Source organism: Rhizobium sp. CNPSo 3670 (assembly GCF_057784555.1).
On the sequence record NZ_JBXSOL010000009.1, the window covers coordinates 56,707 to 168,005 of the forward strand.

115 protein-coding genes and 2 pseudogenes (2 of these 117 only partly in view) are annotated in these 111,299 nt (G+C 60.8%); 45 read left to right on the forward strand and 72 right to left on the reverse strand.

Annotation, left to right across the window (positions count from 1 at the left end; genetic code table 11):
* On the forward strand, window positions 1-166 hold the end of the coding sequence (locus AC13QO_RS11435) for a MurR/RpiR family transcriptional regulator (protein WP_085780842.1). The gene continues 758 nt to the left of window position 1, outside the view; the window shows 166 of its 924 coding nt (coding positions 759-924); its start codon lies off the left edge, out of view; it ends in the stop codon at window positions 164-166.
* Window positions 167-269: 103 nt separating this feature from the next.
* On the opposite strand, the gene AC13QO_RS11440 is transcribed toward AC13QO_RS11435, so the two are convergent.
* Both AC13QO_RS11440 and AC13QO_RS11445 read right to left on the reverse strand, forming a co-directional pair.
* Window positions 270-1,430 (reverse strand): M24 family metallopeptidase, encoded by a 1,161-nt coding sequence (locus AC13QO_RS11440; protein WP_488540691.1) that lies wholly within the window; start codon window positions 1,428-1,430, stop codon window positions 270-272.
* A gap of 44 nt (window positions 1,431-1,474) precedes the next feature.
* Entirely contained in the window at window positions 1,475-2,179 is a 705-nt protein-coding gene (locus AC13QO_RS11445) for a GntR family transcriptional regulator (RefSeq protein WP_488540692.1), read from the reverse strand.
* A 137-nt stretch (window positions 2,180-2,316) separates the two neighbouring features.
* On the opposite strand from AC13QO_RS11445, the gene AC13QO_RS11450 reads away from it, so the two are divergent.
* Window positions 2,317-3,228, forward strand: coding sequence for a dihydrodipicolinate synthase family protein (locus AC13QO_RS11450; protein ID WP_430960112.1), 912 nt, complete (start codon window positions 2,317-2,319; stop codon window positions 3,226-3,228).
* 51 nt (window positions 3,229-3,279) lie between these two features.
* On the opposite strand, the gene AC13QO_RS11455 is transcribed toward AC13QO_RS11450, so the two are convergent.
* Entirely contained in the window at window positions 3,280-4,338 is a 1,059-nt protein-coding gene (locus tag AC13QO_RS11455) for a LacI family DNA-binding transcriptional regulator (protein ID WP_488540693.1), read from the reverse strand.
* 143 nt (window positions 4,339-4,481) lie between these two features.
* On the opposite strand from AC13QO_RS11455, the gene AC13QO_RS11460 reads away from it, so the two are divergent.
* The 5 genes from AC13QO_RS11460 (at window position 4,482) to AC13QO_RS11480 (ending at window position 10,871) form a co-directional block, all read left to right on the forward strand.
* The gene (locus AC13QO_RS11460) at window positions 4,482-6,803 is read left to right on the forward strand and encodes a family 78 glycoside hydrolase catalytic domain (RefSeq protein WP_488540694.1); all 2,322 of its coding nucleotides are present in this window, start codon (window positions 4,482-4,484) and stop codon (window positions 6,801-6,803) included.
* A 37-nt stretch (window positions 6,804-6,840) separates the two neighbouring features.
* Entirely contained in the window at window positions 6,841-8,124 is a 1,284-nt protein-coding gene (locus AC13QO_RS11465; protein ID WP_488540695.1) for an ABC transporter substrate-binding protein, read from the forward strand.
* A 62-nt stretch (window positions 8,125-8,186) separates the two neighbouring features.
* On the forward strand, window positions 8,187-9,065 hold the full coding sequence (locus AC13QO_RS11470) for a carbohydrate ABC transporter permease (protein WP_285193906.1): 879 nt from the start codon (window positions 8,187-8,189) through the stop codon (window positions 9,063-9,065).
* Window positions 9,062-9,889 carry a carbohydrate ABC transporter permease gene (locus AC13QO_RS11475; RefSeq protein ID WP_488540696.1) on the forward strand — a complete coding sequence of 276 codons (828 nt, stop codon included), beginning with the start codon at window positions 9,062-9,064 and terminating at the stop codon, window positions 9,887-9,889. The genes AC13QO_RS11470 and AC13QO_RS11475 overlap by 4 nt, the downstream gene beginning before the upstream one ends.
* A 4-nt stretch (window positions 9,890-9,893) precedes the next feature.
* Entirely contained in the window at window positions 9,894-10,871 is a 978-nt protein-coding gene (locus AC13QO_RS11480; protein WP_488540697.1) for an ABC transporter ATP-binding protein, read from the forward strand.
* A 56-nt stretch (window positions 10,872-10,927) separates the two neighbouring features.
* Here AC13QO_RS11480 and AC13QO_RS11485 read toward each other — a convergent pair.
* From AC13QO_RS11485 to AC13QO_RS11495, 3 genes and pseudogenes are all read right to left on the reverse strand, one after another.
* A pseudogene (locus tag AC13QO_RS11485) lies at window positions 10,928-11,279 on the reverse strand (type II toxin-antitoxin system RelE/ParE family toxin).
* A gap of 5 nt (window positions 11,280-11,284) precedes the next feature.
* Window positions 11,285-11,518, reverse strand: a complete 234-nt coding sequence (locus AC13QO_RS11490; protein WP_488540698.1) for a transcriptional regulator — start codon at window positions 11,516-11,518, stop codon at window positions 11,285-11,287.
* Between the two features lie 80 nt (window positions 11,519-11,598).
* Window positions 11,599-11,781 carry a hypothetical protein gene (locus AC13QO_RS11495; RefSeq protein WP_488540699.1) on the reverse strand — a complete coding sequence of 61 codons (183 nt, stop codon included), beginning with the start codon at window positions 11,779-11,781 and terminating at the stop codon, window positions 11,599-11,601.
* A 266-nt stretch (window positions 11,782-12,047) separates the two neighbouring features.
* On the opposite strand from AC13QO_RS11495, the gene AC13QO_RS11500 reads away from it, so the two are divergent.
* Window positions 12,048-12,989, forward strand: a complete 942-nt coding sequence (locus tag AC13QO_RS11500; protein WP_488540700.1) for a phosphatase PAP2 family protein — start codon at window positions 12,048-12,050, stop codon at window positions 12,987-12,989.
* A 106-nt stretch (window positions 12,990-13,095) separates the two neighbouring features.
* Here the strand turns inward: AC13QO_RS11500 and AC13QO_RS11505 are convergent, their stop codons facing one another.
* From AC13QO_RS11505 to AC13QO_RS11570, 14 genes are all read right to left on the reverse strand, one after another.
* Window positions 13,096-13,926, reverse strand: coding sequence for a phosphate/phosphite/phosphonate ABC transporter substrate-binding protein (locus AC13QO_RS11505; RefSeq protein WP_488540701.1), 831 nt, complete (start codon window positions 13,924-13,926; stop codon window positions 13,096-13,098).
* 8 nt (window positions 13,927-13,934) lie between these two features.
* A complete protein-coding gene (locus AC13QO_RS11510) occupies window positions 13,935-15,389 on the reverse strand; it encodes an NAD-dependent succinate-semialdehyde dehydrogenase (protein WP_488540702.1) in 1,455 nt (484 codons plus the stop codon).
* A 10-nt stretch (window positions 15,390-15,399) separates the two neighbouring features.
* Window positions 15,400-16,479, reverse strand: a complete 1,080-nt coding sequence (locus AC13QO_RS11515; protein WP_430960104.1) for an ABC transporter ATP-binding protein — start codon at window positions 16,477-16,479, stop codon at window positions 15,400-15,402.
* On the reverse strand, window positions 16,476-17,276 hold the full coding sequence (locus tag AC13QO_RS11520; protein ID WP_488540703.1) for an ABC transporter permease: 801 nt from the start codon (window positions 17,274-17,276) through the stop codon (window positions 16,476-16,478). Before AC13QO_RS11520 ends, AC13QO_RS11515 begins: the two co-directional genes overlap by 4 nt.
* 1 nt (window position 17,277) lies before the next feature.
* Window positions 17,278-18,150 carry an ABC transporter permease gene (locus AC13QO_RS11525; protein WP_488540704.1) on the reverse strand — a complete coding sequence of 291 codons (873 nt, stop codon included), beginning with the start codon at window positions 18,148-18,150 and terminating at the stop codon, window positions 17,278-17,280.
* A 103-nt stretch (window positions 18,151-18,253) separates the two neighbouring features.
* A complete protein-coding gene (locus tag AC13QO_RS11530) occupies window positions 18,254-19,264 on the reverse strand; it encodes an ABC transporter substrate-binding protein (protein ID WP_183699835.1) in 1,011 nt (336 codons plus the stop codon).
* A 47-nt stretch (window positions 19,265-19,311) separates the two neighbouring features.
* Window positions 19,312-19,635 carry an NIPSNAP family protein gene (locus AC13QO_RS11535; RefSeq protein ID WP_488540705.1) on the reverse strand — a complete coding sequence of 108 codons (324 nt, stop codon included), beginning with the start codon at window positions 19,633-19,635 and terminating at the stop codon, window positions 19,312-19,314.
* Between the two features lie 5 nt (window positions 19,636-19,640).
* Window positions 19,641-21,104 (reverse strand): aldehyde dehydrogenase, encoded by a 1,464-nt coding sequence (locus AC13QO_RS11540; protein WP_488540706.1) that lies wholly within the window; start codon window positions 21,102-21,104, stop codon window positions 19,641-19,643.
* 4 nt (window positions 21,105-21,108) lie between these two features.
* Window positions 21,109-22,149 (reverse strand): LLM class flavin-dependent oxidoreductase, encoded by a 1,041-nt coding sequence (locus AC13QO_RS11545; RefSeq protein ID WP_488540707.1) that lies wholly within the window; start codon window positions 22,147-22,149, stop codon window positions 21,109-21,111.
* A complete protein-coding gene (locus AC13QO_RS11550) occupies window positions 22,146-23,081 on the reverse strand; it encodes a flavin reductase family protein (protein WP_085780824.1) in 936 nt (311 codons plus the stop codon). The genes AC13QO_RS11545 and AC13QO_RS11550 overlap by 4 nt, the downstream gene beginning before the upstream one ends.
* Entirely contained in the window at window positions 23,078-23,923 is an 846-nt protein-coding gene (locus AC13QO_RS11555) for an alpha/beta fold hydrolase (protein WP_488540708.1), read from the reverse strand. Before AC13QO_RS11555 ends, AC13QO_RS11550 begins: the two co-directional genes overlap by 4 nt.
* 15 nt (window positions 23,924-23,938) lie before the next feature.
* On the reverse strand, window positions 23,939-24,541 hold the full coding sequence (locus tag AC13QO_RS11560) for an amino acid synthesis family protein (RefSeq protein ID WP_488540709.1): 603 nt from the start codon (window positions 24,539-24,541) through the stop codon (window positions 23,939-23,941).
* A gap of 462 nt (window positions 24,542-25,003) precedes the next feature.
* A complete protein-coding gene (locus AC13QO_RS11565) occupies window positions 25,004-25,699 on the reverse strand; it encodes a GntR family transcriptional regulator (protein WP_221112992.1) in 696 nt (231 codons plus the stop codon).
* Window positions 25,700-25,842: 143 nt separating this feature from the next.
* Window positions 25,843-27,216: an FAD/NAD(P)-binding protein gene (locus AC13QO_RS11570; protein WP_488540710.1), complete on the reverse strand. Its 1,374-nt coding sequence runs from the start codon at window positions 27,214-27,216 to the stop codon at window positions 25,843-25,845.
* 201 nt (window positions 27,217-27,417) lie between these two features.
* On the opposite strand from AC13QO_RS11570, the gene tauA reads away from it, so the two are divergent.
* From tauA to AC13QO_RS11585, 3 genes are read left to right on the forward strand one after another with little or no spacing between them, the layout of a single operon-like run.
* Window positions 27,418-28,431, forward strand: coding sequence for a taurine ABC transporter substrate-binding protein (gene tauA / locus AC13QO_RS11575; RefSeq protein ID WP_488540711.1), 1,014 nt, complete (start codon window positions 27,418-27,420; stop codon window positions 28,429-28,431).
* Between the two features lie 50 nt (window positions 28,432-28,481).
* Window positions 28,482-29,270, forward strand: coding sequence for a taurine ABC transporter ATP-binding protein (locus tag AC13QO_RS11580; protein ID WP_097599038.1), 789 nt, complete (start codon window positions 28,482-28,484; stop codon window positions 29,268-29,270).
* Entirely contained in the window at window positions 29,267-30,121 is an 855-nt protein-coding gene (locus tag AC13QO_RS11585) for an ABC transporter permease subunit (protein WP_285193917.1), read from the forward strand. The genes AC13QO_RS11580 and AC13QO_RS11585 overlap by 4 nt, the downstream gene beginning before the upstream one ends.
* Before the next feature lie 27 nt (window positions 30,122-30,148).
* Here AC13QO_RS11585 and AC13QO_RS11590 read toward each other — a convergent pair whose 3' ends face one another.
* From AC13QO_RS11590 to msuE, 7 genes are all read right to left on the reverse strand, one after another.
* Window positions 30,149-30,910, reverse strand: a complete 762-nt coding sequence (locus AC13QO_RS11590; protein WP_285193918.1) for a gamma-glutamylcyclotransferase — start codon at window positions 30,908-30,910, stop codon at window positions 30,149-30,151.
* A gap of 2 nt (window positions 30,911-30,912) precedes the next feature.
* Entirely contained in the window at window positions 30,913-31,221 is a 309-nt protein-coding gene (locus AC13QO_RS11595; RefSeq protein WP_097599040.1) for a hypothetical protein, read from the reverse strand.
* Between the two features lie 11 nt (window positions 31,222-31,232).
* Entirely contained in the window at window positions 31,233-31,814 is a 582-nt protein-coding gene (locus AC13QO_RS11600; RefSeq protein WP_488540712.1) for an RBBP9/YdeN family alpha/beta hydrolase, read from the reverse strand.
* On the reverse strand, window positions 31,811-31,963 hold the full coding sequence (locus AC13QO_RS11605; RefSeq protein ID WP_198175576.1) for a hypothetical protein: 153 nt from the start codon (window positions 31,961-31,963) through the stop codon (window positions 31,811-31,813). Before AC13QO_RS11605 ends, AC13QO_RS11600 begins: the two co-directional genes overlap by 4 nt.
* A gap of 12 nt (window positions 31,964-31,975) precedes the next feature.
* A complete protein-coding gene (locus AC13QO_RS11610; protein ID WP_198175575.1) occupies window positions 31,976-32,152 on the reverse strand; it encodes a hypothetical protein in 177 nt (58 codons plus the stop codon).
* A 131-nt stretch (window positions 32,153-32,283) separates the two neighbouring features.
* Window positions 32,284-32,481, reverse strand: coding sequence for a hypothetical protein (locus AC13QO_RS11615; protein ID WP_085780814.1), 198 nt, complete (start codon window positions 32,479-32,481; stop codon window positions 32,284-32,286).
* A gap of 10 nt (window positions 32,482-32,491) precedes the next feature.
* Window positions 32,492-33,052: an FMN reductase gene (gene msuE / locus AC13QO_RS11620; RefSeq protein WP_085780813.1), complete on the reverse strand. Its 561-nt coding sequence runs from the start codon at window positions 33,050-33,052 to the stop codon at window positions 32,492-32,494.
* A gap of 408 nt (window positions 33,053-33,460) precedes the next feature.
* Between msuE and AC13QO_RS11625 the strand changes: the two genes are divergently transcribed.
* The 3 genes from AC13QO_RS11625 (at window position 33,461) to AC13QO_RS11635 (ending at window position 34,664) form a co-directional block, all read left to right on the forward strand.
* Window positions 33,461-33,643, forward strand: a complete 183-nt coding sequence (locus tag AC13QO_RS11625; RefSeq protein WP_085780812.1) for a hypothetical protein — start codon at window positions 33,461-33,463, stop codon at window positions 33,641-33,643.
* Complete coding sequence (locus AC13QO_RS11630) at window positions 33,633-34,253, forward strand: helix-turn-helix domain-containing protein (protein ID WP_221112986.1); 621 nt, start codon at window positions 33,633-33,635, stop codon at window positions 34,251-34,253. The genes AC13QO_RS11625 and AC13QO_RS11630 overlap by 11 nt, the downstream gene beginning before the upstream one ends.
* Window positions 34,254-34,325: 72 nt before the next feature.
* Window positions 34,326-34,664, forward strand: coding sequence for a hypothetical protein (locus tag AC13QO_RS11635; RefSeq protein ID WP_488540713.1), 339 nt, complete (start codon window positions 34,326-34,328; stop codon window positions 34,662-34,664).
* Between the two features lie 257 nt (window positions 34,665-34,921).
* On the opposite strand, the gene AC13QO_RS11640 is transcribed toward AC13QO_RS11635, so the two are convergent.
* From AC13QO_RS11640 to AC13QO_RS11685, 10 genes are all read right to left on the reverse strand, one after another.
* Entirely contained in the window at window positions 34,922-35,842 is a 921-nt protein-coding gene (locus AC13QO_RS11640; RefSeq protein WP_488540714.1) for a fatty acid desaturase, read from the reverse strand.
* A 101-nt stretch (window positions 35,843-35,943) separates the two neighbouring features.
* Window positions 35,944-36,540: a DsbA family protein gene (locus tag AC13QO_RS11645; protein WP_488540715.1), complete on the reverse strand. Its 597-nt coding sequence runs from the start codon at window positions 36,538-36,540 to the stop codon at window positions 35,944-35,946.
* A gap of 67 nt (window positions 36,541-36,607) precedes the next feature.
* A complete protein-coding gene (locus AC13QO_RS11650; protein WP_488540716.1) occupies window positions 36,608-37,642 on the reverse strand; it encodes an LLM class flavin-dependent oxidoreductase in 1,035 nt (344 codons plus the stop codon).
* Window positions 37,643-37,656: 14 nt separating this feature from the next.
* Window positions 37,657-38,589, reverse strand: coding sequence for an ABC transporter substrate-binding protein (locus tag AC13QO_RS11655; RefSeq protein WP_488540717.1), 933 nt, complete (start codon window positions 38,587-38,589; stop codon window positions 37,657-37,659).
* A 70-nt stretch (window positions 38,590-38,659) separates the two neighbouring features.
* Window positions 38,660-39,604: an ABC transporter substrate-binding protein gene (locus tag AC13QO_RS11660; protein ID WP_488540718.1), complete on the reverse strand. Its 945-nt coding sequence runs from the start codon at window positions 39,602-39,604 to the stop codon at window positions 38,660-38,662.
* Window positions 39,605-39,693: 89 nt separating this feature from the next.
* On the reverse strand, window positions 39,694-41,469 hold the full coding sequence (locus AC13QO_RS11665) for an amino acid ABC transporter permease/ATP-binding protein (RefSeq protein WP_488540719.1): 1,776 nt from the start codon (window positions 41,467-41,469) through the stop codon (window positions 39,694-39,696).
* Window positions 41,470-41,514: 45 nt separating this feature from the next.
* Window positions 41,515-42,060 (reverse strand): GNAT family N-acetyltransferase, encoded by a 546-nt coding sequence (locus AC13QO_RS11670; protein WP_488540720.1) that lies wholly within the window; start codon window positions 42,058-42,060, stop codon window positions 41,515-41,517.
* On the reverse strand, window positions 42,057-43,256 hold the full coding sequence (locus AC13QO_RS11675) for a M20 aminoacylase family protein (RefSeq protein ID WP_285193929.1): 1,200 nt from the start codon (window positions 43,254-43,256) through the stop codon (window positions 42,057-42,059). The genes AC13QO_RS11670 and AC13QO_RS11675 overlap by 4 nt, the downstream gene beginning before the upstream one ends.
* An 18-nt stretch (window positions 43,257-43,274) precedes the next feature.
* On the reverse strand, window positions 43,275-44,624 hold the full coding sequence (locus AC13QO_RS11680) for an LLM class flavin-dependent oxidoreductase (protein WP_488540721.1): 1,350 nt from the start codon (window positions 44,622-44,624) through the stop codon (window positions 43,275-43,277).
* Window positions 44,625-44,648: 24 nt separating this feature from the next.
* On the reverse strand, window positions 44,649-45,641 hold the full coding sequence (locus AC13QO_RS11685; RefSeq protein ID WP_085780801.1) for an LLM class flavin-dependent oxidoreductase: 993 nt from the start codon (window positions 45,639-45,641) through the stop codon (window positions 44,649-44,651).
* 207 nt (window positions 45,642-45,848) lie between these two features.
* On the opposite strand from AC13QO_RS11685, the gene AC13QO_RS11690 reads away from it, so the two are divergent.
* Entirely contained in the window at window positions 45,849-46,130 is a 282-nt protein-coding gene (locus tag AC13QO_RS11690) for a type II toxin-antitoxin system Phd/YefM family antitoxin (RefSeq protein ID WP_085780800.1), read from the forward strand.
* Window positions 46,130-46,453, forward strand: a complete 324-nt coding sequence (locus AC13QO_RS11695; protein ID WP_488540722.1) for a type II toxin-antitoxin system RelE/ParE family toxin — start codon at window positions 46,130-46,132, stop codon at window positions 46,451-46,453. Before AC13QO_RS11690 ends, AC13QO_RS11695 begins: the two co-directional genes overlap by 1 nt.
* A gap of 65 nt (window positions 46,454-46,518) precedes the next feature.
* Here the strand turns inward: AC13QO_RS11695 and repC are convergent, their stop codons facing one another.
* The 4 genes from repC to AC13QO_RS11715 all read right to left on the reverse strand — a co-directional run bounded on the left by repC (window position 46,519) and on the right by AC13QO_RS11715 (window position 52,427).
* The gene (gene repC, locus AC13QO_RS11700) at window positions 46,519-47,820 is read right to left on the reverse strand and encodes a plasmid replication protein RepC (protein ID WP_488540723.1); all 1,302 of its coding nucleotides are present in this window, start codon (window positions 47,818-47,820) and stop codon (window positions 46,519-46,521) included.
* Window positions 47,821-48,018: 198 nt separating this feature from the next.
* The gene (gene repB, locus AC13QO_RS11705) at window positions 48,019-49,008 is read right to left on the reverse strand and encodes a plasmid partitioning protein RepB (protein ID WP_085780797.1); all 990 of its coding nucleotides are present in this window, start codon (window positions 49,006-49,008) and stop codon (window positions 48,019-48,021) included.
* Window positions 49,005-50,222 carry a plasmid partitioning protein RepA gene (gene repA / locus AC13QO_RS11710; RefSeq protein WP_285193935.1) on the reverse strand — a complete coding sequence of 406 codons (1,218 nt, stop codon included), beginning with the start codon at window positions 50,220-50,222 and terminating at the stop codon, window positions 49,005-49,007. Before repA ends, repB begins: the two co-directional genes overlap by 4 nt.
* 1,119 nt (window positions 50,223-51,341) lie before the next feature.
* Window positions 51,342-52,427 (reverse strand): ROK family protein, encoded by a 1,086-nt coding sequence (locus AC13QO_RS11715; protein WP_085780794.1) that lies wholly within the window; start codon window positions 52,425-52,427, stop codon window positions 51,342-51,344.
* A 123-nt stretch (window positions 52,428-52,550) separates the two neighbouring features.
* Between AC13QO_RS11715 and otsB the strand changes: the two genes are divergently transcribed.
* The 7 genes from otsB (at window position 52,551) to AC13QO_RS11750 (ending at window position 59,394) form a co-directional block, all read left to right on the forward strand.
* Window positions 52,551-53,330 (forward strand): trehalose-phosphatase, encoded by a 780-nt coding sequence (gene otsB / locus AC13QO_RS11720; protein ID WP_183699894.1) that lies wholly within the window; start codon window positions 52,551-52,553, stop codon window positions 53,328-53,330.
* Between the two features lie 198 nt (window positions 53,331-53,528).
* Complete coding sequence (locus AC13QO_RS11725; RefSeq protein ID WP_085780792.1) at window positions 53,529-54,413, forward strand: helix-turn-helix domain-containing protein; 885 nt, start codon at window positions 53,529-53,531, stop codon at window positions 54,411-54,413.
* A gap of 208 nt (window positions 54,414-54,621) precedes the next feature.
* Window positions 54,622-55,695: an ABC transporter substrate-binding protein gene (locus AC13QO_RS11730; protein ID WP_157131503.1), complete on the forward strand. Its 1,074-nt coding sequence runs from the start codon at window positions 54,622-54,624 to the stop codon at window positions 55,693-55,695.
* Between the two features lie 64 nt (window positions 55,696-55,759).
* On the forward strand, window positions 55,760-56,578 hold the full coding sequence (locus tag AC13QO_RS11735) for an ATP-binding cassette domain-containing protein (protein ID WP_085780791.1): 819 nt from the start codon (window positions 55,760-55,762) through the stop codon (window positions 56,576-56,578).
* Window positions 56,575-57,834, forward strand: coding sequence for a sugar ABC transporter permease (locus AC13QO_RS11740; protein ID WP_085780790.1), 1,260 nt, complete (start codon window positions 56,575-56,577; stop codon window positions 57,832-57,834). Before AC13QO_RS11735 ends, AC13QO_RS11740 begins: the two co-directional genes overlap by 4 nt.
* A gap of 24 nt (window positions 57,835-57,858) precedes the next feature.
* Entirely contained in the window at window positions 57,859-58,587 is a 729-nt protein-coding gene (locus AC13QO_RS11745) for an SDR family oxidoreductase (RefSeq protein ID WP_085780789.1), read from the forward strand.
* Window positions 58,588-58,629: 42 nt separating this feature from the next.
* Window positions 58,630-59,394 carry an SDR family NAD(P)-dependent oxidoreductase gene (locus AC13QO_RS11750; RefSeq protein ID WP_488540724.1) on the forward strand — a complete coding sequence of 255 codons (765 nt, stop codon included), beginning with the start codon at window positions 58,630-58,632 and terminating at the stop codon, window positions 59,392-59,394.
* A gap of 75 nt (window positions 59,395-59,469) precedes the next feature.
* On the opposite strand, the gene AC13QO_RS11755 is transcribed toward AC13QO_RS11750, so the two are convergent.
* Both AC13QO_RS11755 and AC13QO_RS11760 read right to left on the reverse strand, forming a co-directional pair.
* Window positions 59,470-59,865 (reverse strand): VOC family protein, encoded by a 396-nt coding sequence (locus AC13QO_RS11755; protein WP_085780787.1) that lies wholly within the window; start codon window positions 59,863-59,865, stop codon window positions 59,470-59,472.
* Between the two features lie 93 nt (window positions 59,866-59,958).
* A complete protein-coding gene (locus AC13QO_RS11760) occupies window positions 59,959-60,387 on the reverse strand; it encodes a tautomerase family protein (RefSeq protein WP_085780786.1) in 429 nt (142 codons plus the stop codon).
* Window positions 60,388-60,509: 122 nt separating this feature from the next.
* Between AC13QO_RS11760 and AC13QO_RS11765 the strand changes: the two genes are divergently transcribed.
* The gene (locus AC13QO_RS11765; RefSeq protein ID WP_085780785.1) at window positions 60,510-61,109 is read left to right on the forward strand and encodes a TetR/AcrR family transcriptional regulator; all 600 of its coding nucleotides are present in this window, start codon (window positions 60,510-60,512) and stop codon (window positions 61,107-61,109) included.
* A gap of 28 nt (window positions 61,110-61,137) precedes the next feature.
* On the opposite strand, the gene AC13QO_RS11770 is transcribed toward AC13QO_RS11765, so the two are convergent.
* On the reverse strand, window positions 61,138-62,406 hold the full coding sequence (locus AC13QO_RS11770; protein ID WP_488540725.1) for a D-tagatose-bisphosphate aldolase, class II, non-catalytic subunit: 1,269 nt from the start codon (window positions 62,404-62,406) through the stop codon (window positions 61,138-61,140).
* Window positions 62,407-62,409: 3 nt separating this feature from the next.
* Window positions 62,410-63,393, reverse strand: coding sequence for a tagatose kinase (locus AC13QO_RS11775; RefSeq protein ID WP_488540726.1), 984 nt, complete (start codon window positions 63,391-63,393; stop codon window positions 62,410-62,412).
* Between the two features lie 300 nt (window positions 63,394-63,693).
* On the opposite strand from AC13QO_RS11775, the gene AC13QO_RS11780 reads away from it, so the two are divergent.
* The 4 genes from AC13QO_RS11780 (at window position 63,694) to AC13QO_RS11795 (ending at window position 68,109) form a co-directional block, all read left to right on the forward strand.
* Entirely contained in the window at window positions 63,694-65,007 is a 1,314-nt protein-coding gene (locus tag AC13QO_RS11780) for an ABC transporter substrate-binding protein (RefSeq protein ID WP_488540727.1), read from the forward strand.
* 148 nt (window positions 65,008-65,155) lie between these two features.
* Window positions 65,156-65,926: an L-iditol 2-dehydrogenase gene (locus AC13QO_RS11785; RefSeq protein ID WP_488540728.1), complete on the forward strand. Its 771-nt coding sequence runs from the start codon at window positions 65,156-65,158 to the stop codon at window positions 65,924-65,926.
* A 38-nt stretch (window positions 65,927-65,964) separates the two neighbouring features.
* Complete coding sequence (locus AC13QO_RS11790) at window positions 65,965-66,975, forward strand: zinc-dependent alcohol dehydrogenase family protein (protein ID WP_488540729.1); 1,011 nt, start codon at window positions 65,965-65,967, stop codon at window positions 66,973-66,975.
* Between the two features lie 123 nt (window positions 66,976-67,098).
* Complete coding sequence (locus AC13QO_RS11795; RefSeq protein WP_085781257.1) at window positions 67,099-68,109, forward strand: LacI family DNA-binding transcriptional regulator; 1,011 nt, start codon at window positions 67,099-67,101, stop codon at window positions 68,107-68,109.
* 6 nt (window positions 68,110-68,115) lie between these two features.
* Here AC13QO_RS11795 and AC13QO_RS11800 read toward each other — a convergent pair whose 3' ends face one another.
* The 5 genes from AC13QO_RS11800 to AC13QO_RS11820 form a co-directional block, all read right to left on the reverse strand.
* Entirely contained in the window at window positions 68,116-70,005 is a 1,890-nt protein-coding gene (locus AC13QO_RS11800; RefSeq protein WP_488540730.1) for a bifunctional sugar phosphate isomerase/epimerase/4-hydroxyphenylpyruvate dioxygenase family protein, read from the reverse strand.
* Window positions 70,006-70,028: 23 nt separating this feature from the next.
* Entirely contained in the window at window positions 70,029-70,889 is an 861-nt protein-coding gene (locus AC13QO_RS11805) for a shikimate dehydrogenase (RefSeq protein WP_488540731.1), read from the reverse strand.
* Between the two features lie 63 nt (window positions 70,890-70,952).
* The gene (locus AC13QO_RS11810) at window positions 70,953-71,969 is read right to left on the reverse strand and encodes a TRAP transporter substrate-binding protein (protein WP_488540732.1); all 1,017 of its coding nucleotides are present in this window, start codon (window positions 71,967-71,969) and stop codon (window positions 70,953-70,955) included.
* A 71-nt stretch (window positions 71,970-72,040) separates the two neighbouring features.
* Entirely contained in the window at window positions 72,041-73,321 is a 1,281-nt protein-coding gene (locus AC13QO_RS11815; RefSeq protein WP_488540733.1) for a TRAP transporter large permease subunit, read from the reverse strand.
* 10 nt (window positions 73,322-73,331) lie between these two features.
* Window positions 73,332-73,895, reverse strand: coding sequence for a TRAP transporter small permease (locus AC13QO_RS11820; protein WP_488540734.1), 564 nt, complete (start codon window positions 73,893-73,895; stop codon window positions 73,332-73,334).
* Between the two features lie 279 nt (window positions 73,896-74,174).
* On the opposite strand from AC13QO_RS11820, the gene AC13QO_RS11825 reads away from it, so the two are divergent.
* Window positions 74,175-74,813 (forward strand): TetR/AcrR family transcriptional regulator, encoded by a 639-nt coding sequence (locus AC13QO_RS11825; RefSeq protein ID WP_488540735.1) that lies wholly within the window; start codon window positions 74,175-74,177, stop codon window positions 74,811-74,813.
* Here AC13QO_RS11825 and AC13QO_RS11830 read toward each other — a convergent pair.
* From AC13QO_RS11830 to rapA2, 5 genes are all read right to left on the reverse strand, one after another.
* Window positions 74,794-75,846 (reverse strand): sensor histidine kinase, encoded by a 1,053-nt coding sequence (locus AC13QO_RS11830; protein ID WP_488540736.1) that lies wholly within the window; start codon window positions 75,844-75,846, stop codon window positions 74,794-74,796. The genes AC13QO_RS11825 and AC13QO_RS11830 overlap by 20 nt on opposite strands.
* The gene (locus tag AC13QO_RS11835) at window positions 75,846-76,550 is read right to left on the reverse strand and encodes a response regulator (RefSeq protein ID WP_285193948.1); all 705 of its coding nucleotides are present in this window, start codon (window positions 76,548-76,550) and stop codon (window positions 75,846-75,848) included. The genes AC13QO_RS11830 and AC13QO_RS11835 overlap by 1 nt, the downstream gene beginning before the upstream one ends.
* Complete coding sequence (locus AC13QO_RS11840; RefSeq protein WP_488540737.1) at window positions 76,550-78,094, reverse strand: DUF4153 domain-containing protein; 1,545 nt, start codon at window positions 78,092-78,094, stop codon at window positions 76,550-76,552. The genes AC13QO_RS11835 and AC13QO_RS11840 overlap by 1 nt, the downstream gene beginning before the upstream one ends.
* A gap of 407 nt (window positions 78,095-78,501) precedes the next feature.
* A complete protein-coding gene (locus AC13QO_RS11845) occupies window positions 78,502-78,690 on the reverse strand; it encodes a hypothetical protein (RefSeq protein ID WP_488540738.1) in 189 nt (62 codons plus the stop codon).
* A gap of 155 nt (window positions 78,691-78,845) precedes the next feature.
* Window positions 78,846-79,565: a calcium-binding lectin RapA2 gene (gene rapA2 / locus AC13QO_RS11850; RefSeq protein ID WP_488540739.1), complete on the reverse strand. Its 720-nt coding sequence runs from the start codon at window positions 79,563-79,565 to the stop codon at window positions 78,846-78,848.
* A 540-nt stretch (window positions 79,566-80,105) separates the two neighbouring features.
* On the opposite strand from rapA2, the gene rpsU reads away from it, so the two are divergent.
* The 4 genes from rpsU to AC13QO_RS11870 all read left to right on the forward strand — a co-directional run bounded on the left by rpsU (window position 80,106) and on the right by AC13QO_RS11870 (window position 81,711).
* Window positions 80,106-80,339: a 30S ribosomal protein S21 gene (rpsU, locus tag AC13QO_RS11855; RefSeq protein ID WP_285193952.1), complete on the forward strand. Its 234-nt coding sequence runs from the start codon at window positions 80,106-80,108 to the stop codon at window positions 80,337-80,339.
* A gap of 46 nt (window positions 80,340-80,385) precedes the next feature.
* Window positions 80,386-80,580 (forward strand): hypothetical protein, encoded by a 195-nt coding sequence (locus AC13QO_RS11860; RefSeq protein ID WP_488540740.1) that lies wholly within the window; start codon window positions 80,386-80,388, stop codon window positions 80,578-80,580.
* Window positions 80,581-80,590: 10 nt separating this feature from the next.
* Window positions 80,591-81,169 (forward strand): alpha-ketoglutarate-dependent dioxygenase AlkB, encoded by a 579-nt coding sequence (locus AC13QO_RS11865; protein WP_488540741.1) that lies wholly within the window; start codon window positions 80,591-80,593, stop codon window positions 81,167-81,169.
* A 62-nt stretch (window positions 81,170-81,231) separates the two neighbouring features.
* Window positions 81,232-81,711, forward strand: a complete 480-nt coding sequence (locus AC13QO_RS11870) for a pyridoxamine 5'-phosphate oxidase family protein (protein ID WP_488540742.1) — start codon at window positions 81,232-81,234, stop codon at window positions 81,709-81,711.
* Between the two features lie 29 nt (window positions 81,712-81,740).
* Here the strand turns inward: AC13QO_RS11870 and AC13QO_RS11875 are convergent, their stop codons facing one another.
* Entirely contained in the window at window positions 81,741-82,652 is a 912-nt protein-coding gene (locus AC13QO_RS11875; RefSeq protein WP_285193954.1) for a LysR family transcriptional regulator, read from the reverse strand.
* Window positions 82,653-82,749: 97 nt separating this feature from the next.
* Between AC13QO_RS11875 and AC13QO_RS11880 the strand changes: the two genes are divergently transcribed.
* On the forward strand, window positions 82,750-83,625 hold the full coding sequence (locus AC13QO_RS11880) for an aldo/keto reductase family oxidoreductase (RefSeq protein ID WP_285193955.1): 876 nt from the start codon (window positions 82,750-82,752) through the stop codon (window positions 83,623-83,625).
* Between the two features lie 32 nt (window positions 83,626-83,657).
* Here AC13QO_RS11880 and AC13QO_RS11885 read toward each other — a convergent pair whose 3' ends face one another.
* From AC13QO_RS11885 to AC13QO_RS11920, 8 genes are all read right to left on the reverse strand, one after another.
* A complete protein-coding gene (locus tag AC13QO_RS11885) occupies window positions 83,658-83,930 on the reverse strand; it encodes a hypothetical protein (protein ID WP_488540743.1) in 273 nt (90 codons plus the stop codon).
* A gap of 157 nt (window positions 83,931-84,087) precedes the next feature.
* Entirely contained in the window at window positions 84,088-85,002 is a 915-nt protein-coding gene (gene ppk2, locus AC13QO_RS11890; protein WP_085780764.1) for a polyphosphate kinase 2, read from the reverse strand.
* Window positions 85,003-85,155: 153 nt separating this feature from the next.
* Entirely contained in the window at window positions 85,156-86,808 is a 1,653-nt protein-coding gene (locus AC13QO_RS11895) for a GMC oxidoreductase (RefSeq protein ID WP_488540744.1), read from the reverse strand.
* An 84-nt stretch (window positions 86,809-86,892) separates the two neighbouring features.
* Entirely contained in the window at window positions 86,893-87,972 is a 1,080-nt protein-coding gene (locus AC13QO_RS11900; RefSeq protein ID WP_488540745.1) for an ABC transporter ATP-binding protein, read from the reverse strand.
* A gap of 8 nt (window positions 87,973-87,980) precedes the next feature.
* Complete coding sequence (locus tag AC13QO_RS11905; protein WP_488540746.1) at window positions 87,981-88,865, reverse strand: carbohydrate ABC transporter permease; 885 nt, start codon at window positions 88,863-88,865, stop codon at window positions 87,981-87,983.
* Complete coding sequence (locus AC13QO_RS11910) at window positions 88,865-89,752, reverse strand: carbohydrate ABC transporter permease (RefSeq protein WP_488540747.1); 888 nt, start codon at window positions 89,750-89,752, stop codon at window positions 88,865-88,867. Before AC13QO_RS11910 ends, AC13QO_RS11905 begins: the two co-directional genes overlap by 1 nt.
* A 105-nt stretch (window positions 89,753-89,857) precedes the next feature.
* On the reverse strand, window positions 89,858-91,090 hold the full coding sequence (locus AC13QO_RS11915) for an ABC transporter substrate-binding protein (RefSeq protein WP_488540748.1): 1,233 nt from the start codon (window positions 91,088-91,090) through the stop codon (window positions 89,858-89,860).
* 57 nt (window positions 91,091-91,147) lie between these two features.
* A complete protein-coding gene (locus AC13QO_RS11920) occupies window positions 91,148-92,101 on the reverse strand; it encodes a sugar phosphate isomerase/epimerase family protein (RefSeq protein ID WP_488540749.1) in 954 nt (317 codons plus the stop codon).
* 221 nt (window positions 92,102-92,322) lie between these two features.
* Between AC13QO_RS11920 and AC13QO_RS11925 the strand changes: the two genes are divergently transcribed.
* From AC13QO_RS11925 to AC13QO_RS11955, 7 genes and pseudogenes are all read left to right on the forward strand, one after another.
* Window positions 92,323-93,393: a LacI family DNA-binding transcriptional regulator gene (locus AC13QO_RS11925; protein WP_488540750.1), complete on the forward strand. Its 1,071-nt coding sequence runs from the start codon at window positions 92,323-92,325 to the stop codon at window positions 93,391-93,393.
* A 199-nt stretch (window positions 93,394-93,592) separates the two neighbouring features.
* Window positions 93,593-95,467, forward strand: coding sequence for a TPR end-of-group domain-containing protein (locus AC13QO_RS11930; protein WP_488540751.1), 1,875 nt, complete (start codon window positions 93,593-93,595; stop codon window positions 95,465-95,467).
* A 95-nt stretch (window positions 95,468-95,562) separates the two neighbouring features.
* Window positions 95,563-96,894 (forward strand): gluzincin family metallopeptidase, encoded by a 1,332-nt coding sequence (locus AC13QO_RS11935; RefSeq protein WP_488540752.1) that lies wholly within the window; start codon window positions 95,563-95,565, stop codon window positions 96,892-96,894.
* Between the two features lie 8 nt (window positions 96,895-96,902).
* Complete coding sequence (locus AC13QO_RS11940; RefSeq protein WP_488540798.1) at window positions 96,903-97,508, forward strand: hypothetical protein; 606 nt, start codon at window positions 96,903-96,905, stop codon at window positions 97,506-97,508.
* 30 nt (window positions 97,509-97,538) lie between these two features.
* The gene (locus AC13QO_RS11945) at window positions 97,539-97,913 is read left to right on the forward strand and encodes a hypothetical protein (RefSeq protein ID WP_183699960.1); all 375 of its coding nucleotides are present in this window, start codon (window positions 97,539-97,541) and stop codon (window positions 97,911-97,913) included.
* Between the two features lie 208 nt (window positions 97,914-98,121).
* Window positions 98,122-98,205, forward strand: a pseudogene (locus AC13QO_RS11950) (4-carboxy-4-hydroxy-2-oxoadipate aldolase/oxaloacetate decarboxylase); the annotation flags it as partial.
* A gap of 100 nt (window positions 98,206-98,305) precedes the next feature.
* A complete protein-coding gene (locus AC13QO_RS11955; protein WP_488540753.1) occupies window positions 98,306-99,490 on the forward strand; it encodes a hypothetical protein in 1,185 nt (394 codons plus the stop codon).
* A gap of 24 nt (window positions 99,491-99,514) precedes the next feature.
* Here the strand turns inward: AC13QO_RS11955 and AC13QO_RS11960 are convergent, their stop codons facing one another.
* The 8 genes from AC13QO_RS11960 to AC13QO_RS11995 are packed head-to-tail and all read right to left on the reverse strand — an operon-like array spanning window position 99,515 to window position 107,701.
* Entirely contained in the window at window positions 99,515-100,528 is a 1,014-nt protein-coding gene (locus AC13QO_RS11960) for a succinylglutamate desuccinylase/aspartoacylase family protein (protein ID WP_488540754.1), read from the reverse strand.
* Window positions 100,529-100,559: 31 nt separating this feature from the next.
* Window positions 100,560-100,904 carry a RidA family protein gene (locus tag AC13QO_RS11965; RefSeq protein WP_003572224.1) on the reverse strand — a complete coding sequence of 115 codons (345 nt, stop codon included), beginning with the start codon at window positions 100,902-100,904 and terminating at the stop codon, window positions 100,560-100,562.
* A 37-nt stretch (window positions 100,905-100,941) separates the two neighbouring features.
* Window positions 100,942-102,252, reverse strand: a complete 1,311-nt coding sequence (locus AC13QO_RS11970; RefSeq protein ID WP_488540755.1) for an alanine racemase — start codon at window positions 102,250-102,252, stop codon at window positions 100,942-100,944.
* Complete coding sequence (locus tag AC13QO_RS11975; protein WP_488540756.1) at window positions 102,245-103,201, reverse strand: amidohydrolase family protein; 957 nt, start codon at window positions 103,199-103,201, stop codon at window positions 102,245-102,247. The genes AC13QO_RS11970 and AC13QO_RS11975 overlap by 8 nt, the downstream gene beginning before the upstream one ends.
* On the reverse strand, window positions 103,198-104,139 hold the full coding sequence (locus tag AC13QO_RS11980; RefSeq protein ID WP_488540757.1) for an ABC transporter permease: 942 nt from the start codon (window positions 104,137-104,139) through the stop codon (window positions 103,198-103,200). Before AC13QO_RS11980 ends, AC13QO_RS11975 begins: the two co-directional genes overlap by 4 nt.
* The gene (locus tag AC13QO_RS11985; protein WP_488540758.1) at window positions 104,136-105,098 is read right to left on the reverse strand and encodes an ABC transporter permease; all 963 of its coding nucleotides are present in this window, start codon (window positions 105,096-105,098) and stop codon (window positions 104,136-104,138) included. Before AC13QO_RS11985 ends, AC13QO_RS11980 begins: the two co-directional genes overlap by 4 nt.
* The gene (locus tag AC13QO_RS11990) at window positions 105,095-106,609 is read right to left on the reverse strand and encodes a sugar ABC transporter ATP-binding protein (RefSeq protein WP_488540759.1); all 1,515 of its coding nucleotides are present in this window, start codon (window positions 106,607-106,609) and stop codon (window positions 105,095-105,097) included. The genes AC13QO_RS11985 and AC13QO_RS11990 overlap by 4 nt, the downstream gene beginning before the upstream one ends.
* 21 nt (window positions 106,610-106,630) lie before the next feature.
* Window positions 106,631-107,701, reverse strand: a complete 1,071-nt coding sequence (locus AC13QO_RS11995; protein WP_085781255.1) for an ABC transporter substrate-binding protein — start codon at window positions 107,699-107,701, stop codon at window positions 106,631-106,633.
* Window positions 107,702-107,922: 221 nt separating this feature from the next.
* Between AC13QO_RS11995 and AC13QO_RS12000 the strand changes: the two genes are divergently transcribed.
* The 4 genes from AC13QO_RS12000 to AC13QO_RS12015 form a co-directional block, all read left to right on the forward strand.
* Window positions 107,923-108,708: an IclR family transcriptional regulator gene (locus AC13QO_RS12000; protein ID WP_488540760.1), complete on the forward strand. Its 786-nt coding sequence runs from the start codon at window positions 107,923-107,925 to the stop codon at window positions 108,706-108,708.
* Window positions 108,709-109,005: 297 nt separating this feature from the next.
* Window positions 109,006-110,358: an LLM class flavin-dependent oxidoreductase gene (locus AC13QO_RS12005; protein WP_488540761.1), complete on the forward strand. Its 1,353-nt coding sequence runs from the start codon at window positions 109,006-109,008 to the stop codon at window positions 110,356-110,358.
* A gap of 10 nt (window positions 110,359-110,368) precedes the next feature.
* The gene (locus AC13QO_RS12010) at window positions 110,369-111,220 is read left to right on the forward strand and encodes an ABC transporter permease (RefSeq protein WP_488540762.1); all 852 of its coding nucleotides are present in this window, start codon (window positions 110,369-110,371) and stop codon (window positions 111,218-111,220) included.
* 40 nt (window positions 111,221-111,260) lie between these two features.
* Window positions 111,261-111,299 carry the 5' end (the start) of an ABC transporter substrate-binding protein gene (locus AC13QO_RS12015; RefSeq protein ID WP_085780728.1) on the forward strand. Its footprint extends 945 nt past the window's final position, so the window shows 39 of its 984 coding nt (coding positions 1-39); it begins with the start codon at window positions 111,261-111,263; the stop codon falls past the right edge of the window.

Below are 111,299 nucleotides of genomic sequence, written 5' to 3' on the forward strand. Positions count from 1 at the left end.
ATTTTTCGTGCCCCATGCGAGCAGCTTTTTCAGCAACAGCATGGGCGCCTATATCGTGTTCTGCGAAGGCTTGCTTAATCTTGTGGCCCGCGAACTTGGGGAGCGGGCCATTCAAGCTTTAGCCAAGCGCGAGGAGCTCATTTCCACAATGCGAATTGAAACTTGAACTTAGTCACTCACACCGCGTCGGGCCGAAGAAGCAGCCTCGCCGAAGTGGCCCTTATGTAGGCTCGTTGTTCCGTTGCTACTCAAGGACCTAACCGGAGCGGCTAAGGCGTGGCGCCGTCTGCGGAGAACGGTTCGGTCGGTCCCCTCGCCGGCGCGGTGAACCAGCGCGGTCCCTCGGCTGTCATGTAGATATGGTCTTCCAGTCGGATCCCGAATTTCTCCGGAAAGACGATCATCGGTTCGTTGGAAAAACACATGCCGGCCGCAAGCGGGGTGTCGTTGCCGCGAACGATATAAGGCTCCTCGTGGATCTCGAGCCCGAGGCCATGACCGGCGCGATGCGGCAGTCCCGGCAGGCGATAGTCGGGGCCGAGGAAATGTTTGGCGAGCACCTTGCGGGCCGCATCGTCGAGGCTCGAACAGGCGGCACCGATCCGGGCGGCATCGAACACGGCCTGCTGCGCCTCGCGTTCGATCCACCAGGCACGTTCAAAGGCGCCGTTGCCGCCGCCGAGCATATAGGTCCTGGTGACATCGGAATGATAGCCGTCGATCCGGCAGCCGGTATCGACGAGAATGACGTCGTCGTCGCCGAGGATCTGATCGCCGTCTGCGCCATGCGGCAGCGAGGTCGCTAGCCCGAAGGAGACGATTGCGAATGTCGAGCCGTCATCGGCGCCGGCCTGGCGATGCTGCCGATCGATGAAATCGACCACCTCGGATGAGGTGATGCCTGGCTTCAACAGCGAATGCACCTGCCTGTGCACGTTGAGCGTCAGGTTCATCGCATATTGAATCAGCGCAATCTCCGCGGCGGATTTGATGCGACGCAGGCCGCGGATCAGCCGGCCGCCATCGGCGAGCCTTTCGGCGCCCATCGCCGCCGCCAAGGCGTGATAGAAGAAAAGCGGCAGGCCGTCATCAAGGGCAAGCCTGCCGCCTCGGCCGACAAGGCGGGAAATGGGTGAAGCACTGCTCTCCTCCTCTTCCCATACCAGAATTTCTCCCGGCAGGTGCGGAAGGGTTTCGACACGGCTGCGCTCGAAACCGGGGACGATATAGGAAACGGCCGTCGGCGTGACGAGCGCGCCGAGAAACCTTTCGCTCGGATGCCAGACGAGGCCGGTAAAATAACGCAGGCTTTCGGTCGGGCCGAGAAGCATGCCGGCCAGTCCCTCGGCGTCGATCGCCTCTCGAAGCCTGGAAAGGCGATCCTGCCGCTCCTCCTCGGTGATGCGGAGTATGGGGTGCTGCCACGACATATGCTTTTCCTGTTCTTTCCTTTTCTGGCCATCCCGGCGGCGCTTCAGGACAGGCCGATCGCCACCGGCCGGTCGAGGTTGCGCGCGAGATAGTCCTGGATCTGGCGGACGATCTGGCCGGCGTGGGCGATGGCCAGCCGGTCGGCGCGTTCGGCGTCTCCGGCCTCGATGGCGGCGATGATTTCCTCGTGTTCATCGACATATTGTCGGGGCAGCCGGTCGTCGAAGGTCGAATAATAAAGGCGAAGTATGCGCCGGCCTTCGTCGAGCAGTTTGGCGAAGAAGGCCGTGTAATAGGTATTGCCGGCAAGCTCGGCGATCGCCACGTGGAATTCACGGTTGGCCTCGATCATCGCATAGGCGTCGCGCTTAGCAACCGCGCCGGCGAAGTCCTTCTGGTGCCGGCGGATGGTTTCCATGATCGCGTCGTTCCGCCGCCCGGCGGCCCCGCGCGTCGTCACCCGGTACATCAGCGTCAGCGCTTCGAAATAGGTGGGCAGGTTGGCGAAATCGATCGGCGCAACGATCGTGTTCCGGTTCGGCAGCGTCGTGACCAGCCCGTCGGCGGCAAGGCGCAACAGCGCTTCGCGAATAGGTGTCCTCGACATTCCGAAACGTTCCGACAGCCGCACCTCATCGAGCGGGCTGCCGGGTTCCAGCGCCATCGACAGGATCTCCCGGCGCAGCGCGGCATAGATGCTCTGCGTGCCGGAACCGCGCACCCGCACATTTTCCGCGTCGTTCTGCATGCGTCCCTCCCCTTGATGAGAGCCTTGTAATGCGTTTTGGCCGAATTCGGCAACGCCCCACGAATTTACAAATCATGGCGATTGAGTCTTGTCGACAGTTTGTATATAACCAACCGACTTTAACGGAGTTTCGATCGATGACAACAGGATGGAAGGGCGTATTTCCCGCCGTAACGACGCAGTTCAACGAAGATCTTTCCGTGGATCTTTCCGCAACCCAGCGTGTTCAGGACGCGCTCGTCAACGACGGCGTCAATGGGCTGATCGTCATGGGCACATGTGGCGAGAACAACTCGCTCGATCCCGACGAGAAGCGTACGATCCTCAAAGCCGCCGTCGAGGTCGTCAACGGCCGCGTCCCCGTCGTGACGGGCGTCTCCGAATTCGATACGCGCCGTGCCGTGGCCTATGCCCGCGACGCCGAAAAACTCGGCGCCGACGGGCTGATGCTGCTGCCGGCCATGGTTTATGTGCCGAAGCCCGAAGAGCTGATCGCGCATTTCCGCACCGTCGCCGAAGCGACCTCGCTGCCGATCATGCTCTACAACAATCCGCCGGCCTACCGCGTCAACATCGGCGCCGATGTGCTGAAGGTGCTTGCCGATGTGCCCAATATCAAGGCGGTCAAGGAAAGCGCGCCGGATCCGCGCCGCTTCACCGATCTCATCAACGAATTCGGCGACCGTTTCGATATCTTCGCCGGCCTAGACGACGTCGCGCTCGAAGGACTGATGCTCGGCGCCAAGGGCTGGGTCTCGGGGCTGACCAGCGCCTTCCCGGAGGAATCCGTGCAGCTCGTTGCCGCCGCCGAACGCGGCGATTGGGAAGAGGCCCGCAGGATCTACCGCTGGTTCATGCCGCTTCTGCATCTCGATGCCGAGCATGACCTCGTGCAGTCGATCAAGCTCGCCGAGCAGATCATGGGCCGCGGCTCGGAACGCGTCCGCATGCCGCGCCTGCCGCTTTCAGGGGCACGGCGCACCGAAGTCACCGCCATGGTCGAGAAGGCTGCCGCGACGCGTCCTTCGAAACTCGCCAACGCCGCCTGAGATTACGAGGCCGGCAGCGCAGATGAGCTGCCGGCCTTTCCATCCCTCGCTCTAAGTGACCGGAGCCTTGCCGGATCGGGTCAGGCTGTTGCGGCTGACCAGCGACGGCATCTGGAAAATATGCTCCGCGCCGGCGCGGCCCTCTATTCTCGAAATCAACGTCCGGGTGGCGACCTGACCGAGCTCCCTGCCCGATTGATCGATGCTTGCGAGATTGACGAGGCCGAGCGCTGCGGTCGACGAATTGTCATATCCGATGACGGCAAGATCCTCGGGCACACGCACACCCATCTCCATCGCCAGGCTCAGAAGAGTGATGGCGTCGAGATCGCTCCAGCAGAAGACGGCGCGCGGCCTGTTCTTTCTCGACAGGAACTTTCGCATCGTTTTCTCCCGCTTTGGCGGGGCGATCGGAATTTTGGTGATCGGCGCGGACGATCCCAGTCCGGCACGCTGCATCGCCCGGCGGAAGCCGATCTCGCGCTGGCGCACGACAGAGACCTGGTGCCCCTCACGCTCGCCGAGGCTCAGCATTTCGATGTCGCGATAGCCGCAGGCAAGCAGCGCTTCCACCGCAATTTCGGCTCCACGCTGGTCGTCGGCATTGACCGTATCGAAGGCCGTGGCGCCGGCATCGTGATAACCGACGGCGACGATCGGTATCTGAGCCGCGAATTTTGCGATGATGTCCGAAGGCAGGCGCGGCGCAACCAGGATCAGGCCGTCCATCTTGTAGTCGATCATCGACTCGATCAACGACGTCTCCAGCTGTACGCGCGCATCACTGACGCCGATCATCGCCTGGTAATGCGAAGGCGCCAGCACACCGTTTACCCCGGCAATCACCTCCGGCAGAAAGGGGTTGCGGATGTCGATCAAAAGCACGCCGATGGTGAAACTCCGGCCGCGCAACCCGCGCGCCGCCCGTGAGGGCCGATATCCAAGCGCTTCAATAGCGTCGGTCACTCTTGCCCGCAGCGCTTCGCTGACGCCGTAAGCGTTGCGCATCACCTTCGAGACCGCGGCGACCGATACGCCTGCATGCGTTGCCACCGTCCGGATCGTCACGCGATCATTTCGTTGCAGTCTTTTTTTCTCTTCGATCGACATGAAATCTCTGGACTTGCGCTGCGGGCGGTCACAATCGCCCTTAGAAACACCATGGCAGACTGGTGACGAAATTTCTATTGCACTTCCGAAAAAAATGTAGAACGTTATATGGAGAACGTTCTACAACTCTGCGGGAGGACTTGATGAACTTTCAGCCGGCAGCCATCGACGGCAATCTCGTTTATCGCGCCTGGTCCGGAGAGATGATCGCACCACTGTCGGACCGCGGCCAGGGAACGGCCGCAAGCTTCGTCTCCAAGACCTTCGATCATGACGGCACCGACCTTCCGATCGGACTCTTCATCTCGGCGCTCGGCCTCTATCGCTGCTTCATCAACGGCACCCGCGTCGGCAACGATCTGCTGACGCCCGGCTGGACGAATTACGACGCCCGCATTGCCTATCAGCGATACGACATCTCGAGATTTCTGAAGTCAGGCATTAACCGGATAGAAATCTGGCTCGCCGATGGATGGTACCGCTCGCCCATCATGTGGGGTGCCCAGGCTATTCCCAACTGCTGGGGCGACAGGATCGGGGCCATTGCGGATCTGGTCGGCCCCAGCGGCACCATTCTTTCTACCGATACGACCTGGCAAAGCGGCCTTCTGCCGATCCAGAAGTCGGGGATCTATTTCGGTGAGATTTACGATGCACGCCTGGAAAAGGTCGCCGAAACCCACGGGACCGAGCGATTGCCGTTCGACACGGGGCTGCTCGTCGCGCACGAGACGACAGCGGTGCGGGAGCTGCAGCCGCTCGCCCCCATCGAAAGCTGGACCGATCATGAAGGCAGGACGATCTATGATTTCGGCCAGAATGTCGGCGGCTACGTCAGATACACGGTCCGTGGCGTCAGCGGCACCGAAGTGCGGGTCGAGCACTCGGAAGTCCTTGGGCCGGAACGCCATTTCGACAATCGCAACTATCGCGCCGCCGCCGCGCATACCCTCTATACGCTCAGCGGAGGTGGTGACGAGACCTATGCGCCGCATTTCACCTTTCACGGCTTCCGTTATGCCAGGGTGACGATCAAGGGCGATGCGGAGATTGTTGAAATCGCCTCGATCCCAATCTCCTCGGTGCCGGAACCGGCGGGCGGCTTCACCTCGGGCAATCCTCTCGTCAATCGCCTGGTTGAAAATACCATCTGGTCGCAGCGCGCCAATTTCATCGAAGTGCCCACAGATTGCCCGCAACGCGACGAACGGCTCGGCTGGACGGGTGATGCCCAAGTCTTTGCCGCGACGGCCTGTTGGCTGAGCGACAGCCAGTCCTTCCTCAAGAAATATCTGCGCGATGTGATGGCCGACCAGCGCGAGGACGGCGCCGTTTCGCATTTCTCGCCCGACCCGACGCGTCTGCACCCCGGCAATTTCCCGGGCTATGCCGGCTCGACCGGCTGGGGCGACGCGATTGTCGTGATCCCCTGGGTCCTCTACACCCATTACGGCGACCGAGCCGTTCTTTCGGAATGCCTGGATTCCATGGTGCGCTGGGTCGATTTCGTCTGGTCCATCTCGGACGGCCCGATCGTCCATCCGCCCTCGCATTGGGGCGCCCGCGGCTTCACCTTCGGCGACTGGCTGCAGCCGGTCGGCGATAACAGAAAGCCGCGCCCGACCATTGCCGACGATTGTGCGGCGACCCTATACCACTTCATTTCGACGGATCTTCTAGCAAAGGTCGCTGGTGTTCTCGGCGAGCATGCGCTCGAAGAGCAGATGAAGGGCCGCGCCGACAAGATCCGACTGGCTTTTGCCAACGAGTTCATCACGCCGGCCGGGCGGCTCGCCCATAACGATCAGACATCCTATGCGCTGGCCTTCCTGTATGACCTGATACCGGGTGAACATCATGAGGCCGCCCGGCGACATTTGAGGCAGGTGGTCGTCGATGCCGACTACAAGATCGGCACCGGCTTCATCGGCACGCCGGCCCTTTTGCCGGCCCTGACGAAACTCGGGATGGACGACCTCGCCGAAAAAGTCTTCCTGCAGGAGGATGTGCCGGGCTGGCTCTACCAGGTTTCAAAGGGGGCGACGACGATCTGGGAGCGCTGGGATTCGATGGCGCCCGACGGCACCATCTACGAACCCGACATGAACAGCTATAACCACTATGCCTATGGCGCGGTCTGCCAATGGCTGTTCGAATGTGTCGCCGGCATTTCGCCGAGCCCGGCCGCACCCGGCTTTGCCGAAGTGATCGTCGACCCGGCGCCGATCCCGTCGCTTTCGCCGGTTTCGACCTATCACGATATCAGCCAGGGGCGCATCGAGGCCGGCTGGCACTGCACCGGCAGCGAGGTCACCTATGTGCTGACGCTCCCGGAGGGTTGCGTCGGCCGCTTCCGGCCCGGCCGGCGGCACCACAATGCGTCACTCAATGGCGAGCTTGTCATCGAGGAGGCGGTTCTTCCCCCAGGCACGCATAGGCTGGTCTTTTCCCTACCCGATTATTGAGGAGCATACAGGTCAAACCGTTCAGAGGAGGAACGTCATGACACATCGGATAAAGCTCATTCTTGCCGGCGCATCCGCGCTTCTGGCCTTGGCCGCGGCCGGCCCGTCGCAGGCCGAAGTCACGCTGTCATTCCTGATCGACAACAATCCCGATACGGTCGCGGCGGCAGAGGCGCTGGTTGCCGCTTATCAAAGCAAGGCACCCGACGTGACGATCGAGATCGAGCAGCGGCCGGGCGGTGGCGAAGGCGACAATATCGTCAAGACGCGTCTGGCGACGGGGGAGATGTCCGATGTGTTCCTGTATAATTCCGGGTCGCTCTTGCAGGCGCTGAAGCCGACGCAAACGCTTGTCGATCTGAGCGGTCTCGCCTCGCAGGCGAAAGTGTCCGGAGACTTCAAGGCCGTCGTTAGTGCCGACGGCAAAGTCTATGGCGTTCCCTTCGGTACGGCGATGGCCGGCGGGATTCTATACAACAGAAAGATCTACCAGGACCTCGGCCTCTCGGTGCCAAAGACATGGGCGGAGTTCATGGCGAACAACGCCAAGGTCAAGGCATCGGGCAAGGTCGCAGTCGCGCAAACCTATCGCGATACCTGGACCTCGCAGCTGTTCGTATTGGCCGACTATTACAACCTGCATGCTGCCGTTCCGAACTTCGCTGCCGACTATACCGCCAACAAGGCGAAATATGCAGACACGCCGGCAGCGATGAAAGGCTTCGAACGCCTGAAGGAAGTTCATGACGCCGGGCTGATGAATGAAGACTTCGGCGCAGCAAGCTATGATGACGGGTTGAGAATGGTGGCCACCGGCGAGGCGGCGCACTATCCGATGCTGAGCTTTGCGGTCGGCGCAATTAAACAGAATTATCCTGAAAACCTCAGCGATGTCGGCTTCTTCGCCCAACCGAGCGATGAGGCAGCCACGAACGGCCTGACGGTCTGGATGCCGCCTGGCCTCTATATTCCGGCCACCAGCCAGCACGCCGAGGAAGCAAAGAAGTTCATTGATTTTGCCGGCAGCGTCGAAGGCTGCAAGGTGATGGTGGAAACCAACGCCGTGCAAGGGCCCTCCCTCGTCGACGGTTGCGATCTCCCGGCGGACGTGCCGCCTGCAATCAAGGACATGCTTCCTTATTTCGAGGCTAAGGACAAAACGACGCCAGCGCTGGAGTTCGTTTCGCCGGTCAAGGGCCCGGCGTTGGAGCAGATCACCGTCGAAGTCGGTTCCGGCATCCGTCAGCCTGCGGAAGCCGCCAAGCTCTATGACGAGGATGTGCGCAAACAGGCCAAGCAACTCGCCCTGCCCAACTGGTAGCGGACGCTCGGGTCATCAACCTCGCTCCTGAAGGGCGAGGTTTCCCGATCGAAGAGGTAGTCATGACCGAGATACGCCCGCGCTCGCGCAATTCGCCCTACCCCCTATGGTTTTTTATCCCCGCCGCCATCATTTACGGCGTGCTGTTCCTTTTTCCGACCATATCGTCTCTCTGGTACAGCCTGACGCGCTGGGATCTCTCGACAGCCCAATTCATCGGGCTTGAAAATTTCCAGCAGTTCTTTTCCGAACCGTTCCTGGTCAAGGGGCTGATCAACACGCTGATCTACGCGCTGACGACATCCGGCCTGAAAACGGTCTGCGGACTGCTGCTGGCCGTGCTGCTCACCAGCAATATCTTCGCCCGCGGTTTTCTGCGCACGCTGGTCTTCTTTCCCGTGCTGGTTTCGACCATCGGCATCGGCATCACCTTCACGGTCATGATGCATCCGACCAAGGGCATCATCAATGTTACGCTCGAGACGCTTGGAATGCCGGGGCCGGGATGGCTGACCAATCCGACGCTCGCGCTTTTTTCGGTGGCCCTGGTCGATGTTTGGAAGGGGGTCGGCCTTGCCACCCTGATCTTCATCGCCGGCCTTGCTGCGATCAGTCCCGACTATTATGAGGCCGCCAGGATCGACGGCGCCACACGGCTCCAGCAATTCGTTCGGATCACCCTGCCGCTCGTGCGCCCTGCCACCGTCATCGTCGTGACATTGTCGCTGATCGGCGGCTTGCGATCCTTCGACCTGATCTGGGCCATGACTCGCGGCGGCCCCGGCTTCTCCTCCGATGTGATCGCCTCGGTCATCTACAAGCAGTACCAGGCTGGCTTCTATGGTCTGTCGACGGCCGGAAACGTCATCCTGTTCGCGCTGATCGCCGTGATCATCCTGCCCTTCACCCTGTGGTTCAACCGGCGCGAGGTCGAGGAATGAGAAGCGTCCGCCCCTATGTGACGGGTGCAATTGCCCTTGCCGTCGGGGCGGTCATCTTCGTCATGCCTTTCGTTTTCGTCGCTCTGCAGGCGGTGAAATCCAAATCGGAGGCCTCCCGCCTCGATTTCGAACTTCCTGAGCATTGGCTGTTCTGGGACAATCTCGTCGCCGTCTTCAAGGCGCGCGACTATCAGCTAGTGCTCGCCTATTTCAATTCGACTCTGATCACGGTCGTTTCCGTCACTATCCTGATCCTGCTGTCGGCGATGGTCGGATATGTGATGCAGCGCCGCAAGACCGCATGGAACCGCGTGGCCTTCGCTGCGCTGTTGATGGGCCTGATGATGCCGCCGGCCGTTGTTCCCACCATCGGCCTTTTGCAGGACATCGGCCTCTTCAAGACCATGACCGGGATGATCCTGATCCAGGTTGCCTATAATCTCTCCTTTTCGGTCCTGCTCTATCGGTCGTTCATTTCGACCATCCCGCGCGATCTCGACGAGGCGGCGCTGATCGACGGCGCCAAGCCTCGGCAGATCTTCTTCCGCGTGGTCCTGCCGCTGCTGAAGCCGGTGACCGTGACCAATATCGTCGTCCAGTCGATCGCGATCTTCAACGATTTCACCAATCCGCTCTATTACCTGCCGGGCAAGGAGAATGTGACGGTGCAGCTGACGCTCTATAATTTCCAGAGCATGTATTCGAGCCAGTACAATCTGCTCTTCATGAACATCCTCCTCGTAACGATCCCGCCGCTGATCGTATTCATCTTCTTCAACCGCCAGATCGTCGCGGGCATGACGGCGGGCGGAGTCAAAGGGTAGCAGAATGGCTGAACTCAGTCTCAAACAGGTTCGCAAGAGCTTCGGCGCACTTGAAGTCATCAAGGGGATCGATCTGGAGGTTGCCTCTGGCGAATTCGTCGTCTTCGTCGGCCCGTCGGGATGCGGGAAGTCGACGCTGCTGCGCATCATCGCCGGCCTGGAAGAGACGACCTCGGGTAGGCTGACCATTGGCGGCAAGGACGTGACCTATGCGGAACCTTCCGAGCGAGGCATCGCCATGGTGTTCCAGAGCTATGCGCTCTACCCGCATATGACGGTTGCCGAGAATATCGGCTTCGGACTTTCGCTCGCCCGTCGCCCGAAGGCTGAGATCGCCGAGAAGGTCGCGGCGGCAGCCGAAACGCTTCAGCTCACTCATCTGCTGCAGAGAAAGCCGAAAGCGCTTTCCGGCGGCCAGCGGCAGCGCGTCGCCATCGGCCGGGCGATCGTGCGCGATCCCAAGGTGTTCCTGTTCGACGAGCCGCTCTCCAATCTGGATGCCTCGCTCCGGGCACAGATGCGCCTGGAGATCTCGGAACTCCACGCCCGCCTGAACTCGACGATGATCTATGTCACCCACGACCAGGTCGAGGCGATGACGATGGCCGACAAGATCGTCATTTTGAACGGCGGCGCCGTCGAGCAGATCGGCAGCCCGATGGAGCTCTACCGCAATCCCGCCACACCCTTCGTTGCCGGCTTCATCGGCAGCCCGAAAATGAACCTCTATGGCGGCGAGACGGCACGGCGAATGAACTGCACGACCTACGGCGTTCGCCCGGAACATATCAGGCTTTCGGAAGGCACCGGCCAGTGGCAAGGCAGAATCCGACATGTGGAACGGCTCGGCGCCGACGCGATCCTCTATCTCGATGTCCCCGAACTCGGCGAAATGATCGTGCGCGCCGAAGGCGAGACGCCGTTTGCATCAGGCATGACGGTCTGGGCAAATCCGATGGAGGGAGCGGAACACCGGTTCTGAGACCGGGCTAAAGCCCCTCCTCGAGAAGCAATCCTAACGACCGAAGATCCCGCGCCTCACGGCTGTTTGTTCAAGAGAGCCGCCAGATCCTCTTTGAGCCGGACCGGCAGATTCATCCGTTCTTGAAGAATGCTCATGATACCAAGATCGCCGTTCTTAAGCTCGCGAAAGAACACATAGTGATGCTCGTAACGACCGAAATTGACTGAACGCTTGATGTCTGCCGGAACCGCCAGACGTTGTGGAAGCTGTCGCCTGGTGGGCCGATCCTGGCACAAACGCTGCAAATACGCGTGCAGCCCGAGAATATAGGTGTCCGCCTGCTTCTCTCCCCACGCCTCGACCGTGTCGGGCCAAATCTTGTCCTGCGACGTCGTCGGCGCGCGGGCAAAATCGATAGGCTGCCATCAGGCTTATCGACGCTGGTTACGGCGGATGACGTTTTCGGCCGATACCGAGAAGAATTCGCTGTCTTCGGCCCGCATTGCGGGCGCGAGCTCCCTCTGCAGCATGTCCGAGGCTTCATTACAGGTCTGCAAGTCGCGGCGAATGAGAGCGCGAATATATTCGGTCGCGTTTTCATAGAGGCCGTCATCGCCGACCTGCAACTGCCCACTGATCTTCACATGAATACTACCGGATGCCATCGGCATATTCGTTCGTCTGATCGTGGGTAGCGTAGCGAATATTGTCGATATTCATCACACCCAGCCCAAACACATAATCCTCAGAACCGGCCAGGACGAAGCGGCGTCAGATCGACAGCGGGCGTCCGGCCGCCGACAAGCTCAGTAAGGAGATAGCCAGTCAGAGGGGACAATGTCACGGCGAGATGGCCGTGCCCGAAGGCATAGGTGAGGTGGGCAAGCGGCGGGAGTTGCCGATGACGGGAAGCGAATCGGCGGATCATCGCCGTCGCCGCGGATTCAAGGGAGCGGCAAGCCCCAGAGTTCGAGGTTCCGGCCGCGCGCACTCGGTCCGCCCATCGGCACCATGTAGCAGCCGTGCTCGGGATAACAGGGCGGCGCGAGAGCAGCTTGCCTGCCTGCGCGAAGGGACACTTGGGTGCCATCCGGTCACGTGCCGGTGCGCGGTCGAAGCAAGACTTACCGCGCCGGACCTACTTAATCTTAACTTGTCACACGTAATAAGTCGCGCATAAATTGAGGGTATTCGATGGTCGAGACGTCCATAGCGCGAGCCTTTCTGATAGGCCTTACTGGAGCTGTCTACGCGATTGTTCCGATGCTGGCTTGGCTCGTCGGCCTACCGGTGGATCCGAGAGGCTTTATGCAGCTAAGCACGGTCGCCCTGCTTTATCTCTTGGGATTCGGCCTCCTATGCAGTTGGCGGAGAATCCCATCGCTGCTCTGCATTGTCGAATGCACAGGCATCGGCTTATTGCTAACGAGCCCGCTTGTCGTGTCGACTTACGTTGCTTTTGCGTTGAATCGGCCCCTGCAGGATCAACAACTGCTCCAATTGGATCGTCTTCTTGGCGTCGACTGGTTGAGCTTGATTGCTTTTCTCGACGCAAATCCTCTGCTTGCAAAGTCAATGACGTTTGCTTACCAAACGTTCCATCACCAGCTTTTGTTTCTTCCAGTTGTGCTAAGTCTGTGTGGTCACCGAGCGCGCGCGTATCAGGTTGTCGGGACATACGGCTTGATCTGCGTCATCGCGAGTTTCATCACCATTTGGTATCCTGCCCTCGGAACCTACACTGATTTTGCCGTCAATCCCGGCGATCTCAAAAACATCAATGGAATGCTTGGTTTGGAATACGTTCCTCAGATCCTAGCAGTCAGGGATGACCCCCACTTTGTCCTGCAACTGGAGCATGCAAGCGGCATTATCTCGTTCCCGTCGGTTCATGCAGCGGTAGCGGTGTTGTGCTGTTGGGGTGCGTGGACGATACGATGGACACGACTTCCGATGATCTTATTAAATACGCTAATGCTGCTGTCCGCAATCACTGAAGGCGGACACTACATCGTCGATTTGGTTGCCGGAATTGGTGTCGCCGGATTCAGCATAGCATCAGTGTTGTATATGTCGCGTAGCGGCAGCGTTCCGTTCTATCGCAACCAATTTCAGCGAGACGCTCAACAGATCTAACGCGGTAATGAACCGAATAAATTCCTTGAAAGCAATTCGCCATCGCATCGCCCATCATCTCACGGAAACAGAACCAAAGCCGGCATGCTCAATCCCATTCGACTCTTCAGGCTCTTAGCTGCGGCAATGTATCTTCGGCCAATGATGGAAGCGGCTCGTAATCGGCTTCGGAAAGCACGGAAATATCAACGAGACCCAGAGCCGCACGCATTTCGGCTAGCAACGGCTCCTCGATGGCGGCACGCAGTGCGTTTCGCAGGAGCTGGACCCTCTCGTCCGGTGCATTGCCCGAAGTGATGAACGGCAGGCCGGGGCCTTGAGGCGTTTCGGCGATGATGCGAACCCGCTTCAGATCGCCGGGATCGAACCGGCCGATATTGGCATAGGTGATGCAGTCGATGGCCGCGCTGTCAGCCAGGCCTTCGGCCACGGCAGCAATGCTGCCGCCGTGGCTGCCGGTTTCAATGATCCGGCCAAAGAAGCGACCGCCCCGGGCAAGCGGAGCGACGGCGGCGCGAAACAGATTGCTGCCGGAATTGCTGTCGACGCTGTTGATCGCGGCGGTGGTACCGCGCAAATCCTTCAGCGACCGAAGCGGCGAATCCTTGCGGACTATGATGAAGCTTCGCATCAGCGCGCCGTCGCAGCCTGGATGACCGTATATGGGCGTCACCACCAGGCGTACCCTGCCACGCAGGCGCGTGGCAAAGGGATAACCGCATGTCTGGGACAGGAGCAGATCCGGCCGCAGCCAGGCCTCGTCATAGCCAACCGGCCGGTCAAGCTTTTCCGGCACATCCTGAAGGCCGGCGTTCGAGAGATAGTCTCGGAGGAACGACCACAGCTCGGCCGTCGCATGGGCGAGCGGCTCTGATGTGACATACATGGCGATGCTGACGAGCCCCGTTCCGGTGCTTTCCGCGGGAAGCGCAAGCATCGACCCGCTCAGGCAATGCCGCCCAGGCACACATATTTGAGTTCGGTATATTCGTCCAAGCCGTGCTTTGATCCCTCGCGGCCGAGACCCGACATCTTGACGCCGCCGAACGGAGCCTCGGCCGTCGAGACGAGACCGGTATTGACACCGACCATCCCATACTCGAGCGCTTCGGCGACGCGGAAGACCCGCGACAGGTCGCGCGCGTAAAAATAGGAAGCAAGGCCGAACTCGGTGTCGTTTGCCTGCGCGATGACGTCCTCTTCGTCGCGGAAACGGAAAAGCGGGGCGAGCGGCCCGAAGGTTTCCTCGCGCGCGACCTGCATGCCGGCGTTGACGTCGCGCAGGATCGTCGGTTCGAAGAAATGGCCGCCGAGTGCATGGCGCTTGCCGCCTGAAATGACGCCCGCGCCTTTTGCAACGGCGTCCTGAATATGGCTCTCGACCTTAGCGACAGCGTTGTCGTCGATGAGCGGCCCAAGCACGACGTCACGTTCAAGACCATTGCCTACCTTCAATGCCGAAACGGCCGCGGCGAGCTTGTCGGCAAATGCCTCGTAGACGCCGTCCTGGACATAGAGCCGGTTGGCGCAGACGCAGGTCTGGCCGTTGTTGCGGAATTTGGCGATGATCGCGCCTTCGACCGCAGCGTCGAGATCGGCGTCGTCGAAGACGATGAAGGGCGCATTGCCGCCGAGTTCGAGACCGAGTTTCTTGATCGTCGGCGCACATTGCCGGTAAAGCAGCTCGCCCGTCCGGGTGGAGCCCGTGAATGTCAGGACCCGGACGTCGCGGCTTGCGGTCATCGCTCCGCCGATTGCGGCGGCGTCACCGGTGACGATATTGAGAAGCCCCGCCGGCAGGCCGGCGCGCTCGGCAAGAACGGCGATCGCGATCGCGGAGAACGGCGTCTGCAGCGCCGGTTTGAGAACAACGGCGCAGCCGGCGGCAAGCGCGGGGCCGATCTTGCGGGTGATCATCGCGTTCGGGAAATTCCAGGGCGTGATCGCCGCCACCACGCCGGCCGGCTGGCGCAGGACGAGGATCCGCTTGTCCGGCTGATGTCCCGGTATGGTCTCGCCGTTGATGCGTCTTGCCTCTTCGGCAAACCATTCGATGAAGCTCGCACCATAGGTGATCTCTCCCTTGGCTTCGGCCAGCGGCTTTCCCTGCTCCAGCGTCAGGATCATCGCCAGATCGTCGCGGTTTTCGATCATCAGGCGGTGCCAGGTCTTGAGAACGGTGGCGCGCTCGCCGGCCGTCTTCTTTGCCCAAAGCTTCTGCGCGACCACGGCAGCCTGGATGGCCTCTTCCGTTTCCGCCGCACCGAAGTCAGGGACCGCGCCCAGCACCTCACCTGTCGCCGGATTGCGGACCATGGCCGCCCGGCGCCCTTCTGCTTCGATCCAGCGATCGGCAATGGGGCAGGCCTGACGGAATAGCGAGGGATCATTGAGCTTCATGGGACAACTTTCAGCAGAATACGTGAGCGGCGCCGGGATCGAAATCCAGATGGACTATATCTCCGCGATTGAGCCCGGCAATAGCCTCATGACCGAACGGCAAACGGACCGAAAGCGCCTCGCCTGTCACCGTCTCTGTGGAGACGTGGATATTGTTGCCGAGAAAGGTAATGTCGCTGACCGTCGCGGCAAGACCCGCGCCGGCTGCTCTGGCGCGCGACAGGCGGATGCGCTCCGGCCTCAGCATCAGCGCCGCCCGGGCGCCGGAGGTCCCTTTTCCATGCACCGGAATTTGATCGAAGATCGTCCCGCCTCCGAGCGCAATGGTGGCTTGTCCATCGGAGGATGACACCAGGTCGCAGGAAATGAAGTCGCTGTCGCCGATGAATTCGGCGACGAAGCGCGTCCGAGGATTGGCGTAGAGTTCAGGGCCCGTCCCGATCTGGTCGATGACGCCCTTCGAGAAGACGGCGATACGGTCGGAGAGCCGCAGCGCCTCCTCCTGGTCGTGCGTGACGTAGAGGATCGTCACTTCCGTCTGCTGGTGGATGCGGCGGATCTCATGCTGGATTTCCTCGCGCAGCTTCTTGTCGAGCGCCGACAGCGGCTCGTCCATCAACAGCACCGGCGGATCATAGGCAAGCGCTCTGGCAAGCGCGACGCGCTGCTGCTGGCCGCCGGACATTTGCGCCGGCTTGCGATCCTCGAAGCCTTCGAGGCGGACGAGGCGCAGCATCTCCTTCACCTTGCTGTCGATCTCGGCCTTGGACTTGCGCCTGACCTTCAACGGAAAGGCGATGTTTTCGCCGACGGTCAGATGCGGAAACAGCGTGTAGCGCTGGAACACCATGCCGATGTTGCGCTTGTGCGACGGCGTGGCGAGCAGGGTCTTGCCCTCGAGGGTGATATCGCCTTTCGTGGGATTTTCAAAGCCGGCTAGGATGTAGAGCGTCGTGCTCTTGCCGGATCCGGACGGTCCGAGAAAGGTCAGGAACTCACCGCGCCGGACATCGAGATTGACGTCGTGCACGGCGACAACGGGGCCGTACTCCTTGCGTATGCCGCGGATCTGAAGGAATGGTTCGTTCATTGTTTCAGTACCTTACGCACGACGGCGACCAGCGCCATCAAGATGATCGTCAAAAGGATGAGAAGGGTGGACGCGGCTGCGACGACAGGCGTCAGATCCTGCCGCAGCGTCGCCCATACCTTCACGGGCAGCGTCTGCAGGGTCGGGCTGGACATGAAGATCGCCACTACCACCTCGTCCCAGGATGTCAGGAACGAGAAGACGGCAGCCGAAAACAGCCCGTGGCTGATCGCCGGAAGCGTGACCCTGATCTTGGCTTCCAGGGGCGAGGCGCCGCAGAGCACCGCCGCATCCTCGATCGACTTGTCGAAACCTTCGAGCGCACTCGATATGGACAGGATCGCGAAGGGCAGCGCCAGCACCAGGTGCGCAATGACAAAGCCCGTCAGCGTGCCACCAAGACCGATCCTCAAGAAGAAGGCGTACAGCGCGACCGCGAGAACCACGACCGGTAGGATCATCGGCGTCAGGAACAGCGCTTTCAGCGCATCTCGGAACATGAACGAACCTCGCACCAGCCCGAAGGACGTCACCAGCCCGAGCAGCACCGACAGGATCGTGACGATGACCGCGATCTTGAAGCTCGTCAGAGCCGATTCCAGCCAGCGTGGATCGGCAAACAGTTCATTGTACCATTGGAACGTCCAGCCGGGCGGCGGAAAAATCAGCCACTGCGAGGAGCCGAAGGAGAGCGCGGCGATAAAAACGATCGGCAGCAGCAGGAAGGCTGCGGTCAGCAGCGTTATCGCCAGCAGGACGTATTTCCACCAGCCGAGGCGGTCGAAATTGAGCAGCATGTCAACGTCCTCCCGGGTTCTGGTTGCCGAAGAAGCGCAGCTGCACCGCATAGAGCGACAAAGTCACCACCAGGAGCACCAGCGCCGCCGCACCTCCCATTCCCCAGTTGACCAGCGACTGCACGAACTGAGCGATCAGCTCCGCGAGCATCATGTTGGCGGTACCGCCGAGAAGCGACGGCGTCACGAAATAACCGAGCGACATGACAAAGACCATTAGGGCGCCGGCCGCCATGCCGGGCATCGCCAAGGGCAGCAGAACGCGGGTCAGGCACTGCCAGCGGTTGGCGCCGCAAAGGGCTGCCGCCTGCAGGGTCGAGGGGTCGATTGTCTTGATCACGCCGTAGAGCGGCAGGATGATGAAAGGCAGCATGATATATGTCATGCCGATCGTCACGCCTGTGAGATTGTTGACCAGCGCCAGCGGCTGGTCGATCAGGCCCATTCCCATCAGCATCTTGTTGATCAGCCCCGTCCGCTGCAACAGCACCATCCAGGCATAAGTGCGGGCCAGCAGATTGGTCCACATCGACAGGAGCAGGACCGCAAAGATCACCGACGTCAGCCGACTGGGCATGATTGCCAGCGCCCAGGCCACGGGAAAACCGATCAAAAGCGAAATCACGGTGACGAAACCGGAGACGATGAAGGTATTGGCGAAAATCTTGAGATAGGTCGCCGATCCGATCAGCTGCGCATAATTTCCAAGACCCGGGACGGGTTCCAAGACGCTTCGCAGCAGCAGGACCACGACCGGAACGACGAAAAAGATTGCCACGAAGGCCAGAGCCGGAACGACCCCGCCAAAACCTGTTGCCCTGCGCGCCTTTGGCAGAGGCATGATCGCGCCGGAGGCATCGCTATACGTCGTCATGACAGTCCTTCCCACCCGTCAATTCCGCAGGCGCCATCCGACAGGCGTCGCTGCGGGAGGTACGGCGAACATTTCGCCGTACCCGTCCATCTGAAGTCTCAGCCTATTTTGCCTGCCAAGCGTACCACTTCTCGCCGATGGCATCGCGATTGTTGGCCCAGTAGTTCATATCGGCATTGACCTGGCTTGCCGTCTGCTGGTCCGGCAGGGTCTTGGCTGTCTCCGGGTCCATCAGCTTGGCCGACTCGACATTGATCGGCGCATATCCGGTGGCCTTGGCAAGGGCGGCCTGCGGTTCGGCGGAGGTCGCCAGCGCAATGAACTTCATCGCAGCCTCGGCATTCGGCGCACCCTTCGGCACGACGAGCGCATCAGCAGCGGTGATGTTCTGCTCCCAGGAGGTCTCCACCTTGATGCCGGTTGCCGCAAGGGCGGTCATGCGGCCGTTCCAGACGCTGCCGAAGGGCGCTTCCGCGGAGGCCAGCAGCTGCTGCGACTGCGCACCGCCCGACCACCAGATAATATCTGACTTGATCGTATCGAGCTTCTTGAAGGCACGGTCGAGATCGAGCGGATAGAGCTTGTCGGCAGGCACGCCGTCGGCAAGCAGCGCCGCTTCGATCACGCCGGGAGCCGACCACTTGTAGAATGTGCGTTTTCCCGGAAACTTCGCCGTGTCGAACAGGTCAGCCCATGTCTTCGGGCAGGCTTTGACGGCATCGGCGTTGCAGCCGATGACGAAGGAATAATAGAAGCTGCCGACCGAATAGTCGGTGACGAAACGCGGATCGAGCTTGGACTTGTCGATGACGGAGAAGTCTAGCTTCTCGAGCTGGCCGTTCCTGCCCGCCTGGGCTGCGTAGTCACCTTCGACGTCGACGACATCCCAGGCGACCTGGCCGGCCTCGACCATCGCCTTGAGCTTACCGTAATCCGTCGGCCCGTCCTGCACGACGGTGACGCCGGTCTTTTCGGTGAAGGGGCTTGCCCATGCGGCCTTCTGTGCGTCCTGCGTCGTTCCTCCCCAGCTCGAGAAGACCAGGTTGTCGGCCCTGGCCGGGGCGGAGACCGCCACGAATGCGGCAACCGCCGCGAAAGCAAATGCTGTTTTCATGTTCCCTTATCCTTGTTCTGTTTTGTCCTACGGTATGCCTTATGCCGTCAGTGCGCCTCGCTCCTGGGAGAAAAGCTTGCTGGCTTCATAATCTTGTTTTCCGCCACCTCGATCAGATCGCGAATCTTGGGCAGGAACGCCTGCCACCGGGGATCGGCCAAAAGCCGTTGACGGCGCGCCTCGCGCTCGTCCAGGCTCGCAAAGGCCCAGATGTGAACGATTTCGTTGATCGTCCCGATCTCCGAGAAGAAGTAGCCGACCAGCGTGCCGAGATGGCTCTTCTGGATCTCGATACCCTCTTCCTCGACGACCTTGAGATATTGCGGGATCGCGCCGTTCTTCAGCCGATAGGTCCGGATTTCGTAAAACATCGGCGTCATCTCATCACGAAGGGATCGGGGATCGGATCGTCCGACGTCCGGAGCCAGATCGTCTTGGTGCGGGTGTAATCGAGCGCCGCGGCCATGCCGCCTTCCCTGCCGTGGCCGGACAGGCCGAACCCGCCGAACGGCGCGATCGGCGAGACGGCACGGTAAGTATTGACCCAGACAATGCCGGCGCGGATGCCCTTCATCAGCCGATGCGCCCGTGTCAGGTTCTGGGTGAAGAGGCCGGAGGCGAGGCCATAGCGGGTATCGTTGGCAAGCCGCAGCGCCTCGGCCTCGGTCTCGAAGGATACGACCGACAGGACCGGTCCGAAGAATTCCTCGATCAGCGAGGGCGAGGCGACATTGTCGCAATCGAGGATCGTCGGCGGGAAGTAAAAACCTTCGCCGTCGATCTTGCCGCCGCCGGTGACGAGACGGGCGCCGCTTTCGATCGACTTTTCGACGAGGGCGCCGATATTGTCCTGCTGGCGCTTGGTGGCGAGCGGGCCGACCTCTGTCGCCATGTCGAGTGGTGCGCCGATCCGGATCGCCTCAGCCTTCTGTCGCAGCAGGGCGACGAATTTGTCCTTGACGCTGCGCTCGACGATCAGGCGTGATCCGGCAACGCAGCTTTGTCCGGTTGCGGCGAAGATGCCCGCGACCTGGGCGTTGGCGGCGCTTTCGAGATCGGCATCGGCAAAGACGATGAAGGGCGACTTGCCGCCGAGTTCGAGCGAGGTGGAAGCAAGATTTTCTGCCGAGTTGCGAACCACCTGCCGCGCGGTTTCAGGACCGCCGGTGAAGGCGACGTGGGCCACCTTCGGATGGCGGCCGAGGGCAGCGCCGCAGGAGGCGCCGAAACCGGTGATGATATTGACGACGCCGGCGGGAAAGCCCGCCTCGTGCACGAGACGCGCAAATTCGAGAAGCGGCGCCGGGCCGTCTTCCGAGGCTTTGACCACCATCGTGCAGCCGGCGGCGAGCGCCGGACCGATCTTGACCGCCGACAGGAAGAGCTGGCTGTTCCACGGCACGACCATGGCAACGACGCCGATTGGCTCGCGGCGAAGCCAGACATCCATGTCGGGCTTGTCGATCGGCAGATAGGAGCCTTCGATCTTGTCTGCTATGCCGGCATAATAACGATAGTACTCGGCGACATAAGCGATCTGCGCGGATGTTTCGCGGATGATCTTGCCGGTATCGCGCGTCTCCAGTTCGGCGAGAACCTGCGCGTTGGCGGCAACGAGGTCAGCCAGCCTGTAGAGCAGCTTGCCGCGTTGCGTCGCCGTCATCTTCGCCCAGGGACCGTCGTATAGCGCTTTTTCGGCAGCGTTCACGGCCCGGTCGACATCGCCCTCGCGCGCTTCCGGCATCTCAGCCCAGACCGTGCCGGTCGCCGGATCGATGCTGGGATAATGAGCCTCGCCGTCAGAGAACTCGCCGCCGATATAATGTTGGAAACGCCGCATGGTCCTACTCCTGAAATGCCGGCATGACCTCGGTGATGAAGCGCCCGAGCGACGCCTTCTTGCGCTCGAAACTCATGCCGGTGTCGATCCAGAAGGAATATTCGTCGTAACCGAGCGCTTCATAGGCCTTCAGCCTCGCGATAACGGTCTCGGCGTCGCCAACGACATTGTTGGTGCGCATGACCTGATCCGACAGCATCGCATTCGCTCGGATCTGCTCGTCCGGAATCCGCTCGATCAGGCCTTGATTGACCGGCTTCTCATTCTTGAACCAGGCGAAGAAATAGTTGTAGTAAACGCTGAGCTCATGGGCTGCCTGGGCGACGTCTTCTTCCGACGAGCCGACATAGGTGTGGCGCAGCAGCATGATCTTCGGCCGCTCGATTTCAGGATTCTTGGCGCAGGCATCGTTGAAGCGGTCAATCAGCGACTGAACCTCGTCGTCACCCTGCCAGAGCGGCGTGACCTGGACGTTGCAGCCGTTGGCGACGGCGAATTCATGCGAGTTCGGATCGCGCGCCGCAACCCAGATCGGCGGGTGCGGCTGCTGCAGCGGCTTCGGCGCCGAGGTCGTCGCGGGGAACTTGAAGAACTCCCCGTCATGGGCATAGTCGCCCTTCCATATGCCCTTGACCGCCGGGATGAGCTCGCGCATCCGCTGGCCGGCGCCCCAGGCATCGAGACCAGGCAGCAGACGTTCATATTCGAAGGAATAGGCGCCGCGGGCAATGCCGATATCGAGCCTCCCGTCGCAGATGATGTCGGTCATGGCAGCTTCGCCGGCAAGCTTGATCGGATGCCAGAAGGGGGCGATCACCGTCCCGGTGCCAAGCCTTGCCCGGGATGTGCGGCGGGCGAGATCGGCAATGGTGACGAACGGGTTGGGCGCGATAGTAAAATCCATCCCATGGTGCTCGCCCGTCCAGATCGCATGCATGCCGCCCTGGTCGGCGATCTCGCAGAGCGCGACGAATTCGTCGTAGAGGCTCTTGTGGCTCTGGCTGGCGTCGAGCCGTTCCATATGGACGAAGAGGGAGAACTTCATGCTTTTGCGCCCTTGGCTGGAATGGGATGAACTTTGCCGCCGGTCTCGTCACCGAAATAGACGCCGAAATTGCCGATCGAGCTTTCCATCGCGAAACGGGTGACGATGTCGGCAGTCGAACTGGTCTTGAATTGCGCACCCGACAAAGCGTCCGGTTTCAGGAACCTGCCGCTCGCCGGTTCCCCATCGCCGGCGACGGCGTGGTAGACGATGTGCTGCTTGCCGTCGCTCTTGCCCTCGTAGACGGAATAGAGAAAGCCGATGCTGACGTTCAGCCCGGTTGATGTCTCCAGGTATTTTTCCAGCGCCTCGGTCGGGTTGCCGTCATGGGCGTCGATGCTTGGAAGGGAAAGCACCTCCTCGCCGAGGAGCAGAACCTCGCCGCGGCGTTCGACGACGGCCGCAAGTTCGATGTTGCCTTCGGCTGCCGCCGAAACCGCCTTGCTTGCGAGCGTCGGCGTGAAGTAGCCGCCGCGGGCATAACCGAGACCGTTGCGGCCGCTATTGTCGAAGGATTCGATGCGTCCCATCAGGATGACGTGGTCGCCGGCCTCGATGACCTCTTCCATGGCGCATTCGAACCATGCTGCTACGTTCGAGAAGACCGGGCAGCCTGCCGCCCCTTTGGTCCATTCGACCGCCGCAAATCGGTCTTCAACAGGGCGCGCGAAGGTATTTGACACGTCCTTCTGCGTTTCCGACAGCACATTGATCGCGAAATGCCGCGCGCCGGTCATGGTGGCGAAGTTGCGCGATGTCTTGGCAAGGCAAACGAGGAGCAGTGGCGGGTTGAGGGAGACCGAAGTGAATGAATTCGCCGTGAACCCGATCGGATTCCCCTCGCCGTCGCAGGCGGTGACGACGGTCACGCCGGTCGGAAAAGCCCCGAATGCATCTCGCAACGCCCTGGGATCGACAGTCTGGATTGTCATCGTTCATCCTCCCCGAACGACAGCCACTCAGCGAGCAGCGAATTGACGATATCCGGCGCGGTCAGGTTCACCATGTGACGATGACCTTCGACGATGCGGGCCCAGCCCTTGGGCGCAAGCGCCGCCATCTGCGTTGCCATCAGAGGCGTCGAGTTCGGATCATCCGATCCCGTCAGGAACAGGGCCGGGCCGCGGACGTCCTTCCAGCGATCGGCGTAAGTTTCGTCTCCTCCGGCGAAGGCAGCGTAAGCGACGGCATAGCCTTCCGGATCGACGAGGCTCAGCCATTCCCGTGTCAATTCACGCGCAACGAGGCTGTCCGGATCGTCGCCGAACCAGCGAGCCAGGGGGCCTTCCTTGTCAACCCCCGTTACCGGAATGGCGGCAGCCCGCGCAAGGACGGCAGCCTTTGCTTCAGGGTCGCGCCTGTAGACGCCGTTGAGATATGCGACACGGCTGATCCGTTCGCCGAAGGTCGCCGCCGCCCCGCCGGAGACCAACGCCCCCATGGAATGTCCGGCGACATTCGTCGTTTCGATCGCCATGTCGTCGAGAAAGCGCCCGAACCAGGCGACGAACTCCTCGAGGCGGCTGCCCGCCGCCAGCTTCGCGCTCTCGCCGTGTCCCGGCATATCGACAGCGATGACGCGATGACCGGCCGATAGAAAGGCGATCTGCGGAGCCCAAGCCTCGAGCCGCATGCCGACGCCATGGATCAGAACCAGCGGTTCCCCGCTACCGGACTCGTGATAGGCCGTTCCGCTTGCCGTTCTCTTTCGGGGCAAGGCACCGGCGGCGCTCGTTGCTGCAGCGGCGTCTTTGCTCGATCCGGCTGTCAGCATCTGAGACGCGCTCCCTCAAACGCCCGCAGGATTGGTGACGTCCTGCCCCAGGTCTTTCAGATCCTGGTAACGGTCGCCAATGCGGTGATGCGGACGTCCGCCGACCGAAGCGCCGAGAGCCACGACGATCTCGTCGGCAGCAGGCGCGTCGGGGATCGAGGCCTGGATGGTCAGATAGTGCGAGCGGCGGCCTTCGTCATTCTTGTCCATCAGCGGGATCATGATCGGCGCATTGGCAGGGCCGCGTGTGTTACAGAAGGCGAGATAGGATTTGGCACCGACGGCATGGCGATAGAAGTTGCCGAAGCGCAGCGTGTGAATGAGCGCGGACGCGTGTTCGATCTCGCCGTCCAGGCCGACAACGGCGGATTTTCCATAGGCTTCGACAGCCTCGCCCGACCCGACGGCATCGATGATCATCTTGGTGAGCAACTCGCCAAGCACCGGCGCGCCCGCATGAATTTTGGGCTTGAGGTCTTCGACGAAGCCCTGCCCTGCCCAGGGGTTCTTCACGACAGCGTAGGCGGAGAACAGCTTCAGCGGCACGGCCGCGGCCTTGCCGCCTTCGATTAGCGTCGTTTCGATCAGCAGTCCCGTCTTGCGAATTTGAATGGCCACCTGAACACCTCAATCTCGTTAATGTGTATTATGGTATACCATATTATCTGACTGTCAAGTTCGTTGTAGGCGCGGCGTCGACAGAGCCAAGCGCCGTTCAGGATATTCGCCAGAAAACAATAGATGACCGCTTCGCCAGCCTTGTCCGCATGGGCCACGAAGGCATTTGCTCGGGCGCAATAAGGTCGTTTAGTCCCGATAGTCTCTTCGTTCCTGTCCATTGTTGTCAGCTGACACAGCCCGTGCGCACGGCTGCCCACCGGCTCGCAGGGAGGCTGCAAGGCAGAAGGATTCAAGCCAATCCACGTCAACTTGGATATTATTTATTATGGCATACCATCACATCGGACAAACTGGGTGTCAAGAGTATAGACTCTCCGGCATCGTAACCCCGTATGATGATAGAAGATGGTGTGAATGGCTTCGCCCGCTTGCATTGGAAGCTGCCGCGGTTGCCCGGTGTTACTCGGCGGACTTCTTAGCCGACAGCACCGCTTCGGCAATCGCGCTCGCGGCAGCGACATGATCCATCGCCGCCCGGTAAGCGCCCTCGCCGTCGCCGCGACGGATGGCGTCGACGATCTTGGACATCTGCGCTGGCCCTTCGATGCCGCGCCTCTCCGTCTTGATCGTCATCGAGCGCAGGTGGTTTATGCGCACGGTGAGGAGATTGACGACACCCCAGGCGACGTGCCTGTCGACCATCGTGAACAGCGTTTGGTAGAAGGAAGAGGTGTTGGTCAGCACTGCTGCCATATCGTTGTCGCGATAACTGTTGCGGATCCCGGCAAGGGCTTCCTCCAGCGCGGCTACGATTTTGGGACTGCTGCGTTCCGCGCAGAGCCGCGCCGCCATGCCCTCGAGAGCGCCGCGGATCTCATAGATCTGCTTGGCTTCCTCGATGTCGAGCTGCGCGACGATCGGTCCCTTGTTCGGCAGATTGGCGACGAGCCCTTCCGATTCCAGGTGCCTCAGAACCTCGCGTACCACCGTGCGGCTGACGCCGAGCTGGGCGCAAAGGTCACGTTCGACAAGGCGGTCGCCGGGGCGAAAATACCCATTCACGATGGCTTCGCGGACCTTGTCGAGTGCCAGCTCCCGCAATGTCTTCGCAGGACGCTCGACCCTGATTGCTGCGTCCTTGAAAGCACCGCTCATTCTGCACCTCAGAGTTGGACCGGCTTCGCACGCTCAGGATCTCGCGGCAGCCAGGTTCGAAAATCGTATTATGGCGTACCACGCACTGTAGCTGGCGGCGGCCGGCAATTCAACAGCACCGAGTCACCCTGGGGATAGCCGGTCTATGACTCGGCCGCCGGCCGCCGCTGCGCGACGATCTCTTCGACCACGGCCTTGGCCTGCACCCGAATGTCGGGGACGGCGGTAATTTCCCAGAATTGTCCCGCCGTCAAGGCGCCCACCGCAAACAGCCGGACAGGCGAGATCCGGGATGACCCTATAACCTCGGAAGCAGCATTCACCTGAATGCCGAGGCCGAGAGGATCGGCGGCGATCAGCTGAGACCGGTTCATTTCCTGCAAAAGCGGTGAATGGCTGATGCCGGCGCGCTCCATTCCCGTGCAGTTGATCAGCCAATCCGCCTTTATTGCGGCGAGATCGCTTGTAGCTCTAACTCTGTATCCGGCAACGAGCCTGCCCTCCTCGGCCTCGAGCAATTTCAGGAAGCCGGCGTGGAATCGAACGGCTCCTTCCGAGACGAGTTGGTCGAACCTGTCGAACACGACAGGCGCGACGCGGTGACGGTGGATGTTCCACCAGGGAAGCGCATGCCTGAGGAAGCGGGCCCGCTCCTTGTTGGAAAGCCGCTGCCAGAGAGCCTGTGTTTGCGGTCTCAGGCCATCCATCACGCTTCGCCAGTCGTCGACCGACCTGCTCTTTGCCCGCAAGCTCTTCAATATGCCGCTGATCGTCGTGGGAAGCGCCTCAACGTCAATCGGCAGAGGCGCGGGAGGATTTCTCGCATGCCCGAGCGGCGCAAGCCCGCGGCGCGAAAGCACGTCAATCCTGCCCCTATGGCCGTGAGCACGCAGAGCCAGAACCTGATCGAGCATCGTCAGGCCAGAACCGAGGATGCAGACCTTATCGGACGATGCGACGCGTCCCAGCCAGGAGAGCCGCCAGGGGTTCTCGATGATGCGCGGCCGCATCGACAGCGGTACGGCCGCCGGGTCGACCGGCAGCTTGGCGTTGCCGACGCCGAGGCAGAGCACCACGTTCCTGCCGGCAATCTCGTCGCCATTGCCGAGATGGAAGGCCAAAGTGCTGTTGTAACGTTCCACGCATCCCGCCGCTTTGGCCCGGATGAAATCAACCCGACAGCGGCCGTCCCGCTTCCGAAGCAGCTGCGCGAGTGTATCCCTGACATAGAGACCGTAATCGCTGCGCGAGGCGAAATCGCCGGCCTGCAGCCGCCGCCCGCGATTTTTCAACCAGTCGACAAAGTCGTCGGGCTGATGCGGCAGCAGGCTCATTCGGCCCGCGGGTACGTTGAGGCGGTGGAGGTAAAGTTCCGTGCGGTATGCCGTGCCGCGGCCGAAGCCGGGATCATCGCCAACGACGGCGACCGTCGCCGAAGCGGGAAGCTGCTCGATGAGATTGCAGGTCACGGCTATCGCCGAAAAACCGGATCCGACCACGATAACATCATATATCAACGCATTCTCCCTGACGGTCCACACCTTGGCTTCTGCCGCTCACTCGGCCCTGAGACCGCGCCAGCGGTAGAATCGCGAAAACAAATATCTCCATTGTCTATAAATATAGTTTGTTATTTCTCCCGCTAGCCCATTCTCACCCGTTAGGCTTTTGAGGGTGAGATCAAGGGCCGGATGAGGCCCTGAACAAAGGGGCTCAAGATGAATTTCAGAAATTTGATTGCCGCGATCGCCGTCGGCGTCGGAACACTTGCAACGGCTTTTGTCGCCGAGGCGGCGGATAAAAAGGTCGTCGTCGGCTATCAAACCGACGCGCTGCCGTCTTCGGTCGCGATCGCCAATGGCGAATTTACCAAGGCGACCGGTTATGAAATCGACTTCCGCAAGTTCAATTCGGGGGCCGAGATCTTTGCAGCCATCGCCTCGGGCGATGTCCAGGTCGGCTATGTCGGCTCCAGCCCGTTCGCGGCCGCGGTATCGCGCGGGCTCGAGGTCAAAGCCTTCTACCTGGCATCCATCTCGGGGATCGACGAGGCTCTTATCGTCCGTAATGGCTCCGGCATCGACAGCCTGAACGATCTGAAGGGCAAGAAGCTTGCCGCCGCGCCAGTGTCGACGGATCACTATCAGCTGCTGGCACTGATCAAATCGCTGGGCCTGACCGAAAAAGACGTCCAGGTCTTCGCCATCCCCCAGCCGGAAATCGTGGCAAGCTATAATCGCGGCGATATCGACGGCGGCTTCGTCTGGGATCCGGCGCTAACCGAGCTTAAGAAGAACGGCAAGGTCCTCGTGACCTCCAAGGATGTGGCGGACAAGGGTGCACCGACCTTTTCCGCCTGGGTTGCGACCTCCAAGTTCGCCGCCGACAATCCGGATTTCCTCAAGAGCTTCGCTTCGGTCGTCACCAAATATTACGCATCCTTCGCGGCGGATAAAGCCGCCTGGGGTCCCGACAGCGATAACGCCAAGTCGCTCGCAAAGCTTCTTGGCGGCACGCCTGAGCAGCAGGCTTCGGCCCTGAAGAACCTGACGCTGCTCACCCCCGAAGTCCAAGCTTCCGACGCCTGGCTCGGCGGCGGCGAAAAGGCGGGCGCCGGCAAGATCCTCAAGGACACGGCATCCTTCCTGAAGGAGCAGGGCAAGGTGTCCGGCGTGCTGGACAATTACGGCAGCTTCGTCACCGCCGACGCGCTCGCCGGCGCCACAAACTGATCCTCCCCGACGCCGGCGCGCGCGCCGGCGTCTAACGTGCGAGTTCCTCTATGCTGAAAGTCGATCACGCCAGCGTCTTTTTCTCCGCCCGGGACGGGCGGACCGTTCACGCGCTCGATCGCGTGTCTTTCGATATTCCCGAACGCGGTTTTGTCGTCGCACTCGGAGCCTCGGGCTGCGGTAAGTCGACCCTTCTTAACGCGATTGCCGGTTTCCTTCCGCTTTCGGATGGCCGGATCACGCTCGATGGCCGCAGCGTCGAACGTCCGGGTGCTGACCGCGGCGTCGTGTTCCAGAAGGACTCGCTGCTGCCTTGGAAGTCCGTCATCGATAACGTCGCGCTCGGGCTGAAATTCGCCGGCGTAGGCCGGAAGGAACGGCAAGCGCAGGCGCTGGAACTGCTCCGGCTCGTCGGTCTCGACGAGTTCGCCGGCGCATTCCCCTACGAATTGTCGGGCGGCATGCGTCAGCGCGTCGGCATCGCACGGGCGCTTGCGACCAATCCCGACATCCTGCTGATGGACGAACCGTTCGGCGCGCTCGACAGCCTGACGCGCGAGCAGATGCAGGAATTGCTGGTTTCCGTCTGGAACAAGACGGCGAAGAAAGTTTTCTTCATCACCCATTCGATCGAAGAGGCCCTGTTCCTCGGCACGCAGGTGCTCGTCATGTCGCCTCGGCCCGGGCGCGTCGTGGCCCGCTTCGACCTCGACTTCGTCACACGCTTTGCCGAAACAGGAGATGCCCGCTCGATCAAGGCCTCGCCAGAATTTGCCGAGCTGCGCGAGCAGATACGCGCCATTCTCCACAGCACCGAAGATTTGAGGAGCGTCGCATGAGCGATATAACACAGGCTCCGCCTATTACGACTCACACCGAGGATCGCCAGGTCAAGCTGGTAAAAATGGCCGGCTTCGGCGCAGGCGAGAGATCGACGGTGGCCATCAGCGTCGCCACGGCCCTCGCCATATTGCTGCTGTGGTGGTTCGTCGCCGCGCTTGGCGTCGTTCCGCACCTGTTTCTGCCGCGCCCGGACGAGGTGCTGACGCAGATCGGCGTCATCTATCATGACGGTTATGCCGGGGCATCGCTCTTCGAGCATGTCTCTGCGAGCCTGTTCCGCATCGTGGTCGCCGCCCTCATCGCGATCTCCGCCGGCATTCCGCTCGGCTTGCTCATGGGGCTTAACCGCTGGGCAAAAGGCGTGCTCGACGCGCCGATCGAATTCTACTGGCCGCTTCCGCCCCTTTCCTACCTGCCGCTGATGATTATCTGGCTCGGCATCGGAGAGACGTCGAAGATCACGCTCCTGGTGCTTGCGATGTTCGCCCCGATCTGCCTCTCGGCTCAGGCCGGCGTTCGTTCGTTGCCGATCGAGCGCGTCAATGCCGCCCGTTCGCTCGGAGCAAGCCGGCTGCAGCTCTTCCTGGACATCGTCCTGCCCTCGGCCCTGCCGGAGATTCTCACCGGCATCCGCATCGCGCTCGGTGTCGGCTGGAGCACGCTGGTTGCGGCCGAACTGATCGCCTCCACCCGCGGGATCGGCTTCATGATCATGTCGGCTTCGCAGTTCCTGGCAACGGACGTCGTCTTTGTCGGCATCGCCGTCATCGCGATCTGCGCCTTCACCTTTTCGGCCGCCGTCCGCTTCCTCGAGGCCTTCCTCGTTCCGTGGAAAGGCAAGCTCTGACCGAATGGCAGGCAGCAGGCACCCATATCAATGACTGCCTGCTGCCTCGGTCAGTCCATGTATGGCGACAAGTTCGTCCGCGACCAGCTTCTGAAGCCGCCATAGATTGCGGTCCCGAATGCCGCGCTCCTCCAGGTGCTTCACCGTCAGATAGAGATATTCGGCGCAGGAGCCCATATGCCCGCAGGCCCTGGCAAGCACACGCGCCACGGTCTCCAGCGGCAATTTTCGCGAAACACGCTCGCCTTTCGGGCCCGCCCAGAAGACCAGCGCACGCACAAGCCCATCTGCAGTCGCGACAGGAATCCAGCGAACCGTCGCAGCGTCCTCGATCGAGCCGACCTCACGGCGGATCAGCCGCCGAAGCTGGCCAAGGCGATCCTTATCGGCGAGCCGGAAAAGGATGCCGTTGCAAAGTCCACCGCGGTCGAGAGCCATCATCAGGCCCGGCTGGGACTGCGTCCCCCGCCAGCGGGTCATCTTCAGGCAGAAGGACCGATGCCAACCCCTGGCCGCACCCTGCTGCCATTGGATGGCATCGAAATCGGGCTTCCATATCAGCGATCCATAGGCGAAAATCCAAAGCGGTCCCGCGCCGGATTCGAGAAGCAGCCTCATGGCGAGCGTCTCCAGCTCCGCTTCGGTGAGCGGGGTCCGATGCGGCTCCGGACCTGGGTCGGCCTCCGGGCGTAGGCTCAGCGATACGAGCGCATCTGTGAGCGCACCGCCGAACATGCGGGCCTCGCTTGGCTGGATCACCGCCTGCTTGCGCTCCCGGATCGCAGTCACGTTCAATGCACCGTAAACTTGGCCGCATCCGCCCGGCGCCGCTCCAGGCTGCGGATCAGCATCGCGGCCTCCCTGACGATCGCCGAAAACGTCGCGTCGTCGGCATCGGCGATCCGTCCCGTCATATCGCGGATGATCGTCGTCAAATGGATGATCGAATGGCGGTTCTGCGCATCTTCCGGTCCGAGTTGGCTGTCGGCCATCGCAAGCAGCGCCTGAACCAAATGATTGATGGTCTGGCGGCGCCTGCTTCGCGGGTCGGCATTCGGGTCTTCGGTGAGCCGCAGGAGATCGGCGACGATGTCGGACATTGCGCTTCCACTCACATCGAAAAAGCCGGCAGCATGGAAACGGCGCGCTTTCGAGCACCCGAGCGCGTCTTCAAGGCTTCCAGCAGCCGGTAGCCGTTGCGCCAGCGTCCGAAACCGCTGGCGATATTGATGTGGCCGGCCAGGCCGATATTCCGGGTCTCGGCGTTCCACAGCCGACCGAACAGGGCCAGGCGGTCGACGGTCATATAGGCGTCGTTCATGCTGCCGACGACGATGCTCGGAAAAGGCAGAGGCGCCGTCGGCATATCGCCGAAGGAGATTTGTCCAGCGTGCAGGACTTCGGTAACGGGCAGGTCGCATGGTGCGACGAGCAAAGCTCCCTTCACGCGGCGCGCAACGCTCCGGCCGGCGAGCCTGGCGGCTAGCAGGCATCCGAGACTATGGGCGACCAGATAGGCCTCACCTGCCTCTTCGAGCGCGCTTTCCAGCCGAAACAACCACTTGTCGACGTTCGGATGATCCCAGTCGTCCTGGATGACGCAACGACTGTCCGGGTGATCCTGCAGCCAGTGCCGCTGCCAGTGTCCTTCTGCCGAGCCGAACAGACCGGGAAGGATAAGGACTTCGTTCATCGGATCAACCCGATCACTAGAGCGAACAGGAATATGAACGAGCCCGTGGTCGTGCAGATTCCGGCGGCATTCCGGAATAGCGACATGATGCTGCCCGTTGTTCTTTTCGCACGATGCCGACCGAGGCCGGGTTCAATGATGATAGCCATCACGTGACCTCCTCAATACCAAAGGCCGGGCGTCGCGCCCCAATAATGAAGTTCGTATTCGCGGGCAGACCAGTCCCGCTCTTCGTCGCGAGTGAGCAATTCATTTGCGGGCTTGCGCCCAGCTGCCGGCTTTAGATCAAGAAAGCGGTCGACCGCGAGCTTCAGCCAGGATTGGAAATCAAGCTTCATGCGAATCTCCTGTCCGGAACCGATTTTCTTCGGCTAAAGCGCGTCACACCAAATTGAGTCGTGCGGCGCGCCTCAGGTCATTGTTCGATGCGGGTCGTTCAAGACCGCGACCCACCTTTGGGTAACCTGCATCAGGAAATCAGCGAATGACGTCGCGCATTGGCAAGAAGATCGCCAAGCGATGCGGTCGGTCCGTAGAGCATCAGCAGTCGGTTCTCTTCCCGCTTGGCGAGGCGATATCGCCGTGCGAATTCAAAGACGCTCCACATCTGCTCGCCCGCCTCGGGCTTTTCAGCATCGTCGGCCGATACCTTCTGAAACCTGACCATGACGATGATCCTATTCGGCCGCCGCCAGCGCCGGCTTCACCTCAGGGAAGAAAGCAGCCAGTTCCCCGACCACCTCGCCGATCCGGTTCGAAAGCGCGTCCGAGGAGACCGCATAGTCGGTAAAGTCGCGGTCGGAGGCGTAGACGGCCGTCGGCAAGGTATGGGCCATGAAAAAGCCGAAGAGCGGCCGAAGCTGATGCTCGACCATCAACGCGTGCCGGTCGCCGCCGCCGGTCGCCGTGATGATGATCGGCTTCGCCCGCAGTTCATGCGGGTCGATCAGATCGATGAGGTGTTTGAAATGGCCGGGATAGGAACCCTTGTAGGTCGGCGAACCGACGATCAAGGCATCCGCCTGCACGATCTCGTCGATGACATGCTTGGCCTGCTCGTCAAGGTCCTTGCGCCACAAGGCGCTGCCGAGCGACGGGCCGACATCATGCAGATCATAGGTCCTGCTCGTAAAGCCGTATCGATCGGTCGCAAGTTCGGCGACATGCCGGACCAGAGCCAGTGTCTTGGAAGGACGATTGAAGCTGCCAGCAATGCCGACGAGTTTGAAACCTGACATTGTTTTTCCTCTCTTAAGACTGGTCAATTATTGTCTACAAAATTGATAGATAAAAGGAACGAGCGTTCCTCGTTGCTCTTATCGTTGAAAAAAACATCCGCCACAGATCCGGCACGCATAAGCTGCATCACGACATCATCCGGAATCACTGATCTCTGGGCCCGCACTCGGGCCAAAGACCGCAGCGATGGGAACAGGGCCGGCTGTGATGAAGACCTCTGAAAACTGAACGCCTATACGACGAACCTAGGGCAAGAGGCTTTGCGAACGCCGCCATAAATGGCTTTGCCGCAAGGTCGAATATTATTGGTATAAGATTTCCGGTTGAGCCTGAGGATTGGACGAGATGTCCTGCCCTTCCCGCAAGAGAAACTATAGCATTCTTATAGTTTTTAGCGGGAGCTTTTCATGCCAGTGCAGACGGCTGACGTCATCGATTTCCAGGCCTACCGGCAGTCGCGCAGCAAACATGCTGATGCGGCGAAGCCATCCGCTCCGGTATCCTTTGCGATGCAGCCGGTCCTCATGTGGGTGCCGTATTGGGGTTTCGTCCCGGTCATTGCAATGGGCATTGCAGGATATGGCGCCTGATCAAGTGCTCCTTTCCGGCGGCGAAGCGAGAGAGACTGCCGACGAGATCACGGCTCAGACAGGACAGAACCTGCGGCGCATTCGCACCCGGCGTGGCTATTCTCTCGACAGGCTGGCAAAGATCGCCGGTGTCAGCCGCGCGATGCTCGGCCAGATCGAGACCGGCAAGAGCAGCCCGACCTTAAGCATCCTCTCGAAGATCGCGCTTGCACTCGGCATTCCCTGCGCCGCTCTTATCGCCGAACGCGGCGAAACCCCGATCGTTGCCGTGCCGCGGGCAAAATCAAAAATCCTCGCCTCTTCCGACGGGCGCTTCCAGACGCGGGCTCTTTTTCCCTTCGAAGGAGAGAGGAAGGTGGAATTCTACGAGCTAAGGATTGCTCCGCACCACACCGAAAACGCCGACGCCCATCAGCATGGAACGGTCGAAAATCTGGTCGTCGCGCAAGGCACGGTCGAAATCATTGCCGGCAGGCAGGCGCCGCATATCCTCGGTGAAGGCGACGCCGTCATTTTCGATGCTGACGTGCCTCACCTCTACCGAAACATGACCGGAACGGAGGCGATTCTCTACCTGGTGACGACCTATCTCGAAGACGTTCGCGTCTGACGCAAAAAGCCCCCGTCTCCGGAGGCTTTCGGTCATTTCTTTGGGCGCATCTTGCAGGTGCGCTGGAGGCGGATGGCTCATGCCGCCATCATGCAGCACATCATCATGCCGCCGCAATTCATCATGACGGGCATGCCGCCCGACATCATGGACATCATGCGCTTGCAGCATTCCATGAACATGTCCTTGTCCATGCCTTCCATCGGCTTCATTTCGCAGACCATGCCTTCTGCCGTCATGGTGCACTTCATCGAGCCCATCATCATCATCATCGGCATCATCGCGCCATTCATCATCGGCATCATGGGCATGCCCGACATCATCGGCATCATGCCACCCATCATCGGGTTCATCATGTTGTTCATCATCGGCATCATGTTCATGGCGGGGTTCATCGTCTCTCTCCGGTAAATAGCGGCGTTTCGCGTTTCGATGAAGCGGGAGATAAAAGAACCATTTGCAGCAAACAATATAAAAAATTCTTCCTTTATCTTTTCCTCCAATAGAATGGAATGGTTGCGGCAGGACTGCGCAACATAGACAATATAACAGAATTCTATCCGTTATACTTGCCCAACGGCGCGGCAGGCGCTTCGCCCTTCCCGGCAGCTCACGGTCAAGCGCGCGTGCCATGACGAGCGCGCCCTCGCTGCACCGGGAGCGCGGCTCTATGAATGACGGGGGTGCGTCGGATCGTCGTGCGGCTTCAGGAGGAAGCGACGGGCAATGTCCCAATAGCCGTCATAGACAAGCCCGCCATTGGAGCGCACGAGCGTTTCGCGATTGTGGCGATAGATCTTGGGAAGGCGATACCAGGAAATTCCGGGCCGGCGATGATGGAGGACGTGCAGATTGTTATAGAGGAACAGCAAGCCGAAGAGGTGGCTGTTTTCGACGATGGCGGTGCGTTCCTGATGGCTTTCGGCATATCTGTGCTCGGCATAGGATCTGAGCCGCGTCATCGCTGCGCCGACATAGACGAAACCGAGATAAAGCCAGACCGGCACGCCACAGAGGACCGTCGCCCAGACAAGGACGGCGGCGACGCCTGCACCGTGCACCGCCCATATCCGTCGCCTTCCCGGTTCGTTCGCCCATATCAGTCGCCATTCCTGCCCAAGGAAACTCAACAGCATCACCGCAGGGCCGATGGTCAAACGGCCGAACAGTGTAGTGTTCCACCGCGCCAGCAGCCTGCCGGCCGCGCCGAGCTGTTGCCAGGCGGCCTTGGTGAAATAGGACGATTCAGGATCCTCGATCGGATCGGTCAGATATTCGTCGCGATGATGCTCCAGATGGCTTTCCCTATAGATCGGATACGGCAGCCAGAGCGACAGCGGTATCGACCCGATCGCGTCGTTTATCCATCGCTTTCCGGTCGGATGGCCATGGATAACCTCGTGCTGGAGGGAACCGTGCCAGGCAATCAGCCAGCCGCCTGCGAAGACGGTCACGATCGCCGGCAATGATTGCCACCACCAGGTGAGCGCAAGAAATCCACCATGGATGACGAGCGCAAGAATGACGGTCGGCCATTCCGGCGAAAGCGGCGGAATGGCTCCGGCCGCCTGTGAAATCCTGTCGGGCATGCGTGCAATTTTCCCCATCAACGAAGCCAATCTAGCGGAGGCCATCAAAGGCAGGGAACAAAGACCATCTATTTTATAGACTTCTCTGAAAAAATCCGTCTCTAAGGCCTGTCGCCGCGGAGATGACGTTCGAGAAAAGGCAGATTGTCCTGCCCCCAATAGAGTTCGCCGTCATGGACGTAGGTCGGGAAGCCGAAGACGCCGCTGTCGCGCGCATGCACGCGGTCGGCCGACCATTTGTTCTGAACATCGTCGTCTGCCTGGCGCCTGAGCAGCACGGCGCCATTGAAACCGGCGGCGTTAACGATCGCCTCGCGCACATCCGCCTTGCCTATATCCTTCGCCTCGCTCCAGAAGGCATGCTGCAGAGCACGGGCCACGCCGATCCAGTCCTGCCCGTCGAGATAGGCCGCAATCACGAAGAGGGACGCCGGTGTTGGGTCGCTAAGCTCGGGGCGATGCTCGAGGAACAATTCCTTGCCGCGCACACGGGCCCAGCGTTTGAGATCCCGAGTCCAGTAAGCGCGGCGGATTTCCGGGCGGTTGCGCGAAAAGATGCCGCCGTTTTCCTCGACCACCGTCGTCAAATAGGGAGTGATGAGGACGTCGTTCTGCGCCGCCAGCTCGGTAAAGGCATCGAAACCAATGTATGACCAGGGAGAGCCGATTGAAAAGAAGTATTCTACCGTTTTGGTCACTGATGAATGTTCCTCGTAGAGTGATTGTTCAGCCATCGAATGGCCCAGATCATCGGTTTGGCGAGATTTAGGAAGCGGCGCGAATTCCGGCTTGCGCTTTCCATCCGAGCGCGGGTGCGATCGTTGTCACGAAATCGTGGAGGATCTGGCGATATTGCTCATGCTCGAACTCGTAGGGGAGTTCCAGCCTCAGTTCGCTGACCTCGGGCAGAATCGGATCTGAAAATAGCCGCTCCAATATCTCCTCCGACGTGCCGACGATATCCCGGGCGAACAAGGTTCGCCGGTCGCCTTGCGGCGAGAGCGTCCGCTGATGGCGGCCGTCGGCATAGTCGCGGTAACGGCGGCGTGTGGCCGCATCGGCGCTGTCGAAAGGCACGATGACGCGGCCGAGCGCGATACGGCGCTCAGTACCAGAGGCGCGATAGGTTTTAATGAGCCGGGACTGAGCGGCGAAGAAATCGTCGGTCCCCTCCCCGGTTATGACGTTGCCGGTCAATAGGTTGAAGCCATTGCGGCCGGCCCATTCGGCCGAGCGCTGCGACCCGCCGCCATACCAGATGCGGTCGATCAAACCTTTGGCAAAAGGCTGCAGGCGCGGCCGCTGCGGGCCGAAGGGCGTCTTGATGAAGGTTTCATCATCTCCGAGATAGACGCCGCGCAGATTATCGGCGAAGCGCAGCACGCGATCATGCGAGAAATCGTAACGCGTCCAATCGCCGTCGAAGGCGAGCGGGCCGATCAGTTCGGCATGCAGCGGCCGGCCGGCACTGACGCCGATGTTCAGCCGCCCGCGCGAGAGAATATCGACGGTGGCAAGGTCTTCGGCCAGCCGGTAAGGGCTTTCATAACCGATCGGGATGACCGCCGTTCCAAGCTCGATCCGGCTGGTGCGCTGTGTGGCCGCCGCCAGGAAGGCGCTCGCTGAAGAAATCCCCGGCTCCAGATGCCGCTGGCGGACCCAGGCGCTGTCGAAGCCCAACACCTCCCCATATTGCAGTTGCTGGAGCGTCTGCTCCAATCCCGACAAGGGATCATCGTCGGGATAATTGCCGGGGGTGAGGAAGCCTATATGGCTGATGGATATAGTGCGGCCGCTCATGTCATGCCTTCCATTCAATATTTCGGCAGGCCGGGCGGGTTGGTCTCGGATGCCGGCAAGGCTTCCTCGGAAAGATGCCAGTGCTCGAGGATTTTGGTATAGGTGCCGTCCTTGATCAGGCCGTTGGTGGCGATGGTCAGCGCATCGGCGAGACCGCTTCCCTTGCGGGTGGCGATCGCGACATCGGAACGATCCGGCCAGCCGGCGCTCAGTGTGCCGACCCGCCTGATGTTCTTGTCCCGCGCGGCGATGAAGACGAGCTGGGCATGCGGCTGGACGATGACATCTGCCCGGCCGGAACGAAGCGCAAGCAGGCTCGCCGCCTCGTCGTCGTAATACTGCAGCTCGATCGGCTTCAGGCCGGCGGCGACGTCCTCTTCGCTCCACTTCACCAGGATTCGCTCCTGATTGGTGCCGGCGCCGACGATGATCCTGAGGCCCGCTGCATCCTTCGGCTCCTTGATCGAGGTGATGGGTCTGTCCGATTTCACGAAGAAACCGTGCATGCCCTGACGGTAGGTGGAGAAATCAAACTTCTCCTTGCGCTGCTCGGTCACACCGACATTGGAGATGACGGCATCATATTTGCCCGAGGTAAGCCCGAGCGGCCAGTCGATCCAGGCGACCGGCACGATCTCCAGCGTCAGGCCGAGGCTATCGGCGATGGCATAGGCATAGTCGGGATCGGCCCCCACCACGGTCTTGGTGGCATAGGTGGCAAGCGGCGGACCGCCGGGGCTGACGGCGATGGTGAATTTGCCAGGCGTGACGAACTTGAAATCCTTCGGGATCGCGGCGACGGCCGCATCGTTCCTGGCGGCATGAAGCCTGGCCGGCTGCTGCGGGCTCAAGTCGAATTCATCGGAGGCATGTGCTGCGCCGAGCCCTGTCAAGATTGCCGTCAGCGCTGTGAGGAAGAGGGTACGGATTGCTGGAAAGGTCGTCACGCTCGATATGTCTCCGTTTGCATAGAAAGGCAGAGACGGACCGGCGAGATGCCGGTCCGTAAGCCGACTATTACGAACCGCTCTTCGGCAGGCCGGGTGGGTTGGTTTGGGCCTTGTCGATCGCCTCAGGACCGAGATTCCAGGTATCGAGGATCTTCTTATAGGCGCCGCTGGCGATCAGGTCGTTGACGACATCGGTGACCGGCGCGGCAAGGCCGCTGCCCTTGCGCGTGGTGACGGCAATCTCGGCGGTGATCGGCCAACCGCCGCTGACCGTGCCGACGAGCTTGGTCTTGCCGTTGATGCCAGCAGCATAGGCCTGGGTCGCGTTGACGCTGAAGACAGCGTCGGCCCTCGCGGACTGGACGGCGAGATCCTTGACCGCGTCGTCATCGTAATATTGCACCTCGATCGGCTTCAGGCCGGCCGCAACGTTCCTCCGATCCCACTCCAGCAGGATCTTCTCCTGGTTGGTGCCAGCATCGGTGATGACCTTCAGACCGGCAATATCCTTCGGCTCCTTGATCGAAGTGATCGGGTTATCGGCTCTGACGTAGAAACCGAGCTCATCCTTGCGGTAGGTCGAGAAATCGAACTTTTCCTTACGCTCTTCCGTGACCGTCACGTTCGATATCACCGCGTCGAACTTGCCGGAGGTGAGCCCGAGCGGCCAATCCGCCCATGCGACGGACACGAGATTGAGCTTCAAGCCCAAACTGTCGGCGATCGCCTGCGCGAGGTCGACGTCATAGCCGATGACGGTCTTGGAATCGGAGGCATAGTCGTGCAGCGGCAGATTGCCGCTCGTGCTGATTCCGACGGTGAAGACGCCGTTTTCGACGAACTTGAAGTCCTTGATTTCCGCAATGCGCTTCTCGTTCTTTTCCACCCGCAGCCGGTTCGGCTGTTCGGGGCTGAGATCGAACTTCTGCTGCGCCTGAGCGGAGCCGAAACCGATCGCACCAATGGTGACGGCTCCTGCTATCAAAAGCTTTACTCTATCAGTAAATGTCATGCCCTTCTCCGTTTCATCTTAAGATTGTGCTTGTTGTCATTCGACCAGAGCAGCCCGTCGCAGCCCGGCCTTCGCCAGCGCTGTCGACGCTAGAGAACCTTTGCGAGGAACTCGCGTGTGCGGGGATGCTCGGCCTGGGTGAAAATCCGGGCCGGCGGGCCGGCCTCAAGAATACGGCCGCTTTCCATGAAGACGACGGTGTCGGCGACCTCGCGGGCAAAACCGATTTCATGGGTGACGATGACGAGCGTCGTGCCGGTGCGGGCCAGCTCCTTGATGACGTCGAGCACTTCGCCGACCAGTTCGGGATCGAGTGCGGAGGTCGGCTCGTCGAACAGCAGCACCTTGGGGCGGAGCGCCAATGCCCGGGCGATCGCGACGCGCTGCTGCTGGCCGCCGGAGAGTTGGCGCGGATAGGCGTTGATCTTGTCGCTGAGGCCGACGCGGGCGAGAAGCTCCTGCGCCAGCTGCACGGCCTCTTCACGGCCGATGTCGCGGACCTGGATCGGCGCCTCGATCAAGTTTTCGAGAACGGTCAGATGCGGGAAGAGGTTGAAGCTCTGGAAGACCATGCCGATATCGGCACGGCGCTTGAGGATATCCTTTTCCTTGAGCTCATAGAGCGTATCGCCTTTCCTGCTGTAGCCGACGAAATCGCCGTCGACCGAGATGAATCCCTCGTCGACACGCTCCAGGTGGTTGATGGAGCGCAGCAGGGTCGACTTTCCCGATCCGGAAGGACCCAGGATGGCGGTCACGCTGCCCGCCGCCAGGTTGAGCTCGACGTCGTCGAGCACCTTCAGCGAACCGAAGCTTTTGGAGATACCATGGATGCGCACCGCACCGCCTGTCCGCAGTGCCGTGGCGTCATGAAAACTGAGATTGCGTGTCCTATCGGTCGTGTTGTCGAGGGCCGGCAACGGTCGGCGGAAGCGCTCCAGGAATGCCTGGAAGGGCAGCGGCGTCGGATTGCGCACGGCGCCCTTGGAGAAATAGCGCTCGATATAGTGCTGGGCGACCGAGAGCACGGTCATGATGATCAAATACCAGACGGTTGCGACCATCAGCAGCGGAATGACTTCGAGATTACGGCGATAGATCACCTGGACGGTATAAAAAAGCTCCGGCAGCGCCAGCACATAGACCACGGAGGTGCTTTTCGCCAAACCGATGAGTTCGTTGAAGCCGGTCGGCAGGATGGAGCGCATGGCTTGCGGCAGCACGATGCGGAAGGCCTGGCGGCGGCGCGGCAGACCAAGCGCGGCGGCGGCCTCCAGCTGCCCATGATCCACCGACAGAATGCCGCCGCGAACGATCTCGGCGAAGAAGGCCGACTGGTTGAGCGTGAGGCCGAGATAAGCGGCAGCAAAGGGCGTCAGCAATTGTACGGTGGGGTAGTCGAACAGCAGCGTGTCGGTGAAGGGAACGCCGATCCTGATCGTTTCGTAGAGATAGCCGAGATTGTTCAATATCAACAGCAGCACGATCATGGGAATCGAGCGCAGTAGCCAGATGTAGCCCCAGGAAAGGCCTGACAGCAGCGGCGACTTTGAAACGCGAGCGAGCGCCAGAGCCGTTCCGAGGATGGAACCCGAAACGGCGGCGAGCGCAGTCAGGAGCAGCGTCCTGCCAAGGCCGACGAGCACGGGCTCGGCGAAAAACCATTCGGCAAAGACGCCCCAACCCCAGCGTGGATTGGTGAAGATGGAATAAAGCACCGAGACGATGACGATGGCCGCGAATACCGTGCCGGCCAACCGCTCGGGATGGCGGGCCGGGACGATGCGGTAACGGGAAGTGTCCTGCCTGGGTTCTGCCGTCCTGCTGCCGGGCTCAAGGCCCGCAAAATCCGTCGTCAGTTCCATTCTCATTTCCCTTTTATGATTGTCTGACTTGCCGTTTCAGAGATTTCAGCCGGCCACTTTCAGGCGCGGTTCGCTTTCGAAAGCCGGCACGACGAGATGGGTGATGTCCTTCTCGAAGGGCAGGCTCTTGTAGATCTCGGGATCGGCCGCCGTGTCGAAGAGCGCGGTGTAGCCATAGTTCAGATAAAGTCCGACGGCCTCCGGCTGGCGGAAACCAGTCGTCAGATAGATCCTGCTATAACCTTGGCGGGCGGCCTGAAGCTCCAGCTCCACCAGAACCTTGCGAGCGAGTCCCTGACGGCGCAGATCCGAACGTGTCCAGATGCGTTTGAACTCGGCCGTGCGATCGTCGTAATGCTTGAAGGCGCCCCCGCCGACGGTTTCGCCGTTGCGGATCAACAGCAGGAAGTTTCCGTGGGGCGGCGCAAAAGCTTCAGGAGGATACCGGTTCAATTCGGCTGCGGCGCCTTCGGCATTGAAATAGGTGCCGTAGCGGCTGTCATATTCGTGGATCAGTTCATCGATCAGCGGCTTGGCGCGCAGATCAAGAGGGCTCGTATAGAGAAACGTATCGCTCATATCGCTCATCACCCGTTGTCTTCAGTGAGGAAAGTTTCTGCGAGCCGGACCCAATAGCGGGCGGCGGGCGCAATGATCGCGTCGTTGAAATCGTAGTGGGCGCTGTGGAGAGGAGCGCTGTCGCCATTACCGACGAAGAGGTAGCTGCCGGGATTGGCCTGCAGCATGAAGGCGAAATCCTCGCTCGCGGTTCTCGGCCGGAAATCCTTCTCGATCGCAGCAAGGCCGAGAGCGTCATAGGCGACGTCGCGAGCAAATGCCGTCTCCTTGGCATGGTTGACCAGCGCCGGAAAGCCGAGCCGATAATTCACGTCCGCTTCCGCGCCGAAGCTTTCGGCCTGGGCCCGGGCAAGGGCTGGAATGCGCTCCTGCAATAGCTGGCGAACCGTCTCGCTGAAGGCCCGCATGGTGAGTTTCATCTCCACGCTTTCCGGGATCACGTTCGAGGCGGAGCCCGCATGGATTGAACCGACGGTGGCGACCGCCATGTCCTGCGGATCGACATTGCGCGAGACGACGCTCTGAAGCGCAGTGATGAAGGAGGCTGAAGCCAATACCGGGTCGACGGCGCGGTGAGGTTCCGCGCCGTGGCCACCTTTGCCGACGATCCTGATCACCGCCTGGTCGACCGAGGCCATGGCGGGGCCTGTGACGAAGCCGAACTGGCCTGCCGGGACACCCGGCCAGTTGTGCAAACCGAAGACCGCATCGACAGGAAAGCGTTCGAACAGCCCTTCCGAAATCATCTTACGGGCGCCGGCGCCGATCTCTTCGGCCGGCTGGAAGATCAGCCTGAGTGTGCCGCTGAAATTGCCGCTTTCGGCGAGATAGCGGGCGGCGGCAAGCAGGATTGAAATATGCCCGTCATGGCCGCAGGCATGCATGACGCCGGGATTGCTGCTGGCATAGGCAAGGTCGGTGGCCTCCTCGATCGGCAGTGCATCCATATCGGCCCGAATGCCGACCTGCTTCTTGCCTTCGCCACGTCTGAGGGTGGCGACGATGCCGGTACCGGCGATGCCCGTCGCCACCTCGTAGCCCCAGGAGGAAAGGCGGGAAGCAACGAGCTTGCTGGTCCTCAGTTCCTGGAACGCAAGCTCGGGATATTGGTGCAGATCATGTCGTAGCGCGATGATCTCATCGAGATAGCGGGCGATGCCCTTCTCGACCGGATCATTGCTGCGCGGGTTCTGAGCGATGACATCCATGGCGGGTTCGCCGGCGCCTCAGGCGCCGACTGCCTTTCCGCGTTCGAACTCCTCCGCCGCGGTCGCATAGCGGCTTTGACGGAAGGCTAGGCCCAGATGGTCGCGCAGCGTCGCGCCCCTGAGGACAGGATCGAAATAGCCGCGCTCGGTGAGGATCGGCAGGACGTATCTGGCAAAATCGTCGAAGCCCTCGGCAATGACGGGAAAGCCCAGGATGAAGCCGTCAGCGGCGCCATGATCCACCCAGCGGATGATTTCTTCTGCGATATGCTCGGCGGTGCCGATGAAGGCGGTGCGCGGCGTCGCTACATCGAGCGCGACCTGGCGGAGTGTCAGCGCCTTTTCCCGCGCCGTCCTTTTGATACGATCGGTGGTAGCGCGGAAATTGTTCCTGCCGATATCGCCGAGTTCGGGGAACGCTTCGTCGAGCGGATAGACGCTGAAATCATGGTGATCGAAGAAGCGGCCGAGATAGAGAAGCGCCTCCTCGATCGTAACGAGGTTGCGGATCGCCTGGTACTTGGCTTCCGCCTCATCAGTCGTCGCGCCGACGATCGGCCCGATGCCCGGATAGACACCGACCTCCGCAGCACTGCGGCCATGTGCAATCACGCTGTCCTTGAGCTGGCGATAGAAGGCCTGAGCCTCTTCAAACGGCCCGCCATTGGTGAAGACGGCATCGGCATGCTTGCCGGCCAGTCTGATGCCGGAATCAGAAGCGCCGGCCTGGAAGACGACGGGCTGACCCTGCTTCGAACGACCGATGTTGAGCGGCCCCTCGATGCGGAAGAAGCGGCCCTTGTGATTGAGGCGGTGCATCTTCGTCTTGTCGACAAACACGCCGGTCTCGCGATTGCGCACGAAAGCATCGTCGTCCCAGGAATCCCAGAGGCCCTTGATCGCATCGATATAATCCTCGGCGATCTCGTAGCGCAGCTCGTGTTCGGGATGCTCGCGGCTGTAATTGCGCCCCGAACCTTCGAGAGGTGAGGTCACCGCGTTCCACCCTGCCCTGCCGCCGCTGATGAGATCGATCGAGGCGAACTGGCGAGCGATGGTGAAGGGATCGCTGTAGGAGGTCGAGACCGTGCCGACAAGCCCGATCTTCGAGGTCGAAGCCGCCAACGCCGAGAGAATGGCGATCGGCTCGAACCGGTTGAGGAAATGCGGGATCGACTGCTCGTTGATATAGAGTCCGTCGGCGACAAAGGCGAAGGCGATGCCGGCTGCCTCCGCCTTGCGCGCGGTGTCGACGAAGAAGTCGAAATTGACGCTGGCATCGGCCGGGACGCTCGGATGTTTCCAGGCATTCATATGGCCGCCAGGCCCCTGCAGCATAATGCCGAACGTGACGTGTTTTTGAACCATGGGATCAATCCTCCTTGGAACGGGTCAAGCGACGAGGGAAATCCGCTCAGCGGCGAGCAGCTCGATGGAGGCAAGGCGGTCGGCGGTTGAAAGCGCCGGCGTGTCGAGCACGAACTCCTTGACGCCGTAGCGGCGGTGAAGCTCGTCCAATTCTTTGCGGATCTGCTTGGCCGTGCCGTGGAGCACGCTCGGCACCTTCTCCTCGATACGGTAATCGGTGACGCCGGCTTGGCGGGCAAATTCGGCCGCCTGCTCTTCACTGCCAACATTGACGGTCTGGCCGTTCGGCAGGAACACCTTGACGATGCGCAGATTGCCGACGCACTCACGGGCATATTCCTCGCTTTCGGCGGCAAAGGCTGCGAGCGCGAGGATCGGGCGCTTACCGCCGGATGCCTGCTCATAGGCCTCGAACGTCTTGTTGAGATTGTCAGGATCACCGTTCAGGTGGCCGGCGAAGACGAGTTCCCAGCCCTTCTCGGCTGCGAGTCTCGCGCTCTCGACGCTAGCGCCGAGCAGGAAACGTTCAGGAGCCATCGGCGGCAAAGGGGTCGCCTGCGCGCCGTCGCTATTGGGATCTGCGGCGAGATAGGTATTGAGGTCGGAAAGCTGGCTCGCAAAATCCGGCTTCCTGGACGGATCGACAGCTAGCTGCAGGGCCCGTGTCGATAGCGGAAAGCCACCCGGCGCCTTTCCGACGCCAAGATCGACGCGGCCAGGCGCAAGCGAGGCCAATAGATTGAAGGTCTCGGCAACCTTGTAGGCGCTGTAATGCTGCAGCATGACCCCGCCGGAGCCAACGCGGATCTTCGAGGTCCTAGCAAGAAGATAGGCGATCAGCGCCTCCGGCGCGGAGCTCGCCAGATTAGACATGTTGTGGTGTTCAGCGACCCAGAAACGGTGATATCCAAGTTCCTCGGCGCGGGCTGCAATCTTTACCGTCGCCCTCAGCGCATCGGCAGCGGAAAGGCCCTGTTCGATCGGGCTTTTGTCGAGAAGGCTGAGGAAGTAGGTCATGACCCGCCGATCCACTCAGTGGTTGCAAAACTTAATCTATAAAATCAGTAGACAACGTTCATTATAAGAAATGACATTCTCTTTCAGAGCCACCGAGTGGAAAAAAGCAGGCGCGCCTGAAAGCCACGGTGGCGTGCTGGGATCGCCGGCCGAGCTCTTCCAATCGACCATTTTGTGATCTATATTCTGGTCGAAAGGAATAACCGCATGAAGCTGTCAGAACAGGTCAAGCCGATCAGCTATCTCAAGGCGCATGCGCCAGAAATCATCCGGACGCTGAAGGACAACCCGCAGCCTGTCGTCATTACCCTTCACGGCGAGGCAAAGGCGATCCTTCAGGATGTAGGCCAGTATGAAGAAACGCAGGAGACCTTGGCGCTCCTGAAGGTGCTGGCGCTTACCAATCGGCAAGTCGAGGAAGGCAAGACGCGCCCTGCTGCAGAATCCTTCGCGCGCATTCGCAAGCGTCTGGCCGACAGCCAGTCCTGATGCCTTATCGTGTTCTTTTCGCCGAAGACGCGGAGCGCGATGTCGAGGATCTCTATCGTTTCATCACCGGTCGCGACGGCTCCGAGACGGCGGAGCGCATCCTGACGGAAATCGAGAACGCCTGTGCCAATCTCGAAGAATTCCCCGCCCGCGGAAATATCCCAAAGGAACTGGCCAGCATCGGCATCTCCGACTACCGGGAACTGCACCACACACCCTGGCGTATGATCTATCGCATCATGGGCACCGACGTCGTCGTCTATTGCGTGGTGGACGGACGCCGCGACATGCAGGCCTTCCTCGAGCGAAGACTTATCCGCTGAAATCCAGCACACCGTCCCTCCCCCGTTTCAACAGACTCGCCGGCGTCCACCCGACCGCCTAAGATCTATCCAGCCTTTCGGCCGGCTGGCGCATTCGCCCGCAAGAGCGCCATCAGCATCGAACCGATCGCGAATTCTCCCTTTTCGCTTCGCCGCGTCAGGTCGCGAAGATATCCGCCGGCTGAATTGATGTGGCCCCCGCGTTCCAGGATGCATGCCATCACGGTCGCGGCGTTTTCCGCCCCCATCACACTTGCCGCCTCCTCATAGGCTGACGGGCTGACGCCGAGCATTGACCGAACCGTGACGGCGGCGCTCATCAGGTCGCGCCAGTTGCGGATCACGCCACCCGGCCCGTAGGCCAGGATTTCCGGGCAGGCCTGCAGAACCAGGCCAAGCGGGAAGGATTTCAGGCCGCCGGAATCATCGCCGCCGCCCACCCGTCGACTTTGCCGCTCGTGTCCGATCGGATGAGCCGTTGCATCTCTCCCCCTTTCCAACAGCACGGCCCCACGCCCGTGGTCTTGCTCCGGCATTGCGCCCTGCTTCGTTCCGAAGCTTGGTTCAAATTCAGAGGTGGATTCGGGGTTTGAATTCTGTATGTGACGCTCGAAGTGACAGGCATTGCCGCTTTGTTTCGTCGATTTAATCCGAGTCTCCAACCGGTTAAGGATATCTGCCCGAAGCGCTGTCAATTCATCGAGCAAATGCTCGAGCTGCGCTGTCGTCGGCGACCTCGGCAGGCCTTCGACCAGGTCCCGAAATTCCCGATATAGCCCCTGCCAATCCCCCTCGACGTCTTCGTCGACAGCCGCTTCGATCAGCTTTGCGATATCACGGCGGCAAAGGGTGATGCGTTCGCGCAGGCGCTGGACATGCAAGCGCTCAGCCATTACCTCGGCGGCGAGCTGCTCGATCTCCTCGGCGCGAGCAAGCAGCGGCGCCAGCGAGAAGCCGAAGGCCTCGTTGACCTCCCCTGCCCTGTCCCTGCGGACATAGCGCTTGCCATTAGGACTGTCCTTGCGCAACAGAAGCCCCGCCTCGACAAGTGCGGCAAGATGGCGCCGCACCGTCTGTTCGGCCATGCCATGTGTTCGGAGGGACAGCTGGATATTCGAGGGGAAGACGATCAAGCCGTTTTCCTGGGCCAGCTCGTTCTTCGGATAAAAGCTCAACAAAGCATTGAGCACCGCCAGCGCGCGATCGGTGATGCCGAGCAGCGGCTTTGCTTCGCACAGCGCGCGAAACAGTTTCCATTTATCGACCGACTGATCAGGCGTGATCTCACCTGCCATGACCTGGTTTGCGAGCATTCCAAGCGTCATCGACCGCCGCCCGAAGGGCGTCGTTATACTTCCGGTTTCCATCTCTTCCACCTCAATGAGGCAAAAGAAATCCGCTCGCCTGAACGGCGCCAAAAACTCTTGACAGCGATTCTCGGAAGTGCGATTCTCGGAGGTGTTCAAGACTACGAGGAAAGCTTCCGTGACGGTGACGTTCGGGGGCTTTTTTCTTTTGCGCGTTATCTCCTGTTCAATTGTCAGCTGACAATCAGTCTAACTGCTTCATTTTCCCTCATTTTCCTCTTCGAATTCGGCGGCGAGGCCCGCCAGCCGCCGAGCCAGGAATTCCGAAAATGCCGCCGATTTGACGGTGATGCGAAAGGTTTTTCCCGAGCGGCTCACCGAAGCAAGCGTCCCGCCGCCTTGCGTCCGAAGCGTCTGCTCGACCCGCTGCGGCGAGCCCTTCTCCTCCAGTGCCTTCCAGATGACATCGAAGCGGCTATTGCTCTCCAGTGTTGGGAAAGCAGCGGCAGCGATTGCCGCCTGCGCCTTCTTCCGCCCGCCCGCCTCCTTGAATTTATCGGCAAAGGCCAACCAGCGGGGGCGTCCTACCTTCGGCGCCGGTCCGATGGCAAGAATGATCTCCGCATCGATCGTCTGCGCCACCTGCAGCAGCCGTGACGTTTCCGGTTTATCCGTCGCCAGCGCCTGAGCAATCATGTCGCGACTGAAGCCATGTTCATCCATGCGTCGCGCAAACAACGCCCGTTCGATGAAGCTCAAGTCGACACGCGGGCCGTTCTCCTGACCCTGCGCGAGAATCAGCTGTTCATCCGTGAGCTTGCGCACCACGGCCTTGACGGGAACACCTATCTCCGCGGCTGCACGCAAGCGCCGGTGGCCATAGGCGGCCTGGTAATACCCAGCCTTTATCGGGTCCGGACGCACAAGAATCGGAACCTGCTGTCCGCTTTCCCGAATCGACTGCTTCAATCGCTCGAACTCAGGATCCTTGTCGACCGGGATGCGGTCGCGGATAAATGACATTTCGACGACAGCCGGATCAATCTCCAGCACTTTGTCGCCAGAGGCGAGGGACTCACGCAAGGCCTTGGCGGCCGCGGCTTCCTCACCCAGCCGGCCAAGCGACAGGTTCATCGCCTTGACCGCGCCCGATGGCCGATGCGGCGGCGGCGCGCTTGGCGCCTCCGGTCGTGCCGGCTCGACGGCGCCGACCATGCTCTTCAGGATATCGCGACCTTTGGGGCTCATGTCCTGCTCCATGCACTGCGGATGAGTTGCTCGACCTCGGCATTGACGCTGTCGACGGATTCGACGCCGCGGTCATAGGTCTGGCGATGCATCGTCTCGCGGCCCGCCTCGTAGATCGTCTGCTTGGACAGGCCTGCATCCGAAACCGCCGTTGACTTCACCATCATCGAGGTCAATACGCGCTCGCCGAACAAACTGCGCAGGAAGGCGACAATCTGCGCCTGCGGACCGTCATTGGACTCATAACGGGTGATCAGGTAGCGCATCCAGTCATATTCGAGATTGCCGCCTGCCTGCTTGACGACGGCCAGAAGATCGGAGGTCATCGTCAGGAACTGGTTCATCGACGCCACGTCGAGCATCTGTGGATGCACGGTGATCAGCACGGCAGTCGCAGCGCAGAGAGCAGACAGCGTCAGAAAGCCGAGGGTAGGGGGGCAATCGATGATGACGACGTCGTAGCTCTGTTCCAGCGAATGCAATGCATTGCCGACCCGCATGAAGAACATGTCCTTGTCGTCGCGATTGCTGTCGGCCAGCGCCTTCGGGGTATCATGCTCGAACTCGTGCAGTTCGAGATTACCCGGAATGAGATCGAGGCCGGGGAAATAGGTCTGGCGGACGATGTCGGCCACGTCGCGGCGCGTCTCGTCATATTTGATAGCGCCGTAGAGTGTCTCGTTTTCACCGACATCGAACTCCGGCTGATATCCGAGCATCGCCGACATCGACGCCTGCGGGTCGAGGTCGACGGCAAGCACACGATAGCCGCGCAGTGCGAGGAACTGCGCCAGATGGATTGACGTTGTCGTCTTGCCGGATCCGCCTTTAAAATTGGTAACGGCGATGACCTGGAGATGGTCGCCCGGCCGGCGCGTCGGCAGATAGGAGGGTTTGGTGCGCCCCAGATGCTGGCGCATCGCATGGATTTCTTCGAGCGAGAAGACGCGGCGGCCGGCCGCCGTCTTTTCGGGATTGATGCTTTCCATCTGGGCCGTGAGGTGGCGAACATAGCTGTCGGTGACGCCGAGCAGCTTGGCGGCCTCGGTGCTGCTGAACCGTCGCAGCGATTTGCGGGCATCGGGCGAAAATAACCGCTCGAACAGAACCTGGAGCTGGCTGCTGAGCATCGTCGAGTCCTGCGCAATCGTTTCGTCGATCGAGACTTGACTCGCTCTTCTGGCTTTCTCAACAATCGCGGCCTTGGTCGGCATTCACGCAAATCCTGATAAATCGGGCAATTTTGCGCAAATGATCGTGAGTCTGGCGATTCCGTCAAGCGATTTCTTGGTTAGCCAATATATAACAAACCGAATTCCTCGAAAAAATTACGTGGAATTCCGGAATCTTAGCGCGATTGTCAGCTGACAATGGTGGCGACACCGCATCGGCCGAAGCCACCGACCTATCGCCAGGACTACTCGACCGACGTCGAGGCCTTCGCCGACTCAGTGGAGTAACCGCCGCCGCTTGGTACAGACCGGATCAGGCAGATGGCGTTCTTATTTATAGGAGACGGACGGCAAAGGCTCTCGACCTCCAACCCGCGGACGGGCTCGACGTGGGAAGCCTTGCCATTTGCATCTTGGGATTCCGGATCGCGGCGTGACGAGGCAAGGCCGAGCATTTGTTCGAGACGGCCTGCATTGATCGGAGCGCTTATTCCCTTGAAGTTCATCTTATATCTTTCGTCTGCATATGAGCTTGCGTGACGTGGAGATAAGCGCAATTTGAATGCGCGGAGAACCGCCCGCCGATGTTATCACCATCTTTTGCAGTTGTGGCAGAAAAGGGCAGGGGCTAAACTAGGCATTACTCCCGAGATACGCTTGGGACAACGACGATGCGCGGCATGCTCGACAGACGCGCCGAACCGGGTTCTATTCGGGCCATACGCATTGCCAAGAGTCGCGACTTGCGTCCGCGATTGAGTTGCGCCGCCGCTGCCGGGCGCGGCAGTGTGATGCCTGCACGACATCTACTACGAGTGAGCCAGCCGAATGTCGGCGCGATGAACCAATCAACCGAGTTCGCAGTCAGCTGCAGATAGGAACAGCTGGCGTGACGGACATTAAGCGCAATGGATGTGAGGTTTGCCCTGCGCTATGCGAATCACATCGGCACGGCTATCATCGGGTTCAAGGCCGCACGGGACCTGTCTCTGCTGAAACCGGCACTCTTTCTAGCGGAACTTATGCGCGCCTTTGCTTCCGTCTACCAAATTCTTCGTTGTTTACCTGTTATTTACCATAAGGCGACGCGGCGTCGGCCGATGGTTGTGCGGGGGGTGACATGATCATTGCTTTGCCGAAAGCTTCCCCGTCGTGGCAGGGTCATCGCGCTTTCAATCCCTCGCGATTGGTAAAATGCGCATTGCCCAATCCCGTGCCGATGGTCAGCACCGCCCATCTCGACACGTCCTCCATGAAAGGGATCTGCGACAAGCCCTGCACGACGGCGTCATTGTGCATCATCACGAAGGTGCTGTGATCGGCGATCGAGGGAATGGCCTTCATCAGTGCTGCGGGAAGGTTGAAGTTGTCGCTTTCCCAATTGCCGCCTGGCAGGTTCTGTCCACCGCGTTCGATCGAGCCGTCTGCCTTGATGATGCCGGGACAGCCGATGCCGATGATCGGAGCCGGCTTCAGATTGGCCTTTTCTGCCTTGTCAATCAATTCCTGTAGCATCGCCGCCATTCTTTCCACCGTCGCACTGCGGCTCGGTTCGTCGTCGGCGTGGCGCCAGATGGTCGATTCCCAGACGCCCGCATCTGCAAAATGGGGGCTTTTTTCCTTTCCGAACTCAACGACGCCGGCACGGACATTCGTGCCGCCGATATCGACGGCGAGCATCGCTTTGTAACCCTTGAACATCCAGGGCGGCATGAGGTGGACGGAGCCGATCAGTCCCGCCTCGTCGGGATGGTGGACGATTGGGGTGACCTCGATATTGATGCCCGCCGCCTTGAGAAGAACCATGGTCCTGGCGATTGCCAGCTCCCCGAAGCGGCTTTGCCTGAAGCCGCCGCCGACGACGATGCGCTCCGTCTTGAACCAGCGCTCGTCCTTGAGGAACTTGCCGATGACCTCGGCAAAGTCCTTCGCGAAGTCCTCCACCGCCCCCAGGACCAGTGCGGCGGCCTCCATATCGTCCCCTTTCAGCAGAGACTCGATCTTTTTCTTGGAAAGCTTTGCTGTCGCAACCTTGCCGATCGGGTCATCTCCGAATTTGCGGACGTGTTTTCTCCAATCGTCGAGCTTCTGCTGGAAGGTCTTCTTGTTGGCGTTGTCGCCAACAAAGCCGTTCTTGTCACGCAGTTCATTGTTGTAGTCGTCGATCGTCACCAGCGGCAATACAGTCGCGCCATGCGCCAACGGCGCGGTGATCTCCTCGCTATTCTTGGAGCTGCTTCTGGCCATCAATTTACCTTTACGGCACGAGTGCTTGAACGGGCGGCGAGATTAAACGCTGACCCGCCTTTGGATGTTCCCTTGCCGGCCACGTCATCTTGTCCTTGCCGGCGGGCGACCTAGCTTCAATGATTGCAGAGTTTGGAGAATGCCGTGCAGGACGACACCACTACGCAGGAAATGCTTTCATTGGTGCTGGGGGAACCGGAGCACTGGGCGATGTTTCTCGACATCGACGGAACGCTGCTCAATCTTGCGCCTACGCCGGACGCAATTGAGGTCCCAGAGGACCTGCCCGGACACCTTCATCGCCTTTCGAACAAGCTCGGCGGCGCCTTGGCACTGGTCACTGGGCGCTCGCTTGCCTATGCAGACGAGCTGTTCAAACCCTTTGCATTTCCAACCGCAGGCCTGCACGGCGCCGAGATCAGGAGCGCCGCCGGGATGCATACCGTCGAGCCGACGCCCGAGTTCCAGGCGCTGAAACATGCATTGACCGCCGAAGCCGAACACTATCCGGGAGTTCTGATAGAGGATAAAGGCGCCGCCGTTGCCGCGCACTACCGACTGGCGCCCGAATATGAAAAAGTGCTCGAGGAGCGCATGCATCACTATGCCGAGCTGGCCGGGCCGAACTGGGCGTTGCAGCTCGGTAAAAGGGTGTTCGAGCTGCGACCGGCACGGTCGAGCAAGGGCGACGCGCTGGAACGCTTTTTCCAGTCCGATCCTTTCAAGAACCGCGTTCCCATCACCATCGGCGATGATTTGACGGACGAGTCGATGTTTGCGATCGCCAATGCGCGCGGCGGAGTTTCCATTCGCGTCGGGGCCATCGGCGCCCCGAGCTGCGCCACGGGCCGGCTGTCTTCGGCTGCGCTGGTCAGAAATGTGATTGCCGCCCTGGCCGCCTGAGATCAGTCTCGGACGATCCCAAAGGCAGATTGCCGTCGTCTTTGCGCCGCCTGCGTAGCGTTAATCATCAAAAAAGTATCGGTTTTGGCCTGGAATCGTGGTGGCGGGCATGAAGCGAGCCCACTACACTCGCCTTAATAATAGAGCCAGAAGAAAATTTGGCAGGCGGACGTAGAACCGCACCCGGAGGAGGAAGCGATGGAACCTGACTTGGAAGTCGTTCAGATCAGACCGGGCGAATCCTTCGCAGCGAAGGCGCATGGCTATCCTTATCACACCGTTCGCTGGCATTTTCATCCGGAATATGAACTGCATCTCGTCGTGGCGACAACAGGACGCTTTTTCGTCGGCGATTTCATCGGCGAGTTCGAACCGGGCAATCTGGTGCTGGCTGGCCCCAATCTTCCTCACAACTGGATCAGCGACGTCCCGAAGGGATCGAGCATTCCGCTTCGATGCCAGCTCATCCAGTTCAGCGAGAATTTTATCAGCGACACAATGAAAGTGCTGCCCGAGCTCGGTCCCTTCGAGCCGGTCCTCGAAGCATCCCGCCGGGGCGTGCTCTTCGGCACTGAGACCAGCGGGGAGGTGGCGCCGCTAATGAACGAGGTGCAGCAGGCTCAGGGCGTACGCCGTATCGAGCTCTTCATGATGATCGTCGGGCTGCTCAGCCGGGCGCAGGACGCCCAGCTTCTCGCAAGCCCCAGCTATCTGCCCGATCCCTCGGGCTATATGTCGGCCGGCATCAACAAGGCGCTCGCTTATATCAGAGAAAATCTGACGAAATCCTTCGACGAAACCGATCTCGCTGCGATCGCCGGACAGTCCACAGGCGCCTTCTCACGCGCTTTCCGCCGCCATACCGGCATGTCGCTCGTGCAATATGTGAAACGCCTACGCATCAATCTCGCCTGCCAGATCCTGATGAGCGACGACCATGCGTCGATCACAGACATCTGCTTCGAGGTCGGCTTCAACAATCTGTCCAACTTCAACCGCCAGTTTCTCGCGGAAAAAGGCATGACGCCGTCCCGCTTCCGGCGATTGTTGGGCGACAATATCAACGTGGCGAAGGCGGCATAAGGTCCGTCGAAGACGGCAATAGGGAGGACAAGGAGGAGGAACAAAACTGACGCAGGCTTGAACGTGAGCGCGCGAGGAGCGGCTCGCGAGAGGAGACGCTTGTCCTCAGAAACAGCAAACCGCCGGGGCAGGCACGCCGCTCGTTCAGCCGAACGGCACAGCAGATCACTGCAATCACCGACTACACGATTTTTTCCAATGGGAGGAGATGGAAATGACGAAATTTTCGACGAAAGCGGCAGGCGCCGCGGCACTTATGTTGTCCTTGCTCGGGGGAACTTCCGCCTTTGCACAAAGCGCGGTTGCGGATGCGACCGTCGCGTTCCTCATGCCCGACCAAGGCTCGACCCGTTATGAAGAGCACGACCATCCGGGCTTCGTCGCCGAAATGAAGAAGCTTTGCGCGTCGTGCAAGGTCATCTATCAGAATGCCGATGCCGATATTGCCAAACAGCAGCAACAATTCAATTCGGCCATCACCCAGGGTGCCAAGGTTATCGTGCTGGATCCGGTGGATTCGGCGGCGGCCGCATCTCTTGTCCAGCTCGCCCAAAGCCAGGGCGTCAAGGTCATTGCCTATGACCGCCCGATTCCGACCGGCAAGGCCGATTTCTATGTCTCCTTCGACAACAAGGCGATCGGCAAGGCGATTGCGGAATCGCTCGTCAAGCATCTGAAGGCGAAGAACGTGCCAACGGACAGCGGCGGTATTCTGCAGATCAACGGTTCGCCGACCGATGCTGCTGCCGGCCTGATCAAGGACGGCATTCACGAGGGTCTGGCGAGCGGTGGATACAAGACGCTTGCTGAATTCGATACGCCGAACTGGCAGCCGGCGAATGCGCAGCAATGGGCCGCCGGACAGATCACCCGCTTCGGCAAGCAGATCGTCGGCGTCGTCGCTGCTAATGACGGCACCGGCGGTGGTGCCATCGCAGCCTTCAAGGCCGCCGGTGTCGATCCCGTGCCGCCGGTGACCGGCAACGACGCGACGATCGCGGCGCTGCAGCTCATCATATCAGGGGATCAGTACAACACGATCTCCAAGCCGAGCGAAATCGTCGCCGCCGCCGCAGCCGACGTCGCCGTAAAGCTCCTGGCAGGCGAAACGATCAAGGCCGAGATGACGCTCTACGACACGCCGGCGCAGCTTTTCGTGCCGGCCGTCGTCACTGCCGAGAATTTGAAGGCCGAGATCATCGACAAGAAGATCAACACTGCCGAAGAGCTCTGCACCGGCCGTTACGCCGAGGGCTGCAAGAAGCTCGGCATCATCAAGTAAATCCAACGGAAGCGCGTCCGACATCGGCCGCGCTTCCTTTTTCGCTTTTCCGAAAGATCAGGCGATGTCTGAAATCTCACATCAATTTGATCCCCGCCAGCCCGTCCTCAGCCTGCGTGGGATTTCGAAGAATTTCGGAGCGGTGTCGGCGCTGACCGATATCGAGCTCGACGTGCACGCCGGCGAAGTCGTGGCGCTTGTGGGCGACAATGGCGCCGGCAAATCAACGCTGGTCAAGATTCTGGCGGGCGTGCACCAGCCGACCGCGGGCACCATCCTGTTCGAGGGAAAACAGGCAGATCTGTCGAGCCCAAGCGCTGCGCTCAATCTCGGCATTGCGACCGTCTTTCAGGATTTGGCTCTTTGTGAGAATCTCGACGTCGTCGCCAATATCTTTCTCGGCAAGGAGCTCAATCCCATCCAGCTCGACGAGGTCGCGATGGAGATCCGCGCCTGGAAGCTGCTGAACGAACTTTCCGCGCGGATCCCAAGCGTGCGCGAGCCCGTCGCCTCGCTTTCCGGGGGCCAGCGTCAGACCGTGGCGATCGCCCGGTCGCTGTTGCTCGAACCGAAACTAATCATGCTCGACGAACCCACCGCCGCACTCGGCGTTGCTCAGACGGCCGAGGTGCTGGATCTGATCGAGCGCGTGCGCGAGCGCGGCCTCGGCGTTATCATGATCAGCCATAACATGGAGGATGTGCGGGCTGTTGCCGACCGTATCGTCGTGCTCCGGCTCGGGCGAAACAACGGCACCTTCATGCCCGACGCATCGAACGAAGAGCTCGTCAGCGCGATTACCGGCGCATCCAACAACTCCGTCTCCCGCCGCGCTATGCGTCGCAAGGCGCAAAGCCAAGAGAACGAGGAGGGCAGGGCATGATGAAGACCATTGAGAACGAACCGGCAGCACCTGTTCTCCTCGATCGGCGTGACGAAAGAGTACGCCATGACGATAGCCTTGCCGGGTGGGTCCGCGCCTTCTGGGATCGTATCCGCTCCGGTGACCTCGGCTCGCTGCCTGTCATCATCGGCTTGGTGATCATCTGGACGGTGTTCCAGGCGCTCAATCCGGTGTTTCTCTCCAGCGCCAACCTCGTCAACATGCTGTTCGATTGTTCGACGGTCGGCGTCATCTCGCTCGGCATCGTCTGCATCCTGATGGTCGGCGAAATCGATCTGTCCGTCGGTTCAGTCAGCGGCTTCGCCTCGGCGCTGGTCGGCGTCTTCTGGATCAACCAGGGCTGGCCGGTGGTACTGGCCATACTTGCCGCAATGGCGGTCGGCGCCTTGATCGGATCACTTTACTCCTTCCTCTTCAACCGCTTCGGCATGCCGAGCTTCGTCTCTACCCTGTCGGGACTGCTCGCCGTTCTCGGGCTGCAGCTCTATATTCTCGGAGCGACCGGCTCGATCAATCTGACCTATGGCTCGTGGCTCGTGAATTTCGGGCAGATAATGGTCATGCCGGATCCGGTCTCCTATACGCTCATTGCGCTTGCCGGCATTGCGTATTTTTTCTCCAGCTACCGCACCGCGGCGCGGCGGCGGGCCGCCGGGCTGTCGTCGAAATCCGTCAGCGGACTGCTTCTGCGCGCCGTCGTGATCACTGTTGCCCTGGAAGCGGTAGCCTTCTATCTCAACCAGTCGCGCGGAATTCCCTGGATGTTCGGCCTTTTCGTCGGCCTCGTCGCGGCTATGAATTATGCGCTGACCCGCACGAAATGGGGGCGCTCCATGCATGCCGTCGGCGGCAACAGGGAGGCGGCCCGCCGCTCCGGCATCAATGTGCCGCGTATCTATGCCAGCGCCTTCGTCATGTGCGCCCTGCTGGCCGCGACCGGCGGCGTGCTCTCGGCGGCGCGATTGGCGACGGCCAGTCAGCAGGCCGGCACCGGCGACGTCAATCTCAACGCCATCGCTGCGGCGGTCATCGGCGGCACCAGCCTGTTCGGCGGACGCGGCAGTGCCTACTCGGCCCTTCTCGGCATCATCGTCATTCAGTCGATCGCGAGCGGTCTGACGCTCCTCGATCTGTCGTCATCGCTTCGTTACATGATCACGGGGGCCGTTCTTGCCGTCGCCGTCATCGTGGACTCGCTGGCACGCCGATCGCGTATTTCGCACGGCCGGGCCTAATCAACAGGAAAGCAGAGGAAGAAAATGGGACAGGATCTGTCTGGAAAAGTCGCGGCTGTTACCGGGGCCGCGTCGGGTATTGGCCTGGAGTGCGCCAGGACCATGCTTGCATCAGGCGCGCGGGTCGCGCTGATCGACCGCAACGAAGAAGCATTGAGAGATGTCTGCTCGAAGCTCGGCGAACAGGCTATTCCCCTGGTCATCGATCTTCTGGACCCTAAAAGCGTGGGGCAAATGATGCCTGCTATCCTGGAGAAAGCGGGCCAGCTGGACATTTTCCACGCCAATGCCGGCTCCTACATCGGCGGCGAAGTGCTTGACGGCGACCCCGACGCCTGGGATCGCATGCTCAACCTGAACATCAACGCTGCCTTCCGTTCGGTGCACGCCGTCCTGCCGCATATGGTCGAACGCAAGACCGGCGATGTCATTCTGACGAGTTCGGTCGCCGGGATGATCCCGGTGGTATGGGAGCCGATCTATACGGCTTCCAAACATGCGGTCCAGGCCTTCGTCCATACCCTCAGGCGACAGGTCGCCAAGCACGGCTTGCGGGTCGGCGCCGTAGCACCCGGCCCTGTCGTGACCGCCCTTCTCAGCGATTGGCCGCAGGAGAAGCTCGACGAGGCACTTGCCGCCGGTGGCTTGATGGAGCCCAAAGAAGTGGCCGAAGCGGTGCTCTTCATGCTCACGCGCCCACGCAACGTCACCATCCGTGACCTCGTCATTCTACCGCAGAGCACCGACATCTGAGCGATGCGCCGGCCCCCTAGTAGCCAGAGAAAGGAAACGGCCATGATCTTCGACAGATTTCGCCTGGACGGACAGGTGGCGCTGGTGACCGGCGGCACGCGCGGCATCGGCCTGGCGATCGCCGAAGCACTGGGGGAGGCGGGCGCCAAAATCTTCATCAGCGGAAGAAACCGCAACGCGGCGGCGGACGAGCGGCTGGCCAAAGCCGGGGTCGATTGCGATTTCGTCGCCGCCGACATGATGAAAGATAATGCCGCCGATGCGCTCGTCACTGAGACCCTCTCACGGGCGGGCCGGCTCGATATCCTCGTCAACAATGCCGGTATCGCCATTCATGGCGACAGTGGGGAATTCTCCGATGCCATCTGGCGCGAGATCATGACCGTCAATGTCGATGCCGTCTTCCGCGCCTGCCGCGCAGCACTTGCACCGATGCGGCGCCAGGGCGGCGGCGTTATCCTCAATATCGGCTCGATCTCCGGCATCATATCCAACATTCCGCAGAACCAGGTCGCCTACAACGCCTCCAAAGCGGCGGTCCACATGATGACGAAGAGCCTGGCAAGCGAGGTCGCCTCCGAGAACATCCGCGTCAATGCCATTGCGCCCGGCTATATCGAGACCGATATGTCGCGCGGCGGCATCGCCAATCCCGACTGGTTCCCGACCTGGCGCAGCATGACGCCGATGGACCGTGTCGGGCAGCCGGAGGAGGTGGCGGGTGCAGCCTTGTTCCTCTGCTCGGCCGCGGCAAGCTATGTTACCGGCGAAGTGCTGGTCATCGATGGTGGCTATACAACACGATAATGGACGGAGATCGGATAGGGAAGGGGCCGCAGCTGCTTGGTCGGCGAACCACAATTGCTCATGGTCAGCCCATGCTCACGCCAAGCAATCGAGCATCCACTGAACACCAAAGCGATCGGTGAACTTGCCGTAGTAACTCCCCCACGGCTGCACGGCGAGGGGTGTCGTTATCTCACCGCCTTCGGCCAGCCGGGCGAAAAGCCTGTCAGTCCTGTCATGGTCGTCCATGATCAGCATATGGGCGGAGCCGCGCATCGGCTCGGCATCATGATTGTCCGAGGCGAAAAACATAATGCCAGGTCCTTCGAAGCGAGCATGCATAACCTTGCCCCGCATGGTTTCACTGGCAATAGGCATTCCGTCTGCGCCGTGCCGCTTCAACTGCGTGACATGCCCGAGCCCGCATTCGGCATAAAAGCCGAGCGCCTCCTCGCAGCCGGAGGAAAAGAACAGATAGTTGGCAAGCTGCATCGCTTGGCTCCGTGGTGGTGCCGGACCGCGACTCATTGTTGTCGCCGGTCCGGTCTTGCATCAGGTCAGAGATTTCCGCGCATGGGTCGATCGTTACGAGGCGGTAGCCGCGCCCTGGATGGCGCCGACAAACTCGGCGTTGTTGTAGCTGCGGCCGGCGATACCCCAGGCCCCCTCAGGCGCATAGACGATATTGGACCATATATGCTCGCGCTTCAGCCGGCCCTCCGCGGCCCGTTCGACCACATCGGCCGCTTTTTCGAAGAAAGCCTGTTTTGCTTCAGCGCTCGCCAGTGCGATCTCGGGCAGCTTGAGTTCGATGAACGCAGCGGCAACTGGCGCTCCCCCGGCAAGCACATGTTCGCGCGGCAGCACGTTGATGGTGCCGACGATATTGGCGGTCATGAAAGCATTGCCGGTCAAATCGGCAACATCAAGCAACGCGTTGGTCAGTCCGGCAAAGACTTGCGCCTGTGCTTGCTGCGAAAGCATGCCTTGCGGCACGGTGAGTGTAATGGGCATCGCATATTTCCCTATTTTGGATCGTGACCGTTTCTGATATATACCGATCACTCTTTATGCATACACACTGATCACTCTCTTAGCAAGGTATAAAGAGTGATCACTCCAAATGAGGGTATTCCATGCGTTACAGTGCCGAACACAAGCAAGAGACCCGAATGCGAGTCATCGCGGCGGCCGGGCAGATTTTCAGAAAGGAAGGCTATGGCGGTGCCGGTATTGATGCGTTGACCAAGGCAGCGGGCGTGACCAACGGCGCATTCTACGGACACTTCAAGTCAAAGGGCGAAGCCTTTCGCACAGCCGTGCTGGCGGGCCTCGAAGAACTGCGGCAGGGAATTGCGGCGCTGAAAGCCAATCAACCGAAAGACTGGCTGACGACATTCGTCGGCTACTATCTCGGCTATAAAAGGACCTGCGAGTTGGATGAGAGCTGCGCTCTGCCGAGCCTTTCCCCCGACGTGATGCGCGCGGACGATGAAACGCGAAACGCCTATACGGAAGAGATCAAACGCCTCGTCGAGGAAGTCGCCGCCGGCCTGCAAGAGGGTGCGATACAGGGCCAATCCGACCCGCGGCGCGAGGATCGGGCGATCCTGCTGCTCGCCATGCTGAGCGGCGGCGTTACCTTGGCGCGCGCCGTCTCCGACCCAGCGCTGTCCGAACGCATCGCAGATGTCATCGCGCAGGCTGCGTTGACAGTGATGGAGCCTGGAAATTGATCCGCTCGCCTAGACGACGTCGCGCCGCTCAGATTGGCCTGCCGCAGGCGCTCTGATAGTCGGCAAGAACGCGATCGACCGCTGAAATCAGAATATTCTCGGGATCGCCGGCTTCGGCCGCAGAAAGCTGCGGCAGGAATTGGTGAAGCAGCGTTTCCGGAATGGTCTTGCCACGCAGCGCGCCGAGCAGCTTCTCGAAAGACCGGTCGGCCTCGGGCCTATTCCAATAGTAGCGGATGCGGTCGCTGTAGCTATAGTGCCGTTGCAAGCGCAGGGCGGTGGCGTCACCGTGATAATGGGCCTGCCAGTCGCCGGGCGCCGACAACATCACCGCCTCCATCGCGGCGGCGAGCGGCCTGTCGCCATAACCGGGCACCATTTCGGTGGCGATCAAATCAAGCGCATAGGCGGCCTCGCGCAACGCAAAGGTCAGGCCGGGGCCGACCTTCAGGATCGGAAAGCCGTCCTGCACCAGCCGCCTCAGCGCATCGCGCGTCTGATAATCCGTGGAATGAGCTTCGAAGACGAATTGCGGTTCCTCGTCGAGAAGTGCGGTCAATTCAGTCGCAAGTTCGGGCCTGTAGCCGATTACGTTCTCGCTGCCGAATTCGACGCCCGGCTGGACGACGAAAGCGATGACGCGGGAAAAGGCGTCTTCCAATCCCGCCTGCGAAAAGATCTCGCGATGAATGGCGATCGTCGCCCGGGCAGCCTCCGGCGTGGTCGGCTGGAGTTCTTCGAGGGCATGGTCGGCGCCGCCCGGCACCGGAACCTCGGTGCCGAGAATATAAAGCGGCAGCGGCCCGCCGATCGCCTTCGCGGTCCTTTCGCTCACCTGCGCCAGTCGGGCGGCGCGCTCGGCGATGGTCCGGTCGTCGAGCGCGGCCGGCTCGCCGGCACAGCCCATCGATGCATCGAGATGGATCTTGCCGAACCCGGCTCGGACGTAAGCTTCGACCATCGCCTCGGCCTTATCGAGTGCGGCCTCCGGCTTTTCCTTGCGCCACGGATTGGGACCTAGGTGATCACCCCCGAAGATCATCCGCGAACGGTCGAGCCCTTCCTCGGTAGCAATGCGCTCGGCAAAGCCGATGAAGCCTTCCGGCGTCATGCCGGTATAGCCGCCGAGATGGTTGACCTGATTGCAGGTCGCCTCGATCAGGACCGGCCGGCCGTCGCGCACCGCCCGCCGGATGGCGGCCTTGAGGACGAGGGGATGGGCGGAGCAGACGGAGGTAATGCCGAAGGGGGTGCCTTCGCGCCGCGCAGTTGCAAGACGGGTCAAAATCCGGTCCATCGTCTATCTCCTCGGGGTCTCAGCGATGAAGGCCGTCAGTTCGGCAAGGGTGGAAACGCCTTCCATCGGGCCCAGCCGGGTCACATTGCGGGCGCCGGCTGCATTGGCATGGAGGAGGGCTGCCTCCGGGGTCATGCCCTTACGGCGACAGGTGAGGTAGGCAGCGCCGAAGCAATCCCCGGCGCCGGTCGGATCGATCTCGTCGACCGCAAAAGCGGCGCAATCAACGCGCGCGAGATCGCGGCCGAAGAAGGACGCGCCCTGTTCGCCCCGTTTGAGGACGATTTCACCGATACCGCTTTCCAGCAACTTTGCGACAGCCCCGGCCTCGTCAGTTACTCCAGCGGCGGTGAAAAGCTCGTCGCCTGATGGCAGCAACAGATCGGCTGCGGCCATCACCTTGTCGAAACTTTCCAGGACGCCATGATCCGTCAGCAGCTCCTTACGGAGATTGGGATCCAGAGACACCGATCCGCCGCGGGCGCGCACCATCTCGATAGCGTCGAGAATCACCTCGCGGGCGCCGGGAATGGAAAGAGCCGTTCCCATGACGTGCACATGGCCGGCGCGCTCGACGAGCGCCTCGGCCGCAGGCGTCAGAGCGATCTGACCGGCAGCGGACCTGGCGATATTGAAGACGAAATCGCGGGCCCCGTCGGATCGATAGCGGACGAATGCGCTGCCGGTCGGCCAGTCCTCTTTAACGGCGACGGCAGAGACGTCGACGCCGTCCCGTCGCAGGCGTTCGATGTTCAGCCGACCGAAATCATCCTTGCCGACGCTGGCGATGATGCCGCTGGCACCGCCCATGCGCGCGACCTGATCGATGAAAATGGCCGGCGCGCCACTCGGATAGGGCCCGGTTAGCGATTGCGGCTCGAGGAAGCCGGCGCCGACCGTGGCCGCCATGATCTCCACCAGAATTTCGCCAATTGTGATCGTCGGTCCGAGCGCCTCTGGCGCAAGTGCCTTGGGACGTGACGGCATCTGCAATCTCCTTCATGCGGGCCGATCAATGCCTGCGCTTCCGCGCCATCCCGCCCTATCGCGCCGTTCCATAGTTCGTCAAGAATTAGTTTACGTACGGCAATATTTGTGTTGCACCGCAGAAACTTATTTTTGATTCCAGTGCATTGCAAAATGACGCAACGCTGCTGGACTTGCACGTCTGTTGCTTCTATCCAGCAGAAGAATAAGTGAGCGGAACGCGCTTGACAACAGATCTTGAGAAGCGGATACAAAGTTTACGCATGTAATATTATGCGTGACATCGTGGAGGAGGAAATCATGAGCAAGATCATTTGCATCTTTTCTGCATCCGTCGCCTGCCTCGCGCTCACCGCCGGGATGGCGGGCGCCGAGGAACTGACGATCGCCACCGTCAACAATGGCGACATGATCATCATGCAGAAACTGTCGCCGGAATGGGAAAAGGAGACCGGCAACAAGCTCAACTGGGTGGTTCTGGAGGAAAACGTCCTGCGCCAGAAGGTAACCACCGATATTGCGACGAAGAGCGGCCAGTACGACATCATCACGATCGGCGGTTACGAAGCGCCGATCTGGGGCAAGCAGGGCTGGCTCGCACCCGTTGGCGACCTCGGCGACGACTACGACTATGACGACCTGCTCGCCCCGATCAAGACAGGCCTGACCGTCGACGGCAAGCTCTATGCCGTGCCCTTCTATACGGAAAGTTCGTTCACGCTCTATCGCAAGGATCTCTTCGACGCTGCTGGCATCAAGATGCCGGATGAGCCAACCTATGACCAGATCAAGGAATATGCGGCCAAGCTGACCGACAAGTCCAAGGAACAATACGGCATCTGCTTGCGCGGCAAGCCCGGCTGGGGCGAGAACATGGCGTTCCTCGGCACGATGATCAACTCGTATGGCGGGCGCTGGTTCGACATGGATTGGAAACCGCAGATCAATTCCGAGCCCTGGAAGAAAGCCGTCACCGACTACGTCGATCTAATGACCAAATACGGTCCTCCTGGCGCGATCGGTAACGGTTTTAACGAAAACCAGGCGCTGTTTTCGACCGGCCATTGCGCAATGTGGATCGATGCGACCTCGGCCGCCGGCCGCGTTTATGACCCGAAGCAGAGCAAGGTCGCCGACAAGATCGCCTTCACCCGCGCTCCTGTCGCCGTCACCGCCAACGGCTCGAGCTGGTCATGGTCATGGAACCTGGCGATTCCAGCCACCTCGACCAAACTTGATGCGGCTAAATCCTTCCTGAAATGGGCGACCTCCAAGGACTACGTGAAGATGGTCGGTGAGAAGGAAGGCTGGGTCGCCGTGCCGCCCGGCACACGCAAATCCACTTACGCTCTGGCCGAATATCAGAAGGCGGCCCCCTTTGCCGATACCGTGTTGAAGGCAATCCTTTCGGCCGATCCGGCAAAGCCGACCAAGGATCCTGTTCCTTATACCGGCGTGCAATTCGTCGCCATTCCGGAATTCCAGGGCATCGGCACCATCGTCGGTCAACAGATCGGTGCGGCATTGTCCGGCCAGCAATCCGTCGATGCCGCTCTCGACAACGCCCAGAAGCAGGTCGAGCGCGACATGAAAAAGGCAGGCTACCCGAAGTGAGTTCGTGCTCGCGGGCGCTGCCGCGAGTTCCTCCCGGAGAGGTTCCGGCAGCGCTGCTGCCGGAACCCTCTGGCTGCCGGAGCCGATAACAGACAGGACGGGCGCCGCGTGGATCTTCCGGCTCTACGCCGGCTGAATGGAGACAGACATGAGACTGAAAGACAAGATCGCCTTGATTACCGGCGGGGCACGCGGCATCGGATTGGGCTTCGCCGAAGCCTTCGTGAAGGAGGGAGCCAAAGTCGTCATCGCCGATATTGACATCGAACGGGCGACGAGATCCGCCGTTGCGATCGGCCCCGCAGCCAAGGCAATGCAGCTTGACGTTACAGATCTTGCTGCGATCGATGCCGTCGTCAATACGATCGATGCCGAGTTCGGCGGCATCGACATTCTGATCAACAATGCCGCCATCTTCGATATGGCACCGGTCAACGAGATCACCGAGGAAAGTTATGACCGCGTCTTCTCCATCAATCTGAAGGGACCGCTGTTCATGATGAAGGCAGTCTCGAACGTCATGATCAAGCGGGGCAGGGGCGGCAAGATCATCAACATGGCAAGCCAGGCCGGCCGTCGCGGCGAAGCCTTGGTGCTTCTCTATTGCGCTTCCAAGGCCGCCATCATCTCGGCAACGCAGTCGGCCGCACTTGCGCTGGTGAAATACGGCATCAACGTCAATGCGATCGCACCGGGCGTTGTCGACGGTGAACATTGGGATGTCGTCGATGCCCATTTCGCCAAGTGGGAGGGCTTGAAGCCGGGCGAGAAAAAGGCCGCGGTTGCCAAATCCGTTCCGATCGGCCGTTTCGCCACACCTGACGACATCAAGGGTCTGGCCGTCTTCCTCGCCTCCGCCGATAGCGATTATATTCTCGCCCAGACCTACAATGTCGACGGCGGCAACTGGATGAGTTGATCGCTCTCCCGCAGCCAGGCAATCCAGGAGCCAGCGAGATGGAATCCATTTGTTATACCGAAAAGGACGTCGCGGTCACCACGGCGCTGCCGCTGCCGGAACTGAGGCCCGGCCATGCGCTGGTGCGCGTGCGCGCGGCCGGCCTCTGCCATACCGATATCGACGTCCTCCATGGCCGTTACGGCGAGGGTCGCTTCCCTCTGGTTCCCTGCCATGAATATGCCGGCGTAGTCGAGGCGGTCGCGGGCGATGTCTCCGGTCTTGTCGTTGGGGCGCGTGTCGTCGTCGATCCCAATCTTCCCTGCGGAGAGTGCCGGGCCTGCCGCAAGGGACTGACCAATCTCTGCCGCGACCTGAAAGCCTATGGCGTTACGGAGAATGGCGGTTTTGCCGAATACAGCCTGGTCAGGACCGACCATCTGTATGAGATCGGCGACCTCGACTTCTACCTCGCCGCGCTCGCCGAACCGCTCGCCTGCGTTTTAAACGGCCTTGGCAGCGCCGGCCTCCAAGCCGGTCCCGCGGGATCGGAAAACGCATTGGTCTTCGGCGCCGGGCCGATCGGGCTGCTGCTGGCGCTGTCCCTGAAAGCCAAGGGCGTTCCATCGGTAACGGTCGCCGATATCAATGAGGGGCGGCTTGCCCTTGCGGAAAAGCTGGGGCTGGAGACGGCCGTCTCAGGATCCGCGGCACTTTCAGGCCTCCGCTGGGCCTTCGATTTCGTCGCCGATGCGACCGGCATCGCTCGGGTCGTCGAAGGCATGATCGACTTCGTCACTGATGGCGGTACGGTTCTTGTCTTCGGGGTCTGCGCACCGGACCAGCGCATTTCCATTTCGCCCTTCGAGCTTTTTCGACGCCAGATCCATTTCTCCGGCTCCCATTCGCTGAACCGCAACATCCCTGAGGCCCTCGACATCCTCCGAAGGGACAAAGGCGCGATGGCTGCACTGGTTTCCCATCGTCTGCCGCTCGGCGAAGTGCTGCCTTTCATCACCAAGAAATCCGCTGATCCGGCAACGATGAAAGTGCAGTTTTCAGCTGACTAGGTCCGAACTATTGCCGTTATCCCGTTCCGTCGGGGGAGCGCTTTTCGTTGAGCGATGAGTCATCTAGAAACGGTCAGAGGTGCCGTGTCAGGAGATCAGATGGTGGGAAAGACAATCAAAACCATGGAGGACTTTTCCGAGTTCGTCGGCCTGTCGCGTCCCACCGTCTCCAAATATTTCAGCGATCCGATGTCCGTGCGTCAAAAGACCCGGGAGACGATCGAGCAGGCGCTGAAAAAATCGGGATTTCGGCCGAATATATTCGCCGTCAATCTCAACCGCCGGCGCAGCAACATCCTCGGCGTCATCATTCCCAATTCCACCGATCCCTTTTACATGGCGCTCACCCGCCGCATCGAACTGATCGCCAATGAGACCGGCTTCCTAGCCTTCGTCCTGTCCTCGGACGGCAAGGCCGAGATGGAAGACCGGGCGATCAAGACGCTGAAATCGATGAATGTCGCCGGCGCGATCATCGCGCCGCTCGGCGTCGAGTCCCATCATGCGACGCTCGACGAGCTCGGCCGCAGCGTACCCCTCATCTATGTGGACTCGCCGCTCGATGAGACGTCTTCCTTCGTCGGCACCAACAATCGCCAGAGTTTCAGCCTGATCGTCGATTATCTCTGCCGCTCGGGCGAGCCGCCCTGCTATTTCGGCATGCCACATGTTAACACCAACGCCCTGACACGCCAGACGGCGTACCTGGAGGCGATGGAGCAATTCCGCATGGCGCCCAGCATTGTCGAGCTTGCGGATAGCAAGAGCTGGGATTTCGAGCGTTTCGGCTTCGAGGAGGCAACCCGCATCCTGACGTCTGGCCAAGGCTTCCCGACCCGAACCGTGCTTTGCGCCAACGACCGCGTCGCTTTCGGCGTCATCGCCGCCGCCTTCCAGCAGGGCCTCAAGGTTGGCCACGGCGCCAGCCATGACCTGCGTGTCGCCGGACATGACGACCATCCACTGTCCCGATACGCCTGCCCGCCGATAACGACAGTTGCGCAGAACTATAACGAGATCGGCAGGCTAGCGATCGAACTGCTGCTCGAACGGCTCGGCGAAGGGGAGGGGCCCGCCGCACCGGCGGGCCGCATTCTTCTCAATGCCGAACTGATGCTGCGAACCTCGGCCTGAGGCCTCTCAGGCCCGGGGCAGGCCAGCCGGCCTCAGATGTTTCCTCAGCGCTGCGATCCTGAAAATGGCGTTCGCGGCGCCATACCCGCGATAGCCGCGCCGCTCGACGATCTCGAAGAACAGACCCTCGCCATAGGTCGGGCTGTAGAGCTGGAAATACTCGCCATAATCATCGCGGTCGTAGAGGATGTTGTTGGCCTTAAGGCGATCGGCAAATTCGGCGTCGAGGCCGAAGCGGGCTTCGAGATCGTCATAATAGTTCGGCGAAATCGTAAGCGATATGAAACCGTTTGCGGCAAGGGCAGCGGCGGTGGCGAAGATGTCGTCGGTCCTGAAGGCGAGATGCTGGATGCCGGAGCCGAAAGTTTCGGCGATGAAGCGGCCGGCCAGCGTATTGCGGTTTTCCGCGCCGTTCATGGTGATACGCAAAGAACCTTCCCGATTTTCCACCACTTGGCTGCGGACGATGCCTGAGGGATCGACGATATCGACCATCGGCGTCTTCTCAGCCTCGAGGAGCGAGGTGTAGAACAGCAGCCAGGTCAGCAGCGCCTCGTATTTCATCGTCTGCGCCATATGATCGATCGATTGCAGTCCCGCCGGCTGCGGAGCGACATCATCCTCGATCGCATCGAATTCGATCTCCCAGATGCGGCCAAGCTCGGATTTGCGGTCAAGGAAATAGAGGACGCCGCCACCGACACCACGCACCGCCGGCATCTCGATCTCGCCGGCATCGAGCGATTGTTCGAAGCGTTCGGCGCCGAGCGCCATCGCGCGTTGCAAGGCCGCCTTGGCATCGTCGACCATAAGCCCGGCGGCGTAGGCCGAAGTGCCGTGCACGGCATAGGAGGCGCTGGCAAAACCTTTCCGCTCGGTATTGACGACGAGATTAATGGCACCCTGGCGGAAGACCGTTACCCGCTTGGTCTTGTGTTTGGCCGCCCTGCGGAAACCGAGGCTCGCAAACAGCGCTTCCAGTTCCGGCGCCTCGTCTTCATCGGCAGTGAACTCGATGAAGGCGATGCCCTCGACGACAGCGCGTGGCGGCATGGCGGGCACCGGCAGGGCGCTCTCCGGCTGCTGCCGCTTCACCTGGTCTCCGAGATAGATCAGCGAACGACGACCGTCGACAGCAATCGCGTTCGGCGAACCGCCGCGGAACTGGTCGTTGAAGATCTCCAGCGAGAGATAGCCGTCATAGCCGGTTGCCGCCACAGCCTTCATGAAATCAAGTACCGGCAAGTCGCCTTCACCAGGCATGTTGCGGAAGTGCCTGCTCCAATAGAGCAGGTCCATGTCGATCGCCGGCGCGTCGGCAAGCTGAATGATGAAGATCTTTTCCTTCGGGATCGACCGGATCGAGTTGACGTCGATCTTCCTCGACAGCGTGTGAAAGCTGTCGAGGATCAAGCCGACATTCGGATGATCGGCCCGCCGGACGATCTCCCAGGCGTCGCGGTGATCATGAATGTGGCGGCCCCAGGCAAGCGCTTCGTAGCCGACGCGCAGACCGCGTCTGGCGGCGCGCTCGCCGAGTTCATGAAAATCGGCCGCCGCCCGGTCCAGACCCCCGAGCGAAGCCGACGAAACATTCGAACAGACGAGGACGAGGTCGGTACCCATTTCCTGCATGAGGTCGAACTTGCGCTCGGCCCGATCGAAGGTGCGGCTGCGCAGCGGCTCGGGCATGCCTTCGAAATCGCGGAACGGCTGAAAGAGCGTGATCTCCATGCCGAGATCGTGCACGATCCGGCCGACCTCCTTCGGGCTTTCGTCGAAGATCAGGAAGTCGTTCTCGAATATCTCCACCCCGTCGAAGCCGGCCTTGGCGATCGCCTCCAGCTTGTCGCGGAGGTCGCCGCTCAGCGAAACAGTCGCAATCGATGTCTTCATCGCAGTGGTCCTTGCGGGTAGCGTTAAGTCGTCATGGTCTTGAAATGCGCGAGCATGCGACCGGCGTCAGGCTCCTTACCGGTGATCAGACGAAAGGCGCCAACCGCCTGAAAGACCGCCATGCCGCCGCCATCGAGCGTCCGGCAGCCACGCTGCCTCGCCTGCCACAATAGCTCGGTCTCCAGGGGGAAGTACACGATTTCGGCGACCCAATGCCGCCTTTCCAGAAGTTCGGGCGGAAGCGGCGTGCCGGGATATTTGGCCATGCCGGTCGGCGTCGCATGGATCAAGCCGGAAGCCGCCTTCATCGCGACAGCAAGATCGCTGCCGGCGGCGATCGACGCACTGGGAAAGAGCGCGGACATCGTTTCCGCCAGATCGATGGCACGCTCATGCTCGCGATCGAATATCGTCAGCCTCTTCAGGCCGAGCGTCAGGATCGCATAGGCGGTTGCGACACCCGCTCCGCCTGCTCCGAGCTGCACGGCCGAGGAAAGATCGGCTTGCGGTAGCCCGCGCCGGAAGCTTTCGGCGAAGCCCCACCAGTCTGTATTATGCCCAAAGCGCCTGCTGTCCTTGAGGACCACGGTGTTGACGGCGCCGAGCGCCCTGGCTTCCGGCGACAGCTCGTCGAGCAGGGCAATGACGAGCTGCTTGCAGGGATGGGTGATGTTGAGGCCGGCCAGACCACGCTCTTCGGCATCCGCGACCAGCCGCGAAAGATCGGCAGGCGAGGCATTCAGCTTGACGAGATCAATCAGCTCATAATCGTAGTCCAGCCCCTGGGCCGCACCTTCCTCCATATGCATGGCAGGCGTCAGCGAAGCCTGGATACCGGAGCCGATCAGCCCGGCCTTCAACGGTTTCAGCAGTGTCTCGGCCATACGTCAGTTCCGTTTCTCTCATGATGGTAAAGGCCCGCAGGATCGCTGCGGGCCCTGATTCGCTTACTTGCCGCGAACCGTGTCGAGCTCCTTGAAGAGCTGCGTGACGGTCTCCGCGCCGATCTGAGCGGTGAACTTGTCGATCAGCGGCTTGACGGCGTCGCGCATCTTCTGCGTTTCTTCCGGGCTGAGCTCGACGACTTCCATGCCGGTCTTCTTGATTTCCGCGATCGCGTTGGCATCCTTCTCCCTGGACACCTTGCGCTGATAGTCGCGGGCTTCCGTCGCCGCCGACTGGAAGACCGCCTTTTCCTCATCGTTCAGGCCATCCCAGAACTTCTTGCTGATGAGAACGATCTGCGGATTGTACTGGTGACGGGTGACCGTCATGTACTTCTGCACTTCGAAGAACTTGGCGTTGATGATGTTGGCGGCCGGGTTCTCCTGACCGTCGACGGTGCCGGTTTCGAGCGCGGTATAGAGTTCCGTATAGGGCAGCGGCACCGCATTGGCGCCGAGGCTGTTGAAGAGTTCGATCGGGATCGGCGACTGGATCGTGCGGATCTTCAGGCCCTTGATGTCCTCGAGCTTGGTGACGGGATGGCGGTTGTTGGTGAGATTGCGGAAGCCGAGTTCCCAATAGCCGAGACCGACGAGGCCGGTGTCGGGCAGTTGCTTCATCAGCTCGGTGCCGAAGGCGCCGTCCATCACCTTGTCGGCCTCTTCGCCGCTGTTGAAGAGGAAGGGCAGGTCGACAGCGCCGAACTGCTTGACGTTGCTGGCGAGAATTCCGGCGTTGAGCACCGTCATCTCGATCACGCCGCCCTGCAGCGCCGACACCGTCTGGACGTCGCCGCCGAGCACGCCGCCCGGAAACAGCTTGACCTCGATCTTGCCGCCGCTCTTTTCCTTCACCAGCTCGGCGAACTTCTCCATGCCCATGACCTGGGGATGGCCCTTATTGTTGGCGGCGGCGAATTTGAGGCTGTGCTCGCGGATTTCTGCCACGGCAGGGCCGCTTGCCAGAAGCGCAATCGGCAGAGCCAGTCCCAGCGCCAGTTTCGTCAATCTGTTCAGCATGTTTTCCTCCCAGGATAGAGCCGGCATCTCCCTCCGGCCGCGTTGAAATTCCATCGCCGTCAGCGGCGAAATCAGTGCCCGAACCAGGCGACCGGGGCGGTCACCAGCGCGGGGAAAAGGACGAGCAGAAAAAGAACGAGCAGTTCGGCGATCATGAAGGGGATGACGCCCTTCATCAGATCCTCCATCGAAAGCTTCGACACGCCGCAGATGACGTTGAGAACCGTGCCGACTGGCGGCGTTATCAGCCCGATCGAATTATTGATGATGAACAGCACGCCGAAATAGACAGGATCGATTCCCGCCTGCTTGATGATGGGCATCAGCACCGGCGTCATGACCAGGATCGTCGGCGTCATGTCCATGGCGGTACCGACGACGACGATCAGCACCATGACGGCAAGCAGCAGCAGTGTCTGATTGTCCATCAGCGGTTCGACGAGCGACGCGAGTTCGCCGGGTACGTCGGCGACGGTGATCAGCCAGGCCGAAACGGCAGCGCAGGCCACCAGGAACATCACCACCGAGGTGATTTTCGCAGCCGCGACGAAGACCTCGAACAGCCGCGACGGCGGCAGTTCGCGATAGACGACCATCGACACGAAGAGCGAATAGACCGCCGCAACGACGCCAGCTTCAGTTGGCGTGAACACGCCGAACTTCAGGCCGACGATGATGATGACGGGCAGCATCAGCGCCCAGATGCTCTCGGCGAATGCCTTCATCCGCACCGCGGCGCTTTGCTTCGGCGGCAGGGCGAACTGCTCCTTGCGCGCCACGATCAGCCAGGTAACGCAGAGGGCCGCTCCGATCATCAGGCCTGGGAAAATGCCGGCCAGGAACAGCTTGGTGATCGAGACTCCGCCGATGACGCCATAAAGGATGAAGCCGATCGAGGGCGGGATGATCGGGCCGATGATCGAGGCGGAAGCAAGCAGGCCGCCGGCGCGAGCCGGATCATGGCCCGATTTCAGCATCATTGGGAAGAGCAGGGCGCCAAGCGCGGCCGCATCGGCGACGGCCGATCCGGAAAGACTCGACAGCACACAGGCCGCGAAGATGGCGACGAAGCCGAGGCCGCCCCTGATATGGCCGACCAGCGCCATGGCGAGATTGACGATGCGGCGTGAAAGGCCGCCGGTATTCATCACCTCGCCGGCGAGAAGGAAAAAGGGCACGGCCATCAGCGGAAAGCTGTCGGCGCCGTTCAGCACGTTCTGCGCGACGATCTGCGCATCGAACATGCCGAGATACATCATCAGCGCCACACCTGTGATGATGAGGGCAAAGGCGATCGGAACGCCGAGCGCCATCGGACCGAGAAGGGCGCCGAGGAAGATCGTGACAGTCATGACGCGCTCCTCAGTGCTTCGGCTTGAGAACGGGGAAGGCCGTCTGCGCGGGATCTTCAAGTGCCGCCTGTTCCTCGCTGTCGCGCACAAGCCCGGCGGTCGTCACGTCGATGCGGTCTGTCACGATGGCAAAAGCGTCCCAGAGAAGGATGAAAAAGGCCGGTACGCCAAAGGCGAGCCCCGCGCCGTAGAAGACGCCCATCGAAATACCGGTCGCCGGGGCCGAGACGTGAAGATTGATCAGCGTCTGGGCCCAGCTGCCGCTGATCATCAGCCAGGTGGCGACCAGCATCATTCCATAGCCGAGGAGCACGGCGAGCTTGGCGAGAGGTTTCGGGAGGCGGATGATGAGGGAATCGACACCGAGATGGGCATGCTCACGCATCGCGACGACGGCGCCAAGGAAAGTCAGCCATATGAAAAAGATGCGCGACAATTCCTCCGAAGAGGTGATGCCCTGGTTGAAAGCGTAACGAAGCACGACATTGCCGAAAACCAGCACGACCATACCTGCCAGCAGCAGCGCGATCGTCACCTTCAGCGCAAAGAAATAGAAATCGATGATACGGGTCATTCGCTCCTCCCAAGCGTGGCCTTGCTCCTGCCGGCCTACCATCGTCAGACCGCCGAAAGCACGTCCGACCAAATATTGGCGTCGCGATCAATTCCTCCACTGTCCGCCCCTCTAAAATGTACTAACTAGTTCGTATGTCAAGCGGGCATCTATTGAAACATTCCTGCAACGTGAATAAGACTGGCGAAGACGGGAACGGAAGACACTTGCTTCGAGTGAAGCCGAAAGCCGGAATTCTATAAACACACCAATAGATTAGGAAGTGCGATAATCAGGTTCATGGCGGAACGGAGCGAAAACGGGCGGAAGAATGATCCACAGCAGACGAAGGAGGATATCCTGCTCGTCGCAACCGAGGAGTTCTCGACCCATGGGCTCGCTGGCGCCCGCGTCGACGCGATCGCCGAGAAGACGCGCACCTCGAAGCGTATGATCTACTATTATTTCGGCAGCAAGGAGGGGCTCTACCTTGCCGTGCTCGAACAGTCCTACCGCAAGATCCGCTCGCTTGAATCGGACCTGCATCTCTCCAATCTCGAGCCGGAAGAGGCGCTGCGGACGCTGATTTCAACGACCTTCGATCACGACGAGGCCAATCCCGATTTCGTCCGCCTCGTCAGCATCGAGAACATCCATCATGCCGCCCATATGCTTCGCTCCGAGGCGATCCGCGATCTCAACGTCTCCGTCATCGAAACCATTGCCGGCATATTGGAGCGCGGATTCGACCAGGGCGTCTTCCGGCGCAAGGCCGACCCGATCGACATCCATATGATGATCAGCGCCTTCTGCTTCTTTCGCGTCTCGAACCGCTACACCTTCGGCACGATCTTCCGGCGCAATCTCTCGGACGGCGAAACGATCGAACGCCATCGCGGAATGATCGCCGACGCCGTCGTCAGCTATCTGAAAAGCTGACGGCGCCCCCTTCAGCCCGCTGGGATAGCAAGGGTATCGCAATTTCGAACTCAGCGCCGGCGCCGGTCGTCGGCCGAAGGCGGATCGTGCCGCCGTGAGAGCCCAGCATGGCTTGGACAATTCCGAGGCCCATGCCGGTGCCGCCCTCTTCACGCCGGGTCGAGAAGAACGGCTGAAAAATACGATCGCGGTTTTCCTGGGAAATACCGCCGCCGTCGTCACGGACATGAATGAGGGCCGTTCGGGCATCGGACGACACGGTGAATTCAAGCAGCGCGGCGCCGTGCTGAAGAGCGTTGTCGGCAAGGTTGGCGAAGACGATATCGGCGGCCTCCTCTGGAAGCGCAATCAATGCCTCCGTATCTCCTGCTCCTAAGATATCAAGGGCAGGAAATCGCTGGCGCAATAAGGGAATGACGCTTGCAATGCTGCTTCCACCCCCGGTCATCGGCATTTCCGCCTGTGCAAGTTCCCTCAGCCGCTGCAGCAACGTATCGAGACGGATAGCGTCGGCGACGATGTTGTCCAGAAAGTGCAGGCGCTGCGCCTTCGTCATCGGCCTCTCGGCATCATCGTCACGCAACAACTCCGCCGCGCCCCGAATGGCAGTCAGCGGCGATTTCAATTCGTGGGACACATGTGCGGCAAAGGAGCGGACATATTCGGTGCGGTCGACCAGTTTTCCCGCGAGATCGAGGAAACTCTGCGACAACACGGCGATCTCCCGCGTCCCATAGCTTTCAAGCGGACGGATTGCTGCCTTGCCGCCGCGGGCGATCTCATCCGTCCGGGCGATCAGGGCGTCGATGGGACCGGTGATGGTGCGCGTCAGCACATAGGCGACGGCGAGCGTCAGCACGAGAACGACAACTAGGGCGATGATCTCCACCGGCTCCATTCGGTTCGCGCTCGCCTCCGTGGCGCGAAACCAGATGACGATCAAGACAGGCAGCGCCATCACGGTGAGAAGCACCGCATAGACGATCAGCGCCAGCGGCGGCCGCCATTTCACCCTGACCTTCGGCGCCGGCATCACGCCTTCCTCCCGATGTCGCCGCCGAGCTTGAAGCCGATGCCGTGAACCGTTGCGATGACGCCCGAGCCGCCGGCGGCAGCGAATTTGGCCCTGATGTTGCGGATATGGCTGTCGATCGTGCGATCGGCGACATAGGTGCCGGCGCCGTAGGCCGCCTCCATCAATTGCTCGCGGCTGAAGACCATACTGGGCCGTGACAGCAATGCGTCCAGGATGGCGAATTCGAGCGCCGTCATCGCAACAGCGCTCTTGCCGAACATAACGGTCCTGCCGGCGCGATCCAGGCTTAGCTCGCCGGCGACGAGCGTGGCGTGGCGCCTGTCAGGCCCCGCCTCATTGCCACTGCGCTTCAGGATCGCTTTCACCCGCGCCACGAGTTCACGCGGGCTAAAGGGCTTCGTTACATAGTCGTCCCCGCCGATTTCGAGGCCCAATATCCTGTCAATCTCCTCATCGCGCGCCGAAAGAAACAGGATCGGCAGTCCTGAAGTCGAGCGGATCTGACGGCAGACTTCCAGACCGTCCATACCGGGCATGCCGATATCGAGAATGATCAGATCGATATTGCCGCGGCGGAAGGCCGCCATCGCCTCGGTGCCGTTGCGCACTGCCATCGACGCCAGGTCGGCGCGTTCAAGGGCGAAACAGATCACATCGCGGATGTGAGGTTCGTCATCGACGACGAGAATGCGCGGCGCCATCACCAGTCCTGCGTTGGTTTGTCGTGCCTGTTGTTATCGTTCTCGTTCGATCTTGCAATGGTAGCAGCAGTCAGAAGATAGCTCTCCAGCCGTGCCGCTCGGAAGGTCCAGCTACGCCAACCGCGCGGCTGCAACTCCAGATCCTTCGCGAGATCGTAGCGGATCGATAGCGCCTCGTTCCTCTTGTCGACCACGTGGGCCGGCAGCACCCTGAGATAAAGATCGAGCGCCGGAATGACGGAAGGGCCGAGCGAGGAAAGGTAAAGCAGGTCGAGCGGCGGGCCTTCCTGGCTGGTTTCCCGGCTGTGAGCGACATTGAAGCGGGCGATGAATGCCGGGAAATCGATGAAAGCGCTGATGTAGAGAACCGTCACGAGGGAGGCGAGGTTGGCGGCGATCAGCCACTGGTTGGATCGGTTGAGCAGAATGCGCAGCAGGATGAGCACGAGACCGATGGCGACGAGCCCCATCCAGAGACCGGCGGCGACACGCAGTTCCGTCAGCGAATAAGCTTCGACGTAAAGTCCAAGGCGCAGCATCGATGACAAGCAGAGAAGGACGTTCTGAGCGATCCAGGCGTGGACAAGGCCGCGGATGAGCGGACTATAATCGCCGGGGCCGCCGCGTCGCATAGCAACGAGGACAAAGCCGGCGGCCAGAAGCGCCGTCGCAATCAGGGGATATGCGCCGCGATGTGCATATTCGGCATGGCTCATGTGATCCGGCAGATCCGCGCCGCCCCAGAGATAGACGAGATCGAGCAGTGTCTGCACCGCAAAGACGGCATTGAACAGGACGAGCGACCGCAGCAGCGACGCGTGGCCGAGTAGTGCATTTCTGGCGGGCACTATCATGAAGGCCCTGCTGGCCTGTGACCGCGCAATGCGACGCTTCAGGCGCGGCCGCAGCATCGCCCAAACCGCGATGGCGATCATCAACCAGAAGCCGATCCGCCAAAGATCGAGGAACTGCAGCAGAACACCAAAATCAATGCTCCGCAGCGCGATCTCGATAAGCGGGTTGGCAGCCGCAAAGAGAGACACGAAGACCGCTGCGAGAACGACAGGCATGATCCAGAGACCGATGCCCCGACGAACGCTGACGAGGGAGAGGCGTCTGCCCGGCGTCGCCACATATTTCTTGATACTTTCGATAAGTCGCAAAGGAATGACGAGAGCGAACCGAAGAATCACTGGCGGCAGAGCTGCTAGCCGACGAGGCATCAGCTTGGCGCTGACGAGAGCGACCGACATCAGCCCACCGACGCAAAAGGCAACGCCCATGAGTGAGGACGCTTCCAGCAGGGGCGCCGAAGCCAGGACCAGAAAGCCCACCAGCAGCGCCGCTTTCGCTGGCGACGGCGTTTTCCGAGACGCAAACAGAATGCCTGCGCAAACGGCGACCGCAAAGAGGAAAAGATTGATCCCGGGCGCGTGGCCAAAGATCAAAAAGTCGGCAAGCGCCACCAGCGCAAGCAACGTGGCGACCCGGCCGTTGCCACGCCTGATGGGCATCGGTTGTGTCAGGATGTCGGCTGTGTCCATTGGTGCTCCTCTCGCAGACGCCGATTTTCGATCACGATGAGCGTACTTCCCAAGCTTCCCTCGGCAGAGAGGCCCTCAGTCAGCCACCACCCGTCCTTGCGCAGGCGATCCGGCAAGGCTGGCGATGTGAGGCGTGGCGGGATGTCGTTTTTTCTCATGACGGCAAGATGCCGCGCCGGATTGCAGATTTTGTGCAGAGAGTGAGGAGCAATTCAGGAGATTGTCCGATCGAAAAGTCATCGAGGGTCGCTCCAGCTTGCAGCGACGGAGGGGAATTCACCAATCGCTCAGGAGCGCGACAACGAACGTCACCCGATCGGGCGACGCTTCTGCCGGTCCACGGAGATGGCGTCGAGATCGACTAGACTAAGGAAGCGGGGAATATCGCCGGTCGGCGAGCGCGGACCTCATCGGTATCGAGGCGCACGCCTGGCATTATGGAGCAATTCGCAGGCTGTCGCGAATGGTCCGAAGAGTTTGAGCAACAACGCTTGCTCCTCGACATCTATCCGATGGCGAGCGCAGAACTCGGTTACGGACCAGACTTTGGTCAGATCGTCCGATTCGATTTGCTTGGGTTCGATGTGTTCGGTCAAGGGCGTGTCCTCCGAACATCGAGACTACGCCCGCCTTCCTTTTATAAGAACTAGCTAAAAAGGGTTATGTCTGCCAACGCTGGCGTCAAGAGCGGCGCAACAAAGCCCGCCGATTGCGCGGCGGGCATCTTGTCTCGCTGATCTACTGCTGCGGATCAAACACCGACGCCGTCGGGATGAGCGTCCGTGCCAAGGATGTTGAGCGTCACCTTGGCAGTGTCCGTATGGCCTTCGCCGTCGGAGATCTTGTAGTAGCGCAGAACTTCCGTGTAGGTCTGGCCTGCATCCAGATCGGCCGTCAGATCGTAGGTGAAGGAGCCGTCGGCCTTGACGTGGAACGTACCGTAGGTGCCCTGAACATCAGTAACGGCGCCATTGTGGCTGTCTACCTGCTTGGTCAGGAACTGACGCAGGAACATCTTGCCGTTGTCGCCGGCAATGTCGTTGTCGAGAACGTTGCCGCCGATGGGGCTGCCTTCGGTGAAGCTGTAGACGTCGTCGACAGCAATCGGCTTGACCTGGGTGACGCCCTGAATGTTCAGGGTGAAAAGGCCAACGTCAGTGTGGCCGCTGCCGTCGGAGATCTTGTACGATACCTTCTCCTGGAGCAGTTCGCCGTTGGTGAAGCCGATCTTGGCAGCATCGCTCAGAACATAGGTATAGCTGCCGTCCGGCTTGACGAAGAACGTGCCATACTCACCCTGAATTTCGGTGACCTGACTCATGCCGCCCTTGGCGCCAACGCTGGCGCCATCAAAGGCGCGCAGAAACAGGTGGCCATTATCGGATGAATCGTTGGAAAGCAGATTTCCGGAAATTACGTCAGTTTCTTGAAATGTTGCACTATCATCAGTTGCGTGAATCGGCGAAGCCATTAGTTTCTCCTAAAATTGTATATCTATGGGGCCATTTGACCTTTGAGAGCGGCTTCTTTAACAACCTATTAATACTACAAGTCAACGGGTTATTTAACGAAAGGTTAAAATTCACCTATAACGTGTGGCGCCGCTTTATAAAACGACTATTACGTACGTCGCTTCAATCAAATTTGATGCAATTTGGAGCAATTTACACGCGGTAAACTTGAAGGAACTTCTGCGGCGACTAGGTAACGGCGGCGTTTTTCTGGTGCTGCTTATGGTGCCTGCACACCATTGCAATCCCTATCGCCGCCACCTATTTCTAGAGCCGAATCCGATCCCATCGGTCACTGAAGCAGTGCCCAATCGTCAACGGACGCAAAGGATCGGCGGTGTGCGTCAGCCGGCGCGCCACAGGCAACCCCAATAACGAACGATAGTGCAGGCTGCGGCCAGCAGAGGATTTCTATCGAACGACGAAACACAGCGACTGCGATTGCGGTCGCAGTTCGGCTGAAAGACGATCGACACATCATCCAACAAGGAGAATTCGACATGCAGGTACTCGTCAGAGACAACAATGTCGATCAGGCCCTTAGGGCCTTGAAGAAGAAAATGCAGCGCGAAGGGTTGTTCCGCGAAATGAAGGAACGGCGCGCTTATGAGAAACCGTCCGAACGCCGCGTCCGGGAAAAAGCGCAGGCGATCAGCCGGCAGCGAAAGGCTGCACGCAAGAAGATGCAGCGCGAAGGGCTGCTGGTCGGGCCCAATCGGACGGCCGCGCGTTAGAATCCTGCCCCGGTCTCAGCGGTGATATTTCCCGAAAGGATAGACAATGGACGAATTGAATAGCCTCACCGTTTCGGAGGAACGCCTCGAGGATTGCCTCGATGTCGTTGAGCCGGATTTGCAGGATCTGATTCAGCGGGCACTGACGTCGGGCTTTTCGCGAGAGGAAATCCTGATAGCAGTCAGCGAACTGGTCGCAGAAGACTTCGCGACGGTCATGGAAACCCCGAGCGTGCATTGAGGAACGAGCGGTGACCGTGATTGCACAGAAGGATCTCTTTGGCGCGGCCGACGACGGCTTTCCCGAGGGTTTCCGATATACCCAGGATATTGTGCCCGTCGATCTGCAGCGCTCAGTTCTCGAAGCGATACCGGCCCTGCCGTTCAAAGCCTTCGACTTCCACGGGTTCGAAGGCAAACGCAGAACGGTCTCCTTCGGCTGGAAATACGACTTCGATAGTCAGCGCATGAGAAAAGCAGGGGAAATACCGTCACTGCTGCTCCCCATTCGGGAGATCGCCGCACGCTTCGCGGATATCGCGCCGGAGGCGCTCGAACATACTCTCGTGACGGAATACGCACCCGGCGCGCCTATCGGCTGGCACAGGGATAAATCCGTGTTCGGCCGCGTCGTCGGCATCTCCCTGCTTTCGTCATGCACCTTCAGGCTGAGGCGCCGGAACGGCGACAAGTGGCAGCGGCGATCGCTCGTGCTTGAACCCGGCTCCGCCTATATCATGGCCGGCGCCTCAAGAACGCTCTGGGAGCATTCCATCCCGCCTGTCGATCGGCTGCGTTATTCGATCACCTTCCGGGAGTTGGCCACCTAAAACCTCGGGAACATCGGCTTCAGCAGATGGTTACTCCGTCTTTCGCACAAATGGAGATGACGATGGCCGAGCAGGATGACGCGACGCGGGTATGGGAACTAATCGACCGAATAGGGTTCTGCATGTTGACGACCCGCAACGGTGACAATCTGCGCGCCCGGCCGATGTCCGCCTATAGCGCGCAGCTTGAAAACGCGGTCTATTTTCTGACTGATCTCGCCAGTACCAAGGACGACGAGGTCGCCCGCTGGCCGAACGTCTGCCTGGCCTTTGCCGACACCAAGGCGCAGAAATATCTTTCCGTGTCGGGGACGGCCGAGGTGCAGAACGACCGCGAAAAGATCCGTGAATTGTGGGCAACGCCGGCAAAGGCATGGTGGGACAATCCCGACGATCCCTCCATCCGCATCCTCAAGGTTACCCCGTCTTCGGCTGAATATTGGGATAGCCCCGGCACCATCATCAGCTATATCAAAATGGCGGCCGCAGCGGTCACAAACAGCAAACCGGATATGGGCGACAACGCCGAGGTCACGCTCTGACGCTAGGCGCGGAGGCTCGCCGACGGACATCAAACCCAGTTGGCCGATGCCTTGACGAAGTCGATGAATGCCCTGAGCGGCGCAGGCACCAGACGCCGGCCGGGATAATAGAGAAACGGTCCTGAAAAGCGCTGCCACCACGGCTCGAGGACGGGCTCAAGTGCGCCGCTGTCGAAATGCGGACGCAGCCAATCCTCGAAAATGCAGATGATTCCTGTGCCCGCTATCGCCGCGTCGACGGATAGATCGGTCGCCCCGCCGACTCTGACGATCAATGGGCCGGTCGGTTCGACCCGCACCACCTCGCCGTCCCGCTCATATTCCCATGGTGTCGTCAGCGCACCACTGGCAAAACGGCCCAACAAACAGGCGTGATCAAGGAGTTCCCTCGGATGTCGCGGCCGCCCGTGGTGGTCGAGATAAGCAGGCGATGCCGCAGTGGCAAAGCGCTGGTGGCGCGGACCAATCGGAATCGCGATCATATCCTGCTCCAGCCGCTCGTCATAACGGATGCCGGCGTCACACCCGGCAGCGAGCACGTCGACAAAGCTCTCCTCGGCGACGATCTCCAGGCGAATGTCGGGATAGGCGGCGAGGAATGGCGGGATGATGGCAGGCAGCACCAGCCGCGCAGCGCTGACCGGCACATTGAGCCGCAGCGAGCCAGCCGGCCTGTCGCGAAAGCTGTTGACCACGTCGAGCGCGGCCTCCACCTCCGTCAAAGCAGGGCCGAGCCGCTCCAGCAGACCCTTGCCCGCTTCGGTCGTAACGACGCTACGCGTCGTCCGATTGAGGAGCCTGACGTCGAGATCAGCCTCCAGGCGACGCACCGCTTCGCTCAAGAAGGAGGCGCTGCTGCCACTGGCGCGCGCTGCCTCGCGAAAACCACCCGCCCGCGCCACTGCGACGAAGGCGTTGAGGTCACTCAGGTCTGCTTTCACTGTTCGCCACTCCGCACGGCCCGTGCGCATTGTACCCAATTATCACACGCACCGCCAAGGAGTAAGTTTAATCTCATCTGTTGAAAGGAGCGCGACCATGTCAATGATCCATCAATCCGGCACATTCAATATCGGCGACCGCAAGGTGAGGCGACTTGGCTATGGCGCCATGCAGCTGGCAGGACCCGGCGTGTTCGGCCCGCCCAAGGATCGCGGCGCCGCTCTGGCGGTGCTGCGCGAGGCGGTCGCAAGCGGCGTGAACCATATCGATACCAGCGATTTCTACGGCCCGCACGTGACCAATCAGATCATCCGTGAAGCGCTCCATCCCTATGGCGACGATCTCGTCATCGTCACCAAGGTCGGCGCGCGGCGCGGCGCGGACGGGTCCTGGATTCCGGCCTTCTCGCGCCAGGAACTGACGCAGGCGGTTCACGACAATCTTCGCAACCTCGGCCTCGAGGTGCTTGATGTCGTCAACCTCCGGATCGCATTTGACCTGCATAGCCCGGCCGAAGGCTCGATAGAAGCACCCCTGACGGTTCTGGCTGATCTCCAGCGGCAAGGTCTGATCCGTCACATAGGTTTAAGCAACGCCACATCGAAACAGGTCGCCGAAGGCCGCGGGATCACCGAGATCGTCTGTGTGCAAAACCAGTACAATCTGGCGCATCGGAACGACGACCGGCTCATCGACGAGCTCGCCCGTCAGGGCACCGCCTATGTGCCGTTCTTCCCGCTTGGCGGCTTCACGCCGCTGCAATCGTCTACACTCTCCAATGTCGGCGCACGCCTGAGCGCCACGCCGATGCAGGTGGCGCTCGCCTGGCTGTTGCGCCGCGCAGCCAATATCCTGTTGATCCCCGGCACGTCGTCGCTCGGACATCTCAGGGAGAATCTCGCTGCTGCCGGATTGGTGCTGCCGGATGATGCCGACGAGGAGCTGAACCATATGGCTGACATCGCGGCCTGACGTCCGCGGCGGTGCAATCGTTAGGCCGTGTTCTAGCGCGGCGTAACGAGCTTGCCGGACGTGCTGGCGCAATCTGTCGGTCGGCCGCACCTTGTTGGCTGCGCCAACCGGCCGGTAAACGGCTTCCGTGTCAGAAGCTCATAAGTCACCAAGGCCGCTGACATCGCCAGAAAAACCACGACTGTCAAAGGATAATTGGCACTGGCGTTCGGATCGGCAAGCTTGGGAAGGCCGATAACACTGCCGGCCGCCAGAATCGCCGAGAGCACAACCTCCTGAACGATTAATCTCCAAAAGCCGGTCATGACCAACCTCCCGTCATCTCCGTATTATCGGCCGAAGGACGCTCAGTCTTTATACCTCACGATGCAGCCGCTGGGAAACACGCGTTGACCGCACGGTCCAGTGACCATGCGGTCTCGGTTTCAACGCTTCGGCAGCCGACTTGTTGCGGCTATGCTTTCAATAGCGCTCGGGCACATACATATCAGCCGGAACCGGCGCCCTGATGTAGTCGGCATGGCGGATACGATCCGGCAGCTGAATCTCAGGCTTCGGCACATCCTCGTAGGGAATCTGATCAAGAAGATGGGCGATGCAGTTCAGCCGCGCCCGTTTCTTGTCGACGGCCTGCACCACCCACCAGGGCGCCTCCTTGGTGTGTGTGCGCGCCAGCATTTCTTCCTTGGCCTTGGTATATTCCTCCCAGTGGATGCGGCTTTCCATGTCCATCGGCGAAAGCTTCCACTGCTTCAGCGGATCGTGGATGCGCATCTTGAAGCGGAATTCCTGTTCCTCGTCGGTGATCGAGAACCAGTATTTGATCAGCACGATGCCGGAACGGACGAGCATCCGTTCGAATTCCGGCACCGAGCGGAAGAACTCCTCGAGTTCGTCAGGGGTGCAGAAGCCCATCACGCGCTCGACGCCGGCGCGGTTGTACCAGCTGCGGTCGAAGAGCACGATCTCGCCGGCGGTGGGAAGATGCGGGACATAACGCTGGAAATACCATTGATGGCGTTCCCGTTCGGTCGGAGCGGGCAGTGCCACGGTTCGGCAGACTCGCGGGTTGAGCCTTTGGGTCACCCGCTTGATCGCGCCACCCTTGCCGGCCGAATCCCGGCCTTCGAAAAGCACGACGACCTTCAGCTTCTTGTACTGAACCCAATCCTGCAGCCGAACCAGTTCGTGCTGCAGCCGGAAAAGCTCGCGGAAATAGATCTTCCGATCGAGCGTCTGCTCCGCCGGTTCCGTCATTCCTTCGACGACCAGATCGTCCAGCCGGTCTTCCTCCAGCTGCATTTCCAGCTCCTCATCGAAGCTGTCGGCGATTTCGGCCTTTATCCGGCTGAGCTGGTCCTGATGTGTTTTAGACATGGGCTTTCCCTTCCTGCCCAGTTGACAGGAGCATGTCACTGCAAAGTTAGTGTGACGGTTGGATAACCCACAGCTCGTTCACTTGTTCGCCTCTTTCGCCACTCCACATGCCGGCGAACTTTTTAGACGCCGCCTACACGAGATGGAGGCGGCCTAGAGCAGTCCCGTTCGGTAATGGTCGACAAGGTTGCGGCAAGCGCGGATCGTCAGCGCCATGACGGTGAGCGTCGTGCCAGCGATGCCGCTGCCCGGAAAGGCGCTGGCGTCGGTGACGATGAGGTTCGGAGCATCCCACAGTTGATTGTAGGGATTGAGCACCGAAGTTTCCAGGCTTTCGCCCATGCGTGCACCGCCGGTTTCATGAATTGCTGCGCCCATGCACATGGTCTTGCGGAACCATGTGCGGAACATGAAGCGGCTGAAGGCATCGGCGTCGGGAAAGGCGCCTCTGCCCATCTCCTTGAGGCCGGTGGGCGATCCGATGAATTCAAGATCGCCGCCGACCTCTTTGACCATGGCGATCAACGTCTCCTCCTGCCGGCGGAGCAGCCGCCGCTCCTCCTCCTGCATGACGCAGCGAATGTGTGGCACCGGAATGTTCCAGGCGTCCTTGCGCTTGCGATCGAGGGTGATGCGGTTGTCGGCATAGGGCAGCATGCGGCCGAAGCCGAAGAAGGCGAGACGCGCATCGGCCTCCTCTGAAACCGGCGCCCTGCCGATGCTGCCCTGGTAGTCGAAATCGCCGCGGGCGGCGTCACCCTCGTCGAAACGCGGGATGAAGATGCCACCCGACGGATTGTAGAAGGGATCGACAGGAGCGGAATCGTCAACGGCCCAACCCTTCGCCTTGGGAAAGGAGCCAAAGGCAAGGCATGGAAGCTGATCCATGAAATAGCGCCCGAGCGCGCCCGAGCTGTTTCCGAGCCCGTCAGGATGTCTTGCCGATACCGAGTTCAGCAGCAGCCGCACGCTCTCGATCGGCGAGGCCGCAAGCACGATTGTCGCGGCGCGAGCCGTCGAAACCTTACCCGTGTTGCGATCGATGAATTCCGCACCGGTGGCGCGGCCGGTTTTTTCGTCGGTGGTGATGCGACGCACGACGGCGTCATAACGGACCGTCAGCCGGCCGGTCGCCTTTGCGTCCCGCAGCGGTCGCGGCATGCGTTCGGCGTCCGGCGCTATATAGCGCCAGGAGATGACGCGCCGGTCCGGCCAGCGGCTTTCTACAGCCTGCTTGAATATCTGCTCGGCGGGCGTGAGGCTTGCCGGCTTCGCATAGACGCCGTCCGGCAAGGTCGGCACATCGTCCTTGTTGCCGTAGAGCTCGAGATAGGCCTCGACTTCGTCATAGAAGGGCGCAAGCTCGTCATAGGAGATCGGCCAGTCCACGCCCTTTCCGGTGCGCGATCGGATCTTGAAATCATCGTCGGTCCAGCGCAGCAGCACGCGGCCGAAACTGTGCAGGCGCCCGCCGCCCTGGCGGCCGCGGATCCAGAGAAAGGGCTCGTTCTTCGGCGTCGTATAGGGGTTCTTGCGATCGTTGACGAAGAAGTGGCTGAAGCGCTCGGTAAAGAAGGCCGCCCGCGCCTGGATCGGCTGGCCCTTCAGGGTGGCGCGCGCACGCTCCCATATATTGATGCTGCTTGCCGGCGCCTTCTTGCGTGCCGGGTCGAAATCCCTGGGGCCGACGGCCGGCCCAGCCTCGAGCAGCAGCACCGACAGGCCCTTGGCCGTCAGCTCTTTGACCGCGAAGGAACCCGCCGCGCCGGAGCCGATCACCAGCGCATCATAAACCATCTCAGACATGTCTTTTCAAATCCTGTCCTGGAGCAATTCCTCAATGCAGCGCAAAGCACATCCGAAATTGCGGGAAAGCAGAGGAATGGCGCGTCAAAGCCGCGATCCATCGGCAGCGAAGAGTGACGCCTTGGTGATATCAAGGCCCGGAGCCATGGCATCGCCGGGCTTGAAGTCGACGTCGCCCATGAAACGAAGGGAGAGACTGTGCTCCGCCCAGTCGAACCAGACGACGGCATCCGAACCCATCGGCTCGACGACGGAAACACGGCCAGCAATCGTGGGAAGCCCGCTTGCCGCCCCGTCGAGCACAAGGTGCTCAGGGCGAAAGCCTAACGTAACAGGTCCTTCCACGGCCGTGCGGAAGGCATAGTCGGTGAGGTCGACGGCTAGGCCGTTGCTTCTGAAGACGGGTGCTCCGCCGCCGCGCTCGATCCGGCCCTCGACGAAATTCATCGCCGGAGCACCGATGAAGCCGGCGACGAAGAGATTGGCCGGACGGCGGTAGATCTCGGCCGGCGAAGCGAGCTGCTGGATCACGCCGTCGCGCATGATGGCGATGCGGTCGGCGAGCGTCAGGGCCTCGACCTGATCGTGGGTCACGTAAATCATGGTATTGCCGAGGCTTTGATGCAGCTTCTTGATCTCGACGCGCAATTCGTTGCGCAGCTTGGCGTCGAGATTCGACAGCGGCTCGTCGAAGAGGAACACATCCACTTCTCGCACCAGTGCCCGGCCGATGGCGACGCGCTGGCGCTGGCCGCCGGACAGCTCGGCAGGACGCCGGTCGAGCAATGTGTCGAGATGGAGGAGCGCGGCCGTGCGGGCGACGCGTGCCTCGATCTCGGCCTTTGGCAGGCCTGCGACGCGAAGCCCGAAGGAGAGGTTCTTGCGGACCGACATGCGCGGGTAGAGTGCGTAGGACTGGAAGACCATGCCGATGCCACGGTCCTTCGGCTCCTCCCAGCTGACATTCTTGCCCGAGATCCAGATTTCGCCTGCAGTAATGTCCTGCAACCCGGCGATGGCGTTCAGAAGCGTGGACTTGCCGCAGCCGGAAGGGCCGAGCAGCACCAGGAATTCGCGCGGCGCGATATCGATCGACATCTTCTCGATCACTGTATGGTCGCCATAGGCGATCTTCAGATCCTTGACGGAGACGGCAGATTGCATGGAATACGTTACCCCTTGACTGCGCCGGCGGCGATGCCGCGCACGAACCAGCGGCCGGACAGGAAATAGATGGCGAGCGGAACGATGGCGGTCAGGATCGTCGCCGCCATGTTCACGTTATAGGTGCGCTCGCCCATCGTGGTATTGACGATGTTGTTGAGCTGCACGGTCATCGGCAGGTTGTCCCGGCCGGCGAAGACGAGGCCAAGCAGGAAGTCGTTCCAGATGCCGGTGAATTGCAGCATCGAAACCACGACCACCATCGGCACGGCGATCGGCAGCATGATCTCGAAGAAGATGCGCCAGAAGCCGGCGCCGTCGACGCGCGCGGCCTTGCAGAGCTCCTCCGGCACGCTGACGAAATAGTTGCGGAAAAGCAACGTCACCAGCGGCAGTCCGAAGATGACATGGACGAGAATGATGCCGGCGAGCGAATTATAGAGACCGATATTCGCCATGGCGCGAACCATCGGATAGAGGAAGATCTGATAGGGGATCAGACCACCGGCCATGAGCAGGCCGAAGAGCGCATTTGCCCCACGCGGCCGCCAGAGCGACAGCGCATAGCCGTTGACGGCGCCGACGAAGACCGAGAGCGCGACGGATGGAACGGTGATCGCCACCGAATTCCAGAAGCCGCTACGAATGCCGACGCAGACGGTTCCCATGCAGGCGCCCGACCAGGCGGTCACCCAGGCGGAGAAATCGAGCGTGGCAGGCAGGGCAAAGATCTGCCCGAGCCGGATTTCGTCCATCGACTTCAGCGAAGTGACGACCATCGTATAGAGCGGCAGAAGGAAGAAAAGCGCAGCGCCGACCAAGAAGGTATAAAGGCCGATGCGTCCCGCCGTGATCCGTGCCGGCTTCGGCCCATTCGGGTGAGGCTGGTTCATCACGCCCCTCCCTTCGCCCGGTTGCGCATGTGCATCGCGAAACGGAATGGCGCGACCGCGATGACGACGCTGAGGACGAGCACTGTCGCGCCCGCTGTGGCAAGGCCGAGGTTCTGGCGCCCGAACAGATTGTCCATGATGAATTTCGCCGGCACTTCGGTCGCATTGCCGGGGCCGCCATTGGTCATGGCGACGACGATGTCGTAGGTCTTGATCACGCCCATGGCGAGCAGCATGCCGGCAGCCGCCAGCGCAGGCCCGAGCTGGGGCAGAATGATGGAGACATAGATGCGCCAGACGGGAATTCCGTCGATGCGCGCCGCCTTCCACTGCTCGGCCTCGATACCGCGTATGCCGGCAAGGGCAATCACCATGACGAGCCCCGCGCCCTGCCAGACGCCGGCGAGCACGAGCGCATAGATCGCCATGTCGCGATTAACCACCCAGTCGAGCACGAAGCTTTCCCAGCCGAGCGAACGCACGCTTGCCTGAATGCCGAGTGTGGGATTGAGCATCCATTGCCAGATCAGCCCCGTCACCACGAACGACATGGCGTAGGGATAGAGGAAGATCGTCCGAAAGGCGCTTTCGAAGCGGATCTTGCGGTCCAGTGCTGCGGCCAGCAGGAAGCCGAGCACCAGACAGCCGGCCACATAGAGGACACCGAAGATCAAGACGTTTTGCAGCGAGGCGAGCCATTTGGCGGATGCAAAGAGCTTCGCATACTGTGCAAAGCCGACATAGGTCGAGGACGGAAAGAGTGTGGAGTTGGTGAAGGACAGCCGGATCGACCAGGCCATGGTACCGATGAAGACCACGACCGCGGCGAACCAAGTCGGCAAGAGGGCGATGGTGGCGGAAAGATTACGCTTGCGTTTGACGGACATCGGCCAGCTCTTTGACGGATGGAAAGCGGAACACCCGCCGCCGCGTAGCACGCAGCGGCCGGCAGCCGTGGCCATCGGGGTCGGCCCGACACCACGGGCACGATCCTACTCGAAGATGGCGAAGAAGTTTTCGGCAGCGGTCCCCGCGTCGTTCGAACCGCCGCTCCAATATTCGTCGACGAAGTCGTCGAGCGCGCCGACCTGCTGGGGCGTGAGCACGATCGCCTGATCCGGCACGATGGCGCCGGCGCTCATCAGTTCGAGACCCTTTTGGGCGCAGGCATCGAGTTTCGACTTGTCGACATCGGAGCGCATGGGAACCGAGCCCTTCTTGAGGGCGAATTCGACCTGGACGGTCGGGTCCATGACGACCTCGGCGAGAAGCTTCTGCGCCTTGTCGGTCTGGGCGTTGCCGGTCTTCGGGAACCAGAGGGCGTCGGCGATATAGACCATGCCCTTGGATTCAGGAGCGATCATGCAGCCATAATCCTTGCCCGGCTCCTGGCCGGCAACTGTGAATTCGCCCTTGGCCCAATCGCCCATGAACTGCACGCCGGCCTTGTCCGTGATCAGCATTGCGGTTGCGTCGTTCCAGTTGCGGCCGGCCGCGCCCGCATCGACATAGCCGCGCAGCTTGCCGAGGATTGCGAGCGTCTTCTTCACGCCTTCGACGGAGGCTTCGCCTTTGTCCTTGTTGGCATAGATCTTCAGGAAGCCGTCGGTCCCGACCTGCGAGAGCAGGATCATGTTGAAGACCTTGGTCTGCTGCCAGGGCTGGCCGCCCCAGGCGACCGGGATGATGCCGGCGGCCTTGAGCTTGTCGAGATCGATGAAAAACTCGTCCCAGCTCTTCGGTTCCTGCGAAATACCGGCCTTGCTGAAGGCTTCCTTGGAATAGAAGACCCAGCTTTCGCCATGAGCACCTGTTGGAGCGAGATAGACCTTGCCATCATAGGAAATGAGGTCATGGATCGATTTCGGCAGGGCATCGGTCCATTTGCCGGCGGCGGCTACGTCGTCTATTGGATTGAACAGGCCCTGGCTGACGAAATCGGCGGCGGCAAGACCGATGACGCCCTGCTTGGCGCCCGGCGCGTCACCGGCAACGATGCGGTTCTGGAAGGCGGCATCGGCCGCGCCGAAACCGGCGATCGAGGAATCCTTCCAGACGCCGCCGCGCTTTTCGAATTCGCTTCTGATGACGTTCAGGGCCGCGGCTTCGCCGCCCGACGTCCAGGAGGACATGATCTCGATCGTCGGCTTGTCCTCGGCATGCGCCGCGGCGAAGAAACCGGCGAAAGCCACGCCGGCAAGAAAAAGCTTCATCATGGTCTTCATTGTTCCACCTCTTGAAAATGCCCTCTTGGCGGGGCGTTTATTGTCTTCGGAATGATATCAGCAGTAGATCGGCAGGAGCGCCTGCCGGACGAGCGTGAGCCCGTTGGCAATGTCGCGGACCGGATCCGGCGCGGCATCGAGTTCTAGGATCGCCCAGCCTTCATAGGCCCGGTCGCGCAGCAGCCGGATCCAGGCCGGCCAGTCGACCCGTCCGAGGCCGAAGCCGCAGAAATAGGGCTGGTGGCGTTCGTGGATGTGCTTGTCGATCGGGGTGTCGGCAGGCATCGGACCGATCGCATCCTTCCAGTGAGCGATGATCATCCGCTCGTGATGGCGATCGACGAGCTGGACGGGGTCGGAGCCGGCAACGATGATATGGGCCGTGTCGGGGCACATATGCACATAGGCCGGATCGGTCAGCAGCATCATCAGGTCGACGTCGCGCGCCGCGGCAAAGATCGAATGCGCCTCCGTGTGCAGCGCCAGCCGGACGCCCCTGCCATGGAGGATCGCGCCGAGCCGGTTCAAGAAATCGGCGATCGTCTTGGCACGGTCGAAATCATGGAACTGCACCGGCTGGGCACCGAGGGTCTGGCGCAGGGGCGCGCCGATCACCATGATATCGCTGCCGCAGGCTTTCAGGAAATCGGCATATTGTTCCGCCTTGTCGATCAGCGCGCGCTGGGCTTCAGGGTCGGTAAAGTCTCCTGCTGCCTCGAGCTCGGCAAAGAAGCCGCTGCAAAGCGTCAGGCCGCGCCTTGCCAGTTCGGCAACAAAGCCATCGATCGAACCATAGGTCTTGATCGCGTCCTGCCAGTTGAAGGGAGAGAAGGTCAACTCGACGCCAGTGACGCCGGAAGCCTGGACGCTGTCGAGGATCTTGTCCCAAAAGGCGCGCGGCGCGGCGCGTGCATGGTCGACGATCGCATCATGGCTGCGGACGCCCCAGAAGCCGGGATGGAAGAACGTCACGAGATCGACTCCGAAGCGTAGTCTGTCGTCAGTCGCCATAACCTATCCATTCTCAAGGCACGATCCATCTGCATGCGAAACAGCGGCTACGCATTCAATAAATCATGCATTTTCAAAGCATTAAAAACGGCAATCGTTTGCCATGCCCAAATGATAGCCAAGCTGGTTTTTTAAGCAAGCGATTTTTGGCAAACGTTTGCTATAAATCGTCACCTGCCTTAGAATCGCAAATCGAAGCATCCGGGAGGGCGGAATTAAAGGTGAATAAAAACAAAGATGTGGCGGTAGAAGAGCCGTCTGGCGCGTTGATGGCTGACGTTGCGCGGCTCGCCGGTGTCGCGATATCGACGGTCAGCAGGGCGCTTGCCAATCCCGGACGGGTCAACGAGAAGACCCGCGCCAAGATCAATGCGGCCGCCAGGCAACTCGGCTACACGCCGAACGCGATGGCGCGCGGCCTGAGGGTGGGAAAATCCAACATCATCATGATCATCCTGCCGGGATCGCTTTATTATGGCGTCTCCCAAATCATTCCCCAGGTCCTGCAGAGCATCAATAAGACGCTGATCCTACGCGGCTATAACCTGATGATCGCCAACCTTGATCGCGACGAGGCCTCCGAGCGACACATTCTGGATCTCGCTTTCGGCGGCAGCGTGCGCGGCGCCATCATCTTGTCTTCGAAGCTACCGGAGGTCGAGGGGCGTTCGCTGGCAAATTCCGGCCTACCGATCGTGTCGATGCTGCTCGACATGAGCGATGCGGGCCTGCAGAGCGTCGTTACCAACGATCGCGAGGCTGTGCGCGACGTCACGGCCGAGCTGGTCCGGCTGGGACATAGGCGGTTCTTCTATCTTGCCGGCCCTGAAGGCAATTATCACGATGTCGAGCGCTATGGCGGCGTGCTCGAGGCGCTCGATGCAGCCGGCTTGCCACAGCAGGCGGTGCGTCGCTCGGGCGGTCGGCTCGATTATCAGCACGGCTTCGACATCGGCGTTCAGGCGGCGGACGATTTCACGAAGCTCGCCGAAAAACCAACGGCGGTTATCGCCACCAGCGATGACATGGCCATTTCATTCATCAGCCGCATCAAACGTGCGGGCTTGCGCATTCCCGATGATCTGTCCGTCGTCTCCTTCGACGGCTCGCCGGTCTGCGAATTCTCCGCGCCGCCACTCTCAACGATCGAGCAGCCGGTGGAAGAGATGGGCCGCGCGGCGGTGGAACTGCTGCTCGACACCATTGGCCGGGCGCAAAACCCGGCAAAGCTGCGTACCGTCATCCGCAGCAGGCTTATCCTGCGGGAGAGCATCGCCGCTGCGAAAACTTGACGATGCCGGCACCGGCGGCCTCTCGTTATGAGGGGCCGCACCATCAATTCTGAAGCTCCACTCAAATCATCAAGCGGCTCCGGCGGTTCTTACAACCGAGCGGGAGATTTTAGTTGTCAGTAATACAATCGTCCGGCAACATTACTGGCTAGCTTCTTGAACTGAATAGTATTGCCACCAGCGCGTTGAGGAGACGGGCATGTGCGCAGAGCTTGTTGAACGTCGGCTGGCGGCTATTCTGGCTGCCGATGTGGTGGGCTACAGCCGTCTTCTGGAAGCCAATGAAGAGGAGACGCTCAACGCCCTTCGTCAACATCGCCGGGAACTCTTCGATCCTGCTGTCGCAACCCATGGCGGACATATAATCAAGGTCATGGGTGATGGTTTTCTGGTCGAATTCGGCAGCGTGCTGAGTGCGGCACGCTGCGCTGTCGAAATCCAGCGCGGCATGCTGGAGCGCAACATAGGGATTCCAGCGGACAGGCACTTTGCGTTCCGCATAGGCTTGAATCTCGGCGACATCGTCTTCGATGAAGATGACTTTCATGGGGACGGCATTAACGTCGCGGTCCGGCTGCAAGCTCTTGCAGCCCCTGGCGGTATCGCCTGTTCGGCGGCCGTGCGCCACGAAGTCGCAAACAAGCTCGGCCTCGGTTTCGCAGATCAGGGCGCCATGACCGTCAAGAATATATCCCGACCGGTCCATGTCTATTTTGCCGATTGGGGCAATGCCCCCTCCAGCGAAGAGATTCCGCTTACGGCAGGCGGACACACACGGGCGCCCGTCAACAAGCCGTCGGTTGCAGTTCTGCCATTCGCCAACATCAGCAACGATCCGGAGCAGGATTTCTTCAGCGACGGCATCACCGAAGATCTCATCACTGATCTGTCGAATGTTTCAGGCCTGTTCGTCCTAAGCCGCAACACTGTCTTTACGTGGAAAGGCAGGAGCGAAAACCTCCAACGTATCGCTGCCGAACTCGGCGTTGCCTATATCGTGGAGGGCAGCGTCCGCAAGGCAGCAAACCACGTCCGGATCAATGCGGAATTGATCGAAGCAGCGAGCGACGGCCATGTCTGGGCCGCGCGTTACGACCGCGACCTGACCGACATTTTCGAGATGCAAGACGAGATCGTGAAGGCAATCGTCGGGCAGCTCAAGGTCAAGCTGCTGCCGGAGGAGAAGCGGGCAATCGAGCAGGCGCCGACAGAGAGCGTTGAGGCCTATACGCATTTCCTCCGGGGGCGCGAATACTACCATATTGCCTCACGCTCCAACCATCTGATGGCCAGGCGGAGCTTCGCCAGAGCCATCGAACTGGATCCGGGTTATGCCCGGGCCTATGCCGGCATCGCCGTCTGCGATGCGCGCCTGCGGTCTCAATTCGGCGCTGAAATTCCGGTGGAGGATATTCTTGCAAACACGGCGACGGCGCTCGTTATCGATCCCAATCTGGCGGAGGCCTATGCGGCCAAGGGATTTGCTTTGGCGGTGGCCGGCAATCGCACCGAGGCAGTTTCCGCATTCGAGCAGGCTTTGTCGCTCGATGCCAATTGCCACGAGGCGAACCGCTACTATGCCGAATTTTGCGTGACGGACGGTCAGTTCGAACTTGCGGCTACGCACTTTCAGCGGGCGATGGAAATCAAACCTGCCGACTACGGTGCACCGATCATGCTTGTGAATGTCTTGCGTTCACTCGGACAAATAGATAAGGCCAGCAGCTATGCCAGGATCGCATTGAAAAGGGCGGAGGAGGAACTGCGGCTCCACCCAGAGAATGCCAATGTTGCCTGCCTGGGAGCGACGGCCCTTGCCTTCCTCGGTGTTCGCGACACCGCACTGGAATGGTTGGCGCGCTCCCTGGCGACGGATCCCGATGACATAAACATTCAGTACAACGCCGCCTGCACCTATGCACTGCTTGGCGAGATCGATCGGGCGATAGACTTGCTTGAGGTCTGGATGCCGCAAGTCGGTATCGAAATGCGGCTCTGGTTCAAGAATGATTCCGATCTCGATCCCATCCGCAGTCACCCGCGTTATTTGAAACTGGTTTCACTGTCTGAATAACGCCCCTAATACTATTTTATTACTTGCTAAATCTGCCGCGAGCGTCGAATGTCAACTTAAACTGGCAATCATGAAGGTCTTTTGAGGGGGAGCGGATGGGCACCCGGTTCAGACTTTTTGTGCAGCCTCCCTTTGAAGATGCGCGGTCCAGTCCCGAGATTGTCGAAGTGTCGTCTCCGTTGGGCAGCCTGACCGCTGGTCCGGCCGACGATCGCATGTTTGTTGTCGAGCCGGTCGGCAAAATCTCTCCCTATGGCGTAAATCACGGCCCGCTCGGAACGCCGTATATGTCCCTTCCGCCCTGGACCGGCAAAATCCTCGAGCCGGCCAATCCCGACCGGGGCGGCAATTTCGACCATCTCCGACCTTCGATGCCTGGTTTCGAAGCCGCGCATGTCTTCGGCTGCGTCCGGTTCACACTCGATGTGTGGGAGCGCTATCTCGGCCAGCCGCTTACGTGGCATTTTCGCGATCACTATGACCGGTTGGAAATCACCATTTTGCCGCAGTGGGACAATGCCCAGTACGGCTATGGCTTTCTTGAAGTTGGCAGCCAGTTCGAGAAGGATGGGCGCATCCTTCCCTTCAGCCTGGATTTCGACGTCATCGCCCACGAGGTGGGACACGCTATCATATTCAGCGTCCTCGGCGTACCGCGCCCGGGAACCGAGTATCCGGAATATCTCGGTTTTCAGGAGGCCTTCTCCGACTGCGTGTCGCTGATCGCTGCCATGCATTTTCCGTCGGTGATCGATAATGTTCTCGAGGAGACGTGCGGCAACCTTTACCGGGCAAATCGCCTGGCGCGTTTTTCGGAATTTTCGCCGCATCGCCAGATTCGTTCGGCAAACAACAAACGGACGATGGCCGAGTTCACTCGTGGCTGGAAGGACGAACACGAGCTCTCGCAACCGCTCACCGGTGCGGTATTCGATATACTCGTCGATATCTTTCACGAGAGCCTGGTGGCGCGAGGCCTGATCTCGCGGACCGTCGAAGATCTCTCCGATATTGCCGAGTTCGATCCGACTGCCGAGGCACCCGTACAGCACGCTTTCGACCGCGCTTTTGGGCGGAACCCGGATGGATTTGTCGAAGCGCTGCTCGATGCACGAGACATCGCCGGCAGATATCTGGCCGAAACCTTGTGGGCTCTCGCACCCGATTTTCTGGACTACGGCGACGTCGCGGAAACGATGCTTGCAGTTGATCGGAAGGAAAGTGGCGGCCAATTCGCGGGGATCATCACCGGAAATTTCGGGCAACGGGCGATCGGCGAGCTACACGCCGGCGCGCCTCTCAAGGGTAGCGAGCATCGCAGCCATTTTCACTCTGCGCGAATATTGCTGCCGAGAGATCATCTGAAGCTTCCGAAGATGAGCTATCGCGAGAAAGTTCTGCTGTCGACATTAGCTAGAAGTCAATGATCACAGAGATGGAGGGAGAAGTGGCAGACAATGAAACTTTACTAGGCATATCATCGATACATCTGTTCGGACGTCCGCTGAGCGATCTGATCCTTAGAGGAGGCCCCATTTATCAGAATCTAAGCGTACCAATAGCGGGAAGAAATAATTTTCTGAGAGACCAGCTTGGTGCAGCTGACGCGGTTCTGGCGCGAATCTTCGCCTTCTCCTTCGAGGGGGCGTTCGTTGAACTTAGTCGACCAGCGATCTTCGTTGTCCACGGCCCGGGAGCCGACCCTGACGATCCGCCGCCGAGGAACGTGGGTGGCGATATCGAGTATGACAGATTGTATCGGGCTCCTGGTTCGAGCGCGCGAACCGGCCTTGGCTCCCAATTCGGAGCACTCGCCAAGGACATGAGGGTCTGGATTTATGACAAGGGCGACGTCTCGATGAGGCTGGATGCTGAAACAGGAACCCTCGAGCAAATCCTTCTGTCGGCCGAGGTTTCCTCTGACCCCCGTGGGATGGCGAGCGGCGCGATGTCCAGATCGGGCGGCGCCTTGTCCCGTTCCGGTGGCGTGATGTCAAGATCAGGCGGGTTCATTCCTCGAAGATCAGGCGATAACGAGTAATCCAAGTTAAGACGGATGAGGGAGGATCATATGCCCGCCGCAAACCCTAAAGTTAAAATCGAGCGCCTCGAGCCGGAGACCGTCGTTGCGCCATTACTTGTTCGAACGCCCTTTAAAATAATAGGCTCCGGTCTCAGCAACAAGATATATGTCTATATCTCTACTCAGCCAGACGGGAGCGACGACGTTTCAAACCCAACTGGCAGCGACGAGAAAGAAACCTATAAAATTAAGATAGATACCGACGGCTCCGCGACGAGCACAGACAAAGTGTTGTCGCTCATTGTTAAACCGGAACTAGATGCCGGCCCATTCGACGAAAAAACTGAGTTCTGGATTGCCATAAAACTGGATGACATGAAGGGCAAAGTTGAAGCGACACGAAAAACATTCAAACTTGTCTAACTCGAGACTACTGTCGATGGCAGATTGAGGGCTACGGGCCTTAAGCGCTTTGGTCTCAATAGCGCCGGCTGCCATCACGGCGTCCGGCGCTATGTCCCCATAGGGCGCGGATTGCGCTCCACCAAAACTTCGTCTGACCCCATCAGTCGGCGCGCCGTGCTACGAAAATCACAACACCGGGCGATCTGAATCTTCGGCTATGCCCGGTGCCTACAAGGCGGGCAAATCGGTCATCGAGGTCAGCAATCTGGCGCCGGTGCTGAAAGCCAAGGACCTCGTCGTCGACATCTGACGAACGACGGAGGGCTCCAAGGGCTCATGCTCTAAGATCGGTCTGGACACTATTATGGACACATGTTCTATAAAGTGGACAGATTTGACGGGAGCGCGCCATGCATCTATCCATGTGGACTTACCCCTGGGACATCCAGGACCAGGGACTCGACGCGTTTGCCGTCGAGCTTACCGGCCGGGCGGGCCTCACCACGGTCAGCCTGGCGACCTCCTATCATGCTGGCCGTTTCCTGCAGCCGCGCAGCCCGCAGCAGAAGGCCTATTTTCCCGAGGACGGGACGATCTACTTCTGGCCGGATGAAAGCCTGTGGCAGGACAAGGTGATCCGGCCGCTGATGGCCAGCAATGTGACCGAGCGGGGCGATATGCTGGAAGCACTCGTCAGGGATCGGCAGGCGACTGGTCTCAAGGTCTCCTGCTGGACGGTCTGCCTGCACAATAGCCGCCTCGGCATGCTGCATCCCGCCCACGTGACGCGAAACGCCTTCGGCAATCCCAACTATTACAACCTTTGCCCTTCCAGCCCGGCCGCGCGCGATTATGTCGTCACTCTCGTGCAGGACATCACGACGAACTACCGGCCCGACATGGTGGAGCTCGAAAGTCCGAACTTCATGGGCTTCGCGCATGAATACCATCATGAGAAAGACGGCGTCGGCCTGAATGCTGAAGACGATTTCCTGCTGTCGCTCTGCTTCTGCGATCATTGTATCGCGCGCGCCGCTAGAGCCGGCGTGCCCGCAGAGGGCGCGCGCAGAACTGTGGCGCGCTTCATCGCCGAGCTCTGCGAACGAGCGGTGCCGGAGCGGCAGTTCCCGGATTTCCCGACGGCTGGCATCGATGCCTTCCGGGGCCATTCCGATCTCCATGCCTATCTTGCGTGGCGCAGCGAGCCGGTGACCAGCCTGATCGGCGAGATCAAGGGTGCGGCCGATCCGGCGACGCATATTGTGCTCATTGACCTGAAGGACGGCTGGCTCGGCGGCGTCGATCTCGCAGCCGTCGGCAAGCTCTGCGACGGGGCGATTCTTTGCTGTTACGACATGACGCCGGAGGCCGTCAGTGATGTCATCCGAGCCGGCCGGGCGGCAATGGGGGCGGGAAAGTTCCTCGGAGTCGGGCTGCGCGTCTTCTATCCCGAGGTCGGCGGACCTATGGTGCTCGCTGCACGCGCCAAGGCCGCCATCGATGCCGGCGCCGATGGGGTAAATTTCTACAACTTCGGCCTCGTTCCGGCAAAGCGTCTCGATTGGGTCAAGGCCGCGGTGGACGCAATCAGTTAAGCGCGAGCGCGCGTGGGGATTGGCTCAGGATGCGATAGGTTCGGCGACCTGGATCAGGCAATCGCCGGCCTGGCTGTCGCAGTGCAGCCTGTGCGAGATGACAATGCCGCTTTCGGCGAAACGCAGTTCTTCCTCCGACTGCTCCAAGCGTTCCAGGTCATGATACCATCCCGCCCGATCGCCGGCGGCAACGGTGGCGCCGAGCGCGATAGCCGGCTCGAACCAGCCTCTGCGGCTCGCATAGATGCCCTGGCTGTGCCTCGACAGCGAAAGCAGCTGCAGAGGCCCCGGTTGGGGAAGCGGTCCGAGTGACAGCACCGAACGCTCGACGATGCCGAGTGTCAAAAGCAGCCGGTCGATTGCCGCCGCCGTGAAGGTCATCGTCTCGGGCGTCACGGTTCCGCCGCCGCCAAATTCGCCGGAAAGCCCGATCGTCCCCGCCCGTGCGGCAGCACCCATCGATGTCGGTGCCGCCGGCCCGTTATCGGCGATGAAGGCATAGGACGCGCCGAGCGCCCGCATCAGCGACACGGACCGCTCGAAGCGGGCGGCATCGGCCTGTCGCTCGATCAACGCGCACGGCAGGTGCGCCATCGACGTGCCGCCCGAATGCAGGTCGAGCACGACGTCGTGGCGCGGAAAGAGTTCACGTTCGAGGAAATGCGCCATCCGCGCTGTCGGTGATCCCAGAGGATCGCCAGGAAAGGCGCGGTTGAGGTTGCCGCCGTCGAAGGGCGAACAGCGCCTGGCCGCCATTACCGCCGGCAGGTTCGCCATCGGCAGGATGGTGACGGCGCCGCTTATTTCCGTAACGTCCAACAGCCGCATCAGCCGGCCGAGTTGCAGTTCACCCTCGTATTCGTCACCGTGATTGCCCGCCATCAGCAACAGAGACGGGCCCTCGCCATTCCTGAGATGAAGGACCGGGATGCGGATCTGATAATAGGGAGAACGGTCGATCGAATAGGGGATGGCGAGATAGCCGGCCTGCCGGCCCTCGCGCGAGAAGTCGATCGGATTGACAATGCCGCTGTGCATCATGTCTCCAGTCCGGGCGGTTACTTCGCCCTCAGAGCGCGGCGACCGCGGTCATTTCGACGCGCAGATCAGGATCGGCGAGCCGTGCTTCGGTGCAGGCGCGCGCCGGCGGGTTTTCGATGTCGATCCAGCTGTCGTAAACGCCGTTCATCGCCTCGAAATCGGTAATCGCCGGCAGGAAGACGTCAACGGCGAGGAGGCGCGATCGGTCCGTACCGGCTTCCTTCAAAAGGGCGTCGATCTTGGCGAGCACATCGCGGGTCTGCTCCTCGATCCCAGCCTTGCGATTTTCCGCGACCTGGCCGGCAATATAGACGAGACCGCCATAGCTGACGGCTTGGCTCATTCGCGAACCTTTCTGATAACGCTGGATCATGGGCAGGTTTTCCTTTTCTTGCTTTTGAAGGGAAGGTTCAGCCGAAGCTTGTGAGATAGGCCGCCGTCACCGAGTGGTCGGGGTCGAGGCCATAGAGAATGGCGTGCCGGTCAAGGCAGGTGCAGGGATGCGAGATGCCGAACTCGATGACGTCGCCGACGCAGACGTCGCTCCCTTCGGGAAGAGCGACGAAGGCGTGCTGATCGTTGAGGCGAAAAACCTCGGCGCCCTTGAGGTCGCCGAGATATGACCGATCGCGATAGAGCGCCAGCGGCCGCGGCAGCCCTTGGTCCATCGCCACGTCGCGCAGGCCCATGCCTGAGATTGCAAGCCGCGGCTCCGGCCGCGACAGGACTTCGGCCCAAACCCTGAGCGCCGGACGAAACCCTGCCGCTGCCGAAAGCGTCTCGCCAGCCATACGGAAGCCGCCGCGCGCATCGAGGCCGGCAAGGCCGCGCTCGTAAACGCCGTGATCGTGGAAGAAGATGGCGCCGCTTCGCAGGATCAGCCGGCAGGCCGGATCGGCGGCAACCGCGGCTGAAAGCCCGGCGATCACGAGATCGAAAAACACCGAGCCGCCTGATGTCACAAGAAGCGGTCGGTCAGGGCCTGTGCGGGCGCGCACCTTCGACAGAAAATCTGCCGTCATTGCCATCAGAGCCTCGATGCGAACAATTGTCTCTGCCGCATCGGCGGTCGCGGCAGCACCTTCATAGGCGGCAATGCCGCTCAACCGGAAGGTCGACGTCTCGGCGGCAAGAATTGCATCGAGAACTGCCTCAGCGGCAGCGGCGCTGCGGATGCCGGCCCGGCCCGCGCCGAGCTCCACCAGCAGGCCCAGAGGTGGCAGGTCCGTACGCTCTCGCCACGCCGACCGGAGCGCTTCGACGAGTGCTGCCGAATCCACGAAGATGTGGAGTTCGGCATCGGGATACCGGCCGAGCAAAGCCGCAAGCCGTCGGGCGGCTGCCGCCCCGCCAATCTCGTTGGCGAGGATCAGGCGGCGTTGTCCCGCCTCGAGCAGCACGGCGGCCTGGCGGATATCGGCGACCGTGGCGCCCCAGGCGCCAGCCGCCACAAGCGCGTCCGCGAGCGCCGTCGACATCGGCGTCTTGGCATGCGGAGCGATTTCGGCATAGTGGCTTTTTACATAAGCGATCATCAGGTCGACATTGGCAGAGAAGGCCTGCCGGTCGAGCGAGATCAGCGGCAGAGCCATCCTGCCGTCATAAGGCTTCCAGCCCTGTTTGCCGATTTCCGAGAGCGGAAGCGGTGGATGACCCGGCGGAAAGCCCCGCACCCGCTCATCGATCAGCGCGTTTTCCCACACAGCATGAAGGTCAGACATGGCAGCCCCTCCGGGCATCGGCCGGGTTGGCGATTCCGAGACGGTAGGTATCGTTGGCGGTGGCGAAGAACAGGGCGCGCTGCTCGTCCGGAGAAAGCCGCGAGGCGACCGTACGGAAAACCTCATAGACCTCGTCGAAAGAGGCGTGCAGACCTGCGACCGGAAAATCGCTCGCAAACATCGAACGTTCAGGCCCGAAACAATCGAGGCAATGCTCGATCACCGGCCGCAGGCTTTCAAGCGTCCAGTTACTGTCGTAGGCAATGAGATCGGAAATCTTCAGGCGCATGTTGGGTTCTTTACCGAGTGCCCGCAGGCCGCGGCGCCAGAGCGTCATGCCATCCTGCGTCCGGTCGACGGGGCTTCCGCCGTGGTTGAGGACGAAAAGCGTCTCCGGAAAGGCCTGTACGAGCTCAAGCGCTTCATCCATCTGCCAGGGATAAAGCATCAGGTCGAAGACCAGCCCGAGCCGCGTGGCATGCGCAAGCCCCGCCCGCCAAACAGGATCGCTCATGCGATCCGGACTCGACGCAAAACTCTTCGCTGCATCGGCATGCCAGCTGAGAATATCGCGGATGCCGACGACATTGGGATTTTCAGCTTCCGTCTCGATCAGGCGCAGGGCACCCGGTCGGTCGAGGGCAATGCCGGCGACATAACGGTGCGCCACGCCGGAGCCGCGGTCGAGGCCATCGAGCCAACGGCTCTCCTCCAGCGGGTAGGCAACGGACCAGCCGGCCTCGACATGGACGGTCGCAACCACGTTCTGGCGCGCGGCGTCGGCGCGATAATCGTCAATCCCATAGTCGCGCAGGATCGGCGCCAAGCTCCCGAACACCATCTCTTCGCCGGTCTCCTGCGCTTTCTGAAGCCAGGGATGACGCTGCAGGCCGAGATCCCAGAGATGGTGGTGCGGGTCGATCACCGGCCCATCATAACATCCCGTCATCGGCGCGCCTCGCGGCCGGAAACGAGCAGAAGGGCAAGGATCAGCGTGCCGAACATGATCGACCGCCAGCCGGGCGAGGCGTTGACGACGGTGATCAGAGCCGTCGCCGTCACAAGCAGGATCGCTCCCGGGATGGTCCCGGCATAGGTGCCGCGGCCGCCCAAAATCGAGGTACCACCGAGCACGACGGCGGCGATCGAGGTCAACAGATAGGGATCGCCAATGCCGACATAACCCTGCCGGTTCATGCCGAGCACCAGAACGCCGGCAACCCCTGCGAAAAAGCCCGACAGAGTATGGGCGATCAGTGTGTTGCGCGTGACGCTGACGCCGGAAAGCCGGGCCGCCAGCGGGTTGGCTCCAAGCGCGAGGAAACGGGCGCCGATCGGCATGCGGTGGACGAGCAGGAGGACGACGACCGCCACGGCGAGCCACAGAAGGATGCCCGAGGGGATGCCGAGCGGCCGCGACTGCCCGAGGATGATGACTGCGGGATTGCTGACGGTGACGGCGCTGCCGCCGGCGACGATGACGAGCAGACCCTGCAGGAAGGTCGCCATGGCAAGTGTCATGATGATCGGCGGGACGCGCAGATAGGTGGCACCTGCGCCGTTCATCAAGCCGATGCAGGTGGCAATGGCAAGCGCCGCCGCGATGCCGGCAAGGCCGGTTGGATCCCATGCCGGCGAAATCAGCGGCAGCAGGATGGCCGTGACTGTAATAACAGCGCCGACGGAAAGATCGATGCCGCCCATCAGGATGACGAGCGTCTGCCCCGCGGCGACGATGCCGATCACCGCGGCGAGCTCGAGAAGGTAGCGCAAATGGCCGTAGGCGCCGAAGCCGCGCAGCGTAAAGCTTGCGACGATCCAGACGAGCGCCACCAGAAGAAATGTCAGCAGCGGCGGGTTGCGGAACGTCGATCGGATGATGTTCAACGTCTTGCCCTCCACGCGCCGAGAAGTTCCGGAACGGCGACCGCGCCGACGATGATCAGGCCTTGAGCGACATATTGCGCGACGGGCGGGAAGCCGAGGAAGAACATGACGTTGATCATGACCGAGAGGAGCAGGCTGCCGCAAACCGCGCCGCGCATCGTGCCCTTGCCGCCGAGGAAGCCGACGCCGCCGAGCACGGCGGCGGCGATCGAGTTGAGCGTGAAGGGTGTGCCGATCACGGGATCGCCGGAGCCGGTCTGCGCCGCGACGAAGAGGCCGGTCAGTGCTGCCAGCAGACCGGAGAGAGCGAAAGCCGTGACCTTCACGCGTTCGACGGGGACGCCGGAACGGAATGCACCGATAGGATTGTCGCCGGCTGCATAGATGCCGAGGCCGAGCGGCGTGGCCAGAAAAAGTTTCCAAAGCGCCAGGAACACCAAAAGCATTAGAAAGGCGATGGGTGTATGGCCGGCCAGCACCGTAGACAACCAGTCGGGAATGGCGCCACCTGGCCGCGGCAGCAGGATGAGGGCGACGCCGCTGATGATGAAGGAGCCGGCGAGCGTGACGATGATCGCAGGAAGCCTCAAATAGGTGACGATGGCGCCGGTGGCGGCGCCGATCGCGAAGCCGGCGGCGGCGACCGCGAGTATGCCGCCCGGAACACCAAGCGCCCCTTCCATCGTCGTCGCGGCGATGACCGCGCCGAGGCTGACGAGCGGCCCGATCGCCAATGTGATGCCGCCGTTCAGCATGAGCAGCGCCTGCGCCATGGTGACGAGTGCGAGCGGGAACCAGTTCTGCGTGAACTTCGAGAAGCCGCCGATCGAAAGGATGCCGGGAAAGAGCATCGCATAGAGGATGAGAAAGGCCGTGACGACAAGGTAGAGGCCGGCGAGGCCGCGATTGCGGCGCATCTGGATCGAGGGATAGAGCCGGGATTGGGAATTGGTGTTCATGCCGCCTCTCCCTGTTCCTTGGTCGTGACACCCATGGCCGCACCGACGATCGCTCCTTCGCTGATCTCATCCTGCGACAGCATCGCCGCGACGCGTCCTTCGCGGAGAACAACGACACGATCGCAGAGATGCACGAGTTCGGGCGTATCGGAACTGGCGAGTATGACGAGCCGCCCTTCGGCGGCGAAGGCGCGGAGCATGAGATAGATCTCCCGCTTGGTCTCGATGTCGACGCCGCGAGTGGGATCGTTGAGCAGCAGAACGGACGGATCGAGCGGCAGCCATTTGGCCAGCGCCACCTTCTGCTGGTTTCCGCCGGAAAGCGCCTGCACCGGGCGGGCCGTATCACCCTTGATCGTCAGCCGGCGCGCGAGATCGGCGACGAGGCCGGTTTCCGCCTGCCGGTCGCGAAGGCCCTTGGCGGCAAGCCGTCCGAGCGAAGGCAGGATGAGATTGGATGCGATGGAATGCGGCAGCACCAGCCCCTCATGCTTGCGGTCAGCCGGGACATAAACGATGCCCGCGGCATTCGCCTCGCCGACATCGGCGGGCAGGCCCGATTTGCCGGAGACTTCCGCCCGGGCGGCTGCGGCCGGAATGGCGCCGTAGAGGCCAAGCAGCAGATCTTCCTGCCCTTGACCCACAAGCCCGCCGATGCCGACGATCTCGCCGGCGCGGGCGGAGAAGGCGATGTCTTGCACCATACCAGCGGAAAAGCCTTCGACGCTGATGCGCATGACACCGGGCGTGGCGGCCCCGCGCCGCGGGAACAGGTCGCCGGGCTCGCGGCCGACCATGAGACGCACCAGCCCTTCGCCATCGATGCCGGAAAGCGACTGATCTGCAGTGACGCCACCATCTTTCAGCACCGTAACATGCGAGCAGAGCGCCTGCACCTCGTTGAGGCGGTGGGAAATATAGAGGAGCGCCATGCCGCGCCCCTTGAGCGTCTCGATCAATCGGGCGAGGACGCCGGCTTCATGGGCCGAGAGCGACGAGGTAGGCTCGTCCAGAATGAGCACGCGCGGCTTGCGAAACAGCGCCTTGGCGATCTCCACCATCTGGCGGCGACCGAGCGCGAGATCGGCGACCGGCATGTCGACCGGCTCGCTGAGCCCCACCATGTCGCACACCTCCTGCACGCCGCGGTAAAGCGCTCGGTAATCGATGAGGCCGAACCGGCGCGGAAAGGCGCCGAGTCCGATATTTTCGGCAATCGAGAGACTGGCAGTCAGGCTCAGCTCCTGCTGTACCACGGCAATACCGGCTTTGCGGGCCGCCGCCGGGCTCAAACGGCCGACCGGTTGGCCGTCTATCAGGATTGACCCGCCGTCCGGCTGGAGCGCGCCGGACAGGAGGTTGATCAGCGTGGACTTGCCGGCGCCGTTTTCGCCGAGCAGGGCATGAACCCTACCCGGCCGAAGGGCGATGTCGACGCCCTTCAAGACGGGGTTGCCGAAAAACCCCTTGAACACCTGCCGGGCTTCCAGCAGGGGGCTTTCTTCCGTCATGACGACGTTCCCCAACGCGGATTACTTGCTCAGCAGCTTGTCGAAGAGTGCCTTGTCATAGTCCGAGTAGATATAGCCGTCAGCTGGGAACTTGTCGGCGCGCGCGAGATAGCTGCCGATCGAGCTGTCGTCGATAACAGGCAGCGGCACTTTGACGAAGGCTGGGACATCCTTGCCCTGCAGTGCCTGGACCGCCGTATAGACGGAGAGCGCTCCGAGCCAGTTGGGCTGCATCGTCGCCCAGCCCTTCAATCCCTTCTCTTTCCAGAGCTCGAGGAACTGGCGGGCATTTTCGCCTGTTGTCGGCACCTGATCGCGGCCCTGACGCTCGAAGGCAAGAACGGAACCGGCCGACAAGGCGCCGCCGAGCGACAGCACGCCGTCAATTTCCGGATTGGCGAAAAGCAGGCTTGTCATCGCTTCCTGTGCCGGCGCGACATTATATTCCGTGTTGGTTTCGGTAATCACCTGGATGCCGGGATTGGCATCGAGAACCGGCTGGGCGCCCTTGCGGCGGTCGTCGCTCACCGAAATGCCGGCCGGGCCGTTCATGACGATGATCTTGCCCTTGCCGCCGAGCTGGCTGACCATCCACTTGGCCGCCGTCGCGCCCCATTCGTTGGAATCGGTGTTGATCTTCGCCGTCACCTTGTCGGTATTGACCAGACTGTCGAAATTCACCACCGCGATACCCTTGTCGCAGGCGTCCGAGATGACTCGGTCGAGCGCCGTGGAGGAACCGGCGATCACGACGATGGCGTCGACATTGGCATCAATCATGGACTGGATATGCTGGATCTGCGTCTGGGCGTTGCCCTGCGCATCCGTGATCATCAGGTCCTTCACCAGGCCCGCTTTCTTCAGCTCCTCCACTTCGGCCGTAATCGTGCCTTCGGTCTGTTTCATCCAGGTCGGCACCGAATAGATATTCGCCCAGCCGATCGTGAAGGGCGCCTTCCTGTCACCCTTGATGCAATTGGCGGCAGCCGAGGCCGAGCCGGTGGAAAGAACGAACAGGGTGGCAGCAGCGGCAGCGCCGGCGAGAAGGCGACGGCGACGCGAGGCGGAAATGCTGTTTTCAGAATTTTTCATGTCGATCCCCTTTTGTGTGGCAGCGTTAATGCTTGCCATCTGTTTTTGTCCAATATAATGTACACATGATCTAAATACCGGACGCGCTGATCTTATGCCGATTTTTCCGCCTCGCAAGAGGGATGAAAAAAATTTTCGTCGGCCGGGAACTACAGGATCGGTTGACAGATGCGGCAGAGGGTTTGAAAAGCTTGGCCGAACAGAAATTGGGATCGACAGCAATGGACGCAATTCAGGACGAAGCGATCGGCAAGCGTGCCCGAGGGCTCGACCGGGCCTTCGAAATCCTCGATTTCCTGCGCCAGAAGCGACAGGCTTTGAAGCCGAATGAAATAGCAGCGCAGATCGGCGCACCGCGCTCATCGGTCTACGAGCTCGTCAACTTGTTGCTGAGCAATGGCATTCTGGAATTCACGGGCGGCGAGGGGCGAGTTTATCTCGGCCGTAAACTCTATTTCCTCGGCGCCGCCTATGAAAACCATTTCGATTTCACCCGCGAATGCGAGGCCGCGCTGGAACAGCTCGCCGACGAAACGCGGGAGACGGCGCAGTTCTGCATGCTGGACGGAAACAAATATACGGTCGTGCGCATGCGCGAAGGCGCGCGGCCGTTCCGCATTTCGACGGATATCGGCCAGTCGGTGCCGATCCCGTGGACGGCCTCCGGGCGCTTGCTGGTCGCGCATCTGTCGGATCAGGAAATTCTGAACTTCATTCCGTCGCAGGATTTTCGTCTGCCTAACGGCGAATGGCTCGATCCGCAAAGCTTCCTCGTCGAGGTCCGCCAGGCCGAGCGAGAAGGTCTCTTCACGTTCAACAGCATCGTCGACAGCTTTACCCATTGTTTCGCCGTGCCGGTGCGGGGCGAGGAGGGTCATGCGGCCGCAACGCTCTGCCTGGTCACGCCGCGCGACGACGGCATTGCGAACCGCGACCGCTACCTCGATTGCCTGAAGAAAGCCGCCACTGGCCTGGAGCATGCCCCGGCTCGGCCGAAACGGGGCTGATACCCCGGACACGACGCGCCTTGATCGCCGGCGACACTTCCTGCAGGAACTCGCGCCGAGCCACGTGCTTCCTTAAATCTTAGCACGCTCGCTGGGCTCTGCCCGCGTGCACATCGAAGAGCCGCTGCAGGACGAGCTATGTCTCGTTGTGCTCTTCGATGTTGATTTCCAGTTTGAGCCCAATCCCGCAAATCTATTCACTCTTCCCCCGAAACTACGAAATGATGTTTCTCTATTAAATTTATAGAGTACGTAATTAATATTCCGACGGCAAACGACGAACGGAGAGGATGCGAAATGACACGGAAAATCAGGCTTGGGGCATTTCTTCCCGGCGGTGGACAGCATGTTGCATCGTGGCGGCATCCCGACCAGCCGGTCGACGGCGCGACCAGTTTCGAGTTTCACAAGCAGCTCGCCCTGACGGCGGAACGCGGCCTCTTCGATGCCTACTTCCTGGCCGATGGATTGGCCGTTGGCTTCGGTGGAGCCCGTGAAGGCGGCAACGCCCGCGTGGCCGGCTTCGAGCCCGTCACCTTGTTCTCCGCCCTTGCGCCTCTCACCACCCATCTCGGCTTCATCGCGACGTCCTCGACCACCTATGAGGAACCTTATACGACAGCCCGCAAGTTCGCTTCGCTCGATCTGATCTCGAACGGGCGCGCCGGTTGGAATGTCGTCACCACGACAGGCGACCTCACGGCGCAAAACTTCAACCGCGAAACCCAGCTTCCGCATGCCGAACGATATCGCCGCGCCGCCGAGCATGTCGACGTCGTCCGCAAACTCTGGGAGAGCTTCGAGGATGACGCGTTCATCCGCGACAAGGAGACCGGCGTCTTCTTCGATCCGGCGAAACTGCACGACACCGACCACCGTGGCGAGCATTTCAGCGTACGCGGCCCGCTCAACGTTTCGCGCTCGCCGCAGGGGCATCCCGTTATTGTGCAGGCCGGCCAATCGGAGGACGGCCGGGGACTCGCCGCCGCGACGGCTGAAGTCATCTTCACCGCCCATCAGCATATCGAAACCGCCCAGGAGTTCTATCGGGATATCAAGGCGCGCGCCCGCGGACTCGGCCGCAATCCGGATCATATTCTGGTCATGCCCGGCGTATCCGCCTTCGTCGGCAGGACCGAGGCGGAGGCACGTGAGAAGTATGATCGCCTGACCTCGCTCATCCTCGAAGAAGATGGGATCGGCCTGCTCAACGGCCTGACCGGCGGCACGCTCGACCTGCACGGCTATGATCTCGACGGGCCGCTTCCGCCTGCACCGCCGACGGAAGGCATGAAGAGCCGCCAGGCCCTCATCCGCCAGATCGCAGACGAAAACAACTTCACCATCCGCCAGCTCTATCAGTGGATCGCATCGGCCCGCGGCCACTACACCATCGTCGGCTCGGCAGAGCAGATCGCCGATACGCTGCAGACATGGTTCGAGAACGAAGCGGCCGACGGCTTCAACATTTTGCCGCCTTGGCTGCCGACGGCGCTCGACGACTTTGTCGATCTCGTCATCCCGGAACTCCAGCGCCGCGGCCTGTTCCGCACTGCCTATGAAGGCAAGACGCTCCGGGAAAATCTCGGCTTGCCTTTCCCGACAAACCGCTGGGCTGCCGGACGCACCGTCCTTGAGGCAGCGGAGTGAGGAGAAACCCATGGCCTACGAAATCAACCAGGCTCTTCCGAGAAGCTTCGGCCGACTGAAAAGCAGCAAAAGCAATAGTTCCGCTCTGGCCTCCCATATACGCGGAGTGCTCGCGGCATTTCTGCCGCGCTACGGTCTGCTCATCAGCTTCCTCGTGCTCTGGCAGGTGTCGAGCACCAGGGGCTGGATCAATCCCGCTGTCTTCCCGCCCTTGAACGTAATCCTGTCGGCGCTGTGGACCAATCTTGCCAATGGCGCCTTGCTCGATGATATCGCCGTCAGCCTGCAGCGATCCGGAACCGCCTTCGCCTTCGCCGTCCTTGTCGGTATTCCGCTCGGTCTGTTCATGGGCCAGTTTCGCTTGGTCGAACAGGCGCTTGACCCAATCCTGCAGCTCTTCCGGCAGACCTCGGCGCTGGCGCTCTATCCGGTTTTCATCCTGCTGCTCGGGCTCGGTGAAACCTCCAAGATATTCGTGATCTTCTGGGCGACACTGTTTCCGGTGCTGCTCTCCACGATCGGCGGCGTCAAGGAAGTGGACAAGAAGCTCATAGAAATGGCTCGCACCTATGGCGCCGGACCGCTGACCGTCTTTCGCCGCGTCATTCTGCCAGCCTCCGTCCCGGCGATTTTCGTCGGCTTGCGACTTTCGGCGACGACGGCGCTTCTGCTGCTGATCGCTGCCGAGATGATCGGCGCCAATAAGGGCATCGGCTTTCAGGTGATGAACGCCCAGTACAATTTCCAGATCCCGCTGATGTTTGCGGCGATCCTGCTGCTCGCCTTTCTGGGGCTTGCCGCTAATGCCCTGCTCGTTCTCCTGCAGCGCCGTCTCTGCCGCTGGTCTCAGCCGAGCACGTAACCCGCTTCCCCCCGATTTTCCTCTTCCGAAAGGACATTCCATGACATTCCATCCCCGCAATCTTCTCCTGCCGGCTGTG

Bases quoted from the DNA above. Each gene is read 5' to 3' on its own strand.
- AC13QO_RS11730 (WP_157131503.1), top strand. From the start codon at position 54,622: ATGGAAATGACGAAATTTTCGACGAAAGCGGCAGGCGCCGCGGCACTT.
- AC13QO_RS11630 (WP_221112986.1), top strand. From the start codon at position 33,633: ATGGCGCCTGATCAAGTGCTCCTTTCCGGCGGCGAAGCGAGAGAGACT.
- AC13QO_RS11615 (WP_085780814.1), bottom strand. From the start codon at position 32,481: ATGGTCAGGTTTCAGAAGGTATCGGCCGACGATGCTGAAAAGCCCGAG.
- AC13QO_RS11820 (WP_488540734.1), bottom strand. From the start codon at position 73,895: ATGACCCGTATCATCGATTTCTATTTCTTTGCGCTGAAGGTGACGATC.
- AC13QO_RS11665 (WP_488540719.1), bottom strand. From the start codon at position 41,469: ATGGAACTGACGACGGATTTTGCGGGCCTTGAGCCCGGCAGCAGGACG.
- AC13QO_RS11930 (WP_488540751.1), top strand. From the start codon at position 93,593: ATGTGCGCAGAGCTTGTTGAACGTCGGCTGGCGGCTATTCTGGCTGCC.
- AC13QO_RS11480 (WP_488540697.1), top strand. From the start codon at position 9,894: ATGGCTGAACTCAGTCTCAAACAGGTTCGCAAGAGCTTCGGCGCACTT.
- AC13QO_RS11680 (WP_488540721.1), bottom strand. From the start codon at position 44,624: ATGGTTCAAAAACACGTCACGTTCGGCATTATGCTGCAGGGGCCTGGC.
- AC13QO_RS11825 (WP_488540735.1), top strand. From the start codon at position 74,175: ATGGCGGAACGGAGCGAAAACGGGCGGAAGAATGATCCACAGCAGACG.
- AC13QO_RS11760 (WP_085780786.1), bottom strand. From the start codon at position 60,387: ATGCCCATTACACTCACCGTGCCGCAAGGCATGCTTTCGCAGCAAGCA.
- AC13QO_RS11800 (WP_488540730.1), bottom strand. From the start codon at position 70,005: ATGAAGACATCGATTGCGACTGTTTCGCTGAGCGGCGACCTCCGCGAC.
- AC13QO_RS11970 (WP_488540755.1), bottom strand. From the start codon at position 102,252: ATGTCTGACCTTCATGCTGTGTGGGAAAACGCGCTGATCGATGAGCGG.
- AC13QO_RS11870 (WP_488540742.1), top strand. From the start codon at position 81,232: ATGGCCGAGCAGGATGACGCGACGCGGGTATGGGAACTAATCGACCGA.
- AC13QO_RS11835 (WP_285193948.1), bottom strand. From the start codon at position 76,550: ATGGCGCCGCGCATTCTCGTCGTCGATGACGAACCTCACATCCGCGAT.
- AC13QO_RS11940 (WP_488540798.1), top strand. From the start codon at position 96,903: ATGGAGGGAGAAGTGGCAGACAATGAAACTTTACTAGGCATATCATCG.
- AC13QO_RS11955 (WP_488540753.1), top strand. From the start codon at position 98,306: ATGCATCTATCCATGTGGACTTACCCCTGGGACATCCAGGACCAGGGA.
- AC13QO_RS11810 (WP_488540732.1), bottom strand. From the start codon at position 71,969: ATGCTGAACAGATTGACGAAACTGGCGCTGGGACTGGCTCTGCCGATT.
- AC13QO_RS11945 (WP_183699960.1), top strand. From the start codon at position 97,539: ATGCCCGCCGCAAACCCTAAAGTTAAAATCGAGCGCCTCGAGCCGGAG.
- AC13QO_RS11830 (WP_488540736.1), bottom strand. From the start codon at position 75,846: ATGCCGGCGCCGAAGGTCAGGGTGAAATGGCGGCCGCCGCTGGCGCTG.
- AC13QO_RS11530 (WP_183699835.1), bottom strand. From the start codon at position 19,264: ATGAAAACAGCATTTGCTTTCGCGGCGGTTGCCGCATTCGTGGCGGTC.
- AC13QO_RS11860 (WP_488540740.1), top strand. From the start codon at position 80,386: ATGGACGAATTGAATAGCCTCACCGTTTCGGAGGAACGCCTCGAGGAT.
- AC13QO_RS11735 (WP_085780791.1), top strand. From the start codon at position 55,760: ATGTCTGAAATCTCACATCAATTTGATCCCCGCCAGCCCGTCCTCAGC.
- AC13QO_RS11690 (WP_085780800.1), top strand. From the start codon at position 45,849: ATGAAGCTGTCAGAACAGGTCAAGCCGATCAGCTATCTCAAGGCGCAT.
- AC13QO_RS11685 (WP_085780801.1), bottom strand. From the start codon at position 45,641: ATGACCTACTTCCTCAGCCTTCTCGACAAAAGCCCGATCGAACAGGGC.
- ppk2 (WP_085780764.1), bottom strand. From the start codon at position 85,002: ATGTCTAAAACACATCAGGACCAGCTCAGCCGGATAAAGGCCGAAATC.
- AC13QO_RS11915 (WP_488540748.1), bottom strand. From the start codon at position 91,090: ATGAAGACCATGATGAAGCTTTTTCTTGCCGGCGTGGCTTTCGCCGGT.
- AC13QO_RS11765 (WP_085780785.1), top strand. From the start codon at position 60,510: ATGCGTTACAGTGCCGAACACAAGCAAGAGACCCGAATGCGAGTCATC.
- AC13QO_RS12010 (WP_488540762.1), top strand. From the start codon at position 110,369: ATGGCCTACGAAATCAACCAGGCTCTTCCGAGAAGCTTCGGCCGACTG.
- AC13QO_RS11775 (WP_488540726.1), bottom strand. From the start codon at position 63,393: ATGCCGTCACGTCCCAAGGCACTTGCGCCAGAGGCGCTCGGACCGACG.
- AC13QO_RS11995 (WP_085781255.1), bottom strand. From the start codon at position 107,701: ATGAAAAATTCTGAAAACAGCATTTCCGCCTCGCGTCGCCGTCGCCTT.
- AC13QO_RS11780 (WP_488540727.1), top strand. From the start codon at position 63,694: ATGAGCAAGATCATTTGCATCTTTTCTGCATCCGTCGCCTGCCTCGCG.
- AC13QO_RS11660 (WP_488540718.1), bottom strand. From the start codon at position 39,604: ATGACATTTACTGATAGAGTAAAGCTTTTGATAGCAGGAGCCGTCACC.
- AC13QO_RS11900 (WP_488540745.1), bottom strand. From the start codon at position 87,972: ATGCAATCTGCCGTCTCCGTCAAGGATCTGAAGATCGCCTATGGCGAC.
- AC13QO_RS11600 (WP_488540712.1), bottom strand. From the start codon at position 31,814: ATGAACGAAGTCCTTATCCTTCCCGGTCTGTTCGGCTCGGCAGAAGGA.
- AC13QO_RS11790 (WP_488540729.1), top strand. From the start codon at position 65,965: ATGGAATCCATTTGTTATACCGAAAAGGACGTCGCGGTCACCACGGCG.
- AC13QO_RS11695 (WP_488540722.1), top strand. From the start codon at position 46,130: ATGCCTTATCGTGTTCTTTTCGCCGAAGACGCGGAGCGCGATGTCGAG.
- AC13QO_RS11635 (WP_488540713.1), top strand. From the start codon at position 34,326: ATGGCTCATGCCGCCATCATGCAGCACATCATCATGCCGCCGCAATTC.
- AC13QO_RS11490 (WP_488540698.1), bottom strand. From the start codon at position 11,518: ATGGCATCCGGTAGTATTCATGTGAAGATCAGTGGGCAGTTGCAGGTC.
- AC13QO_RS11770 (WP_488540725.1), bottom strand. From the start codon at position 62,406: ATGGACCGGATTTTGACCCGTCTTGCAACTGCGCGGCGCGAAGGCACC.
- AC13QO_RS11595 (WP_097599040.1), bottom strand. From the start codon at position 31,221: ATGTCCGACATCGTCGCCGATCTCCTGCGGCTCACCGAAGACCCGAAT.
- AC13QO_RS11935 (WP_488540752.1), top strand. From the start codon at position 95,563: ATGGGCACCCGGTTCAGACTTTTTGTGCAGCCTCCCTTTGAAGATGCG.
- AC13QO_RS11555 (WP_488540708.1), bottom strand. From the start codon at position 23,923: ATGCTGACAGCCGGATCGAGCAAAGACGCCGCTGCAGCAACGAGCGCC.
- repC (WP_488540723.1), bottom strand. From the start codon at position 47,820: ATGGAAACCGGAAGTATAACGACGCCCTTCGGGCGGCGGTCGATGACG.
- AC13QO_RS11525 (WP_488540704.1), bottom strand. From the start codon at position 18,150: ATGACGACGTATAGCGATGCCTCCGGCGCGATCATGCCTCTGCCAAAG.
- AC13QO_RS11785 (WP_488540728.1), top strand. From the start codon at position 65,156: ATGAGACTGAAAGACAAGATCGCCTTGATTACCGGCGGGGCACGCGGC.
- AC13QO_RS11520 (WP_488540703.1), bottom strand. From the start codon at position 17,276: ATGCTGCTCAATTTCGACCGCCTCGGCTGGTGGAAATACGTCCTGCTG.
- AC13QO_RS11585 (WP_285193917.1), top strand. From the start codon at position 29,267: ATGAGCGATATAACACAGGCTCCGCCTATTACGACTCACACCGAGGAT.
- AC13QO_RS11640 (WP_488540714.1), bottom strand. From the start codon at position 35,842: ATGCCCGACAGGATTTCACAGGCGGCCGGAGCCATTCCGCCGCTTTCG.
- AC13QO_RS11880 (WP_285193955.1), top strand. From the start codon at position 82,750: ATGTCAATGATCCATCAATCCGGCACATTCAATATCGGCGACCGCAAG.
- AC13QO_RS11905 (WP_488540746.1), bottom strand. From the start codon at position 88,865: ATGAACCAGCCTCACCCGAATGGGCCGAAGCCGGCACGGATCACGGCG.
- AC13QO_RS11495 (WP_488540699.1), bottom strand. From the start codon at position 11,781: ATGATCCGCCGATTCGCTTCCCGTCATCGGCAACTCCCGCCGCTTGCC.
- AC13QO_RS11965 (WP_003572224.1), bottom strand. From the start codon at position 100,904: ATGATCCAGCGTTATCAGAAAGGTTCGCGAATGAGCCAAGCCGTCAGC.
- AC13QO_RS11755 (WP_085780787.1), bottom strand. From the start codon at position 59,865: ATGCAGCTTGCCAACTATCTGTTCTTTTCCTCCGGCTGCGAGGAGGCG.
- tauA (WP_488540711.1), top strand. From the start codon at position 27,418: ATGAATTTCAGAAATTTGATTGCCGCGATCGCCGTCGGCGTCGGAACA.
- AC13QO_RS11975 (WP_488540756.1), bottom strand. From the start codon at position 103,201: ATGACGGGATGTTATGATGGGCCGGTGATCGACCCGCACCACCATCTC.
- AC13QO_RS11565 (WP_221112992.1), bottom strand. From the start codon at position 25,699: ATGAGCGGTGCTTTCAAGGACGCAGCAATCAGGGTCGAGCGTCCTGCG.
- AC13QO_RS12005 (WP_488540761.1), top strand. From the start codon at position 109,006: ATGACACGGAAAATCAGGCTTGGGGCATTTCTTCCCGGCGGTGGACAG.
- AC13QO_RS11650 (WP_488540716.1), bottom strand. From the start codon at position 37,642: ATGAGCGGCCGCACTATATCCATCAGCCATATAGGCTTCCTCACCCCC.
- AC13QO_RS11920 (WP_488540749.1), bottom strand. From the start codon at position 92,101: ATGGCGACTGACGACAGACTACGCTTCGGAGTCGATCTCGTGACGTTC.
- AC13QO_RS11625 (WP_085780812.1), top strand. From the start codon at position 33,461: ATGCCAGTGCAGACGGCTGACGTCATCGATTTCCAGGCCTACCGGCAG.
- rpsU (WP_285193952.1), top strand. From the start codon at position 80,106: ATGCAGGTACTCGTCAGAGACAACAATGTCGATCAGGCCCTTAGGGCC.
- AC13QO_RS11510 (WP_488540702.1), bottom strand. From the start codon at position 15,389: ATGAAGCTCAATGATCCCTCGCTATTCCGTCAGGCCTGCCCCATTGCC.
- AC13QO_RS11885 (WP_488540743.1), bottom strand. From the start codon at position 83,930: ATGACCGGCTTTTGGAGATTAATCGTTCAGGAGGTTGTGCTCTCGGCG.
- AC13QO_RS11545 (WP_488540707.1), bottom strand. From the start codon at position 22,149: ATGAAGTTCTCCCTCTTCGTCCATATGGAACGGCTCGACGCCAGCCAG.
- AC13QO_RS11470 (WP_285193906.1), top strand. From the start codon at position 8,187: ATGACCGAGATACGCCCGCGCTCGCGCAATTCGCCCTACCCCCTATGG.
- AC13QO_RS11500 (WP_488540700.1), top strand. From the start codon at position 12,048: ATGGTCGAGACGTCCATAGCGCGAGCCTTTCTGATAGGCCTTACTGGA.
- AC13QO_RS11675 (WP_285193929.1), bottom strand. From the start codon at position 43,256: ATGGATGTCATCGCTCAGAACCCGCGCAGCAATGATCCGGTCGAGAAG.
- AC13QO_RS11505 (WP_488540701.1), bottom strand. From the start codon at position 13,926: ATGCTTGCGCTTCCCGCGGAAAGCACCGGAACGGGGCTCGTCAGCATC.
- AC13QO_RS11440 (WP_488540691.1), bottom strand. From the start codon at position 1,430: ATGTCGTGGCAGCACCCCATACTCCGCATCACCGAGGAGGAGCGGCAG.
- AC13QO_RS11455 (WP_488540693.1), bottom strand. From the start codon at position 4,338: ATGTCGATCGAAGAGAAAAAAAGACTGCAACGAAATGATCGCGTGACG.
- AC13QO_RS11445 (WP_488540692.1), bottom strand. From the start codon at position 2,179: ATGCAGAACGACGCGGAAAATGTGCGGGTGCGCGGTTCCGGCACGCAG.
- AC13QO_RS11805 (WP_488540731.1), bottom strand. From the start codon at position 70,889: ATGGCCGAGACACTGCTGAAACCGTTGAAGGCCGGGCTGATCGGCTCC.
- rapA2 (WP_488540739.1), bottom strand. From the start codon at position 79,565: ATGGCTTCGCCGATTCACGCAACTGATGATAGTGCAACATTTCAAGAA.
- AC13QO_RS11610 (WP_198175575.1), bottom strand. From the start codon at position 32,152: ATGAAGCTTGATTTCCAATCCTGGCTGAAGCTCGCGGTCGACCGCTTT.
- AC13QO_RS12000 (WP_488540760.1), top strand. From the start codon at position 107,923: ATGGACGCAATTCAGGACGAAGCGATCGGCAAGCGTGCCCGAGGGCTC.
- AC13QO_RS11960 (WP_488540754.1), bottom strand. From the start codon at position 100,528: ATGCACAGCGGCATTGTCAATCCGATCGACTTCTCGCGCGAGGGCCGG.
- AC13QO_RS11465 (WP_488540695.1), top strand. From the start codon at position 6,841: ATGACACATCGGATAAAGCTCATTCTTGCCGGCGCATCCGCGCTTCTG.
- AC13QO_RS11715 (WP_085780794.1), bottom strand. From the start codon at position 52,427: ATGGCCAGAAGCAGCTCCAAGAATAGCGAGGAGATCACCGCGCCGTTG.
- AC13QO_RS11815 (WP_488540733.1), bottom strand. From the start codon at position 73,321: ATGACTGTCACGATCTTCCTCGGCGCCCTTCTCGGTCCGATGGCGCTC.
- AC13QO_RS11535 (WP_488540705.1), bottom strand. From the start codon at position 19,635: ATGTTTTACGAAATCCGGACCTATCGGCTGAAGAACGGCGCGATCCCG.
- AC13QO_RS11990 (WP_488540759.1), bottom strand. From the start codon at position 106,609: ATGACGGAAGAAAGCCCCCTGCTGGAAGCCCGGCAGGTGTTCAAGGGG.
- msuE (WP_085780813.1), bottom strand. From the start codon at position 33,052: ATGTCAGGTTTCAAACTCGTCGGCATTGCTGGCAGCTTCAATCGTCCT.
- AC13QO_RS11985 (WP_488540758.1), bottom strand. From the start codon at position 105,098: ATGAACACCAATTCCCAATCCCGGCTCTATCCCTCGATCCAGATGCGC.
- AC13QO_RS11580 (WP_097599038.1), top strand. From the start codon at position 28,482: ATGCTGAAAGTCGATCACGCCAGCGTCTTTTTCTCCGCCCGGGACGGG.
- AC13QO_RS11450 (WP_430960112.1), top strand. From the start codon at position 2,317: ATGACAACAGGATGGAAGGGCGTATTTCCCGCCGTAACGACGCAGTTC.
- AC13QO_RS11745 (WP_085780789.1), top strand. From the start codon at position 57,859: ATGGGACAGGATCTGTCTGGAAAAGTCGCGGCTGTTACCGGGGCCGCG.
- AC13QO_RS11895 (WP_488540744.1), bottom strand. From the start codon at position 86,808: ATGTCTGAGATGGTTTATGATGCGCTGGTGATCGGCTCCGGCGCGGCG.
- AC13QO_RS11475 (WP_488540696.1), top strand. From the start codon at position 9,062: ATGAGAAGCGTCCGCCCCTATGTGACGGGTGCAATTGCCCTTGCCGTC.
- AC13QO_RS11750 (WP_488540724.1), top strand. From the start codon at position 58,630: ATGATCTTCGACAGATTTCGCCTGGACGGACAGGTGGCGCTGGTGACC.
- repB (WP_085780797.1), bottom strand. From the start codon at position 49,008: ATGAGCCCCAAAGGTCGCGATATCCTGAAGAGCATGGTCGGCGCCGTC.
- AC13QO_RS11725 (WP_085780792.1), top strand. From the start codon at position 53,529: ATGGAACCTGACTTGGAAGTCGTTCAGATCAGACCGGGCGAATCCTTC.
- AC13QO_RS11740 (WP_085780790.1), top strand. From the start codon at position 56,575: ATGATGAAGACCATTGAGAACGAACCGGCAGCACCTGTTCTCCTCGAT.
- AC13QO_RS11840 (WP_488540737.1), bottom strand. From the start codon at position 78,094: ATGGACACAGCCGACATCCTGACACAACCGATGCCCATCAGGCGTGGC.
- AC13QO_RS11910 (WP_488540747.1), bottom strand. From the start codon at position 89,752: ATGTCCGTCAAACGCAAGCGTAATCTTTCCGCCACCATCGCCCTCTTG.
- AC13QO_RS11550 (WP_085780824.1), bottom strand. From the start codon at position 23,081: ATGACAATCCAGACTGTCGATCCCAGGGCGTTGCGAGATGCATTCGGG.
- AC13QO_RS11540 (WP_488540706.1), bottom strand. From the start codon at position 21,104: ATGCGGCGTTTCCAACATTATATCGGCGGCGAGTTCTCTGACGGCGAG.
- AC13QO_RS11795 (WP_085781257.1), top strand. From the start codon at position 67,099: ATGGAGGACTTTTCCGAGTTCGTCGGCCTGTCGCGTCCCACCGTCTCC.
- repA (WP_285193935.1), bottom strand. From the start codon at position 50,222: ATGCCGACCAAGGCCGCGATTGTTGAGAAAGCCAGAAGAGCGAGTCAA.
- AC13QO_RS11515 (WP_430960104.1), bottom strand. From the start codon at position 16,479: ATGAACGAACCATTCCTTCAGATCCGCGGCATACGCAAGGAGTACGGC.
- AC13QO_RS11460 (WP_488540694.1), top strand. From the start codon at position 4,482: ATGAACTTTCAGCCGGCAGCCATCGACGGCAATCTCGTTTATCGCGCC.
- AC13QO_RS11605 (WP_198175576.1), bottom strand. From the start codon at position 31,963: ATGGCTATCATCATTGAACCCGGCCTCGGTCGGCATCGTGCGAAAAGA.